81 protein-coding genes, 2 tRNA genes and 3 riboswitches (2 of these 86 cut by a window edge) are annotated in these 115343 nt (G+C 35.8%); of the genes, 24 read left to right on the top strand and 59 right to left on the bottom strand.

Features of this window, described 5'->3' with window-relative positions:
* Positions 1–679: the final stretch of a hypothetical protein gene (locus IGJ23_RS05075; RefSeq protein WP_207432441.1), read on the top strand. Its footprint begins 1064 nt before the window's first position; the window shows 679 of its 1743 coding nt (coding positions 1065–1743); the start codon falls outside the window, past its left edge; the stop codon is at positions 677–679.
* 533 nt (positions 680–1212) lie between these two features.
* Here IGJ23_RS05075 and IGJ23_RS05070 read toward each other — a convergent pair.
* The 4 genes from IGJ23_RS05070 to IGJ23_RS05055 form a co-directional block, all read right to left on the bottom strand.
* Positions 1213–1488 carry an HU family DNA-binding protein gene (locus tag IGJ23_RS05070; RefSeq protein WP_002290178.1) on the bottom strand — a complete coding sequence of 92 codons (276 nt, stop codon included), beginning with the start codon at positions 1486–1488 and terminating at the stop codon, positions 1213–1215.
* A gap of 244 nt (positions 1489–1732) precedes the next feature.
* Complete coding sequence (gene der, locus IGJ23_RS05065; protein WP_010719563.1) at positions 1733–3043, bottom strand: ribosome biogenesis GTPase Der; 1311 nt, start codon at positions 3041–3043, stop codon at positions 1733–1735.
* An 815-nt stretch (positions 3044–3858) separates the two neighbouring features.
* Complete coding sequence (locus IGJ23_RS05060) at positions 3859–4821, bottom strand: LacI family DNA-binding transcriptional regulator (RefSeq protein WP_010737356.1); 963 nt, start codon at positions 4819–4821, stop codon at positions 3859–3861.
* 1 nt (position 4822) lies between these two features.
* A complete protein-coding gene (locus IGJ23_RS05055; RefSeq protein ID WP_207432443.1) occupies positions 4823–6262 on the bottom strand; it encodes a sucrose-6-phosphate hydrolase in 1440 nt (479 codons plus the stop codon).
* Between the two features lie 184 nt (positions 6263–6446).
* Between IGJ23_RS05055 and IGJ23_RS05050 the strand changes: the two genes are divergently transcribed.
* Complete coding sequence (locus tag IGJ23_RS05050) at positions 6447–8390, top strand: sucrose-specific PTS transporter subunit IIBC (RefSeq protein WP_207432445.1); 1944 nt, start codon at positions 6447–6449, stop codon at positions 8388–8390.
* Positions 8391–8614: 224 nt separating this feature from the next.
* Positions 8615–9487, top strand: a complete 873-nt coding sequence (locus IGJ23_RS05045) for an ROK family protein (RefSeq protein ID WP_063626910.1) — start codon at positions 8615–8617, stop codon at positions 9485–9487.
* A 310-nt stretch (positions 9488–9797) separates the two neighbouring features.
* On the opposite strand, the gene rpsA is transcribed toward IGJ23_RS05045, so the two are convergent.
* The 5 genes from rpsA to IGJ23_RS05020 all read right to left on the bottom strand — a co-directional run bounded on the left by rpsA (position 9798) and on the right by IGJ23_RS05020 (position 14993).
* A complete protein-coding gene (gene rpsA / locus IGJ23_RS05040) occupies positions 9798–11030 on the bottom strand; it encodes a 30S ribosomal protein S1 (protein WP_207432447.1) in 1233 nt (410 codons plus the stop codon).
* 124 nt (positions 11031–11154) lie between these two features.
* Positions 11155–11832, bottom strand: a complete 678-nt coding sequence (cmk, locus tag IGJ23_RS05035; RefSeq protein WP_010719569.1) for a (d)CMP kinase — start codon at positions 11830–11832, stop codon at positions 11155–11157.
* 46 nt (positions 11833–11878) lie between these two features.
* Positions 11879–12505: an SAG1386/EF1546 family surface-associated protein gene (locus tag IGJ23_RS05030; RefSeq protein WP_010719570.1), complete on the bottom strand. Its 627-nt coding sequence runs from the start codon at positions 12503–12505 to the stop codon at positions 11879–11881.
* An 84-nt stretch (positions 12506–12589) separates the two neighbouring features.
* The gene (locus IGJ23_RS05025; RefSeq protein WP_053766446.1) at positions 12590–13981 is read right to left on the bottom strand and encodes a RecQ family ATP-dependent DNA helicase; all 1392 of its coding nucleotides are present in this window, start codon (positions 13979–13981) and stop codon (positions 12590–12592) included.
* Positions 13965–14993 (bottom strand): helix-turn-helix domain-containing protein, encoded by a 1029-nt coding sequence (locus IGJ23_RS05020; RefSeq protein WP_438774671.1) that lies wholly within the window; start codon positions 14991–14993, stop codon positions 13965–13967. Before IGJ23_RS05020 ends, IGJ23_RS05025 begins: the two co-directional genes overlap by 17 nt.
* Before the next feature lie 30 nt (positions 14994–15023).
* Between IGJ23_RS05020 and IGJ23_RS05015 the strand changes: the two genes are divergently transcribed.
* Positions 15024–15242, top strand: a complete 219-nt coding sequence (locus IGJ23_RS05015; protein WP_010719573.1) for a ferredoxin — start codon at positions 15024–15026, stop codon at positions 15240–15242.
* 374 nt (positions 15243–15616) lie between these two features.
* Here the strand turns inward: IGJ23_RS05015 and IGJ23_RS05010 are convergent, their stop codons facing one another.
* The 17 genes from IGJ23_RS05010 to IGJ23_RS04930 form a co-directional block, all read right to left on the bottom strand.
* Positions 15617–16342, bottom strand: coding sequence for an alpha/beta hydrolase (locus tag IGJ23_RS05010; protein ID WP_053766480.1), 726 nt, complete (start codon positions 16340–16342; stop codon positions 15617–15619).
* A 284-nt stretch (positions 16343–16626) separates the two neighbouring features.
* Positions 16627–17967 carry a M20 family metallopeptidase gene (locus IGJ23_RS05005; protein WP_034867515.1) on the bottom strand — a complete coding sequence of 447 codons (1341 nt, stop codon included), beginning with the start codon at positions 17965–17967 and terminating at the stop codon, positions 16627–16629.
* Positions 17968–18118: 151 nt separating this feature from the next.
* The gene (locus IGJ23_RS05000; RefSeq protein ID WP_010719576.1) at positions 18119–19642 is read right to left on the bottom strand and encodes a YfcC family protein; all 1524 of its coding nucleotides are present in this window, start codon (positions 19640–19642) and stop codon (positions 18119–18121) included.
* 595 nt (positions 19643–20237) lie between these two features.
* Entirely contained in the window at positions 20238–20852 is a 615-nt protein-coding gene (locus IGJ23_RS04995) for an ECF transporter S component (protein ID WP_010737347.1), read from the bottom strand.
* Positions 20853–20973: 121 nt separating this feature from the next.
* Positions 20974–21097: riboswitch (FMN riboswitch) on the bottom strand.
* Positions 21098–21177: 80 nt separating this feature from the next.
* Complete coding sequence (locus IGJ23_RS04990) at positions 21178–21894, bottom strand: pseudouridine synthase (protein ID WP_010719578.1); 717 nt, start codon at positions 21892–21894, stop codon at positions 21178–21180.
* A complete protein-coding gene (gene scpB, locus IGJ23_RS04985; RefSeq protein WP_010719579.1) occupies positions 21894–22469 on the bottom strand; it encodes an SMC-Scp complex subunit ScpB in 576 nt (191 codons plus the stop codon). Before scpB ends, IGJ23_RS04990 begins: the two co-directional genes overlap by 1 nt.
* On the bottom strand, positions 22453–23220 hold the full coding sequence (locus tag IGJ23_RS04980) for a segregation/condensation protein A (RefSeq protein ID WP_438774670.1): 768 nt from the start codon (positions 23218–23220) through the stop codon (positions 22453–22455). The genes scpB and IGJ23_RS04980 overlap by 17 nt, the downstream gene beginning before the upstream one ends.
* Positions 23217–23588 carry a hypothetical protein gene (locus IGJ23_RS04975; RefSeq protein ID WP_010719581.1) on the bottom strand — a complete coding sequence of 124 codons (372 nt, stop codon included), beginning with the start codon at positions 23586–23588 and terminating at the stop codon, positions 23217–23219. The genes IGJ23_RS04980 and IGJ23_RS04975 overlap by 4 nt, the downstream gene beginning before the upstream one ends.
* Before the next feature lie 18 nt (positions 23589–23606).
* The gene (xerD, locus tag IGJ23_RS04970; RefSeq protein WP_010719582.1) at positions 23607–24494 is read right to left on the bottom strand and encodes a site-specific tyrosine recombinase XerD; all 888 of its coding nucleotides are present in this window, start codon (positions 24492–24494) and stop codon (positions 23607–23609) included.
* A gap of 92 nt (positions 24495–24586) precedes the next feature.
* Complete coding sequence (gene fur, locus IGJ23_RS04965; RefSeq protein ID WP_010719583.1) at positions 24587–25060, bottom strand: ferric iron uptake transcriptional regulator; 474 nt, start codon at positions 25058–25060, stop codon at positions 24587–24589.
* 103 nt (positions 25061–25163) lie between these two features.
* Positions 25164–26027 carry a CvfB family protein gene (locus IGJ23_RS04960; RefSeq protein WP_010719584.1) on the bottom strand — a complete coding sequence of 288 codons (864 nt, stop codon included), beginning with the start codon at positions 26025–26027 and terminating at the stop codon, positions 25164–25166.
* A gap of 201 nt (positions 26028–26228) precedes the next feature.
* On the bottom strand, positions 26229–28547 hold the full coding sequence (locus tag IGJ23_RS04955; RefSeq protein ID WP_438774669.1) for a cell division site-positioning protein MapZ family protein: 2319 nt from the start codon (positions 28545–28547) through the stop codon (positions 26229–26231).
* Between the two features lie 374 nt (positions 28548–28921).
* Positions 28922–30031 (bottom strand): RNA polymerase sigma factor RpoD, encoded by a 1110-nt coding sequence (gene rpoD, locus IGJ23_RS04950; protein ID WP_010719586.1) that lies wholly within the window; start codon positions 30029–30031, stop codon positions 28922–28924.
* 23 nt (positions 30032–30054) lie between these two features.
* Positions 30055–31896, bottom strand: a complete 1842-nt coding sequence (dnaG, locus tag IGJ23_RS04945; protein WP_178286449.1) for a DNA primase — start codon at positions 31894–31896, stop codon at positions 30055–30057.
* A 186-nt stretch (positions 31897–32082) separates the two neighbouring features.
* A complete protein-coding gene (locus IGJ23_RS04940) occupies positions 32083–34404 on the bottom strand; it encodes a cation-translocating P-type ATPase (RefSeq protein WP_438775070.1) in 2322 nt (773 codons plus the stop codon).
* A gap of 167 nt (positions 34405–34571) precedes the next feature.
* Entirely contained in the window at positions 34572–35354 is a 783-nt protein-coding gene (locus IGJ23_RS04935; RefSeq protein ID WP_225792594.1) for a DUF368 domain-containing protein, read from the bottom strand.
* A gap of 144 nt (positions 35355–35498) precedes the next feature.
* Complete coding sequence (locus IGJ23_RS04930; RefSeq protein WP_178286451.1) at positions 35499–36131, bottom strand: lysozyme family protein; 633 nt, start codon at positions 36129–36131, stop codon at positions 35499–35501.
* 211 nt (positions 36132–36342) lie between these two features.
* On the opposite strand from IGJ23_RS04930, the gene IGJ23_RS04925 reads away from it, so the two are divergent.
* On the top strand, positions 36343–37059 hold the full coding sequence (locus IGJ23_RS04925; protein ID WP_010719591.1) for an alpha/beta fold hydrolase: 717 nt from the start codon (positions 36343–36345) through the stop codon (positions 37057–37059).
* A 21-nt stretch (positions 37060–37080) separates the two neighbouring features.
* Complete coding sequence (gene mprF, locus IGJ23_RS04920) at positions 37081–39666, top strand: bifunctional lysylphosphatidylglycerol flippase/synthetase MprF (RefSeq protein ID WP_368024400.1); 2586 nt, start codon at positions 37081–37083, stop codon at positions 39664–39666.
* Between the two features lie 105 nt (positions 39667–39771).
* Here the strand turns inward: mprF and tuf are convergent, their stop codons facing one another.
* The 4 genes from tuf to IGJ23_RS04900 all read right to left on the bottom strand — a co-directional run bounded on the left by tuf (position 39772) and on the right by IGJ23_RS04900 (position 43398).
* On the bottom strand, positions 39772–40959 hold the full coding sequence (gene tuf, locus IGJ23_RS04915) for an elongation factor Tu (protein ID WP_010719593.1): 1188 nt from the start codon (positions 40957–40959) through the stop codon (positions 39772–39774).
* Between the two features lie 263 nt (positions 40960–41222).
* Positions 41223–41627: a GNAT family N-acetyltransferase gene (locus IGJ23_RS04910; protein WP_053766457.1), complete on the bottom strand. Its 405-nt coding sequence runs from the start codon at positions 41625–41627 to the stop codon at positions 41223–41225.
* 44 nt (positions 41628–41671) lie between these two features.
* Positions 41672–42052, bottom strand: a complete 381-nt coding sequence (locus IGJ23_RS04905; RefSeq protein ID WP_438774668.1) for a VOC family protein — start codon at positions 42050–42052, stop codon at positions 41672–41674.
* A 341-nt stretch (positions 42053–42393) separates the two neighbouring features.
* Complete coding sequence (locus IGJ23_RS04900; protein WP_010719596.1) at positions 42394–43398, bottom strand: nucleoid-associated protein; 1005 nt, start codon at positions 43396–43398, stop codon at positions 42394–42396.
* Positions 43399–43569: 171 nt separating this feature from the next.
* Between IGJ23_RS04900 and IGJ23_RS04895 the strand changes: the two genes are divergently transcribed.
* The 3 genes from IGJ23_RS04895 to IGJ23_RS04885 all read left to right on the top strand — a co-directional run bounded on the left by IGJ23_RS04895 (position 43570) and on the right by IGJ23_RS04885 (position 45644).
* Positions 43570–44421: an aldo/keto reductase gene (locus IGJ23_RS04895; protein ID WP_438774667.1), complete on the top strand. Its 852-nt coding sequence runs from the start codon at positions 43570–43572 to the stop codon at positions 44419–44421.
* 20 nt (positions 44422–44441) lie between these two features.
* Positions 44442–44696, top strand: coding sequence for a hypothetical protein (locus IGJ23_RS04890; RefSeq protein ID WP_010719598.1), 255 nt, complete (start codon positions 44442–44444; stop codon positions 44694–44696).
* Positions 44697–44927: 231 nt separating this feature from the next.
* Positions 44928–45644, top strand: a complete 717-nt coding sequence (locus IGJ23_RS04885) for a hypothetical protein (RefSeq protein ID WP_034867500.1) — start codon at positions 44928–44930, stop codon at positions 45642–45644.
* Positions 45645–45893: 249 nt separating this feature from the next.
* Here IGJ23_RS04885 and IGJ23_RS04880 read toward each other — a convergent pair whose 3' ends face one another.
* From IGJ23_RS04880 to IGJ23_RS04870, 3 genes are all read right to left on the bottom strand, one after another.
* On the bottom strand, positions 45894–46670 hold the full coding sequence (locus IGJ23_RS04880; RefSeq protein WP_034700241.1) for a phosphatase PAP2 family protein: 777 nt from the start codon (positions 46668–46670) through the stop codon (positions 45894–45896).
* Between the two features lie 45 nt (positions 46671–46715).
* Entirely contained in the window at positions 46716–47855 is a 1140-nt protein-coding gene (locus tag IGJ23_RS04875; RefSeq protein ID WP_010719601.1) for an FtsW/RodA/SpoVE family cell cycle protein, read from the bottom strand.
* 281 nt (positions 47856–48136) lie between these two features.
* Positions 48137–48304, bottom strand: a riboswitch (M-box (ykoK) riboswitch).
* A gap of 221 nt (positions 48305–48525) precedes the next feature.
* Positions 48526–50967, bottom strand: coding sequence for a hydroxymethylglutaryl-CoA reductase, degradative (locus IGJ23_RS04870; RefSeq protein ID WP_081248809.1), 2442 nt, complete (start codon positions 50965–50967; stop codon positions 48526–48528).
* Between the two features lie 185 nt (positions 50968–51152).
* Between IGJ23_RS04870 and IGJ23_RS04865 the strand changes: the two genes are divergently transcribed.
* Positions 51153–52304, top strand: coding sequence for a hydroxymethylglutaryl-CoA synthase (locus IGJ23_RS04865; RefSeq protein ID WP_438774666.1), 1152 nt, complete (start codon positions 51153–51155; stop codon positions 52302–52304).
* A gap of 207 nt (positions 52305–52511) precedes the next feature.
* Here the strand turns inward: IGJ23_RS04865 and IGJ23_RS04860 are convergent, their stop codons facing one another.
* From IGJ23_RS04860 to IGJ23_RS04850, 3 genes are all read right to left on the bottom strand, one after another.
* On the bottom strand, positions 52512–54737 hold the full coding sequence (locus tag IGJ23_RS04860; protein WP_438774665.1) for a putative mucin/carbohydrate-binding domain-containing protein: 2226 nt from the start codon (positions 54735–54737) through the stop codon (positions 52512–52514).
* Between the two features lie 581 nt (positions 54738–55318).
* The gene (locus IGJ23_RS04855; RefSeq protein ID WP_034867499.1) at positions 55319–56047 is read right to left on the bottom strand and encodes a class I SAM-dependent methyltransferase; all 729 of its coding nucleotides are present in this window, start codon (positions 56045–56047) and stop codon (positions 55319–55321) included.
* A 384-nt stretch (positions 56048–56431) separates the two neighbouring features.
* Positions 56432–59098 carry a cation-translocating P-type ATPase gene (locus tag IGJ23_RS04850; RefSeq protein WP_010719606.1) on the bottom strand — a complete coding sequence of 889 codons (2667 nt, stop codon included), beginning with the start codon at positions 59096–59098 and terminating at the stop codon, positions 56432–56434.
* A 350-nt stretch (positions 59099–59448) separates the two neighbouring features.
* On the opposite strand from IGJ23_RS04850, the gene cls reads away from it, so the two are divergent.
* Positions 59449–60900 (top strand): cardiolipin synthase, encoded by a 1452-nt coding sequence (cls, locus tag IGJ23_RS04845; RefSeq protein WP_010737327.1) that lies wholly within the window; start codon positions 59449–59451, stop codon positions 60898–60900.
* 189 nt (positions 60901–61089) lie between these two features.
* Here the strand turns inward: cls and thiD (IGJ23_RS04840) are convergent, their stop codons facing one another.
* The 6 genes from thiD (IGJ23_RS04840) to IGJ23_RS04815 form a co-directional block, all read right to left on the bottom strand.
* Entirely contained in the window at positions 61090–61938 is an 849-nt protein-coding gene (gene thiD / locus IGJ23_RS04840) for a bifunctional hydroxymethylpyrimidine kinase/phosphomethylpyrimidine kinase (protein WP_438774664.1), read from the bottom strand.
* A 337-nt stretch (positions 61939–62275) separates the two neighbouring features.
* Positions 62276–62716 (bottom strand): universal stress protein, encoded by a 441-nt coding sequence (locus IGJ23_RS04835; protein ID WP_010719609.1) that lies wholly within the window; start codon positions 62714–62716, stop codon positions 62276–62278.
* 75 nt (positions 62717–62791) lie between these two features.
* Positions 62792–68116, bottom strand: a complete 5325-nt coding sequence (locus tag IGJ23_RS04830; RefSeq protein ID WP_438774663.1) for a hypothetical protein — start codon at positions 68114–68116, stop codon at positions 62792–62794.
* 72 nt (positions 68117–68188) lie between these two features.
* Positions 68189–73663: a hypothetical protein gene (locus IGJ23_RS04825; protein WP_438774662.1), complete on the bottom strand. Its 5475-nt coding sequence runs from the start codon at positions 73661–73663 to the stop codon at positions 68189–68191.
* A gap of 145 nt (positions 73664–73808) precedes the next feature.
* Positions 73809–80618 (bottom strand): hypothetical protein, encoded by a 6810-nt coding sequence (locus IGJ23_RS04820; RefSeq protein ID WP_438774661.1) that lies wholly within the window; start codon positions 80616–80618, stop codon positions 73809–73811.
* A gap of 315 nt (positions 80619–80933) precedes the next feature.
* Positions 80934–82331 carry a glycoside hydrolase family 1 protein gene (locus tag IGJ23_RS04815; RefSeq protein WP_063626871.1) on the bottom strand — a complete coding sequence of 466 codons (1398 nt, stop codon included), beginning with the start codon at positions 82329–82331 and terminating at the stop codon, positions 80934–80936.
* 153 nt (positions 82332–82484) lie between these two features.
* Between IGJ23_RS04815 and celB the strand changes: the two genes are divergently transcribed.
* The 7 genes from celB to IGJ23_RS04780 all read left to right on the top strand — a co-directional run bounded on the left by celB (position 82485) and on the right by IGJ23_RS04780 (position 89952).
* Positions 82485–83756: a PTS cellobiose transporter subunit IIC gene (celB, locus tag IGJ23_RS04810; protein ID WP_010719614.1), complete on the top strand. Its 1272-nt coding sequence runs from the start codon at positions 82485–82487 to the stop codon at positions 83754–83756.
* 214 nt (positions 83757–83970) lie between these two features.
* Positions 83971–84690, top strand: a complete 720-nt coding sequence (locus IGJ23_RS04805; protein WP_010719615.1) for a GntR family transcriptional regulator — start codon at positions 83971–83973, stop codon at positions 84688–84690.
* 157 nt (positions 84691–84847) lie between these two features.
* Complete coding sequence (locus tag IGJ23_RS04800; RefSeq protein ID WP_034867486.1) at positions 84848–85822, top strand: VOC family protein; 975 nt, start codon at positions 84848–84850, stop codon at positions 85820–85822.
* Positions 85823–85885: 63 nt separating this feature from the next.
* Positions 85886–86494: an alpha/beta hydrolase gene (locus IGJ23_RS04795; protein WP_096709259.1), complete on the top strand. Its 609-nt coding sequence runs from the start codon at positions 85886–85888 to the stop codon at positions 86492–86494.
* A 457-nt stretch (positions 86495–86951) separates the two neighbouring features.
* Complete coding sequence (locus tag IGJ23_RS04790; protein ID WP_063626866.1) at positions 86952–88310, top strand: adhesive domain-containing protein; 1359 nt, start codon at positions 86952–86954, stop codon at positions 88308–88310.
* Positions 88311–88331: 21 nt separating this feature from the next.
* Complete coding sequence (locus tag IGJ23_RS04785) at positions 88332–88940, top strand: WxL domain-containing protein (RefSeq protein ID WP_010719619.1); 609 nt, start codon at positions 88332–88334, stop codon at positions 88938–88940.
* A 16-nt stretch (positions 88941–88956) separates the two neighbouring features.
* Positions 88957–89952, top strand: a complete 996-nt coding sequence (locus IGJ23_RS04780) for a DUF916 and DUF3324 domain-containing protein (protein ID WP_178286473.1) — start codon at positions 88957–88959, stop codon at positions 89950–89952.
* Between the two features lie 158 nt (positions 89953–90110).
* On the opposite strand, the gene IGJ23_RS04775 is transcribed toward IGJ23_RS04780, so the two are convergent.
* The 6 genes from IGJ23_RS04775 to srlA are packed head-to-tail and all read right to left on the bottom strand — an operon-like array spanning position 90111 to position 95453.
* Positions 90111–90473, bottom strand: coding sequence for a PTS glucitol/sorbitol transporter subunit IIA (locus IGJ23_RS04775; protein ID WP_063626862.1), 363 nt, complete (start codon positions 90471–90473; stop codon positions 90111–90113).
* Positions 90474–90488: 15 nt separating this feature from the next.
* Positions 90489–91736 carry an NAD(P)H-dependent oxidoreductase gene (locus IGJ23_RS04770; RefSeq protein ID WP_034867482.1) on the bottom strand — a complete coding sequence of 416 codons (1248 nt, stop codon included), beginning with the start codon at positions 91734–91736 and terminating at the stop codon, positions 90489–90491.
* A 40-nt stretch (positions 91737–91776) separates the two neighbouring features.
* The gene (locus tag IGJ23_RS04765) at positions 91777–92772 is read right to left on the bottom strand and encodes a 2-hydroxyacid dehydrogenase (RefSeq protein ID WP_207432482.1); all 996 of its coding nucleotides are present in this window, start codon (positions 92770–92772) and stop codon (positions 91777–91779) included.
* A complete protein-coding gene (locus IGJ23_RS04760) occupies positions 92769–93842 on the bottom strand; it encodes a zinc-binding dehydrogenase (protein ID WP_207432484.1) in 1074 nt (357 codons plus the stop codon). The genes IGJ23_RS04765 and IGJ23_RS04760 overlap by 4 nt, the downstream gene beginning before the upstream one ends.
* A gap of 15 nt (positions 93843–93857) precedes the next feature.
* A complete protein-coding gene (srlE, locus tag IGJ23_RS04755) occupies positions 93858–94895 on the bottom strand; it encodes a PTS glucitol/sorbitol transporter subunit IIB (RefSeq protein WP_207432486.1) in 1038 nt (345 codons plus the stop codon).
* Between the two features lie 24 nt (positions 94896–94919).
* Complete coding sequence (gene srlA / locus IGJ23_RS04750; RefSeq protein ID WP_010737301.1) at positions 94920–95453, bottom strand: PTS glucitol/sorbitol transporter subunit IIC; 534 nt, start codon at positions 95451–95453, stop codon at positions 94920–94922.
* Between the two features lie 246 nt (positions 95454–95699).
* Here srlA and IGJ23_RS04745 point away from each other — a divergent pair, with 246 nt between their 5' ends.
* From IGJ23_RS04745 to tenA, 5 genes are all read left to right on the top strand, one after another.
* Complete coding sequence (locus tag IGJ23_RS04745) at positions 95700–96647, top strand: sugar-binding transcriptional regulator (RefSeq protein ID WP_081128757.1); 948 nt, start codon at positions 95700–95702, stop codon at positions 96645–96647.
* A 112-nt stretch (positions 96648–96759) separates the two neighbouring features.
* Positions 96760–96858, top strand: a riboswitch (TPP riboswitch).
* 75 nt (positions 96859–96933) lie between these two features.
* Positions 96934–97737, top strand: a complete 804-nt coding sequence (gene thiD, locus IGJ23_RS04740; RefSeq protein ID WP_438774660.1) for a bifunctional hydroxymethylpyrimidine kinase/phosphomethylpyrimidine kinase — start codon at positions 96934–96936, stop codon at positions 97735–97737.
* Between the two features lie 4 nt (positions 97738–97741).
* The gene (thiM, locus tag IGJ23_RS04735; RefSeq protein WP_368020325.1) at positions 97742–98563 is read left to right on the top strand and encodes a hydroxyethylthiazole kinase; all 822 of its coding nucleotides are present in this window, start codon (positions 97742–97744) and stop codon (positions 98561–98563) included.
* Positions 98556–99185 (top strand): thiamine phosphate synthase, encoded by a 630-nt coding sequence (thiE, locus tag IGJ23_RS04730; protein WP_438775069.1) that lies wholly within the window; start codon positions 98556–98558, stop codon positions 99183–99185. Before thiM ends, thiE begins: the two co-directional genes overlap by 8 nt.
* 4 nt (positions 99186–99189) lie before the next feature.
* Positions 99190–99873 (top strand): thiaminase II, encoded by a 684-nt coding sequence (tenA, locus tag IGJ23_RS04725; protein ID WP_063626851.1) that lies wholly within the window; start codon positions 99190–99192, stop codon positions 99871–99873.
* 420 nt (positions 99874–100293) lie between these two features.
* On the opposite strand, the gene yqeK is transcribed toward tenA, so the two are convergent.
* From yqeK to IGJ23_RS04705, 4 genes are all read right to left on the bottom strand, one after another.
* A complete protein-coding gene (gene yqeK / locus IGJ23_RS04720) occupies positions 100294–100887 on the bottom strand; it encodes a bis(5'-nucleosyl)-tetraphosphatase (symmetrical) YqeK (protein WP_063626849.1) in 594 nt (197 codons plus the stop codon).
* 773 nt (positions 100888–101660) lie between these two features.
* Complete coding sequence (locus IGJ23_RS04715) at positions 101661–102674, bottom strand: acyltransferase family protein (RefSeq protein ID WP_438774659.1); 1014 nt, start codon at positions 102672–102674, stop codon at positions 101661–101663.
* Positions 102675–103462: 788 nt separating this feature from the next.
* Entirely contained in the window at positions 103463–104614 is a 1152-nt protein-coding gene (locus IGJ23_RS04710; RefSeq protein ID WP_438774658.1) for a PTS transporter subunit EIIC, read from the bottom strand.
* Positions 104615–104744: 130 nt separating this feature from the next.
* On the bottom strand, positions 104745–107384 hold the full coding sequence (locus IGJ23_RS04705; protein WP_367011108.1) for a glycosyl hydrolase: 2640 nt from the start codon (positions 107382–107384) through the stop codon (positions 104745–104747).
* Between the two features lie 150 nt (positions 107385–107534).
* Between IGJ23_RS04705 and IGJ23_RS04700 the strand changes: the two genes are divergently transcribed.
* Complete coding sequence (locus tag IGJ23_RS04700) at positions 107535–108497, top strand: AraC family transcriptional regulator (protein WP_178306077.1); 963 nt, start codon at positions 107535–107537, stop codon at positions 108495–108497.
* Between the two features lie 120 nt (positions 108498–108617).
* Here IGJ23_RS04700 and IGJ23_RS04695 read toward each other — a convergent pair whose 3' ends face one another.
* The 7 genes from IGJ23_RS04695 to IGJ23_RS04665 all read right to left on the bottom strand — a co-directional run.
* The gene (locus IGJ23_RS04695; protein WP_438774657.1) at positions 108618–108869 is read right to left on the bottom strand and encodes a hypothetical protein; all 252 of its coding nucleotides are present in this window, start codon (positions 108867–108869) and stop codon (positions 108618–108620) included.
* 145 nt (positions 108870–109014) lie between these two features.
* On the bottom strand, positions 109015–109503 hold the full coding sequence (locus tag IGJ23_RS04690; protein ID WP_178306079.1) for a PTS sugar transporter subunit IIA: 489 nt from the start codon (positions 109501–109503) through the stop codon (positions 109015–109017).
* A gap of 110 nt (positions 109504–109613) precedes the next feature.
* On the bottom strand, positions 109614–112028 hold the full coding sequence (locus IGJ23_RS04685) for a glycoside hydrolase family 3 N-terminal domain-containing protein (protein WP_438774656.1): 2415 nt from the start codon (positions 112026–112028) through the stop codon (positions 109614–109616).
* Positions 112029–112068: 40 nt separating this feature from the next.
* Positions 112069–113502, bottom strand: coding sequence for a PTS transporter subunit EIIC (locus IGJ23_RS04680; RefSeq protein WP_438774655.1), 1434 nt, complete (start codon positions 113500–113502; stop codon positions 112069–112071).
* A gap of 16 nt (positions 113503–113518) precedes the next feature.
* The gene (locus IGJ23_RS04675) at positions 113519–114496 is read right to left on the bottom strand and encodes a family 43 glycosylhydrolase (RefSeq protein ID WP_178306082.1); all 978 of its coding nucleotides are present in this window, start codon (positions 114494–114496) and stop codon (positions 113519–113521) included.
* 707 nt (positions 114497–115203) lie between these two features.
* Positions 115204–115288 (bottom strand) — tRNA-Leu (locus IGJ23_RS04670).
* A gap of 9 nt (positions 115289–115297) precedes the next feature.
* Positions 115298–115343, bottom strand: a tRNA-Gln gene (locus IGJ23_RS04665) (it continues 26 nt past the right edge of the window).

The following is a 115343-nucleotide window of genomic DNA, read 5'->3' as shown; positions in this document are numbered from 1 at the left end:
TACCATTCAAAAAGCCTTTGTAACTTTAGAGAAACAATCGGTTTTAAAAATCAGTGTGCCACTATTACTGACTTTTTCATTGTTAAATTTAACAGGTGGCTATGCTTTAATTTCGGATACAGCAGCTATCTGGAATAGTGATGCCCCACTTTCTAAAGACACCAGTGCTGCTGAAACCTTAGAAAGTAATGCAAGTAATATTCGTCACCTATTTGGAGGCAATGTTGATCTATCTGCTGCTTTACAAATACACAGAAAACCGATGGCTGACTATTTACCTGCTAGTGGTGGACAATTGGAAGATCCTTACAAAGCATATAAAGAGGACGTTTTACACAATTCTATCCCTCTTAAAAGATCAATTGACAAACAAGGGAATATACATCTAACTTTCACTGCTAAAGATACAAATAAAATAACTTTACCAGTAATCATTTACCACAATAGTTCCCTCATAATCAATGGAAAATCTAGAAGTGAAGCACAATATTCACTGACTTCAATAGGCGCTCTAAGAATTTCTCCAAAGATTGGTACAAATGAAATTATTGTAGGATATAAACCAAGTAAACTATTCAGATCAGCTATTTATATCCGAATATTAACAGTGGGTATCATCATTGCTTACTATATGAGCAAACGATGCAAATTTTTCAGTAAAAACAAACGCACGCAATAACCGATGAGCAAAAGATTTTTTCTAAACAGCCAGATAGAAAAATGAGACAATGAGCGAAGCAAGCAACTTTGAATAAATAAGAGGTTGTAAAAATAACGACTATCTTATTCATTAGGATAACTTGAAAAAATAGCTTTTCGTCAATAATGACTGATAAGTTTTGTATTAAAAAATCTGGGACAGAATGAACCGTATTCTGCCTCAGATTTTTTTATTATTGTTTAAAGTAAGGTTGTGAAAAGAGCGTAAATCAGAGGTTTTGCAAGCATCGGGAGCTTCGATGACAATGAGAAAAGATTTTTTGAAATAGCTTCTCCTATTTTAGAAAATCATCGCTTATTGCTGAGAAGTTGCTTCTTGTAGACCATTACTCATTTTAAACTAAAAAATAAGATTTATATCTCAGATTCATAAATAACGGAGACGCAAAGTACCCTTCGTCTCCTAATTTCTTCACTCTAAAACTCAAAACAATAGGAAATATAAAAAAGCACTTGCAGCTTAAAGCCACAAGCGCTTTTTTATGAGCCGTATTATTTAACAGCGTCTTTTAATGCTTTACCTGGTTTGAATGCAGGTACTTTGCTAGCTGGGATTTCGATTTCTTCACCAGTTTGTGGATTACGTCCTTTACGTGCAGCACGTTCGCGAACTTCAAAGTTACCAAAACCGATTAATTGAACTTTTTCGCCGTTAGCTAAAGCATCTTGAATAGTTGAAAATACAGCATCGACTGCTGCAGTTGCATCTTTTTTAGTTAAGTCAGTAGCTGAAGCAACTTTTTCGATTAATTCTGCTTTGTTTGCCATGGATAGATTCACCTCCTCCACAAGAGATATGATGTAAAACATCAGTTTAGTTAAAAACATTCTGAGTGGTCCAGAAGTTTAAAAGAAATATTGATCTAGTTCAATATTCTGTTATCACGATATCATATAAACCGCTTAATAGCAAGGTTTTTACCATTTTTCACGTGCTTTTTTTAGTCATAAAAACGTAATAAACAAAACCACCTATTTTTTTTGAAAAAAATCTGCCGATGTGGTAAAATGCCTATTTTCGTCTTCTTGGAATGATTCGGATCGAAGTTCCTTCGAAAGTAAATGCTTTACGAATTTGATTTTCTAAGAAACGTTCATAAGAAAAATGCATCAACTCTTCTTCGTTAACAAAAACGACGAAGGTTGGTGGTTTTACAGCCACTTGCGTAGCATAGAAAATCTTCAAACGCTTCCCTTTATCTGTTGGAGTCGGGTTGATCGCTACTGCATCCATGATGATATCATTCAAGACAGCAGACGGCACACGCAAGTTTTGATTCATGCTTACTTCTTCGATCATTTCAGGTAAACGTTCTAAACGTTGTTTTGTGACTGCTGATACGAAGACGATTGGCGCGTAATCTAAATAACGAAATTCTTCACGAATTTCTTGCTCAAAATCACGCATCGTATTGGTTTCTTTTTTGACAAGATCCCACTTGTTTACCACGATGATCACACCACGTCCTGCTTCATGTGCGTATCCAGCTACCCGTTTGTCTTGCTCACGGATTCCTTCTTCAGCATTCAAAACCATCAAAACGATGTCGGAACGGTCAATGGCACGCATCGCACGCATCACACTGTATTTTTCGGTATTTTCATATACTTTTCCACGCTTACGCATTCCTGCAGTATCGATCATTAAAAATTTCTGACCGTTATCAGATACAAAGTGAGTATCGATAGCATCTCTAGTCGTTCCTTCTATATCCGAAACGATCACTCGTTCTTCTCCTAGAATCGCATTAATCAATGAAGATTTCCCAACATTTGGGCGGCCGATCAAACTAAATTTGATCGTATCATCCTCTTCTTCTTCCCCATCATTTGAAAAGTGTTTAATTGCTTCATCTAATACGTCGCCGATCCCTAAACCGTGACTCCCTGACACTGGATATGGATCACCCAATCCTAATGAATAAAATTCGTAAATATCGTTTCGCATTTCGGGATTATCCACTTTGTTAACTGCTAAAATCACAGGTTTATTACTGCGGTATAAAATTTTTGCTACTACTTCATCTGCATCGGTGACTCCTTCACGTCCGCTGACAACACAGATGATGACATCTGCTTCTTCAATCGCGATTTCTGCTTGATGCTTGATTTGATCCATGAATGGTTCGTCACCTAAATCAATCCCACCTGTATCGATCACACTGAATTCTCGACCTAACCATTCGCCTTTAGCATAAATACGATCGCGAGTTACTCCTGGAGTATCTTCGACAATCGAGATACGCTCGCCAGCGATGCGGTTAAAAATCGTAGACTTACCGACGTTCGGGCGGCCAACGATTGCAATTGTTGGATTTGCCATATTTTTTCCTCCTCACAAGTTTCCAATCTTACTTAGTGTAACGAAAGCTTTGCGAACTTTCAAGCATTGTTCGCTAAAATTACGCAAGTATTTATTCATTGGACAACTTTTTTTCATAAAACATCAAAGTGAATATTGAACCCTAGGAAACCATCTTTTATTCTTGTTTCTTTGGTTAAAGAACTACATTGTTCGAATAACCCTAAAAACCATATTCAGAACCGCTAGATGAGCGTTAGCCTAAATATTCACACACTACTGAACTTAAAATCGATCAGTGACATTTGATTATAGCATAATTTGTTTCTCTCGTTTTCATTTTCTACTCTTTTTATTGTTTCATGATATGTGAAAGCTCTTTTCTTCACTCTCATTCTTTCCACGATCTTCATATTCTCAAACTCTCAGTTTATCTAGCGCAATATCCTAATTCCTTATTCTAGCCTGTATTTTCTTATGGTCACTTCATTAGTCCCACTGTGCCTACAATATAGCCTGATGCCCAAAAATGTTGATTTTCAAACTCAAATTAACATTTCCATGCTTATTAGAAATTATTAACGCCCTTTTTCTTTTAAATAGCTTGTAAAACTGGACATGCATATTTCATTAATCTACAGTCGGAAAGGTTGTGCCATATCTAGCTATGAGAAATAAGCCAAAGAATCCAAAAATAGTTCCTCCTATTTTTGGTATTCTTCGGCAATTTTTTGTCAAAGCAACTTCTTGAACCATGTGGATAAGGTCATGAAAGAAGCGATCAGCTCCAAATTTTTTTGAACGAATGTGATAAACATCAAGAAAAGAATTTGACGTTAAATGCTCCCTCCAGGAAGTAATGAGATTGGCAAAATGTAATCCTTGCTTGTCTTTTCATTCTTCATTTTTTTCAGAAGAACATCAACAATTAGACTTGCGATTTCATCAATTGGTTGTCTGATTGTGGTCAATTGTGGGAAAAATTTCTCAACAAAAGATGTTCCATCATAGCCAATAATTTTTAGATCTTCTGGGATATTAAGTTTAAGCTGATGAGCAATTTTCATAGTAAGAATGGCTGTTAGATCATCAGAAACAAAAATACCATCTGGTTTGTGACTTAGGATCGTCGACTTGATTTCCATTTCTCGACGAATCGTAGAGAGATTATTAGGAATTTTGAAAACTTTGCCATTTGGATTTTGAAAAGAAAAACCAAGCGCACGTAACCCTGTTGGAGAATCCGTATTGTCATTTCCTGTAATCATAATACTATTTTGACAACCATTTTTTTGTAACGTTTTAGCAGCCAGTTTTCCACCTTCAAAGTTGTCTGAAGAAACAATGGAAACATTGGGAGCTAAGTTTCTATCAAAAGCGACAATAGGTGCTCCCACACGCTCATAATCAGCAATTCCAAGATTATGACTAGATGAGATAATCCCATCAACTTGATTCGCTTCAAGCATTTCAATATATTCCCGCTCTTTAGCAGGATCGTTCTGACTATTGCAAATAATTGTTTTATAGCCATGTTTGAATAATTCGATTTCCAGATACTCAATCAGTTCAGAGTAAAAGATATTACTGATATTAGGAAAAATAAGCCCAATAAGTTGGGGTGACTTTCCTTGAAGTCCACGTGCTAGATTATTAGGTTTGTAACCAAGAGTTTTCATAGCTTCATGAACTTTTTGTTTTGTTTTTTCCGATAGATATCCCTTATTGTTAATGACACGTGAAACGGTAGTTGGGCTAACTCCAGCTAGTTCAGCGACATCAGATAATTTTGCTACCATATTAATATTTTAATTCAAAGTATTTTCCAGTCGGTTCACCTGATTTAAGTTGAATACCATTTTGGTGTTTCTCAGGGAATACGCGACTAGTAAATACTTTTTCTCCTTTATTAATAAAAATCTCAATGATTGAATTATCTACAAAAATGTTAGCAATTGTTTCTTTAGTATCAATTGAGCATTCACGAATCGTACCAAAGTCAGTGGCATATTGAATGCCTGCTTTGCTGCGATCTAAAATAATTTTTCCTTCTTTGGTATCTACAATCAAGCTAAGTCCATTTCCTTTACTATCAGAGAAAAGAAGTAACTCCGATTTCTGATTTGGAGGAAACGTTAGTTCAAGCTCATAAGTATTATTTGTTTCTGCTTTTGCTGTAAATTGTTCAGAACTAGCACGTAATGATGTAATAGCTTCTACTGGATATTGGTAAAGTTTACCATCTTTTATTGAAAGTTCTTTTACAAGACTCATTGCTCCCTGATAATCATACTTATCAGTTGGATAATCGATATCAGGTAGTCCAATCCAACTGACAATCAGAGCACGACCATCAGGAGTATTGAATCCTTGAGTCGCATACGCTTCAAATCCATAATCAAGATTTTGAATTTCTGAAGCACCCACAAGTTTTACTTTTTCTATGTCAAGCGATTGACAGATCTTAAAAGTATTCGGATAGATATTCCCATAATTTAGCTCAGATTTATCCAACCCTTGAGGACAATAAATAAGAACAGGTCTTTTGTCTACAAATACCAGATTTGGACACTCAATCATGTATTCTGAACCAGTGCCGCCAAAATCAAGGTTGCCAACTTCTTCCCATGTTTCCACGTTATTGTCAGTCGCTTTGTAAAGTTTGATAAAGCCTGATTTTTCTAAATTTTGTGCTCCAACAATCGCATACAATTGTCCTTCATAATTAAACATTTGTGGATCACGAAAATGATCAGTTACATCAGCAGGTGGATGAATAAGAACATTCTCACCTTTCGTAATGTTGTAGTCTTTATCCATCCATGCTCCGATTTGAAGTGTATCACGTTCCCAATTTTCATTTCGAACGTTTCCTGTATAGAGTAAGAATAGATTCCCCTCTATTTCATATGCAGAACCGGAATAAGCGCCGTGGCTATCTCGTTTTGTGTCTGGAAGAAGTTCTGCTCCTGTTACATGAAAATGAACTAAGTCATCTGATTCAGTGTGTACCCATTCTTTCAAACCATGAGCAGCTCCAAATGGCCAATTTTGATAAAAAAGCGTATATTTTCCGTTAAAAAAAGAAAAACCATTAGGATCGTTTAACAATCCTGTTTTAGGTTCGATATGATAGCTAGCACGCCAAGGTGATCGTTTTACATTATCCTTAATTTTATCCATCTCATCTTTAGTCCAATCAGAATAAGCACGATATCGTATTTCTCGAGGTAAGTTCATATTTTACTCCTTCAATTTATCTTTTTACAACTAGTATGGTAAACGTTTTCCGTTGAAAAATCAATCATTTCATTTAAAAAAATAAATTATATGACAAACGTTTGACATATTTTTAAGATATGCTAAAATAAATTTGCATTTCAGTGAACCGTTTTCACGTAAAAATAAAAAAGGAGTGATTCGAATGAATTACAGTAAAGTAGCTTCCGACGTCATACAAGCGGTCGGAAAAGATAACCTTATTGCAGCTGCACACTGCGCTACACGTCTTCGTCTCGTACTAAAAGATGACACGAAAGTGAATCAAAAAGCTTTAGACGAAAATCCAGATGTGAAAGGCACATTTAAAATTGATGGGCAATATCAAGTGATTATCGGTGCAGGTGATGTTAATTTCGTTTATGACGAACTTATCAAAAAAACTGGACTTTCAGAAATTTCAACAGATGATTTAAAACAAATTGCTAGTAAAGATAAAAAATTCAACCCCATTATGGCATTAATTAAATTATTATCAGATATTTTTGTTCCAATTATACCTGCCCTTGTTGCAGGTGGTTTATTAATGGCATTACAAAACTTTTTAACAGCTGCTGGACTTTTTGGACCAAAATCAATTGAAGAAATGTATCCTGCGATTGAAGGTATTTCCTCAATGATCCAACTGATGTCCGCTGCACCATTTATGTTTTTGCCTATTCTAGTTGGTATTTCCGCTGCTAAACGTTTTGGAGCCAACCAGTTCCTTGGTGCTGCAATTGGAATGATTATGACAACACCACAACTTGGTGGTTCTATGGAATATTGGAATATTTTTGGTTATCATGTCTCACAAACTAACTATGCTTATCAAGTCATTCCTGTGTTAGCAGCTGTTTGGCTATTATCAATACTGGAAAAGTTTTTTCACAAAAAACTTCCATCATCCGTTGACTTTACATTTACCCCCTTATTATCTGTAATCATTACCGGCTTTCTAACCTTCACAGTCATCGGCCCTGTCATGTTATTACTTTCTAACGGGATTACAGATGCGATCGTTTGGCTATATAATGCAACCGGATTTATTGGAATGGGTATTTTTGGTGGAACTTACTCGTTAATCGTTATGACAGGTCTTCATCAATCATTTCCTGCAATTGAAACGCAGTTACTTTCAGCATGGACTAATGGTATTGGACATGGAGACTTTATATTTGTAGTTGCTTCTATGGCGAACGTTGCCCAAGGTGCTGCAACATTTGCTATCTGGTTCTTGACTAAAAATGCTAAAACAAAAAGTCTTGCTTCCTCTGCAGGGGTATCAGCTCTTCTTGGAATTACTGAACCAGCTCTGTTTGGTGTCAATTTAAAATATCGTTTCCCATTTTTCTGTGCTTTAATTGGTTCCGGAGTTGCCGCTGCAGTAGCAGGTCTACTGAAAGTAGTTGCTGTATCACTTGGTTCAGCAGGTTTTCTTGGATTTCTTTCAATTAATGCAACCTCTATCCCATTTTATTTACTATGTGAATTAATTAGCTTTGCGATTGCTTTTGCAATTACTTACTTTTATGGAAAAACAAAAGCTTCAGGCATCTTTGCAGCAGAAGCTCTTACGGATCAAACAGTAATGAATCATTCAGAAAACACCCAACAATCCACAGTTACTTCTGGAGAACCTACTAAAACAAATCATTCTTCAGAAACAATCGTTAGTCCCCTTGCTGGTGAAGTGATTGGACTTGATTCAGTAAATGATCCAGTATTTTCTTCAGAGACTATGGGAAAAGGTATTGCGATTAAACCAACTGGGGACACTGTTTATTCTCCAGTAGATGGTACTATTCAAGTTACATTTGAGACTGGACATGCTTACGGTCTTAAATCGAATGACGGCGCTGAAATACTGATTCATATTGGTATTGACACCGTATCGATGGGCGGTAAAGGATTTATACAAAAAGTTACTGCTAATCAAAAAGTAAAAAAAGGAGATATCCTTGGAACGTTTGATCGTACGCTAATTAAAGAAGCAGGACTTGATGATACAACAATGGTTATTGTGACAAATACCGCAGATTATTCAAAAGTGACACCACTTATTAAAGGAACAGTTACCGCTACTACTGAGTTACTTGAAGTTGAATAATGTAATAGTCAATAGTACTGATTATTCTTTCTAACCAAAACATCAATAAACGGATAATTTAAAGGGCAATGCGCGATCTGATGTATGTATTAACTGGAATAATAGCGATTTTTCAAAAGAAAATAACAAATAAACGAGTGAAATTCTTTAAAAATCTGAACAATAAATTGGTTAAATGCATAACTGCCCATGAAATCATCTTTAACTATAAGGAGAAATGTTTTATGCTATACGGTGCAATTGAAGCAGGAGGAACAAAATTTGTCTGTGCAGTTGGTAATGCACAATTAGAGGTTATTGAGAGAGTGAGTTTTGAAACTTTGAATCCAGGAGAAACAATGCCACAAGTTGTTTCTTTTTTCAAAAAATATGAAACAGAATTGTCCAGCATTGCTGTTGGTTCTTTCGGACCTATTGATATCCATCCTGAATCGAAAACATATGGATATATAACCTCAACACCTAAAATACCGTGGAGAAATTTTGATTTTATTGGTTATCTAAAAAGAAATTTTGAGAAAATTCCTTTTTATTGGACAACTGATGTCAATGCTGCAGCTTATGGAGAATATATAGCTGGACATGGTCAAGACCATTCATTAGTTGTTTATTATACAGTTGGCACAGGTATAGGTGGTGGTGCACTGCAAAATGGAAGATTTATCGAGGGATTCAGTCATCCGGAAATGGGACATATGATTGTACGTAATCACCCTGACGATCACTTTAAGGGTAACTGCCCTTATCATCAAAATTGTTTAGAAGGTATGGCAGCAGGACCTGCTATCGAAAAGAGAATAGGAATTAAAGGCCAAGATTTAAAGGAAGATCATCCTTTTTGGGACATGGAAGCTTTTTACATTGCCCAATGCATTCATAATACTACAATGATGTTTTCACCGGATATTATCATTCTAGGTGGCGGTGTAATGAAACAAGTACACTTACAAGAGAAAATTCATCGTGAATTTTCAAAACTTAATCAGAATTATGTTGCTCATCCGAAAATAGAAGAATATATTGTTTTTCCAAAATTAGGAGATCAAGCTGGAATTATCGGTTGTTTAGGGCTAGCCCAAAAAATAGCTTCTAATTAAACAATGATAGAGTTTTGATAGTAGTTTGACAGAAATCTCCAGCTCTGATAAATAGTTTAAGCAAATCATCTATCTAATATCTCCAATTGTGAATACAATATGGCATTTGCACAGCCATTGGGTATGGTCTAAACGATGTACTTTATTAGGTATTCCTTAGCCCTTCTCACAGCAGTTGGTTTTATCTTTCACTCAATTTGTGAGTTTAACTAGTTCTAATGATAATAACAGAAAAAGATCAATCAATGTTGTAAACATTGATTGATCTTTTTGTCTCATTTCAGTCTTTTTAAAATGAACACTCAAAATTTTATTTTTCTGAATCATCAGTAGTCGTTTCTTCGACTTCTTCTTTCAAAGCATCACCTAAAAGATCACCCATTGTGAAACCAGTATTTTCTTCTGGTAATTCATAGGTTTCAACATCTTTTGGTTCTACTTCCGATGCTGGTTTTTCTTCTAAAGCCTTGATACTAAGGGCAATACGATGTTCTTCAGGATGTACTTCTAAAACTTTTACTTGCACTTCATCCCCTTCATGAAGTACTTCATGAGGTGTAGCGATGTGCTTGTGAGAGATTTGAGAAATATGAACCAGACCTTCTACCCCTGGGAATACTTCTACAAATGCACCAAAGCTTGTCAAACGTTTCACTTTTCCATCTAAAACTGAACCAACAGTGGCTTTTTCTTCAATATCAGTCCAAGGCCCAGGCAACGTGTCTTTAATTGAAAGAGAAACACGTTCTTGTTCAGGATTAATCGAAAGAACTTTTACTTTTACTTCATCCCCAACTGCTAAAGCATCACTAGGCTTCGCCACATGGCTATGTGAGATCTCAGAAACATGGACCAATCCATCAATTCCACCTAAATCAACGAAAGCACCAAAATCAGTAATACGAGCTACTCGTCCGTCGATAACGTCTCCCTCGTGAATATTGGCTAGAATTTCTTTTTTCTTTTCTTCTTTTTCCGTTTCCACAACTGCTTTGTGTGAAAGAATTAAACGGTTTTCTGAAGGTTCGATCTCAACGATCTTGAACGCCAATGTTTGACCTTTGTATTCTGAAAAATCAGCAACAAAATGATCTTCCACCATTGAAGCTGGTACAAAACCACGAACACCTACATCAACGACTAAGCCGCCTTTTACGACATTCGTCACAGGTGCTTCGATGATATTACCTGCTTGGAAATCTTTTTCGATATCTTCCCAAACTTTTTTGGCATCCAAACGGCGTTTTGAAAGCAAATAGCTACCGTTTTCTTTATCTTTTCCGATAGTACTGATAACTACAAGTTCTAGAGTATCCCCTACTTTTACTACCTCGTTGATATCTTCAACAGGTGAAGTAGACAATTCTTTAGCAGGAACGACGCCTTCAACTCCGGCACCTTCGATTCCTACCACAACTTGTTTATCTTCGATTACTAAAACTTCGCCGGATACAACGTCTCCAACGTTTACTTCTTGGACGCTATTCATTGCATCTTCCATTGATTGACTGTTTTCTGTTTGATTTTGTTCAAATTCTGTCATAACATTTGTCCTCCTAACCAACATTCTGCCGTAACAACGGTACTAATTTTAGTTTAATTGATTATTAAAAAAAAATAAAGCGATTTCGTTTGGTTTACCCTAAAAATCCTGAGTTTTTCCCTTTTTACAAAAGATAGCCTTTTTCTGTGACCACTTTTTTGATGGATTGGACAACTTCCGTAATCGATTTTCCAGTAGTGTCGATTCGAATGGCATCATCCGCTTGTCTTAAAGGGGATACTTTTCTTGTAGAATCATAATGATCTCTCTCTTGGATTTCCTTCGTAAGAGTTTCCAACTCTGTTGGTATCCCTTTTTCAATATTTTCTTTATAGCGTCTTTGTGCCCGTTCTGTTACACTTGCTACTAAAAATATTTTCACTTCTGCCTGAGGTAAAACAGAAGTACCAATATCTCGGCCGTCCATTACAACCCCACCATGTTCACCAATTTTACGTTGGATCGAAACCAGTGCTTCACGTACTTTTTGATGAGCAGAAACTTCAGAAACTGCCTTGGTCACATCTGGCTGACGAATTTCTGTAGTTACATCTTGGTCTGCCACCAAAACGTGTTGACCGTCTGTCTCTTGGATAAAAGAGATTGGATAGGCTTGGATCAGCTTTACGAGTTGCTCTTCATCTCCAAAAGGTACTTGATGTTTTATCGCTAGATACGTAATGGCACGATACATGGCGCCTGTATCGGTATAAATATAGTTGTATTCTTTTGCCAAAATTTTTGCAACAGTACTTTTACCTGACGAAGCAGGTCCATCTATTGCAATACTGATTTGTGTCATGCTATAACTCCCTTTTCAAAAAAAAAGCCGCAGATCGCGGCTAAGATTATTTAACTTTTAATTGTTGTCCAGGATAAATCATATAATTATTTGGATCTAAACCATTTAATGCAAATAATTGATCAATAGTGATCCCGGCACGTTCAGCTACTTGTTTAGGTCCGTCACCTGGTTGAACAGTCACTGTTGATCCATCTGCAGCAGCCGAAGAGGATGGTGTTGTCGCTTCTTCTACCGTGCTAGTTGGTTGTGTTTCTTGTTGGTAAGTAGACGTTGTCGAAGGCGTTGTTTCCTCTGGTACAGTAGTACTTTGTGGTGTACTTGCTACTACTGATTCTGTCTGAGTAGTGCTTTCAGGCTCCGTACTTGATTCTTTTGTTGATGATACTTCTGATGAGGTCGTACTTTCCACTACAGAAGACGTTGTTGTAGTTGATGATGCACTTGAAGCATTGGAAGACCCATTTCTAATCCAGAAGTAAGCTCCCGCTGGAATTGCAATACACAATACTAATAATACTAAGAAGAGAGACAAAAACAGCGTGTTGCCTTTCTTTTGTTGTCGTTGAGAACTTCTTGAAGAAACTTCGTCTTCAGTGTCATAAATCGGTTGTTCCCATGGCTCTTGTGTTTCATTATTTTCTGATGAATGATGTCTATCTTTTCTGCTCACCTTATTAACCTCCTAATTTCTATCGTGAATATTATACCATAGCCAGAACGCGATTGTCTTATAAATTTTCTATCCAATGTTTTTTTAAAATAAATTTAGTAAAATATCTTGCCACTGTTTTAGCTCTACAGATGGGCTGACTTCTCTATTTTCCTGACTCGTAAGGACCGCTCCATCAATATCACAACATTTTTCTGGTTTTTTTATCAGTTTCTCCCCAAAGTATTCAAGAATCAGCGCTCTTCGACAAGTCTTTGCATTGACATAATGAAGCATTTGTTGTAGTCGATATTCCTTTTCTTTTTCTTGACGTTTTAGCCGATTTAACCACTCTTGCGGATTACTCGTTTGTGCAATTATTTCTAACCATTTTTGTTGAATCTCATCGAATTGTTCTTGTTCATTGCTATGATATTGCAGATAAATTTCAAAACTTTGTCGTTGTTCTCTAGAAAGTTGATTAAAAAAATAATGAATGCGTTCGTCATTTTCTTTGTATAAAAGAATCGCTTCACTCGCCTGTTGGTCTCTTCCCGCACGCCCGATTTCTTGAACATAATTTTCTAAACTATCTGGTAAATCGTAATGGACAACATAACGGATATCTGGCTTATCGATGCCCATACCAAAAGCATTCGTCGCAATCAAAAATTGAAGTTTATTTTGACTAAATTGTTGTTGCAACTGTCGCCTTTGTGATGCTTCTAATCCACCATGATAATAGCCGATAGTAAAACGTGAGCGAAATAGCTGATACAAACGCTCTACCTCTTTCTTTGTCGCACAATAAATAATCATCGAGCCTTTTGCTTGTTTCATCAGGTCCTCTAGATCAGCTTCTTTTTGGGAAGTCTTTTTGACATATAAAGCAATATTTTGTCGATTAACCGAATGGATAATTCGAACTGGCACTTCTTGAAACAAGACAGTTTCAATATCATGTTGCACGGCTGTAGTAGCGGTTGCTGTCAAGGCAAGCGTTACTGGAGAGCCTAATTTCTGAGCAATTTCTCCTAGTTGTTGGTATTCCGGACGGAAATCTACCCCCCACTGAGAAACGCAATGCGCCTCATCGATCACATATAACCCAATTTTTTGTTTTTGTAATTGTTCTATCACATCTTTTTGCGTCAACATTTCTGGACTTAAAAATAAAAATTTATAATTGGACAAATGATTTAACACATAATATCGTTCCGTTCTAGATAGTAAACTATTGAAAGCAACAACTCGCTTTTCTCCTTGTTTCTGTAGTTGCATCACCTGATCCTCCATCAATGAAAGCAAAGGTGAAACAATGATAACTATTCCTTCACGCAGATAACCGGTCAGTTGGTAGCATAGGCTTTTTCCATTTCCTGTCGGTAACACTGCGAGGACATCTTGGTCATTCAATAAAGACTGGATGATTTCTTCTTGTCCTGAACGAAACGAAGTAAATCCAAAACGTTTTTGTAGTTCATCCTTCAGCGACATTCTTCAGTTCCCCTTTCAATACACCAATTTGATAAAAACGAAACTCTCCGTAATCTAGTGGTGCGACTTCATTTAATTCTCGATAACTCCATTCTTTGATGTTCGATAGTTGACTTAGTCGCTTAAATGTCTGCTTGGTGATCATTTTTTGATAAGGAAAATCAGTTAAATAAAGTTGCCATTCGATCAAATGATCGATTACTGTTCCTCTTTTTAAATGACGTATCTTCATTACTTCATCAATTGAGCATCCAGATAAAATCAATTTTCTCGTCGTTAACATACTTTGATTGAAGTTTTGCATAAGTAGTGGTGAAACCAATTGAAAAAGCAACGAATCTTTTTTTTCTTCGATTGTTTTTAGCAGCAGGTGTACTTGCTTTGCTTCATACAATTCACGTTGCACTTCATTGGTTATTTCTGTTAATTGATAAGTTAATAGACCAGGTGACTGGATACCTGAAAATTGATTGGCCAGAAAGTTAGCCGATTCAGATGCCATCGTTGAAAAGATTTCACTCAGTTCTTGGCTTAATTTTTTTGCTAGGGTTTGTCGTTCTAGTTGTGTGTCAGCTAACCATTTTTTTACTTGGATAGTATAATAGGGACTAGTTTCAATCGGTAAGTATTCCTTTTTATTATTTACCAGATGAGAGACAACTTGAACAGCAAACTTGATCAACCGCCAACAATTCTCAGCGGTTCTGCCATAACGATCATAATGGAGCCCTTCTAGATCAATTATTTCTTCTGCTAAAGTTTTTTCACCTAAATGAGTGATCATCACGCCATCTTCTAGCTGAATAAGGAACTTTTGGTCAACTAATTGGTCAATGATACGTGTAAATTCTTCTTGATTCATTTTAGGAAAACTACCATGTATAAATAATAAATGGTTTAAAAAACTATAAATCAATACCGAACTCGTTCGTTTTCCTGTGATAACTTGGTATAAGGAGCTGATCCTTAACTTGTTTCTTGTTGAAAATAAAGCTAAAATAAATGAAGTCATATTACTCCCCTTAAGAATAGGATGGTCAAAATGTCATTACTATGTAAATTAGTACCTGAGCGCTGTATCGCTTGTGGTCTTTGTCAAATCGAAGCCCCAGATATCTTTGATTATGATGAAGAAGGAATCGTTTTATTTGCGCAAGAACCAGAAGCTCATCAGCAATTTGTTTCTCAAACTGACGAGGAAGCCGTCAGAAAAGCTTATCAAAAATGTCCAGTAAGAGCTATTTTATTAGAGAAATCATGAAAACTAGTTAACCAAATGAATATAGTTCAATGTAAGTGTTTCTAACAATGATGATTTGAAAAGTAGGCAGTTGACCTGGAAATGGTGTCTGAACAAATTTCTTTCTATGTTCAAGTGAAAGTTTGAGTTGATTTATCTCTAGTCTATTTATATAAAGATTGTGACTTATGTAGCTCTTCGGTAAAGTTTCTGATAAATGGACTTCTGAACTGCGTTAGATAGAGTCATGAAAGAAGCGGGAAGCTACGATAACAATAAGCTTGAATTTTTTTTAACAGTTTCTCATGTTTAAAAAAATTCAAGCTTTTTTCAAAGAGCTGATGCACACTTTTTACTCATTTTTAAAGTGAGCTGTAAGATTTAGGTCTCGAACTCTATTCTCCTAACCAATTGATTAACGTATTAATAATCGCTGTTTGTTGGTCTTCGTTTGTAATCTTAGCTTTACCGTCTCCCTTTTGTTCCCCATAGCTGCCAAATCCGCCATGATTTCCTCCATTAATCGAAACATATTCTGTTTGCTCAGGTAAATATTCTTTAGCTGATTCATAGGCTTTTTGATTCAAGACTTTATCATTAGAAGCAGTCAGGCTTAATACAGGTAATGTCGTTTTCGCCAATGTACCTTTTTCATCAGGATAGCTTGCTAAGAAAAAGATTCCTTTTAAGTGTTTGTCAGAAGAATGCTGATTAGCATAACGACTCGCCATGACGCCCCCCAATGAGTGTCCACCAATCACATAATTTCGATTTGAAAAGTCTTCTTTGATCTTATCTGCCTTATTCCCACTAAGTATGGCTAAGTCAAGAGGCATCTTAGCGATTGCTACGGAGTACCCACTTTTTGCTAATTGTTCAGCCCAGACACTATAACTAGCTGGTTCAACCAAAGCACCTGGATAAAAAATAACCAGTGGTTTTTGACTTTTTTCTTTCGTCTCAAAAAATAAATAATCTTTTTTATCCTTTCCATTTTGGGCTATTTGACTTGCTTGACTAGATGGTTCATAGGTATTTTGTTGTAAATAGTAGTACCCAGCGCCTCCTGCTAGCCCCAAAAAAATAATTATACCAATTAATACTCGCTTAAATATCTTCACATCTCTCACCTATTCTCCTTTTATCGTACCTATTGATCGATTATAAATTCACACTAAATAAAATACGAATAAATTGCAACTCTTTTTTCTTGAAAAAGAATAAATTTGTTTAGCCAGTGGCACTAAATGCGATCTTTCTTAGACCTGACTCTTCCCCTCAACAAGACCCACTATAACAAAAAAAGGCTGATGAATGTACATTGACCTTCATCAGCCTTTAACAGTAAGAGAGCAGTTTCGTTCTCTATTGAACTAAAGTGTATTTAGTTGAGCATTTCAAATGATTATTTTCCACACAAACGGTAAACAGCTTCTGCATAGATTTCCATTGCTTTGTACATGCTGCTTAGTTCCCAACGTTCATTTGCCTGATGCATAAAATCAGGGGTATCTGGGAACATTGCACCAAATGCTACACATTGGTTCATCGTCCGCGCAAAAGTTGCACCGCCAGATACAAATGGTTCAGTCATATCACCAGTAATATCACGGTAAGTTCCTAAAAGATTTTTGATCAATTCACTGTCTAATGGAACATAAAGGGAATCTAAGAAGTCAAATTCTTCATAAGTCAAGTCATACTTTTTAGCAGTTTCTGTTAGTTTTTCTACGAGTTCATCTTTTTTGAAAGTTACTGGGATACGCATGTCGACCCCGATTTTAGTTTGTTCAGGAGTGATTTCCAGACTAGCAAAGTTCATTGTCAATTCGCCAGATTGTTCATCCACCGTTTTTCCTACCACGTTTTCACCAGTAGCATTTTCTTGAACTAATTGACCTAAGAAGTTGATTGGAGCAAAATCAAATACTTCAGAAAGAGCAATCGCTAAACGAGAGATTGCATTGACACCTTCTGCTGCATCTTTGGCATGGATACTTTTTCCAAGAACGACAATTGATTCTCCTTGATCTTCAAAGTCAAATCCATGTTTTTTCAATGCTTCTTTGACTTCAGCTAATTTTTCACCAGCATAAGGAGCTGCATCTGGAACGACATTCAGTGCGCCACCAGCTTTAACTGAAAATTCAGATGTTCCCGGTCCAGTTAGGTAAGCTTGTAGTAATCCTTTTTCAGCATAAATCAATGGAAACTCTGCATCTGGTGCGAATCCTTGCGTAATACCTTCTTCTTTTTCGTTGTATTTATCTAAACAACGCCACAAGTTTTCTTCATCGGTTCCAAAAATAAATCGGATACGTGTATTAAATTCAACACCTGCATCCATCAAAGCTTTGACAGCATACATTGCAGCGATGGAAGGTCCCTTGTCATCTTGTGATCCTCGTCCAATCAACCAACCATCTTTGACAGTTGGTTCAAATGGTTTAGAATCCCAATTGTTTTCATCGCCAGCTGGAACGACATCCATATGACACAAGATACCAAATAGCTCATCGCCAGATCCGACTTCCGCATAACCATAATATCCTTCTGGATCTTTAAATGTCTTAAATCCTAGATTTTCACTGATTTCTAACACTTTATCCAATGCTTCGATCACTTTTGTCCCAAAAGGATGCCCTTCACCAGTATCTGATTCGTCCAGAACTGAAGGGATTCGAATCAATTCATTTAAAGATTCTAATGCTTGTTCATGATGTTGTTTTGTTACAAATTGTTTCATGTTACTAGCCTCCTAATATAATAAAAAGGTTATGTCAAAACAACAGACACAACCTCTTTTTTCAAACAATAAATAGTTGAGCTTGGATCTTGTCCATTCACATCAAGTAGAAAACCATGTACACTCTAAGTCAACGGTTTTGTCTACTTTGTTATAACATTGCCGCTACACCTAAGATAACACAAATGGCTACAAATAGGATAGCAATCAATTTTCCTGTGAATTTCCACCAAACGGAAATATCAAAACGAGCGATCGCAACAGCCCCCATAACGATTGCTGATGTTGGTGTGATCAAGTTGACCAAACCAGATGCTGATTGATAAGCAGTGATAACTAAATCTTTACCAACGCCTGCAAATTCACCCATTGGTCCCATGATTCCCATAGTAGCTGCTGCTAGTCCAGAAGTTGATGGGATCAAGAATGACATAGGGATATAGAAGATAAACGTTAAGATCAAGAAGACACTAGATGACAATGAACTTAATCCTTGTTCACCCCAATGTAAGATCGTATCAGTGATTAAACCATTATTCATCACAACTTGGATACCACGTGCAACAGCTACCACGATCGCAACACCGATCAAATCTGAAGCTCCTGCTAAGAATTCAGAAATAAAGACTGATTCTTTCATTCCGTAAGTGATTGCCACTACAATAGCCATCACTAAGAACAACATGGTAATTTCTGGGAAATACCATTCTCCTAAAGGAAGCATGTTTTTACCTAAAACAGTTCCGACTACAGGTAACCCTGTTAACCAGTTAGTTAATGATTCAAAAATCGTAAAGTTTTTATTCAATGTTGTCCAAGGAATCAAACTAATGATCATAATACCAAAGGTAATGAAAAATAGGATATTTACATGTTTTTGTCTTTTAGTAATTGATTCTTGACGACCAATTGAATCGATATCAAAATGTTTGATGTCTTCTTCACGTTGTTTATATACAAGTGATTTCGTTGGGTCTTTTTCCACTTTAGATGCGTAACGGTAGACATAAGCAATTGAGATAGCCAATAGTACCACGAACATCAAGAAACGTAACCCGATTCCTTCACCCATTGAGATACCAACTGCTTGAGAAGCGACCCCAGTAGCAAATGGATTAACGGTTGAAGCTAAACAACCAACTTGTGATCCTACTAAAACGATAGCTACTGCAACAACTGTATCAAACCCAACAGCCATCATAACAGGAATCAATAAAGCATAGAACGGAATAGTTTCTTCCGCCATACCATAAGTTGAACCACCTAATGCAAATAAGATCATCAACACAGGGATCAACATTTTTTCTTTCCCTTTAAAGCGTTTTACAACGGAAGCAATCCCTGCATCCAAAGCCCCAGTTTTATTGATAATACCTAAGAAACCACCCACAACTAAAATAAAGAATGAAATTGGAATAGCAGCCGGTGTTTCTTTCGTTAATTCCCCAGCAGGTACACCTAGCATCCCATTAATCGGTGCCATAAAGATATCCCATAGCCCCTGAGGATTTTGCTCTACTCGTTCATATGATCCAGCAATGATGTTGCCTGCATCATTGACACTATAATGTCCAGCTGGTATGAACCAAGTTAGTACAGCGATAATCGCAATAATAATAAATAAGACCGTATACGCTGAAGGCATTTGAAATTGTTTCTTCTTTGTTTGTTCCATGTTCTTCTCCCTTTCTTGTAACATTAGAATCTTATAAGAGTGATTCCATCAGTTATTTTATCAAAAAGAATACGATAACCAAAACAATAACCTATTGATTTGGCAAATTTTATTCAAAAATCCTGCTTTCACTCCTTTCTCTATAAAATTTAAGGTAAAGCTTTTTCAATACAATTGTAGCGTTTTCCTCTTCCATTATAACAAAACTATTTATCATTCAAAAAGTGATTAATTTCACATTTTGAATCATAAAATACATTTTTATGCATAAACAAAAGAAATACTCAAACACCGTTTATAAAACGCTTACACAACGTGGGTTAATGAATTTTTTTTCATTAAAATTTCCGATATTTTTTTATTTCCTTGAATTCTTTTTAGAAAAAACAATGTTTATTTTCTCATCCCCTTTTTTCTAATAGTTGGACTACTTTTTCAGAAATACTAGTACTGACAAAAACGGCTCCTTAACTTTTTATATTGTAAAAGTTAAGGAGCCTTGACTGATTTTTTTAATGATAAAATAATTAAGAAAGTGGCATCAATTCATGCTTCCCTCTAAAAATGGATAAACGAGCATGAGCTGCTGTACTATTTATTTGTTGTTCGTCACTGTATGTCTTTGTGCCAACTGGTGTTGTTTCCGACTTAACCATGGCAATAATTTTGCGTGTAAAACCAAAAAGGCAGCACTGACGATAAATCCTTTAATGATATTAAATGGGACGATTCCGATCAGGACATAATTAGCTAACGGCATCCCTAACATTTGATTAGCATTTAAACCTAAAAACATAAGGTATAATGGGGTAATCACAAAATAGTTTGCGACACTCATGAAGATCGTCATTGCGATCGTACCAGAAATCACACCTAAAAACTTATTTTTCCCTACTTGAGTCTTCTTACGGAAGAAGTAGAAAATAGGTAAGGTAAAGATAGCTGTTGCTAAAAAGCTGGCTGTATCTCCTACCAAATTATCTGGTGAAAAGCCAGTAGTGATCAAGTGTAAGATCGATCGTAAGAAAGCTGTAACCAGTCCAGCAACTGGACCAAATAAAAACATACTGATCAGTACTGGGATATCACTAAAATCGATCTTTAAAAAACTAAAGGCTGGCATGATCGGAAATGCGATATATTGCAAAACCAATCCGATCGCAGCAAATAATGCCACAGCGACCATTTTTTGTACACGGGTGTTCTTCATTTGAAATCCTCCTGTTAGGACTCCTCTTCAGCGAACTTTTCGACGAACTTTTTGCAAATAAAAAAACTCTCCAATAACAGGGAGAGTTAGAGTTATTTGGCAAAAAACTACGTCAAATAAGCTCTATCTTCTTTATCCAGACTATACTGTCGGTATCGGAATTTCACCGATTCAGCTACTTAGGTAAAGTAGGTCGTGGACTATAACCACCGGTCGGGAATTTCACCCTGCCCCTGAAGACGAACCATTTATAATTTTGTTTACCTTTACATTATACATCGCTTGAGAAAAAATGCAATCATTTATTCTTATAATAAGTAAGTAATCATTTTGATTGATTCAATAAACTGCTGACTTCTTTTTTGTTCAACTCACGATAGTCGCCAGGGCGTAAGCCTTGAAGCGTCAAATCGCCGTATTTTTCTCGTTTTAATTTTTGAACAGGTAAGCCAACTGCTTGAAGCATATTTTTTACCTGATGATTTCGACCTTCATGGATAGTCAATTCAACGATACTATGATTTGTCTTAGGATCCACAGATAATATTTGGTAACGTGCTGGTGAAGTTCGTTTCCCTTCGATTTTTATCCCTTTCGTCAAGGGAGATAACATTGTTTTAGTAGCAATCCCTTTGACTTTCGCCACATATACTTTGTCTACTTCATGTTTCGGGTGGGTCAAACGTTGCGCAAAATCACCGTCATTAGTCAAGAGCAGTATACCCGAAGTATCATAATCTAATCGTCCTACTGGATAAATTCGTTCTTTCACCATTGGCAGCAAATCAGTTACGACTTTTCGCCCCTTGTCATCAGCAACAGCGGAAATCACGCCTTTTGGTTTATATAGTAAATAGTACCCGTATTCTTCTTGATAAATCGGCACTTCATCTACTTCGATCAAATCACGTTTACTAACTTTTACTCCGAGTTCTTTTACTACTTTGCCGTTGACTTTTACTCGTCCAGCCAAAATATATTCTTCCGCTTTACGTCTGGAAGTGATCCCTGCATGCGCAATTACTTTTTGTAGTCTTTCCATTATATCTGTTCTCCTTCATCCATTTCATCAAAGAATAAGTCGAGTGAAGACTCTTCGTTTAATGAATGCTCCATTGCTTGTATATCTGGTAAGTCTTTTAATGAGTTGAGACCAAAATAATCTAAAAAATAAGGAGTCGTCCCATACAAAATAGGTCGTCCAGGTCCTTCCACGCGTCCTTTTTCTTCAATCAACTGATGAGCAGCTAGCCGTTGAATGGCACCTGAGACTTGAACCCCACGAATTTGTTCGATTTCTACTCTGGTAATCGGTTGTTTATATGCAATGATCGCCAACGTTTCGACAGCTGCTTGTGAGAGAGTATTAGACGTCCCTTGGGCATAGCGTTTCAACAATGGCGCTAACTCTTTTTTGGTTGTTAAAACGACATGTGCCTCTGTTTCCAAAATATGCAAAGCACTAGCTGGATCATTTTCATATCTTGTTTTTAATTCCGTTAATAAAGCCACTGTCTCTTCTTTCGTAATAGTTAACAGATAGCTGATTTCTTCTAACCCGATTCCTTCCTCGCCAACAATAAATAAAATGGCTTCAAGTTCACTTAATTTTGTCATCTTTGGTATCTCCTACTGCTAGATAAAGCATAATTGTTTCATAATTTCCTTCTTGTTGCGCAACGATCTGACCATTTTTCATCATTTCTAATAAAGCCATAAATGTAGTGACTACTTCTGTTTTCGAAGGCGTTTCAAAAAAAGACTCAAAAGAGCATCCCTTATGATGTTGCTTAAGACGCTCTTCAATAAAGATGATACGTTCTTCAATTGTTGTATCATCAGGAGTAATCGTTTTTTCAACTTTCTCTGAGAATTTCTTTCGCTCTAAGATTTTTTCCATCGCATGAAACAAATCAATCTTTTTGACTTGTCCACGTTTCAATGGTTTCTCTTGTCCAATGAGATCGTCTACTGCAACTGGTTCTTTCGTATAATATAAGCTTCTCTCTTGGGCTTTTTCGGTTAACTGCTCTGCAGCATACTTATACTTTCGATATTCCAATAATTGATTGACTAATTCGTCACGCGGGTCCTCTTCCCAATACTCATCTTCAATGATTGCTTCTTGAACAGGTAACAAAGTTTTGCTTTTGATCGCCATCAACGTGGCAGCCATCACTAGATATTCTCCAGCAACAGCAAGTTCAAAAGTTTTCATCGTATGGATATAACTCATGTATTGCTCAGTGATCGTTGCAATCGGGATATCATAAATATCGATCTCCATTTGCTGGATCAAATGAAGGAGTAAATCTAAGGGTCCTTCAAATATATCTAATTTGATATTGATTTCTGTCACCATATTCACTCTTTCTTCTTGTTTCGATCGACCCATTTTGCGAGATATGGACGGGTAATCTCTGTTGGTCGTATGGAAAAGTCTGGGTATTTTTCTTGAAGTTCATCAAGCATTTGAAAGCCCATCTGATCTCCCCGATAAGATGGATTCAATGAAACATCGTGAATAATCAATTCCTGATTTTCACCCCAATAAACACCAATAATCCCTTGAATATTCGTTGAACCTTCTGGTGTGAAGAAAAAAAGTTCATATCCTTCTTCTGTTTCATAGGTATTGATTTCTTTGAGTAAATTCGATTTATCCGTTAGTTTCTTATGAAAACTTAACAGTCCCATAGCAATTTTACGATTTTCTTTTCGGTAATGTGTTAACATTTTTTCACCTTCCTATGACTAAGCCCTTGGAAAATGCTGCTTATAAACATCCGTCATTCTTTTCTTTGTGATATGTGTATAAATTTGTGTTGTTGAGATATCAGCATGTCCTAATAATTCCTGTACCGTTCGAAGATCTGCACCATTTTCCAGCAAATGTGTCGCAAAACTATGCCTTAAAGTATGAGGGGTCACCTCTTTATTGATTCCTGCTTCACGCACTAATTGTTTAAGGTTTTTCCAGATACCTTGCCGTGATAACCCTGTACCATGATGATTGACAAATACATGCGTTTCAGAAGGATTCGCTACAAGGAGGGGGCGTGCTTCGTCTAGATACCGCTCCAACCATTGGATCGCATAATCACCTAGAGGTATGATCCGTTCTTTGTCCCCTTTACCAAGTGTTTGGACCAAGCCGAGCGACAAGTGAAGATCACTTAGCTTTAAACCAACGAGTTCACTGACACGCATACCTGTTGCATACATGACTTCTAGAATTGCTCGATCTCTGATCCCTAGATTTTTGGTTGTATCAGGTGTTTCGATCAATCGTTCAACCTCAGTCAAGGATAAGGTACTAGGTAACTTTTGAACCTTTTTAGGCGTATCAATGTGTTGCATCGGGTCATGATCAGTCAATCGTTCTTGACGTAAGAATTGATGAAATCTTCTCAAGCTAGTAATCATTCTGGTCACGGTTGCTGGAGCTTTCTTTTCATCATGCATCTTTTCCAGATAATTGATCACGACGTAGCGATCGACATCTTGCCAGGAAGTGATTTGCTCATCTTCTAAATAGTGAAGATACTGTAACAAATCTCGTTCATAACTTTTTCTCGTATTTAATGACAAGCCACGTTCAATCGTCAAATAGTGGAGATAATCATTAATTTCTTCATTCATAATAATCCACCTCGTGCTCTTCTATCATATCAGATACCCTTCATTTTCGATAGTCTATTTTACAGCTAGGCAAAGAAAAAGCCGTCTAGCAATCAGACGGTTTTGCTTTCTTTTTCTTTAGTGTAACATTTTTGACAAATACCATGAAATGTTAAGCGATGATCTTTTACCAAAAAGTGATACCGTTGCTCCACAATTTCTTCCACTTCACACAATAAATCTTCTTCGACCTCTTCAATCGTGCCACATCGTAAACACAATAAATGATGATGGAAATGTTTTGCTCCTTCTTTTCTCAAGTCATAGCGAGCAACACCATCATTGAAGCTGACTTTATCAATGACTTTCAAATCGGTCAAAATCTCTAACGTCCGATAGACAGTAGCTAACCCAATTTCTGGACTCTTTTTTTTCACTAGAAAAAAGACTTCTTCTGCCGATAAATGTTCTTTCTCATTTTCTAAAAGTACTTGTAAAGTTGCTTCTCTTTGTGGGGTTAATTTGAACCCCGACTCGTGCAATTGTTGTTTCGTTTTTTTCATTACTGACATCGCATTCATAACCATGTATTCAACCCCGACAATTTATAATAATTATAATCAAACAAAAAGAATCTCTTTCTAAATTAAAATAATTATAAGCTAGTTAAGAAAAACATGCAAGGTATTCTCAATTAGATTTTCTAATTCGTTTCGTTACGCCTGCTTCTTGTTTGACTAATCCTTGTTTTAATAGATTGCCGATTGCTCGTTTAAAAGCTCCCTTGCTTATACCAAAAGTTTTCATGATATCTTCCGGATCAGATTTGTCAGTAAAATGGATTTGCTCATCTGCTGATCGTTCGATGATCGTTAAAATCATTTGTGCATCATCAGAGATTGCTTCATATGCTCTTGGTTTTAATGAAAGATTCAATACTCCATCAGGTCTCACGCCAATTACTCGTCCTTTGACTTGTTCACCTAAGCGCGGCTCATTATAGCGTTCAGATGGGTGGATAAATCCGATATAATAATCATCTGTTAAGACGTACGTTCCGGTCAGTTTCAAGCGGTAAGCAACGCCTGTAATGTCTTTATTTTTGATTTCTTCTGTTCCACGTTTACTCAATGATTTAAAAATCTTTTCATCGGCTAAACTACCCCAAATTCGGTCTTTGCTATCGACTCTTAAAGCAACCATTAAACGATCGCCTTTTTTAGGCCAAAGTTCTGTCATCGTTGGTAGTTCATCTAATGAGACTACAAAATCTTTGTCGGGTAATCCAATATCGACGAATACTCCTAGATCTTTTCGTGAAGCAGTCACTGTACCAAAAGCATAGTGACCAATTCGACTTTTAGGAATCAACGTAGTAAAACGATTTTCATGTTTTTGATTTTGATAACCAAACCCTTCGACTGCTTCACCGATACGATAGGTCCCTTCGGTTTTACTTAACCCAAAAGTTTGTCCATTTTTCTGGACAAAGTAATTTTTTTCATTTTCATCAATTACCATTCCGGTAAATATTGTTGCCAGTAATTCATTCATCTTATTTCTCCTTATTTATAAAAGATTCAGCCATCTTTTCTTAGCTATCATAACATAATGTTTCCATGATTAGTAGTTGGTTTGGTCTTAGTCGTCGCAAAAAAACTCAGACATCGTGTATCTGATCCTATATGGTCATCCACTTAGTTCCATACGATCTACGATATCTGAGTAGTATTTGATCATTGTCTATCTAGCAGATTAATGGCTGCCATTTCCGCCAAACCAGCCTGTTTTACAATTGATCGTCACAATATAAAATGGCAATGCACTTTCACCGATTCCACGCATCAAATTAGATTGGGTTGAAGTAGCATAAAGATTATAGTAACCTTCACCATTTTCGATTCTCGCTTTTTCTAGTTTATATCCACCTGCCACAATGTAGCCTCGTTGAATACAAGTAGCAATAACACTTTGTTGGACTCCTGGTGCCCAATTCCATGCTGGATTAGATGCATCAGCCACATCACTTTGTCGAGTTGACATGATGGGTTGATTGGCTGAATTAGTCTTATTGGTAGTGGAACTAGATTTTGCTTGTTGTGCAGCCAGAGCTGCAGCTTGTTTGGCTGCTTCAGCTGCTTTTTTTGCTTCTTCAGCTTTTTTTGCTTCTTCTTTTGCTTGTGCTTCTTTCTGCTCTTTCGCAGTCAAGGTTTCATCTACTTTTTTTAGTTGATCTTTTAAAGCGACAGCTAGCTCTTCATTTTTGATTTGCTCTACAGCATTTTTTGCTTCGTCATACTGCTCTCTGTTCGCACTGTCTACGACTTGATTATCATGATAGACAACGTTCACTTTATCTTTAGCCGTCTGCAATTGTTTGTATTGGTCCTCTGCTTCGGTTTGCGCTTGCTTGATCAGACGTCCAAAAGCAGTTTCATTTGTAGTCATTGGTTGAATGGCTTGATCCTCTTTCAGTTTGGGATCAGCTGCTAAATGATCATCGTCAATCACTACCGAAGTAAATAACTGGTTGACACGTTGAATATCTTTGATTTTGGTTTGGATATCCTGAAATGTTTTTTCTAATTCAGGGTATTCTTTCTCTTTTTTTACGTCATTCAGATCAGTCTTTAGTTTAGCTAAGTCTTGATTGATCATTGAAGTACGGATAAACTGGTGAGACGGATCTGTATAAAAAGCATTCAAGGCTGTTTGTAGATCTGCCACCTTTTGTTTTTGTCTTTCTTCTTGTGCAGCGATTTGTGCCTGAACATCTTGCTGATGGTCATAATAAGCCCAACCACCGACTCCAAGCAAGACGATTGCTGCTAAAGCCAGATACGGTCCTTTTTTCGATCTTTTTCGTTTCCCCTCATCAGTCTTAGCTGATGTAACTGGTTCTTTTTGTTCCGTTTCTGTCCTTTGATCGATTTCATTTGATAATTCTGTTTTTTCTATAGCTTCTGGTTTTGAAGAATCTTTCTTACGAATTTCTTCTTTTGGTTCTTCTTCTTTTACCGATTCTTCTTTCGGTATTTCTTCTTTTGCTGTTTCTTCTTTCGATATTTCTTCTTTTAGAACTTCTCCGTTTGATTGATTCTCTTGTGATGGAGCTGCTTTCGGAATATCTTTTTCTGAAACTTCAGGTTTCAAATTTTCGTTTAACGCTTCGTCCTCTTGGGTTGAGTTTTTATCGACATCTTCCGCACTCGTTTTTTCCTCGACTTCTTTTTTTCCTATCAAAAGTTTTTCTGACGATGATTGGACGTGAGTCGTTTTTGAAGCGGGCACTGGTTCTTCAGTTTGTTCCTTAGAAGAAAGCAGTTGATTTTCTTCTGAAGTTTGGGGTGCCGTTAAGCGTTCATGATTTTTTTCTGTTTCCGTTTCGAACGTTTCTTCTTGATCAATCGCTTGATGGTCAGTTGGCTGAACAACGCTATCCTTCGTATCAACTGTTTCCTTTTCTTTCGTTTCACGTTCGTTAGTTCCTGGCACTGTACTTTCTTGTTTTGAATCAGTCTCTTTGGCATTTTTAGCTGCGAGTTCCTCTTGGATCATTCGCATCAATTCTTCTGCATGTTCTTCTGTTGTATCTTCTCTATGAGCTTTGATATAAGCAGATAAAATCGAATTTTCTTTTTCATGATCAACAAATTCTTTTAATTCAGCTACTCTTTTTTGTTGTTCTGCTTCGAGTTCATCCGTCATTTCATCGCCGTTAGCTTGTTTTTTCGAATTAGTTCCTTCTTCACTTGTTGACGGCTTTGTATTTAGCTTTTTAGTGACTTCTTCTTCAGCATCATTAGTTTCTGCTAGATTCGTTTCTTCAGATGATTCTTCTTTAAACAAGGCCATGACCGATTCTAATGGTAACTCTGTTAATTCTGACCATTCGATTGGATCATTTAATTCCGTGTCAGGAAAATGTTCTTCTGAAGAATCTATTGGTAATTGACTGTTGTTCTTTTCTTCATTCGTGTGTTGGTCTTGCTCTTTTATTTGGTAACCACAATCAGGACAAATCAACTTTCCTTTGATTTTCTTTGATCCACACGTTGGGCATTTTTTTATCACTGAGCGATCGGCTCCTTTTGTTAGGTTTACGCTACCATTTAATCTACCATATTCTGAAAGTTTCGCCAAGAGCCTATTTTGATCAAACGGATGTCAAATAGTATAACTCGTAAAATAAAACAAATAATTTACAAAAAGTTTCTTATAATTACGCATAGATACGCATTTATTTATGTTTTCATCATCATAATCTTAATAGCGCATCAATTATTTGTTTATTATGATCAGATTCAAGCTTTTGACTCAGCTATTGACTAAAAAAAATAGCACGGCATCATCTATTCTGATCCCGTGCTACTTTGTTTTCACTAAAGGCTACTCGCTATTTTAAAAGACAGTCATTGTCTATAAGATTCAAAATTTGAATCCTATTTTTACTCTAAGAAATCTTTCAATTGTTTTGAGCGTGATGGATGGCGTAATTTGCGTAACGCTTTCGCTTCGATTTGTCGAATACGTTCACGTGTTACTCCGAATACTTTCCCAACTTCTTCGAGTGTTCTGGTACGACCATCGTCTAAACCAAAACGTAGGCGGAGAACATTTTCTTCGCGGTCAGTCAATGTATCTAAAACATCTTCTAATTGTTCTTTTAACAATTCATAAGCCGCATGTTCTGCAGGACTAGTAGCTTCTTGGTCTTCAATGAAGTCTCCTAAATGAGAATCATCTTCTTCACCAATTGGTGTCTCTAAAGAAACCGGCTCTTGCGCGATTTTCAATATTTCACGTACTTTTTCTGTAGGAAGGTCCATTTCTGCCCCAATTTCTTCTGGCGTCGGTTCTCTTCCTAAATCTTGAAGTAATTGACGTTGGATACGGATCAATTTATTGATGGTTTCTACCATATGCACTGGGATACGGATCGTACGTGCTTGGTCAGCGATGGCACGAGTGATTGCTTGTCTGATCCACCATGTAGCATAAGTTGAAAATTTGAATCCTTTACGATAGTCAAATTTTTCAACAGCTTTCATCAAGCCCATATTTCCTTCTTGGATCAAATCAAGAAATTGCATGCCACGTCCAACATATCTCTTAGCAATACTTACGACCAAACGAAGGTTTGCTTCAGCTAAACGCTGTTTTGCTTCTTGATCACCTTCTTCGATTTTTAAAGCAAGAGCTACTTCTTCTTCCGCAGTTAATAGGGAAACACGACCAATCTCTTTTAAATACATACGAACTGGATCGTTGATTTTTACACCAGTAGGTGCTGACAGATCTTCTGTTTTTGCTTGTTCCGCTTTTTTCTCTGCACTCTTCAAGCTATGGATCGATGGATCTCCATTTTCATCAACAACGCTGATTCCAGCATCCTCGACTTTTTGGATCAATTTATCCATCTCATCCGCATTCAATGTGAATGGCGTTGCAAGTTTATTTGAAAGATCATCATACACGACTTGTCTTTTTGGTTTGTTTTCTTTGATAAAAGCTGCTACTGCTGCTTCATACTTTTTATTCTCTGTTACATTTGCCATAAAAGAAGGCCCCCCTTGAGTAGCTATTCGGCTTGTTTTAACTGTTTTGTTAAATTAATGATCTCAATCGTTAATTCCAATTCTAATTGCTTGTTTCCAGTTCTTCTAGCCTCTTGCTGCATTTGTTTTTTTAAAGTTATTTCATCAGCTAAACTAGACTTTCTGATTACACGCAATAAGTCTTGGATTTCTCTTGGTGTGCTTTCTTCGGCTACACGCAAATACTCGATTTCCACCACTAAACGCCTTAAATTTTCATCTTGCAAAAAGTCCAAAAACTCCGCAAGGTTGAATTCATCATGTTGTGACACAAATGCATCGAATAAAAAATATACTTCTGCATAAATGTCATGAATAAACTGAAATTGCTGTTCTTTCAAAAGATTACGGACAGATATCTCTTTGAACACTCTGTACAAGAGCATTTGTTCCGCTTTTTCTACTTGAGTCAGCGGTCTCTTTTTCGTTATTGCCGTCCGTGAAATAGCTGGTTCTGGCAATGTCGTTGGTTGGTTGGTTCGATTCGTTTGATTTTCCCTGCGAAAATCCCGTATTTGCTTTTGCAGGGTTTCACGACTAAGTTGAAATTCGGTCGCTAGTTGCGACAAATACATATCTTGTTCGATTGGCGAGACAACTTGACTAAGTTCTCTCGATACCTCTTCTAAGTACTGGATTTTATCTTTTTCATTCTCCAGGTTCTTGTCTTGCTTCAAATAACGTGACTTGAAAGTAAAGACCGTTTCACGACCATGAAAGATCAGTTCATTAAAGGAGTCATTTCCATATTTACGTAAATATTCATCGGGATCAAGTTTTTCCGGAATCACAACGATTGATAATTGCAATCGACTATTTTGTCGTAACAATTCGATCCCTCGATTCGTTGCCTCGAATCCTGCCTTATCTCCATCGTAACAAAAAACTAGTTCTTTGGTTACTCGTTCGATCTGCTGGATCTGTTGATTCGTTAAACTCGTTCCCATGGAAGCTATCCCATTTTTTACACCTGCTTGCCAAGAAGCAATGACATCCATGAAACCTTCAAATAAAAGAACTTCTCCGCTTTTTCGGATATCACTACGTGCTTTATCCAAGTTGAACAACACTTGTCTTTTATTGAATAATTCTGTTTCTGGACTATTCAAATATTTGGGTTGATCTTTTTCATGTCCTTTTTCTGGTGCAAGCCAGCGTCCAGAAAAACCAATCGTGCGCCCTTGAGGGTTTCTGATAGGAAACATGATACGTTGGTAAAACCGATCAGATATTCCTCCATCCTCATGAGAGATAAACAAACCAGAACGTTCCAACACTTCTTGATCGTATGCTTCAGTTTTAAATACTTGTTTCAAAAATGAACGTTCATTCGGTGCAAATCCGATCGCAAATTCTTCAATCAATTCTAGTGTCAAACCACGTTGTAGTAAGTAATCTAAAGCTTGCTCGCCTACTTTCGTGTGTAGCAACATATGATGATATACTTCTGCGGCTTTTTCATGCGCTAAAATCAATTTTCCTGTAATTGAATCGCTATTTTCGAAGGGAAGTGTTTGTTTGCGCCATTGATCTTCTAACTGAATTTGTTCAAAATCAGCAACTTTGACGACTGCTTCTGGGAAACTAAGTCCTTCTAGTTCTTGAAGAAAAGTAAAGACGTTTCCTCCTTTTCCGCAACCAAAGCAATGAAAAATCTGTTTATCTTCAGCCACCGAGAAAGATGGTGTTCGTTCTTCATGAAAAGGACACAAACCTAAATAATTCTTTCCAGATTTTTTTAATTGGACGTATTGACCAATCACCTCAACAATATTCGTTTGTCCACGAATCGTTTCAATGACTTCTTGAGGAATCCGTTGAGCCATGCTTTCACCCCCTGTAAATAGCTAATTGGCATCTGTCAAAGAGATACCTCAGGAGAATAACCGGTAAAAAATCGCACTAACGAAAATCAGTGCGATTTTAAAGGACACAATTATACATGTTTCATTCTATCACAATTCTAAACTTTTTCAAGTATAATACTTGTCATTCTAAGAACAAGCAACGGTTTATTTCGTTGTTGCTAATTTATTCAATAAGTAGTCACGGATATTGGTCTTTCCATAAATCAGTCTCAAAATGATATTAACGATCATAAAACCAATGAAATATGGCCAAGCCGTTCCTAGCCCAAGATCAACTTCTAACAGATGATGGAAAAGCATCGCTGCTACATAAATCCCTACAACAGTTGTTACCGCTAAGAAAATTCGCAACGGATTAAATGGATAACACGCTTTGACTACTGCCATACAGCTGATTCCGATCAATAGATAATACATTAAAGTGGTCGTTTGCAACTGGGTAAATGGCAAAACTTTTCCTAAAATATAAACCACAATAATATTCAATACGACTAGCAATGCATTTGGCAATGCATTGATCAATGCTGTTGGTAAATAACGATAGGTAATCTTTCGTTTATCTTGTTCAAACGATAAGAAGAAAGAAGGATAACCTTCAATAGCTAAGTCAATCAATGTGATCTGGATTGGGATGAATGGAAACCCGATTGCAGTAATTGCGCATAAGATAGAAAGAATAAACGAATAGATCGTCTTGATAAAGAAAATACCTGAAACTTTGGTCACATTGTTTACGACACGACGCCCTTCGAATAAGACTTCTGGTAAAGTCGTAAAATCAGAATCAAGTAAAACGAGATTAGCAATTTGTCTTGTTGCACCGTCTCCTTCAGCCATGGCGATACTGCAGTCTGCTTCACGCAGTGCCAATACGTCATTGACTCCATCCCCAGTCATAGCCACAGTTCCACCACTTTGTTTTAATTCATTCACTAATGTTTTCTTTTGTTGTGGACTCACACGACCAAAGACCGTGTACTCATGAGCGGCTTCCCGGACAGCTTTTTCTTCTGTCATCGTAGAAAGATCAACATACGAATCATAATTTGGTAAGCCTGCACGGCGGGCAATATTTGAAACTGTGAACGGATTATCACCTGAAATAACCTTTAGATTCACACCTTCAGCATGTAAATAAGCTAATGTTTCTTCTGCATTTTTACGTATTGGATCGTCAATCTCAAACAGCGCGATTGGTTCAACACCTTTTGGCTCTCCTTCAGTCAAATGTTGTTCAGGAGCGATCCCCAGCATCAATACACGGTAGCCATTTGCTTGAGCATCCACCAAACTTTCTGGCAGTTGTGATTTTTCAACCAAACGTTCAGGAGCTCCTACATAGATCACACCTAATTCAGGAAACTCCATCGCTCCCCATTTTCGGTCAGAAGAGAAAGCTAACTTTTCAGTCACAGTATAGCGATTAGCTACTTGAAAGTAATCTCTAAGTGCCCGCATGGTAAGATTATTGTCACTGCTTTCAGCTAGATAGGTTCCCATGATTTCAGGAATCGCTTTTTCGTACTTAGGATTTAGGGCTTCGACCCGTTGGATACTCATTTTTCCTTCAGTGATCGTCCCTGTTTTATCCAAGCAAAGCGTATCTACATGAGCAAGTGTTTCAATCGAATACATATCTTGGACTAAGATTCTTTTCTTTGCTAATTTCGTTACACCAGTAGTCAGTGCAATACTAATCAAAAGGACTAAGCCTTTAGGCAACATCCCTAGTAATGCTGCTGCCGAAGCAATAACAGAAATCTTAATGGAAGCATCACGGATAAATAACGCTTCTAAAAATAAAATAATACCTAATGGAATGATAATGAAGCTAGTAAATTTTGATACTTTTCGAATAGAATCGACAAGTTCAGAATGAATCGCTTTATGGGTTTTTGCCTCACTCGTTAGGCGAACTGCATAGTTGTCTGCGCCAACACGAATCGTTTGAGCTAAAACAGAACCACTGGTTAAGAAACTACCTGAAAGCAATTCATCTCCTGCGGTTTTGACAATCAGGTCTGACTCCCCTGTCAATAGTGCCTCATTGGCTTCTGCGCGTCCTGAGATCACTCTTAAATCAGAAGGAATCTGTTCCCCTGCACCAATCTTTACGACATCTCCTAAAACTAATTCTTTCGTTGAAATCGACTGCTCTTTTCCTTCGCGGACAACTCGTACCTCTGATTGCGAAACAATCGATAACTTTCTTACTAGATTTCTAGCATGGATTTCTTGATAGATACCAATAATGATATTCACCACAATGATTGCCAGGTAAGCCATATTGGAATAGGCACCGACCAATAGTAAGCAAATCCCAATACCAAAATTTAAAAAATTGAACAGCGTTAGTATATTGTCACTAAGAATCTGCTTAGTACTTTTTGATGCATCCTCTTGGTAATCATTTTGCTGCCCAGAGGAAATTTTTTGTCTCACTTCTTCCTGAGTAAGACCATTCATTTCTTTCGCTTCCATTTTTCGCCAACTTTCAAAAAATAATCAATATATTTAAGTCTAGCTTGTTCTATTATTAAAAACAACTTATTTTTTACAAATTTATACAAAATAATAACACATGATTCTATGCCGCTGAGAAATCCCAGCAAAAATCATGTGCCATTCAACCTTTATTTATATTGTTCTTCTAAACGACTCATCCACCAACCTAATGCGATACCAGCAAAAAATAAAATGGGACAAAAGATGATTCCTAGTAAACTTAAATTTGTGTAATCTGTAGGAACAATCATTACCGTCGAAGCAAAAACAACTCCTAAAATAAAATGGAACAATTTACTATATGCCTTAGAAAAGATAAAATCAAATAACTTTGATAACGTCAACACGCAGACTACCGCGCCTAAACCGATCGGTAAGATCACGTCTAAGCGAGCTTCTTTGAAACCATCAGCCATCGCCTTGTATAACCCCATATAGACTAAAAAATTCGAGGGACTCAGTCCAGGAACAATCATCCCTAAGCCGATTAGACCGCCAGCGATGATCCAAGTTACTGTGTTTTGTTCAACTTGACCATCAAATAGTTGTGATCCGTAAAGTAAAAAGAAATAAGCCACGATCAATGTGACGATCATCAGGATGATATCACCTGATTGCCGCCCTTTCTTTCCAGCTTCTTTCCACAACGCTGGAACAGTACCTACAATACACCCAACAAAAAACCATAAAATCGTCGTTTCATATGTCCCTAATAAGAAACTCACCAAAAAGGAAAGCAAAAAGACTCCGCTGATGCCTCCTAATCCGACAGGCAAAAAGAAAAGCACGTTTTCTTTAAAATTTCTGGTTAGATGAGCTAAAAAAGAGATCAATCGTTCGTACATCCCAAAAACAGCTGCTAAAGCGCCTCCGCTTACCCCCGGTAAAATAAAACCCGAACCGATAAACATTCCCTTTACAAAGCGCAATAGCCAGTCTTTCCCTGAATCTTTCGCTACCTTTTCTGTTATGATTTGTTCTTTTTCCACTTTTTTGAGCACTCCTTCTTTCTGATAAGATAAAGATCTAGCAAAAAATCTCAGCATTACACTCAATTAGTTAAAAACTTTGTCATATAACTCAATGAGGTTTTCATTCATCTTGACAACTTTTGTGTAAAACATGTTCCCTCCATTATGATAAAGATAACCGCCATTGTAAAGCAATGAGGGGACTCGCCAATAGCGATACTTGGTTTTTTTCTCATTACCTAAAAGTGGACTCAAGACATTTTTGGAATATTCTTCTGCTATCTCCATAGTATTTTCCCCACCTCGGTTTTTTACGTAGACAATATAATCCTTACCGAAGTTATAGGCTTGTATAGCTGTATCAAGATCACATCCTTGTTTTTTTGCCTCATTGATCATTTCTGCTAAGTAGCTGACTCCTTGATCGATACTTTCTTTTTGATTATCGATCACATTGGCTTTACCATAGGCGCTTTCCGAACTTTGCATCAAATCAATCCCCTTGCCTTTTGATTCTGTTAAAATGATCCCCTTGACCAAAGACTCGTACTCTTCCATATGGTACTTTTTGATTGCTGTTGTTATTTCTGGTTCGTACTTTTCTACTCTTTTAATCGATTGATAGGTTTTTCCTAAGATGATCAATACTCCTATGACCAAGACAATCACTAAAAAAGAGACGATTCTTCGAAAGATTGATTTTTTCTTTTTTTTCATAAACATTCACCTAGTTATTTTGACATCTTTTTTTATCTTACTATTTATTATCGTTCTTGGCTATTTCTTACTAATCATTTGTTCCTTTCCTTAATAAAAACTGAAATTTTCGGAATTTTTTACTATCTTACGAAAATGATCGTTGTTTTTTTAGGAAAACAATTGCTCTTATAGGAGAATTGTCGTTATACTTTAACCAGTAGGTGATTATGTGAAAAAAGAAAAGAAATATGCAAAAATGACTGATGGAACAGAGATCTATTATGAGAAAAGCGGAAATGGCATGCCTCTGTTTTTACTCCATGGTAATGATGGCAGTGGTCGTTTCTTCTCAGAACAAGTTCCTGTCTTTAGTCAGTTTTATACCGTTTATCTCATCGATAGTCGAGGTCACGGACGTTCAACGAATCAAGCAAATACCTTGTCTTTTCGTTTGATGGCAGAAGATCTTTATACCATCATGCTACTTGAAGGAATTACAAAAGCAAATATACTAGGTTTTAGTGATGGAGCTAATCTTGGATTGGTCTTTTCAAGTTATTATCCAGAGAAAGTACATCGATTAATATTAAATTCAGGAAATACTTTAGTTAAAGGGGTTTTATTCTCAGCGAGACTGCTTAGCTACTGTCATTATATTGGTATGTGGTTGCTTTCTTTAGTTTGCCCATCGCTTAGAAAAAATTTGTTGGTGATCAAATTGTTGTTAAAAGATATCGGTCTTTCAACAGCAGATTTAGAGAAAATTAAATGTAAAACATTGATTATTGTTGGAAAAAAAGATGTGATCAAACTGCAACACTCCCTTTACCTAGCAAAAACGATCCCAAATGCTTCTTTTGTTTTAGTGAACGAACAAGGACATCAGTTAGCTAGAAAAGATCCTCAACGTTTCAATCAAGAAGTATTAGATTTTTTGTCTGAATAATAAGAATAGTAGGTGATTTTTTTGTTAAAACAAGCCTTACAATGGTTCAAAAACCATTTAGGTCTCTTTAAAACAATCTTTTTAATTTCTGTGGTTGTCATTATCGTTAGTGAATTGATCAATATTGGCAAAACACTATCGATCGCTCAATTAGCCGAAACATTTGCAACAATCCCACTTTGGAAGACGGGGTTGATGCTCATTGTTGGATTACTATCTGTTGCACCGATGATTGGGTATGACATCATCCTTAACCGCTTGTTGGGACAAAAATTAAAAAAGAGTTATTTATTTGAAACAAGTTGGTTGATCAATACCATCAACAATGTTGCCGGTTTTGGCGGCTTTGTCAGCATCGGATTACGCTCCGAATTATACGGTCATAAAAAAGACAGTAAGCAGTTGATGCAAGCTTTGTCGAAGATCTTTTTATTTCTAATGGCTGGACTGTCTATTTATAGTTTGATTTCTTTTTTTATGGTCTTTTTTGCACCGGTTGCGCCTTTTATTAAGCAGTATTGGATTTGGTTGATCGGTGGTGGGTTATACTTCCCACTTGTTTTTTTAGTCACTACCTTAAAAAAAGAGGGATACCTCGGAGGACTTTCATTAAAAACACAAGGACAATTGCTGCTTGTCTCGATCTTAGAGTGGTCTGGTGTCTTGTTCACCTTTCTAGCAGTTGGGGCACTTATGGATATCAAAGTCGATTTGTGGCAAACAATACCGCTCTTTATCGCAGCTTCAGTTATCGGAATCGTCTCGATGATTCCTGGTGAAATCGGTAGTTTTGATATCATGATGATTATCGGTCTTTCTGCCATAGGTGTGCCAAAGGCAACTGTAGTCGTTTGGATCTTACTGTACCGAATTTTTTATTACATTATTCCTTTTTTGATCGGGATCGTCTTTTTCTTTAAGAATATTGGCTCAACCTTTGATCAACGTTATTCTGGTATTCCTAAGCAGCTGGCAACAGAGATTGCTCATAAAGCCGTCGTCGTCCTTTTATATTTTTCTGGTATCATGATGGTTCTTTCAGCAACGATCCCACAAGCTTTTACCGAGTTTCGTTGGCTGCATAGTATTAATCCGTTAAGGTTGCATTTTATTATTCAATTCCCAAGTATGTTGTTAGGATTTCTCTTTGTCATCATGGGGCGTGGGATTGCTGCAAGAGTCAAAAGAGCCTATTGGCCAACTATTGCACTGATCTTTTTAGCAGCATCTTATGTGACGATTATTGACTTTAGCTTTACTGCAGCTATTTTCCTATTGTTACTGTTGTTGATCGTAATTGCTTCGAAAAATGAATTATTTAGAGAACAAATCATTTATTCATGGGAATGGTTGACGATTGATGGTGTGATTATTGGTGCTTTAGCGTTGCTTTACATCATTATTGGTGTTTATAATCTGCCAACATTTCCTCATCGTAAGCATCATTTTATTTCGTTCTTTTTGTTCCCGTCAGAAAAGATTTGGTTATCTGGATTATTTGCTATTATTGCAGTAAGCTTTATCATCATTCTTTTCGTCCACTTCCTACAAGGAAAGAAACAGCAAGTCGGCGAACCGTTGGATGAAGAAAAAGCGTTAAATATCCTCCATACCTTTGGCGGAAATTCTGACAGTCAATTGATTTTCTTAAAAGACAAGCGCATGTTTATTTACGAAAAAGACCAAGTTGGAACGGTTTTATTACAGTTTGCTTGTTACAATAATAAATGTATCGTGATGGGCGATCCTTCGGGTAAAAAAGAAGATTTTCCTGCTGCTATCGAAGCGTTTATTGAAGAAACTGATCGTTTGTGTTACCTACCCGTCTTTTATGAAACGAGTGAAGAAATCGTGATGATTTTACATGAATTTGGCTATGATTTCATCAAAATGGGCGAAGAAGCACATGTTGAATTAGCCAATTTCACTACTTCTGGAAAGAAAATGAAAGGGTCACGTGCGATCTTGAATCGGATTGACCGAGAAGGTTTTACTTTTGAGATTATTCAGCCACCTTTTTCTGCGACACAGATGACTGAACTCAAACAAATTTCTGATCAATGGTTAGGAAGCCGAAAAGAAAAAGGTTTTTCACTGGGGTTCTTCTCAGAAGATTATCTACAGCGGGCACCGATCGCTGTTTTAAAAGACCCACAACAAGACTTAGTAGCATTTGCTTCGATCATGCCAACCTACACAGATAACAAAATCGGCACGATTGATTTGATGCGTTATGATCCTGAGAAAGCACCAGCTGGAAGTATGGATTATCTTTTCCTTCATTTATTTGAGTATATGAAAGAGGAACAGATTGAGTTTTTCAACTTGGGGATGGCGCCATTATCCAACGTTGGAACCTCAAGAAAAAGTTTTATTCAAGAACGAATCGCTTACTTAGTTTATGAATTTGGTTCACATTTTTACTCTTTCCACGGCTTGCGTGAGTATAAAGATAAATATGCGACTCATTGGACTTCCCGCTATACTTCCTATTCACGTGACAGTTGGATTGCCTATGTCATGATCGCATTATTGATCATTGATAATGCACCAGTTGACCATAAAAAGCGATTAGTAGGTTTAAAGAAATGGTTACAAAAACGCTGAATATGACAACTTATATCTAATGATGGAAGAAAAAAAGACGCATGATTCTAAAAGTCATCTGACTTGTTGAATCGTGCGTCTTTTTTATTTATCTATCCTTTGTTCTTAGGCTTCGATTTCTGTTACGATACCTGAACCTACTGTACGACCACCTTCACGAATGGAGAAAGTCGTCCCGTTTTCAATAGCAACAGGATGAATCAATTCTACATCGATCGTTACGTTGTCGCCAGGCATGACCATTTCCGTTCCTTCTGGCAAAACAATTGTTCCTGTTACGTCAGTTGTGCGGAAATAAAATTGTGGTCGATAATTATTGAAGAATGGTGTATGACGTCCGCCTTCTTCTTTAGTCAAAACATAAACTTCTGCTTTGAATTTAGTATGAGGTGTAATTGAACCAGGTTTGGCAATCACTTGGCCACGTTCGATGTCTTCTCTTTGAATCCCACGTAATAACACACCTACGTTATCCCCTGCTTCACCGTAATCAAGCGTTTTGCGGAACATTTCAACTCCTGTTACTACGGCTTTTTGCGTTTCTGGTTTGATCCCTACGATTTCGATTTCATCACCGACTCGAACAGCCCCACGGTCAATCCGACCAGATGCTACTGTTCCACGTCCAGTAATTGAAAATACATCTTCGACGGGTAACAATAATGGTTTGTCCGTATCACGTTCTGGTGTTGGGATGTATTCATCGACTGTGTCCATCAATTCCATGATAGCTGCTTCTGCATCAGGATCACCTTGTAATGCTTTTAATGCTGATCCTTTGATTACAGGTGTATCATCACCTGGAAATCCATATTCGCTTAATAGTTCACGAACTTCCATTTCTACTAGATCAATTAATTCTTCATCATCGACTAAATCTGTTTTGTTCAAGAAAACAATCAAATATTTCACGCCTACTTGGCGAGAAAGTAAAATGTGTTCACGAGTTTGAGGCATTGGTCCATCCGTAGCAGAAACAACCAAGATTGCTCCGTCCATTTGAGCTGCCCCCGTGATCATGTTTTTCACGTAATCCGCATGCCCTGGTGCATCGATATGTGCATAGTGGCGTTTGTCTGTTTCGTATTCCACATGAGCAGTATTGATCGTGATTCCACGTTCACGTTCTTCTGGCGCTGCGTCGATACTAGCATAGTCTTGAGGATTTGCTAAGCCTTTTTTACCTAGTACTGTAGTGATCGCAGCAGTTAAAGTAGTTTTCCCATGGTCGACGTGTCCAATGGTTCCAATATTTACGTGTGGTTTACTTCTATCATAATGTTCTTTTGCCATAATTAACAAACCTCCTAATTAATTTAGAGCTTTAAAGTTTTGCTCTCATCTGTTGTCCATTATAGACTTCTTTGGAAAAATCCAAAAAGAATCTGTCCGCCTTACTTTTTGTAAGTATCGAACAATTTGTATTATACGTCAAACTTGGTCAAAGTCAACCAAGAACACTTATGCTGATTAATGACTAATTTTTCATCAGCCAACCATGCGTAATTGTTGTGACTATCTCCTTGTTTTCACTACAATGGGCTCTTTCGTAACTATCAATATTCGCGATAAAAACAAATCATTTCTTGTGTCGCTACCGACTGAAATTGGCATTTTTCATAAAATCGGCGGGTTTGTTGTTCATTTTCTGTCAATAAAACTTTTTGTCTGACTTTTGGATAAGCTTGTACCATTTTTTCGATTAATTGTGTCCCAATCCCCATGTTTTGATAATCTGGATGAACAAGCAAATCTTGAATGTAAAGAATTGTTTCGCCATCCCCGACACTACGGATCAATCCGATCAATTGTTGTTCGTCCCATACCGTTATCACTTTGAGAGATTGTTGGATTCCCAGAGCTAATTGTTGGATGTCCTTCGTATAGGCTGACCATCCTACAGCTGTATAGAGCGCGAACAATGCATCAAGGTCAATTTTTTTCTCTTCGCTGAATTCCATGTGCTTTCTATCCTTTGCTATATTTTTGTATGATGTAATCCGTCTCAATCTGTCGTTAACTCAATCAGATTTCCTTCAGGATCTTGGATAACTGCTTCATAATAACCGTCGCCCGTAGTTCTTGGTCCACTGATCAGTGGAAAGCCATCTTTTACAAATGTTTCAGCAAATGAATCCACCTCTGTTTTTGTTTCCACTGAAATTGCTAAATGAGCATAACCAAAAGTATCGACTGCACGATCTGATAAAAAAGGCTTTGTAATCAATTCAATCTTACTTCCTGAGGTAAAATTCAGGAAGTAAGATTGAAACCGGGTTTTAGGATTCGTGTATTTCTCTGAACTTTCTGCAGCAAAATAGTTCTCATAAAACGCTCTCATTTTTTCTAAATCATTAACCCAAATAGCAATATGTTCAACTTTCATTTTGTAACACTCCTTTATATTTTCGTTATCTCTTCCTATCCTTTATACCATTTTCTCTTTATTTGATAAAGAATGATGTGATTATTTTGGCTTTTGCTCTTAGTGATCAGTTCACAAAAGAAATGGTGTTATCTGGTAAAAAGAAAGCTGTCATTCTGAAACATCTAAAGATATGCACTACTTATATAGTTTACACCTGCAAAAAAACCAAGGAAAACTTTATACTGACCGAAAAAAGTTAACTTTTTAATCCAACTTTTAACGTTCACTATAGTTTCTCTTGGCTCTTTTCTTGTCTGCTACATTTTATTGTATTCTCTGAATAAGCATTCTTTTAATAATTATAAACGATTTAATACTTCGTCTACATTTTTGATCATGACTGAGATTGTTCCATCTGGGTTATTAACAAATTCGATCAAATCTGGATTTCGGTAGACGTCTACAGGGACGATCAATTCGATTCCATTGGATAACTTGAATTTTTGTTTACCAAATTTTTTCTCAGAAATTTCTTGGACTTCTCTGACTGGCAAAGCTTCAGCAACAAATCCCTGTTCTTGGACTTCTTCTTGAAAAGCTAATTTCGCTGTGATATTTTCTTTGAAGACTTTTTCCGCAATCATTTCATGGTCTAGTCTGCCCTTTTCCTCGATCGTATCATAAACAGCCTCTTTTAAATCAGCCACTAGATCAAATTCTTCAGTTTCAAATTTTTTCCCTAAACTTTTAGCTACTTTTTGGATCACTTTGACATTCTCTTCTAATGAAGGCGCAGGAACACTTTCGATGACTCTCCCCGAAAAATAGAGTTCTTTTTTTCCAGAAAACTCATATTTTTTTTCAATCAATTCATAGGTTAAATCAGTTAACGCCACCGCAAACGCTTCATCTGCCTTTTGGGATTTTGCCCCCAATATCGCTCGATTCAAAATCAATTGATTGGCGATTCCTGTTTCGTCTGCCTCTACAAAATGTGTATAGGATTCTCGGTAATTGACTTTTAACAAAGCCACATACATCACCGTATCTACTTCATACAAAACAACAAAGACATCAGCGCTTGGTGCTTCTTCGCTTTCTTGATAGATCTCGAACCAGCGTTGAACGATCCCTTCACTTGCTGCTACAAAGTTTTCTTGACAGTCCTGGACTTGTTTCGCCATCATACTTTCAGGTGACAGCTGTCCTGTTTTAGTTTGTGCAGAAGAAATTTTTTGGATTTTCTTTTGTAAAAAATCTCGAATAAACTCTTTAGTCAGATCCAATTCTTGTTGAGAAAATACGGGTGATCCCGTTTCACGATCAATAATATGCATAATTGCTTTTTTTAAATAAATATCCATGTTCTCATTCCCTTCTGGTTTAGTTTACGGAAAATCAATACAAAATACCAGAACGAAAATCATTATTTTCCTTTTTTTGAAAAAAATAATTGTCTCCTAAACAAAATGGATTCCTTTTTTGAGAAAATGCGCTACACTTAAAAGTGAACTAAAAATTAAGGAGTTGAGAATATGGATTCATTAACAAATACGTATCGTTTATCAAATGGTTATGAAATTCCGATTGTTGGTTTTGGTACTTGGCAAACACCGGATGGCGATGTCGCAGTTTCTTCAGTCAAAGAAGCGCTAGCTGCTGGTTATCGCCACATTGATACAGCACAAGGTTACAAAAATGAGGAAAGCGTCGGTCAAGCGATCAAAGAAAGTGGGATTCCCAGAGAAGAGATTTTTCTAACAACAAAACTTTGGAATGCCAATCACAGTTATGACTTAGTGATGTCTTCGTTTGAAGAATCACTACAAAAATTACAAACAGATTATATTGATCTTTTCTTGATCCACTGGCCTAATCCTGTGGCTTTCCGTGACAATTGGGAAGAAGCAAACGCCCAAACTTGGCGAGCTTTTGAAGAGCTGTATGAAGCTGGAAAAATCAAAGCCATTGGCGTCAGCAACTTCTTGCCCCACCATCTAGATGCGTTACAAAAAACAGCCAAGATCATGCCAATGGTCAACCAAATTTTCTTAGCTCCTGGTGAATTACAACCAGCAGTCGTTGACTATGCCAAAAAACACGAAATGATCCTGGAAGCTTACAGCCCGCTTGGCACAGGGAAAATTTTCGATGTACCAGAGATGCAGAAAATTGCCAAAGCCCATCAAAAGAGTATTGCTCAGGTTGCTTTACGCTGGTCTTTACAACATGGTTTCTTGCCTCTGCCAAAATCCGTAACTCCTAGTCGGATCAAAGAAAATACTGAACTTTTTGATTTTGAACTGTCAGAAGAAGAAATGCAACAAATCGATCAATTAGATGGCGTAGTTGGTAAAGCAAAAGATCCAGATACTACCCAATTTTAATTTAAGGATGTTTGATAACAATGACTCCGATTGAACGTTTAGAAAGGCTCTCAGAAGAAATCACTCGTACTTTTCATCCTGATTTTATCTTTTTGATCGGACCAGACAAGATCCAACACTTCCCAGCACGTAACTGGTCCCATGATCAAAAAATTCAAGAGCTAACCAACCGTTTCGATCATTCGCTAATGGTTACGACTTGGCAAGGACATGAAGTGATCTATTCACCTGAACTGTCTGTCTTTGCTTTGATTCCTTGTTCCAAAACAACGTAGCTGACTTCAATGATCGTGATAAGCCGATACACACTGAGTTTTTCTTGCCGGTGTCGTATCGGCTTATCTTTTGATATACACCTAAAAAGAGGAAACATTTCTGATAAAAACAAATATTTTCCTAAAAAAATGCGTATAAATACATACATATCTAAGTTTTTTTCGTATAATCCTTTTCATTTCATCTTTTTTTTCTTATAATCGAAAGGGTATGAGCGAAGGAGAGAACATATGAAGAAAAAACAAAAACAAAAATTACTCAATCAATTCCGTCCTTCTTTAGATGGAATCAGAAGTCAATTATTTCATTCTTTAGAGGATGAAAGTCTACGTCGTTACGGCTTACCTTTACAAGTCATGCTTGATCCGAAAGACCGCCACATCTTAACGATTGGACTTGCAGGAAAAACAAATGAAGATACTCGCATCAATGTACCGATTGATGATAATTTCACAACTGTCTTAAAACGAATCCGTTCAGGAGAAAAAGACATTTTTGAACGCTTCCGTGACAACTTATTGATTGAAATCGTTTCTTATTGGAATGATCAACGTCTTAAAAATGATGAACCAACTGCTCAAGAGGTTTCTACACCTGTTGCAGAAACAAAAGTTGCTGACTCAAAACCTGTGGAATCACCTAAAACAGCTGAAGTATCAAAAGCGGAAACAACTGAAAAACAACGCTCAACTGAAACTGCCGCTTTGAATTTCGCTGATTTTTCAAGCGCAGTAGCGGAATATCCAAAATTTTATGTAGAAAAAGAAGCTGATGCAGCAGTCATCTATGAGAAAACCTCAGATGAACCACGTAAATTAGCTGAAATTTCAATGACAGCAGAAAACCAATTTACAATTGAAAAAGCGTTAGAACGCAAATACAAAGTGAAACTGACATTGATCCCATTGATCGAACAGTTTGCTGCAACAGCTATTTCAGAAAGATAACCAGTTTCACAAATCTATCCACCGCATCAAAAAACGGCTTTTTGTCAAATGATGCCGGTAATGAGAAATCATAAAATGTTAAATGAGCAGAAAGGCAATTGCCCTCTGCTCATTTTTTTATAGTAAAATATTTTTTCTATTACTTTTAATCACCAAAAGTTGTCAATAATCTTCACCAATCTTAAAAAAGATAGAACCAAAAAACCAAGCGGTCTCTTCCCCTTAGTTTATTGGTTATGTTTATCCAGCTTACCCATGTGCATGATAAAAGACATTCAGTTCATAAGCGACACCAGAAATAATTACTGCTAGTAAAAGGACTAAAAGACCTAAAACTACTTTTTGCTTTTTAGAAAAAAGCGTTTTTTTCTTCTCTAATTGCCTTGTTTTCAATATTGAATCTGTGGAGATAAAAGAGAAACAAACAACATAAGACAATAAAACTACTACTGCACTTAACGAAAATCCAGCTAAAATATCACTTGGATAATGGACTCTTAGATATAATCGAGTTGCTGCAATCAGCAATGGATAGCTGATAAGATACCAAGCAACTCTTCTGGTATCCTGACGACTCCAAATAATACTTAACGATAAGATAATTGTTAGGAAAAGCGCAAAGGATAATAAAGAATGTCCACTAGGAAACGAGTAACTCGTACGTATTTCCAATTGTGAAACGGCAGGTCTGATTCGTGCAATGAGCTTTTTTAGAATATACCCAAAAAAACTAACCGCAAAGATATTACAGATATTCCAAATCGCTAACAAATGGTAATTCTTTTTCCAAATATAAAAAGCAAAAAGAAAGGCGAAACATAAGGTCGGACCAATCGTTGCTAACTTAGCAAACAAACGAACAATCGCTGTTAGTTGTGGAAAATTAGGTAAATCGATTTTTGTATAAACCGCTAAATCTAGTGTTTCGAACCATGGAGGATTGATTTTTACGCATAAAATCAATCCAATCAAAAGACATAATGGAACGATTGATAATTTCAGTGCTTTTTGTTGATAATCACTCATAAAACTTTCACTTACTTTCTAACTTCATCTGACTAAACAAATGACTTATTCTACTTTTTTAAAACCTAAAATCATACCTAATCCGCCTCCCATGATCAACAAGGAGGTTCCTCCTTGACTTAGAAAAGGCAAAGGAATTCCTGTTAAAGGCAGTAAACCAATCGAAGCGCCGATATTTTCTACGATTTGAAATAATAGTCCAAATACGAGTACTACCGCTAGATATAGATTTCCTTTATTGTTTGTCTGTATCGCAGTGTAAATAACTTGGTAGAAAAGATAGAAATATAGAAAAACGACGGTCACGCTACCTAAAAAACCAAACGTTTCGGCAATTACAGTAAATACCATATCTGATTCACGTACTGGTACATAGATTGGTGGTATTTCAGCTGGTCGTCCACTAAATCCACCTGCACTAACAGACAATAAGCTTTGTGATTGTTGGTATCCGATCGATTGACTGTAAGCAAAAGGATCGATCCAAGCTCTCACCCGGTCTAATTGATACGTCTTAAAGTTCAGACTATAAAGGATCTCATTACCGTATTTCGTAAAAACTAGACAAATCAATATGACCCCAATAATAAATAAAAAACTAGCACATACGGCCAAGATCTTCCAATGGACCCCTGCAATCATGAACAGAGCCCCCAAACAAATAATAAATACCAAACTTGTCCCAAAATCTTTTTGCATATACATCAACAAGAAAGTTGGTAAACTGATCAACAGAACTTGAAAGACATAGATCAGATCCGTTTTCACGGTACGTTCACTGACTTTCTTTTCATATAGCAAGGTGAAATAAACGAGAACTAATGCAAAAGTCAATTTAACCAATTCAGAAGGTTGAAAAGTAAAACTACCAATCCTCAGCCAACGTTTCGTATCGGTTAATTGGTACATCACCGGATCATAAAATTTGTAGAGCAAACTCATAATTGCTAATGAAATAGCATAAAAATAAGGAGACAATCGTAACAATAACGCTGTCTTGATTTTTTGTGTCAGTAACAAAAGTCCTAATGAAGCAATGCAAAAGATTACTTGTTTTAAAACAATAGTTTTATAAGGCACTTGGTCGTAGACTGCTGCTCCATATTGCACACCGATACTTAATAAATAAAAGAGAAAAATCGGCAAAAATAACGCATAATTAAACTCAAATGATTTTGATTTCACACACAACACCTCTTAAACGAAAGTTTTCGTAACCAGAATTTCTCTAATCTTCTTATCAAAACATCCGTTATCAACTAGTATCCATTTTGCCATCCTTTCTATTAGGCAAAAGGAGTCACTTTCACATGAGGAAAAATAAAAGTAGCGTGATCAAAATGTGCTGTGATTTATTTTCAAGTAAGTGGTGTAAATATCCAACTCCAAAAAATAAGCCGAAAATTCACAAAAATCAGCAAAGATTTTTAGAAGTTTCGGCTTATTTGTTAAAGTTGCGTACATCAACAACTATCTCATCGTGTGAGTTTTGACACTAAACAACGTAAAGATTTCTCTTAGCTATCTTATGAAGAGCCTTAATTCGACAATTCCTGTTTTACACATTGGCGTCTTTCGACGTTTCTGCGCAATAGCCTATGTTTGTTTAGGAGCCTCGCCTAACAAGTATTAAATTTGAAAAAAGTATATCCTTTAACGAACAATTTCACAATAGCATCCCGTAGAAAGTTCGCAAAAATTTAGTCATATTTAACCTTTTCCTTAATTTTACCGGCAATTAGCAAAAAAAGAGTGCTTTTGACTAGGAATAATATGAATAAACATATAAATAAACAATAGTAGCTTTTTATCCATTCTGCTGTTATCCCAATCAGTCTCTCTTTTTTATAAATACTTATTTTTTACGTAATTGCATCAAAAATTTTCTAGCTACGTCCTGATTCATTCCTTCGGCTTTTCTTAGAAATTCAGCGACTTGTTCAATTTCAGTTCCTTGTGCCCCGACTGTGATCGCTAAGGCTCTAGCTTGAAGCGACATATGCCCCTTTTGGATACCGTCTGTCACTAATGCCCGCAAAGCAGCTAAATTTTGTGCTAAACCGACGGCAGCAATGATTTGAGCTAATTCTTTTGCTGATTCAATCTTCAACATGTCTAGTGCAATCTTTGCTTTTGGAAGAATCCTAGAAGCCCCTCCAACTGTTGCCACTGCCAAAGGTACCGTTAATTGTCCAACTAACTTATCTCCAATCATTTGCCAGTCTGACAGGCCTTGGTAAGCACCATCTTTCGCAGCATACGCATGAACGGCAGCTGCACAAGCTCTCGTATCGTTTCCAGTAGCAAGAATGACAGCTTCGATGCCATTCATGATCCCTTTATTATGTGTTGCTGCCCGATAAACATCTAATTTAGCATACTCGGAAGCTTGTTGAATTTTTTCAGCAATTCTCTTTCCTGCTTCAATCGTTTTTCCCAATCGCTCGAAGGGAATCTCACAACTAGCTGTTACTAATGATTCTGTTGCGAAATTGCTTAAAATACTAAATAAAATCTCTTCTTTAGGAAACCAGGAACGTATTTTCTGGGCAACACCTTCTAAGATAGCGTTGATGATATTAGCTCCCATCGCATCTTTTACATCAACCAAGAAATCGATCGATAAGTAATCCAAATTATTGCCCTTAAAGTTTCTTGTTGCGATTTCCTGCACTCCACCACCACGTCTCACGATCGAGGGATAACTTGCATTCGCACATGCTAGTAGTTCATCTTGTCTGGCGATGACAGCATCAGTTATGCCTCGATTATCCAGTTCCCCTGATAGTACAATCTGACCACGCATCAGGCGTTGTGGTGTAATTGCTGTAATGTCTCCACATATTTTTGCACCGTTACTGGCTGCAGCAATTACAGACGGTTCTTCTGTCGCCATCGGTACTTGCCTTTTGATTCCATTGATTTGAAAATTAGGTGCAATCCCTAGAGGAATCTCAACTTGACTGATTTGATTTTCAATCAAATGATTGGCTACTTCTTCAGAGAGTGTTCCTACTTTTAATTCATCAGCTTGTGATTGACTGATGATTCCTTCACTAACCAACTGACTCCGACGTTGCTCAGGCGTCAGTTGATAAAACTTTTTTTTTTGGTCACTTGATTGTTCCGTTTCTAGATTTGCTTCAAGTAACATGGCTAGTCCTAAGCCTCCACCAATACATAAAGAAGCCACACCATATTGTTGGTTCATTCTTTTCAAGCCATAACTTAATGTTGTCAAAATACGAGCACCACTTGCACCAATCGGATGACCGAGTGCAATGGCACCACCATCTACATTGACTTTTTCTTCAGCTAGTTTTAAGTTGCGATTGACCACGATCGATGAAGCCGCAAATGCTTCGTTGATCTCAAAACGATCGATTTGATCAATAGAAATTTCTGCTTTTTTCAATAATGTTTGGATTGCTGAGATAGGTGCAATTCCCATGATGCTCGGATCAATCCCAATTTCAGAAACAGCCTTGATCGTTGCAAGATAAGGAAGCCCATGTTTGATCGCATATTCTTTTGAAGCTAAAATCAATACCGATGCTCCATCATTTAACGGAGAAGCATTCCCTGCTGTCACAGTCCCATTTTCGGAAAAAACAGTTTTCAAAGTCCCTAATTTTTCCAGTGTACTATTCCCTCGGATGGCTTCGTCTTTATCCATGATTCTTTGATCAGGTAAAGTAACGGGAATAATTTCTGCTTCAAATACCCCGTTTTCACTAGCTTGAGCTGCTTTTTTTTGTGAGTTGAGCGCATATTGATCTTGTTCTGTTCTCGTAACGGAAAATTCGTTCGCTACTTTTTCAGCAGTTAAGCCCATATGTGCATTTGAGAACGCATCTGTCAGCCCATCATTGACCATACTTGAGATCGGCTCTTCATAAGTTGCATTTTCTGCTTCATATTGCTGAAGCAGTGGCGCACGTGACATGCTTTCAGTGCCTCCTGCGACTACTAGATCAGCTTCACCTAACTGAATCAATTGGCGAGCCAAAATAACCGCCTTCATTCCTGAGCCACATACTTCGTTGACTGTCATGGCAGGAACCTGAACAGGGATCCCACTATTGACAGAAATTTGTCTGGCAACATTCTGACCATTCCCCGCCTGTAATACATTTCCAAATATTACTTGATCGATGTTTTCTTTATGGATACCTGTTTTTTCTAACAGTTCTTTTGTAATGATTGTTCCTAATTCTACAGCAGAAAAACTGCTTAAACTGCCACGATACTTTCCAATTGGCGTTCTCGCAGCATCTATAATAACGACTTCCTTCAAGTCAGTCACCTCCTAGAAAAATATACCATTGTTTATGCTAAAAACAAATACCTCACTATAGCTTCAAAAAAATCTAGGAATAAATTTTACAAATCCTTAAATATTCGCTTTTTTATATTTCTTTTAATCTTTTTATGATACTTTAGTAAAGTAAGTTTTTTTATCATGAGTAAAGAGGTGTTGAAATGAAAGTAGGGATTGATCGTCTTTCCTTTTTTATTCCAAATTTATATTTAGATATGACAGAGTTAGCTGAACGTCGGGGAGATGATCCTGCTAAATACCATATCGGTATTGGCCAAGATCAAATGGCCATCAACCGAGTGTCAGAAGATATCGTGACTTTAGGAGCAAATGCAGCTACTAGGATCGTCACAAATGAAGATCGCGAGCTGATCGATATGGTTATCGTAGGAACGGAATCTGGCATCGATCATTCAAAGGCGAGTGCTGTAATTATCCATCATTTATTGAAAGTCCAACCTTTTGCTCGTTCGTTTGAAGTAAAAGAAGCTTGTTATGGTGGAACTGCTGCTCTCCACATGGCAAAAGAATATGTAAAAAATCATCCAGATCGAAAAGTTTTAGTGATCGCTAGTGACATCGCCCGTTATGGTCTAGCTAGTGGTGGAGAAGTGACACAAGGTGTGGGTGCTGTCGCTATGATGGTTACCAAAGATCCACAAATCATCACTATCGAAGACGATAGTACTTTCTTAACCGAAGATATTTATGATTTTTGGCGTCCTGATTATGCGCAATACCCAGTGGTTGATGGTCCTTTATCCAACTCCACTTATATCGAATCTTTTCAAAAAGTTTGGAATCGACATAAAGAGGTAACAGGATTTACTTTAGAAGACTATGATGCGCTAAGTTTTCACATTCCTTACACAAAAATGGGAAAAAAAGCCTTACAAAGTGTCTTGGATCAGACAGATGAAGAAACACAAAATCGCTTATTAACTCGCTATGAAGAAAGTATTCGTTATAGTCGGCGAATTGGTAACCTTTATACTGGTTCTCTTTATCTAGGATTGATTTCTCTTTTAGAGAACTCACAAGTGTTAAAATCAGGTGATCGAATTGGCTTATTCAGCTATGGTTCGGGTGCTGTCAGTGAATTTTTCACAGGTTACTTACAAGACGGCTATCAAGATTTCCTATTGACTGAACTACATCAAGAAATGTTAGAAGGTAGAGAAGCTGTCACAGTCGATCAATATGAAACAATCTTCAAGGAAAAATTACCTGAACATGGGGAAACAGCCGAATATTCTTCCGATGTACCATTTTCAATCTATAAAGTTGAAAATGATATTCGTTACTACAAGTAACCATATGAGACAACTGCCTGATTGATTTAATAGGTAATCAAAAATGTTTGCAAAAAAGCAACTTTTAACATATAGCTACAAAAAGCAGTAAAACAAAAAATAGCGGCTTGCAATTACTTTTGTCAACATTGTTGTGACAATAAATAACTGTAAGTCGCTATTTGATTTTCTATCCTATTTCATAAACTATATGATGCTTCTTGATATTTAGAACCATTTTTTGAATAGTATATAATATAAAGTTCGATATTCTGATTTTTCTATTAATGATGTTTGATCAATCATCACCCATAACAATTTTTTTTCAGGTGATCGGTCACTTGGAACCGGATTGACTAACTCTTTATCCCAAAGTTGAGTGGCTAATGACGTAATTCTTTTTTTGAGATCCTCTTTGGCATCATTTTTCAAAGCTAGGTTTTCTAATCCAAATTGGGTTACTACCCAACGATTGGTCGATTGCGTAGTATCAACGATCCCTTCAGAAGAAATGAAGCGGTTTTTAGGTTCTGCATGATAAATTTCAACGATATCACCTATTTTCAATGATACATTTTCTTCACCAGTAACAGACTCTATGCCTTCGATCGTTTTTTCGTATTTCAGTTCTCCTGTACTACTTTTGACCATTACTTTTACATAAGTTTCATTCTCATAACGATAATGAGGTCTCGAGTGCGTAACTGAAACAATTGCTTCTTGAGTATCACTGTTCTTGTTTGTTCTAAATGTAAATGAGCCAAACTTCCTGTCATTCACTCCATGAAAATCAATGACTTGGCTATCTTTTACTTCGTCCAACGTAATAACCGCATGATTTGTTGCTTCTTTCACGTAAACATAACTATTCTGTGGGATGAAATACATCATTTGATTTCCAGAGAATTCTGCACAATAGATGCCATTAGGAATGTTTTTAAAAGTGACTACTCCTCCAGTGATTTCTTGAGTAGCTATTTCTTTCGCTCCATCTTTTAAAGTTATTTTGGTACCTTTTAATAGGTTTAAATCTTTCAAACTTAATTCAATCGTAAGATCACCTTTTAGATTTAGCGCAGCAATCTCCTTGTTTTGTACCATCTCAAAATTAGAATTGATCAAATAAGATGGGTCGACTAATTCACGCGCACGTGCCAACTCACTTTCTGGTACGACATCAGCTAAAGAAGCGACTGCCGGATAACCATGCTCACGATTTTTTTGAACTTGTACTTGATCAAGCGTCAATCCCCATTTCTCTAAAACACCTGAAAAATCTAGTTGACTATTTTCACTATAGATACGATTCATTAAATCAGGTAATGGGTAATCGTTGCGATTAAAATCTGGTTGATTAGCTATTTTACGATATTCCTGATACATCTTTGTAAACGAATCATCATTTGCTTTTTGTTTTAACATTGTTAATAAAATTAATTTTTCGCGCAGATCAGCATCAGCATAAGTTCCATTCTGATTGATTAGCTTTTCGTATAGTGCGTTTTCTACCTCTTCTTTTTTACCATAATTAAATAGCCAACCTTTTTCATCTGCTTCTTTTCCATAGATAAGATATTGATACTGCACACCAAATAAGTTATTCGAGACTTCTCCTGTATACATCCCTATGTTATCGAAGCCAGCTTGATAGCCATGTGCAATTTCATGCAACACTTTCCAACTGTCTTCAGTTAACCAGCACTCGACTGTGCTATAGCTATTTGCTGCCCATTCTGAAGAATAATAAGCACCGACACCTCCGTTTTTATCTGCTTTCAAGAAAAAGCGATTCACTCCATTTTGATTTTCTTTAGATGAGTTATCAAAACCAGCGATTTGATTATAATAACCAAACAATTCGATGTAGTGTTCGATCAATTCATCTAAGGAACGGTAATCTTTCAAGTTTCTTACTTTTTCTTTATCATTTTTAGGAATAAGTAATTGAAAATCTGGTCCTTTAATCAAAGCATATTCAGCATCGAACTTGTCCCACATTGAAAGAAACATAGTATCATCTCCATGATAACTATAAACTGGTAATGGTTTAATACGTTCAGAAGTGACGATTTCATATTCAATCTGAGCAGCTTCTTCTCCATATGGCGTATCAATAAACGGAACTAAAGGATTATCTGCACTTATACTTACCCATTCTGAATCAACTAAGATACTTTTTTCGATACTTGAGGCATTACCTAACAATCTCAATCTTAATTTATTTTTGAATTGTTTATTTGTTTGTCTAATCCTCAATTCAACATTTTCTGGCAAGATAAATCCTAAATCCTGGCGATCATGATTTTTTCCTTTATTCATCCCTGCATTGAAGATCCAAGTTGGTTCAGGAATACTAAAAATCTCTTTTTTAATTACCTCTTGCGCCTGAACATTCGTAGAAAACAAACAACCAAAAAATAACACTGATAACCCTATCAAAAAAATCTTTTTCAAACAAAAAACCTCCTGTTATGTAATTTTATACAAATTGTCATCTAATCAAACAAAGCAATCGTATACATTTAAGTATAAATAAAATAGTCAACAACCACAATAAAAATTATACTTTCACTTCAATTAAACTATTTTTTTAAAGAAATAATTAAGATGCAAGCTATAATTTTCCAAAACAAACATTTCAATGATTTGTTATTTTATAAAATAATAAAAATGATTTAAAACAGTTAAGAAAACATAAGACCAATATATCTGACAACTCATTTTTCTCCGTTTATTATTTTAGAAAGATAACCAACAGTCAAAAAATAGTTTTAGGCCGATTTCTTAGAGTGAATTGTTAAGACACAAGCAAATATAAGTGTTTTTTCTTTTACGTTAATTTTCGATTACTCCATTAGCCACAACAAAAAAAGACTGAGCCAATCAATCAAAACATGCCTCAGTCTCTTCTCATCATATCTCTAAAGACGGATAAACGGTGTTCAAAAAGTCATTCCTCGTCAATCCGTCCTAAGAGATAAATCGTTTTTCTCTATATTCTTAGAGTAAACAAAACTAGTCATGCCCATTTTGGGTCACTCCTTCTTGATTAGTAGTAGCCGATAGGTCAACATCGTTGTACTAACAATTTTTTCTTTTGGGTCAAAATATTTTTGAATATACTCTTTAAAAATTGTTTCTTCTAGATATTCTTGATAATAAGCTCTCATAAAATCTTCCGTAATTTCTTCTTTAAACGTATACGTAAATTCTTTTCTTTTATAGGACCATTCTTCATCTTTTAAATAAGTTTCCAATTGATCCATTATTACTGGTGAAGTCACAGCATCTTCTTCGAAAATTCCTAATTTTTTTTCCAACGATGTAAACAGATCTTCTTTAGAAGAGACAACTCTTAGGATGACACAATATTTTTTCATCTTTGTTAACATTCTACTTAACTTTACGGAATCGTCTAAAGCCGGATTAGAAGCAGAGAAAATAAAATCATACGTTTTTCCATTTTCCAGAAATTCAGAAAAAGTCTGTTTCGTTAGATGAATGTTTTCCCTCCCCAATCTAGCTGCTTCTTCAGTAGCAAACTTCAACATTTCATCCGAAAAATCTATCAATTCATATGTAGTTGCTTCTTTTGACATCGCTAGATAGCGTCCAGCGCCACCTGCTACATCCACTATTTTCTCAGTTGGTAATGCAGCTTCTTTTTTTAGATACTCAATGACATCACGGACAATTGTTTTGTCTGATTCTTTTTGATTCATGTAGTAATCGCTTGCAAAGGCGTCCCATTCTTCTTCGTTCATTTTCATTCCTCTATTTCTCTATTTTTATATCGCTTTTTCACTTTTCGGAATAAATAATATACTGACTAATTCATAACCAAAACCAACCTGCTCTTAGGCTTATCGAAATAATTATTTTTAAAATTTCTGTCCTTTCATTATACATGATTCACATGTGTTTTCCTTTCTTTCTATCTCATCAGAGCCAAATTTTTAAATTGCCGATATAGTTCTTCACTATGTATATTAGACAGCTATCATCAAGTAAAGAATAAAGATGTCATTGAACAAAAAACTGGCTGGTATACATTCGGTTGAATCCCGAAGCCATACCAGCCAGTTGGTGAAATACTCTGCTATTAACTTTTGAATAGCACATCAAAAAATTATCCCAGGTATTCCTTTTTATTTCTCTTTTTGTACGTGTACAAGGATCAGTTTTGTGATTTCCATTAAAATGATCGTTACTAAGGCAATCCCGATTGACGTAAAGACTTCTGTCAAACCAAATGCTGCTGGAATTGAAAAGACTTCTTTCAAGCCTGGGATCATCGTCAAGCAATACAATGCACTACATACTACAACAGCTAACAATACGCTTCGATTTGCGAAGAAACCTGCTTGGATCGCTGTTTGTGTGTTAGAACGCGCAGGGAATGTTTGTAATGTTCGACACCAGATCAATGTAGAAAACGACATTGCTACGCCAAATTCTGGCGAATGTTGCATTCCTAACCATTGCGCAAAAATGACTGCGATACCGATTAATACGCCTCGATAAGTAACCGAGATCAATGTTTTATCGGTAAAGATTCCTGAATTTGGATCTCTTGGTGGACGTTTCATTGTAGCTGGTTCGGCTTTTTCTGTTCCTAAAGCAATCGCTGGTAATGAGTCGTTGACTAAGTTGATAAACAATAATTGTAATGCTGTAAATGGATTGGACCAATCAGCAACTAAAGCGAAGACAATCGCAATGATCGCACCTAAGTTTCCAGAGAATAAATAGGCAATCGCCTTTTTGATATTATCAAAAACATTACGTCCTACTTCTACGGCACTAACGATTGAAGCAAAGTTATCATCAGTCAAGACCATCGCTGCCGCATCTTTCGATACATCCGTACCCGTACCCATGGCAATACCGATATCCGCTTGTTTCAAGGCCGGAGCATCATTAACACCATCGCCTGTCATCGCAGAAATGTGTCCTTTTGTTTGCCATGCACGTACGATTCGGATCTTGTTTTCAGGAGATACACGTGCGTACACAGTCACTTTTTCCAAGACTTCGTTTAATTGATCTTCGGTCAATTCATCTAACTCTGTCCCTGTAAGTGCTTGATCTCCTTCTGCAAAGATCCCAATTTCTTTCGCGATCGCAACAGCAGTCGTTTTGTGGTCTCCAGTGATCATAATCGTTTTAATTCCAGCGCTTCGAGCTTCTTTAACTGCTTGTGTGACTTCTGCTCTTGGAGGATCAATCATGGCAAGTAATCCAACTAGAATCAAGTCATTTTCATCTTCAAATGACAACTCTGGACTTTCAATTGGGCGATAAGCAAAGGCTAAAACACGCAATGCCTTGTTTGAGAAAGCTTCATTTTGTTCTTTGAATTGTTTCATCAATTCCTCTGTCATTGGTACAACTTCACCATTTAGCAAGACCTTTTTACTGCGAGCAAACACGATATCTGGTCCACCTTTAACAAAAAGATAGTGTCCCTGATCAATGTTATGAGCAGTCGACATTAATTTTCGGTCAGAATCAAATGGTAATTCAGCTTTTCTTGGATAGTTGTTACGGATTTCTTGATACGGTTGATTCAATTTTTCACTAAAATCAATAAACGCTACCTCTGTCGGATCTCCAAGTTTCGTACCATCTTCACTGATGGAAGCATCATTGGCTAATACACTGATTTCAATCAAGCGTCTTTCATCGTCTGTCCATTTTTTTGGATCATCGGTAAAATCTCCAGTCGAACCATTCGCTAGATAATAATCAACTACCGTCATCTTATTTTGGGTCAATGTCCCAGTTTTATCTGTACAAATAATACTAGTCGAACCCAGTGTTTCCACTGCTGGTAATTTTCGGATAATAGCATGTCGTTTCGCCATTTTATTGGTTCCCAAGGATAAAACGATCGTTACGATTGATTGTAATGCTTCTGGGATGGCAGCAACCGCAACAGCGACTGCAAACATTACTGCACTAACGATATCAGCAGTTAAATCACCTGTGCCGCCGCCAAGATAGATTCGGAACAATTGGATACCTAAAATAACTAACGATAAAGCTAAAATCGCTAAACTTAACTTCTTACTAAATTTATCTAATCCACGCTGTAGTGGTGTTACTTGTTCAGTTGTTGATTCAAGTAACCCTGCCACCTCACCGATTTCTGTGTTATTTCCAGTAGCGGTAACTAAGAATTTCCCACGACCATAAGTAATGATTGTTCCACTAAATACCATGTTGATACGATCACCAATCGGCACTGTCTGACTAATATCAGTTACTTCTTTTTCCGATGCTGTCGATTCACCAGTTAGCATCCCTTCATCCACTTTCAATGATCCAGCTTCTAACAACCGACCATCGGCAGGGACATAATCTCCTGCTTCCAATAAAACGATATCTCCTACAACCAGTTCATTCGCAGGGATCGTTTTTTCTTTTCCATCACGAATCACACGTGCATCAGGTGCAGAAAGATTTTTCAATGCCTCTAAAGAACCTTCTGCTTTCTTCGTTTGGATCACACTAATCACGGAGTTCAACATCAATACGGCAAAAATAACGAAAAATTCGATATAATCTCCCATGACCATTTGAATCAAAGCGACAATCAACAAGACAATAACCATTGCATCTTTAAATGTTTCTAAAAACAATTTCCACGTTGGCTTCTTAGGTGCTTCTTTTAACTGATTCAATCCGTCTCTTTCTAACTTTTCTTTTGCTTGTGATGTACTCAAACCATCGATTGAGCTCTGTGTTTTTTGCATCAGCGAGTCAATTGGTTCTTTATAGACAACTTGCTGAGCCTGTTCTTTGTTTTCCAAATTCCATCCCCCATTTTGTTTTTCGTTACCAAAAAGTTTTCTGACTGAAAAAAAAGAGACCTAAGACAAATGCGGATTTGTCTTAGGTCTCACCATTTCATACAATACCAGAAAACCAAATGGTTAACTTACTGTTGATATTATCACAACAAACGTTGTCGGTTACTCCCCTAAGGAGATATTCAACTATATTCTTATCCTACATGAATGAATAGAAAATTGCAACCACTTTGCCTTGTGGTTCTTTATTTTTTCAAACCACTTTATAATCTCTGCAACTTCAAATTTAGGATTCTAAGGATTCTCATGATATAATACTGTTTGTTATTCTAAATAAGGAGGAAGCTATTTTGGTTATCACTATTCTCACGATCCTTTATTTCATCAATGCACTAATTGCTTTAGTAACTATTTTAATCAAACCTCGTGACGTAGCTGCAATCTGGGCGTGGTTGCTCGTACTATTTGCTCTTCCAGGTCTTGGATTTATCCTATATCTCTTCTTCGGTCGCGGATTGACTGATAAGAAAAAATTTTATTTGAGACAAAGCGACTTGAAAGAACTAGAAAATTTTCAAGATTTCAAAGGAGATACGATCGATCACTATGATCCCGTCATGGATAATGAAGAGCATCAACAATTTGTTGACTTCTTCTCTTCTTTGAATCGCATGCCATTAACCCGACGTAATTCCGTCACTTTATTAACAGATGGTCAACAAAAGTTAACTTCTCTATTAAGTGATATTCGGCAGGCAAAGCATTCGATTCATATCGAATATTATGCATTCGTCACGGACAACATCGGACAACAAATCTTGACATTACTTGAAGAAAAAGCTGCTGAAGGGGTTGAAGTCCGCTTATTATATGATGCGTTTGGCTCACACGGTACTAAACCGAAAGACTTTAACCGTTTGATCCAAAATGGTGGTCATGTCCACACATTCGTCACGTCACAAAGAGCGTTACTTCGATTCCGATTGAATTATCACGATCATCGTAAAATCGTCGTGATCGATGGTAAAATCGGCTATACCGGTGGCTTTAACATCGCCAATCAATATGTCAATCCAACCAAAAAGTTTGGTTATTGGCGTGATACTCATATTCGAATCTATGGCGCTGCTGCTTCGTTATTACAGCTACGTTTTCTAACGGATTGGAATGTTTCAGTACCCGAACAAAAGAAGGTTGCCTATCATCTTGATTACTTTTTTCAAAAAGAACTTGGGAAAGACGACAAGCATGAAAATACTTCGATTCAACTAGTATCAAGTGGTCCTAACAACGAACGTGAACAAATTAAATTATCCTTTATTAAATTGATCACAGCTGCTAAAAAACGGGTATGGATTCAAACACCTTACCTGGTTCCAGATGAAAGTGTGATCGCTGCCTTAAAAATTGCCGCTTCTTCTGGCGTAGAAGTCAAGATCATGATTCCTAATAAACCTGATCATCCGTTTATTTACCGAGCAACCCAATATTATGCACGTCAATTGATCAAAGAAAACGTTCAAATCTTGGTTTATGAGAATGGTTTTTTACATGCGAAAACATTGATCATGGATGATGAAATTTGTATGGTCGGCTCTGCCAATCAAGATGTTCGAAGTTATCGGTTGAACTTCGAAACCAGTGCTGTCATTTATGATCCAGCCTTTTTAACCCAGTTAGCAGATCAATTTTTACAAGATGAAAAACAGTGTACACCGATGACCACGGAAACAGTCAAAGAAATGTCTGGCTGGTTGTTATTCAAACAACAAATTTCTCGTTTGTTTTCACCTATCTTATAAATCATAAACATTCAAATTTAAAATGAGTTTTTTGCTTGATCCACAAAAAAGGCTCTATAATTTATGGGACTGAAGAATCAGAATTGATTTTTTCAGTCCCATTTTCATTTTTACTATTAAAAACATTATGATTCACTTATACTTTTTTGAAAAATTATAAAAGCAAAAAAAAACGATTCTTTTAGATAGCTATTGATTCTTCTTTGAAGAACAGTTTTTTGCTGAGAGTTGCTTTTCTGCTGCCCAGTGATTGATGGGACCATACTTGTGACCGACAATGATTTCTTCACCAATTGCAATATTGACATAGTCTTTTGCCGTTCGGATTGCTTCTTCTACTGTTTTTCCCTTCGCTAATTCTGCAGCGATGCAAGCTGACAATGTGTCTCCTGTACCGTTGATTCGATCTGTCGGATAAAAGACTGCACTTAACCAAAATGATCGTCCGGATTCCAGCAACACATAATCTCTTACTTCTTCTTGATTACTTTCTTTCGTATGAAATCCTTTGATCATCACATTTTTGGCACCCATTGCCTGTAAGTCAACAGCGGCCTGAACATAATCTTCATCTGTCGTTAAGGTTCGTCCAGTTAACTTCTCTGCTTCATAGAAATTCGGCGTAAAGACAGTCGCTAACGGTACTAGTTTTTCTTTCAGACTACTTAAAGCAGCCTCTTCTAATAATAGATTCCCATGCTTCGTCACGATTACCGGGTCGACCACTAATGGACCGAAGTTATACTGTTGATAATTTTTAACTACTGTTTCAATCAATTCTGCATCAGCTAGCATACCTGTTTTAGCCGCTCTTATTTGATAGTCTTCAGCGATCAAAGAAAATTCTTTATCAATGAACGCACTTGGTAAGGTCACACTTGCTCCGATCCCATAAGAATTTCCTGCCACACAAGCCGTCATAACTGATACACCATAGACGCCACGGGTAAAGAAAGTATGCATATCTGCTTGCATTCCTGCACTTCCATCACTGTCTGATCCCGCGATCGTCATGACTTGTACATATTGGTCGTTCATACGCTTCATTCCCTTTTTTATTTTTCCAACTCATTCCCTATTCTACACAACTATACCACTTCTTACTTTAAGGAATCAAATCGTAGTGGATGGACAATTGTTGATTGCAGCTTTTGTCAAATTAGTAATATTCAAGATATCTCCTTAAGAATAGTGATCTTTTTAACTAATCACTTACTAATTAGTTAAAAAGATGAAATAAGCAAAATACAGCATAAAAAAACCGAAGAATACTGACATAAACGAGATGATGCTCAGCTTCTTCGGCTTACTTTTTTATTTGCTTCTTCAGTGTACTACTCAGTTCTAGCATCATCTCACTAACTAGCGAGTGACGTTATTTTACTACCAACACATTGCACGGTGCATGTGTGACTACATAAGAAGTAGTTGACCCAACTAAGACACGTTCCACGGCATTCAATCCTGTAGCCCCCATAACAATCAAATCAATTTTTTCCTTTGATTCATTGAAATTTGCAATCAATGTTTTCGGATATCCATACAAAATATACGTCTCGATATCTGTTAGTCCCTTTTCAATTGCTAAGTTGCGATGCTCTTTCATTTGGTTTTCTGCAACTTCATCTAATTCCTCTTGTAAGTTCGTTGTAACAAATGCAAAATCACCGAAATAGTTACCCGTTACTTCGTTTACGTACAAAATGTGTAGCTTTGCCTGATTTCTTTTTGCAATTGTAACTGCTTCAGAAAAGGCTTTTTCTGCTTTTTCTGAACCGTCAATTGCTACTAATATATTTTTATAGGTGTCTGCCATTGAAACCGCCTCCTTTACAATCAGTGTAGCACGATTATTTTAAGGGAACAACTAATTTACTAGCACTGACCAAACTTAGCGATTCGCTTGTCTTTGAACTTGTTCATGCGGTTTTCTTTCATTAGAGCTGTGACCTTCTTGGCTTGCTTTTTCTTTTATCTGAGTCATACGCAGTTTTTTTTCTAGCGGCTTCATTTGTCCTAAATTACTTTTCGGTTCAAAATGATCCGTGGTAGGAAATAACCTCTTCTTTCCGTCTGTCTCTGTTAAATCCATCATATTATTATTTAACTTCTTATGCTCGCTCACTGTTGATTCTGTTAATATTTCAGTCTGTCTTTCCTTATTCACTGGTTCTTTTTCTTGAAGTTCTTTAGGTAATACTCTTTCTAAATCTGAAGCGATACCTGTATAAAAATTGATTATTTTTTGTGCTTTACCCCGTAATCTCCATTGATCAAAATTACCACACACTTGAAAAGAGTATAATTTAGGTCTATAAATTGGGTTTAAATTTATATTCTTGAACCCAACATAATCGACGAGGATCGCTCGTAAATTTTCACAGCACCAAGCGGGATTTTCTTGATACAAATCATAGATTTGTTTTTCTACTGTCATTTGGCTTCTTACTTGCGGGGCATGTTTTCGTGCAAACTTCCTAATGTTAGTATTTCTTATAGCGAACTCATTATCGACAATTTCACGAAATTCTTTTGAAGAAGTTAGCGAAACAAAAGGAAGTCTGTCCTGACATTTTTTCAGTAATTTTTTCCCTATTTCAGGTTGTTCCTTTATTAAATTTAGAATAATTGGATAATTCGAAAGATGATCCCTAAACTTTTCTTCTACACTTTTATCGGAGTCATCCTTGTTAATCTTGACTACTGATTGTTCGATTGCTGCTATTAATTCTTCTTTTACTATATTATTTTCCGCTTTGTCGGTTGGAATATTCTCTATTAGAATTCCTTTTCGTTCCATATGTTTTTCAATTACTTTTGCAATTGTTTTAAGTATGGATATATGATTATTATCGTTTACTATAGGACCTTCATCAAAAGTGTCTATCCACTTTTGCATTTGCCCGTATGTAAAATGGATACCTATTTCCTCTAATCTTTCTCTTGTTATTTGATATTCTTTATCTATGTCCTCCAAATTCCTAATCTTAGGAGGCAAAATTTGTTTAACTATTTCTGGAAAGTAATAGACAAGTTTTTGCTGCTCTAATGTTTCTTTCATTTCATCCATCAATGAAAATAAGAATCTATCATTTTCTTTTTTTACATTTTTATTTGTTGAGGGGGCCTTCCATTTAGTCTGATCTAGTTGATTTATAGGAGCTACAGAATCAATTTTCTGATAAAATTCAGAGCGATTTTCATCAGTCAATGATGAATCAACATGTTGTAGGACAAACTCTTTAATTGGTGTAAAGGACGTTTGACGATAAACTGCTACGAGTGGATCAATCTCTTGTTTGTTTTGGTTTACTACTCGCTCCAATTCTAAAGCTATTTGAAGATTGATTTCTTCTGCAACTGCACGGATAACTTCTTTTTCAGTAATCAATTTGTTTAGCTTTTCTTTTTCAGTTACTGTTAAATAATCCCTCAAACAGCTAGAAATTTTCCCTTTAAAAGATAAGTCTGTTTTTTTAAGACAAACATCTACATAAGCTTTTAATTCAAGTTTTGATAAGTTATCCTTCTGTAAGAATAATGGAAGAAACGGGTCGTTTTTTAGGTAAGCGTAAAACTTTTCCCTTTCCTCCAAACTTAAATTTGGTTTCATTACTGTTTGAATCGCTGCTTCTCTTTGCATATCTGTATCTAAATTTTCAGCTAGTTCTTTTATAAATTTCTGTAATTGTTTATTTTTCGTAACAGAATCAACATTAGCCTGACCTATCTGTATTCCTTTACTCCCATCCTTTTGATAGTTATAAACGCCATTCCTTACTAATTCTTTCAGTTGGTTATCATTCTCAATCTGCTGCTGCTTCTTTTCAGTTTCCAAAATATTTTTTTGCTGCGCCATGTCGAGCTTTTGATTATAAATTTCTATTATTTGTTTGGCTCTTCTTTGACTTTCCTCATTAGGAGATAGTAGAATATCTTTCGCTTTTTCATTGATACCAGTTGATGCCAAATATTGGATTAAATCTGCACAAAACGGGAGGTCTTGCTTACCTAGCTCATAAATTTGTTCAGATAACTCTGTATCTTCCCCTAAATCTTCTCTTGCAAGTTGATGTGCTGAATTTTTAAAATGAGCAACGACGGTTGGCGTTGTCTTTGCAAAATCTTTCAACGGAACTGCCGGAGCAATTTTTTGATAGTATGTAAATAGTTTTTTGACTCTATAGTCTTTTTCTGCGAGCGCTAAAATTTCTTCATCCGTTTTCGATTGACTTGCTTCCACCTCTTGGCTAAAACGTTTTAATCTTTTCTCTATTCTCTTCTTTACAGCGATAAATAAAGGCTCAATTTCGGCTACAGATTGCCATGTAGGTAATAAAATGATTCGGCTAATAAAACCGGTAATATTCGATTGTTTCTGTTTATTAAGTTCTAATACTGACTGCCAGTTTCTTCCCTTTTCTTTATCATACAGTACCCACTTATCCTTTAATTTATTTAAAGCCTTATTTTTTTTTGGTAGAGATAAAATGTGTTTCCCATTATGAGATTTTTTTTTGACTGAACTATATATATTTTCAAAATGACTGTCCATATATCTATATTTATCATCATCATCAAAACGAGAAATTAGAGCAAGAAAAACTTGTAATTCTTCCTTGACACTTTTTGGTTCATCGTTTTTTTTGCTTTCTATTTCTTCGGTAGACTTCTGGACATAAACCATCCTCTCAGCTAGAGAAGACAGATTATGCTCTCTCAATCTTCCTATGTCTTCAAGGCTGATTTTTGTTCGATAGTTCTCCCCATTTTTTTGTTGAGAATGACGTTGTCTTTGAATAAAAGAGTCAACTTCAAAGGTTAATTTACTAGATTTGCTTAGTTCATAAAGTGCAATACGTTTTTTAAATTCTAAATTTTTTTCAGCATCTAAAGACAATTGTGCTTGATTTTTGATGAACTGCTGAGTATCAACTGAATTCACTTTTTCATACATCTCCGTAAAGAAGCCGATTGATACTCCTATGTCATATCTTAATCTTTCATATGCGCTTGGGCCTATTTCGTTAACTATTGTTAGAAGTTGTTTTTTTTCTAAAATCAATTCATCAATATCGATTTGGTTTGGGGTTGCGACATTTTTTTTCAAGTTTTTTATTGTTTCTAAATCACTTGGTATTTCTTTAGCTTCAAGGTAGGCTAGATAATAAATGATCATTTCACTTTTTGATGATACTTCATGGTCAATAAAATACCGTAGTACTTCATCTTTAAAGTCAACAGTCGGTAAAGTAAAGTCCGTTTTTCTACTTTCCTCTTGGAGTTGGTTGTTTATATCAAATGCTAGGTAATTACTTTCAGTCAAATATTTTTGAGCTTGTTCTTTAATCATTTCTCGAGCTAGTATCGAATCACTGTTATTATATATCGCTCTGAAATAATCATCTGTTCCCCTTTTTTTCCCTTGTTGGATTTTTTCAAGTTCGAACACAATATCGCTTTCTAAGTATTTTGCCAGCAATAATAATTGTCTTTTCTCTGAGTATAGCGTTATCACTTCTTTTTTTTCTTTATCCGTTAAATCTTTAATCAAAACTTTTTCAAAAATTATTTGGATATTATTCGGTAATTTTTGTGCATCAAGATACGCCAAGTAAAAAGCCCGAACTTCATTAGCAGATAAGTATTCCCTCTTAAGAAAACGACTTAGTCCATTTTCTTGAAAATCTACATTTGGTTGTGTGACTGATTTTTTTCTAAATTCATCTTGAAATTGTGTATGAATTTCAAATTCAACATACTTACTTTCCGTTAGGTATTTTTTGGCTTGTTCTTTGATTCTTTCTTGATGCTTTTTCGAATCGGTCTTTTTATACGCCGCTAAGGCCACTAAAAAATAATCATCTGTTACCTGTTTTTTGCCTTGTTGGATTGCTTCAAGTTCATATACAGTCTTTCTATCTAATTCTTTTGTCAGTAGTAACAATTGTCTTTTCTCAGGAACAAGCTCTAACGCTTGTGCTTTTTCAGCAGAAGTTAGCTCGTTCAATAAGAGGTATTTCAAAGTATCTTTTAGAGAATTTGGTAATGTCGTCTCTTCAAGATAAGCCAAATAATACGCTCGTTCCTCGTAAGCCCTTCTGCTTTTTCCATCCACGAGTAGATGGAGACTTTCTTGTAAACGATCATTTTCATTCCATTTTCCCTGAGATCGTTGTTGTCTTGTCCTGAGCATAAAATCCAAATAATCAAATGTAGTTAAATACTGTTTTACATAGTCATCAATGATATATCGTTTTTCTTCAATCGTTGTATGTAAGTAGATATGTGTGAATAGATCTGTTGATGCTTTTCTAAATCCTTTTCGGATTTCTTGCAATGCAAATAAGTAGTATGGTTCTACCTCGTTTGTCAGAGATAATTCAACTTGTTCCTGTTCTTTTTTAATTGGCAAATAACTATAGTCAGGATCTGTGGTGGGATGTTCCTTAAGATAGGAGTTAACGGTTGTCTCCATAAACGTATTAAAGTTGGGGTGGTTATCAGAAAAAACATAGGGCTCCACCATTCTTTTAAATAAATCATTTTTCAATTGTGTCGAGGATAATTTCCGTTTTAAAATCAAACTGGCTCGGACTACATCATCCATTTGATTCCCCCATTTTCTTTTTGTACTACTAGAAGGAGACACCAAATCAATAAATATTTGTTCGATATTATTCATTGATTTAACTATTTTTTCATTCTCGAATGGATGTAAATAATGATAAATTTCCATGGATTCACTTAGTTCGCTATCATCTAATGAATAACTAGCATAAAATTGCTCTTTAAACTTTTTTTCCTTTTTATCTTTGATATCGTTTATCAACTCTTGAAAAGCCACACAAAAATTTGCCTTTTCTTCTAAAGAAAATAATTTTTTTTTAAGGAACAACTCCCTAAAATTTTGTCTTGTTCCATAGTCAGCCTTAGCGATTAACTGTGTAACCTCTTGCCAGTCTAAAAATATTTTTTTTTGATTTTCTGGCAATCGTTTCAATATACTTTTTTCTAAAATTTCCTTTTTATTCTGAAAAACATGTCCATATAGTACATCTTGTTCATCTAATAATTTATTCAATAAATAAATACTATCCGCCAATAAGTTGGGATTGTTGTATAGGTTAATTGTGATCCACTCTTCATTTTCTTTACAAGATACTTCATTTCCTCTAATCTCCATATATTCTTTCTCATAAAAGTCTCTTTCCATTTGCATTTCTCCGTTCTTCATTAATATACTTAGTTTTTTAGGGAACAACTAATTTACTAGCACTGACCAAACTTAGCGATTCGCTTGTCTTTGAACTTGTTCATGCGTTTTTCTCTCATTAGAGCTGTAACCTTCTTGGCTTGCTTTTTCTATCTGAGTCATACGCAGCTTTTTTTCTAGCGACTTCATTTGTCCTACATTACTTTCTGATTCGGATTGACCAAGAAAAGGATATAGTCTCTTCTTTTCGTTCGTCTCTGTTACATCCATATCATTATTTAACTTCTCATGCTTGCTCACTATTGATTCTAATGATATTTCAGTTTGACTTTCCTTATTCGCTGATTCTTTTATCTGAGTCAAACGCAGTTTTTTGTCTAACGGCTCCATTTGTCCTAAATTACTTTTCGGTTCAAAATGATTTGTGGCAGGAAATAACCTCTTCTTTTCTCTCGCCTCTGTTAAAGCCATATCATTATTTAACTTCTCTTGGTCGCTTACTATTGACTCAAATGATACTTCAGTTTGGCTTTCCTTATTCGTTGATTCTTTTTTTTGAAGTTCCTTAGGTAATACTTTTTTTAAATCTAAAGAGATATCTATATAAAAATCGGTTATTTTTTTGGCTTTATTTAGTAATCTCTGCTGACTAAAACTCCTATCCACTTGAAAAGAGTATAATTCAGGTCTATATATTGGGTTTAAATTTTTCTTCTTGAACCCAGCATAATTGACGAGGATCACTCGTAAATTTTCACAACACCAGAATGGATTTTCTTGATACAACTTATAAATTTTTCTTTCTTCAAACAATCGTGCTCTTTTTTCTCTCGCATATTCTAATGCAAAACGTCTAATCCCGGTATGTTTTTTGAGGAACTCTCTATTCATCATCTGAAGAAATTCTTTTGAAGAAGGTAGCGAAATAAAAGGAAGTCTGTTCTGACATTTTTTCAATAATTTTTCCCCTATTTTGGGTTCTTTCCTTACCAAATGCTTGAAGATTGGCTGAGTCGAAAGATGATTTATAAACTGCTCTTCTATACTGATCCTAGGGTCATTCTTATTAATCTTAGCTACTGATTGTTCGATTTCTTTTTTCAGTCTTTCTTTTATGCTATTTTTTTCTTCTTTTTCGGTGGGGATATTTTCTATTAGAGTTCCTTTTCGTTCCATATGTTTTTCAATTACTTTTGCGATTGTTTGAAGTATGGATATTTGAATATTATCGGTTACTATCGGGCCTTTTTTATATGTAGCTTCCCAATTTTTCATTTGATCGTCTGTAAAATTGATACCTAATTTTTCCAAACTTTCTCTCGTTACTTGATGAGAATTAAATTCTCCGACTATTTCAGGAAAGTAATAGGCGATTTTTTGTTGTTCTAATGTTTCTTTCATTTCATTAATTAGTGAAAGAAAGCCTATTTTAGTTTCTTGTCCTAATTCCTCTTTGTTTGTTAAGTGTGCCCCAAAATTAGTCTGATCTAGATGCTTTATAGAAGCTGCAGAACCAATTTTCTGATAAAATTCAGAGCGATTTTTTTCAGTTAGTGATGAATCAACTTGTTGTAGGACAAACTCTTTAATCGCTGTAAAGGTTGTTTGACGATAAACAGTTACGAGTCGATCAATCTCTTGTTTGTTTTGGTTTACTACTCGCTCCAATTCTAAAGCTGTTTGATGATCGATTTCTTCTGCAACTGCACGGATAACTTCTTTTTCAGTAATCAATTTATTTAATTCTTTTTTTTCAGTTATCGTTAAACAAGCCCTCAAATTGCCAGAGATTTTCCCTTTAAAAGATAAGTCTGTTTTTTTAAGACAAACGTCTACATAAGCTTTTAATTCAAGCTTTGATAAGTTATCCTTCTGCAAAAATATTGAAAGAAACGGGTCGTTTTTTAGGTAAGCATAAAACTCTTTCCTTTCTTCCAAGCTTAAATTTGGTTTCATTACTGTTTGAATCGCTGCTTCTCTTTGCATATCTGTATCTAACTTTTCAGCTAGTTCTTTTATAAATTGCTGTAATCGAGTGTTGCCCGAAACAGAACCAATATTATCCTGTCCTATATGTATTTCTTTCCCCTCACCCATTTGATAATTATAAACGCCATGTCTTACTAATTCTTTCAGTTGGGTGTCATTTGCAATCTGCTTTTCTTTCCTTTCCTTTTGTAGAACTTTTTTCGATTGCTTAGTTTGCCGTGGCTTTATGAACTTTTGATGATAATTTTCTATTATATACTCGGCTCTTTCTTGACTTTCCTTATCAAAAGATTTCGGAATACCTTTCGCTTTCTCATTTTTGTCAGTTAATAGCAGATACCTAATTACATCTACACAAAACGGTAGGTCTCGCTTTCCCAATTCATAAATTTGTTGAGATAATTCCGCATCTTTTCCAAAGTATTCTCTTGCAAGTTGATGTGCTGAATTGTTAAAATGAGCAACGACGGTTGGCGTCGCCTTTGCAAAATCTTTCAACGGAACTGCTGGAGCAATGTTTTGATAGTATGTAAGTAGTTCTTTGACTTTAGGGTCTTTTTCTGCGAGCGCTAAAATTTCTTCATCCGTTTTCAGTTGACTTGCTTCCACCTCTTGGCTAAATCGTTCTAATTTTTTCTCTATTCTCTTCTTTACAGCGATAAATAAAGGATCAATTTCAGCTACAAATTGCCATTCAGGCAATAAAATGAATTGTTTAATTATTTTGATATACTTCGATTGTTTCTTGTCATTCAGATCTAACACGAACAGCCAGTTGCTTCTATTTTCTTCAATAAATGGTACCCTCAGATGTTTCAATTTATTAAACGTTCTAACTGATTGTGGTATAGAATAAACTTGGTTCCTCAGATGAGCATAATGTCTGACGTACCTGAATATATCTTTCAAATTACTATCTATAAATGTATATGAATCATTACTATCAAAACGAGAAATTAAAGTAATGAAATCTTTTAATTCTTCCTTGACAGTTTTTTGTTCATCGTTTTTTTTGCTTTCTATTCCTTCGGTAGATTTCTGATCTAAAACCATCGTCTTAGCTAGAAAAGACAGGTTTTGCTTCCTCAATTCTTCTATGTCTTGGAGACTGACTTTCGTTCGATGGTTCTCCCCATTTTTTTGTTGATAATGACGTTGCAGTCCAATAAAAAAAGCAACTTCAGAGGTTAGTTCGTCAGACTTGCTTAATTCATAAAGTGCAATGCGTTTTTTAAATTCTAAATGTTTTTCAGAATCTAAATACAATGATGCTTGTTTGTTGATAAACTGATGATGCTCATTAGACTTCACATTTTCATACATCTCCGTAAAGACACCGATTGATATTCCTGCGTTAGTTCTTAATTTTTCATATACACTTGGATCTATTTTGTTAGCTATTGATAAAAGTTGTTTTTTTTCTAAAACCAAATCCTCGACATCGATTTGACTTGGAGTTACGACAGCTTTTTTTAAATTTCTTATTGTTTCTAAATCACTGGGTATTTCTTTAAATTCAAGATAGGCTAGACAATAAATGATCATTTCATTTTTGGATAATACTTTATGGTCAACAAAATACCGTAGCGCTTCATCTTTAAAGTCCACTGTCGGTAAAGTCAAATCCATTTTTCTACTTTCCTCTTGGAGTTGGATCTTTATGTCAAATTCCAGATAATTACTTTCAGTCAAATATTTTTGAGCTTGCTCTTTAATCATTTCTCGAGCCAATATCGAGTCACTCTTTTTATATATCGCTAAAAAATAGTCATCTGTTCCCTTTTTTTTACCTTTTTGGATTGCTTCAAGTTCTAATACAATGTCGCTTCCTAAGTATTTCCCCAACAGTAACAATTGTTTTTTTTCTAAAGATTGCGTTATCACTTCTTTTTTTTCTTTATCCGTTAAATTTTTTGTTAAGCGTTCTTCAATAATTACTTGGATATCATTCGGAAATTTTTGTGCATCTATATACGCCAAGTAAAAAGCTCGAATGTCATTAGCAGATAAGTCTTCCCTCTCAATAAATCGTCTGAATACTTTTTCTACATACGGTTGTGTAACTGATTTTCTTCTAAATTCTTCTTGAAAATAGGTATAAATTTCAAATTCAACATACTTACTTTCAGTTAAGTGTTTTTTGGCTTGTTCCGTGATAATTTCTTGAACCTTTTTCGAATTGGTTTTTTCATATAACTCTAAGAAATAATCGTACGTCACCTTTTTTTTGCCTTGTTGGATTGCTTCAAATTCATATACAGTCTCTATATCTATTTCTTTTGCCAACAGCAACAATTGTCTTTTCTCAGGAGCAAGCTCTATCACTTGTCTGTATTCACCAGAAATTAGCTCGTTCAATAAAAGGTATTTCAAAGTATCTTTTAGAGACTTTGGTAATGTCGTCTCTTCAAGATAAGCCAAATAATACGCTCGTTCCTCGCAAGCCGTTCTGCTTTTCCCATCTAGGAATAGATGGAAATTTTCTTGTAAAGAATTGTTTTTATTCCATTTTTTCTGAATATGTTGTTGTCTTATCCTGAACATAAAATCCAAATAATCAAATTTAGTTAAATACTGTTTTGCATACTCATCAATAATATCTCTTTTCTCTTCAATTGTTGTCTGTAAATAGATATGTGTGAATAGCTCTGTTGATGCTTTTCTAAATCCTTTTCGAACTTCTTTCAATGCAAATAAGTAGTATGGTTCTACCTCGTTTGTCAGGGATAATTCAACTTGTTCCTGTTCGTTTTCACTTGGAAAACGACTATAGTCAGGATCTGTGGCAGGATTTTTCTTAAGATAGGGGTTAACGATTATCTTCATAAACGTATCAAACTCGGGTTGTTCATGGGAAAAAACCTGAGGTTCCACCATTTTTTTGAGTAAATCATTTTTCAATTGTGTCGAGGATAATTTCCGTTTTAAAATCAAAGTGGCTCTGACTACATCATACATTTTACGTCTTTTATCTGTACTACTGGAAGGAGACACCAAATCAATAAATAGTTGTTCGATATTGTTCATTGATTTGGCTATTTTCTCATTCTCGAATGGATATAGATAATGATAAACTTCTATGGATTCACTTAGTTCGTTATCATTTAATGAATAATTAGCATAAAATTGCTCTTTAAACTTTTTTTCCTTTTTATCTTTGATATCGTTTATCAACTCTTGAAACAGCACACAAACTTTCGCCTTTTCTTCTAAAGAAAATAATCTTTTCTTATGGAACACCTCCATAAGTTTTTGTCGTGTTGTAAGATTGCCTTCAGAGATTGCTTGGGTGACTTCTTGCCAATCTAAAAAATTTTTTTTCTGATCTCCTACCAATCGTTCTGATATACTTGTTTTTAAAATTTCTTTTTTCTCCTCCGTATCCTTTCGAGGTAGTACATCTTGTTCATCTAATAATTTATTCAATAAATAAATACTATCCGCCAATAAGTTGGGATTACTGTCTAGGTTAATTGTGATCCACTCTTCATTTTCTTTACAAGTTACTTTACTTCCTTTAATCTGCATATAGTCTTTCTTATAAGAGTCTCTTCCCATTTGTTTTGCTCCTTTTATTCAGAATTTGCCCTCATTATGTTTTTATCTATCTGATTTTCTATTAATCAATAGATTGACTGGCTTTTTCTTCAAGTTAGATGGCAATCAGGAAGAATACTGAACTCAAGAAACATGATTTCCGAATTCATCGATTATAACTAAGTTTTTCTGATAATTGTCTATCGTTAGGGATGCTCCTCTCATTTGTGCTTTCACCTCTGTTTATTGACGTGCCGTGTGTTCTTTCTGGTACCAATGGTGAATTAGTAGAGCAATTTCCTGCTTTTTCCATTATTTGTTGCATGCTAACTTGCGTTCTTTGATTGCCCTTCACTGATTGATCATTTTGCGTGATAAAATCAAATGAGATCATAGTACTTTTTGTTTGCCCAGGAATGTTTTTCTGCAATTCTTGTAATTCTTTCGGAAGTATCTTTGATATACCTTGTTTTTTCATTACTTCTTTATAGCCCACTAGTACTGATTCTGCCTTCTTTCTTAGGGGATAACCATACATTTCTCTATCTCTTGGGTCTAAACTTACCGATATACCCGCATAATCGACAAGCATCACACGCATATTTTCTGCACAATAATTGTCATCATTATAAAATAATTTGTAAATGGATTTCTCAACTTGGATTATTTCTTGTTCTGTTTCATTATATTCTTTTAAAAATGGAGAGAATGGGGTATTTTCATACCATTCATTGATCAGCTTACGTAATTCAATAGGGTAAGAAAGATTAATAGCGGGTAATTTTTTTAACAATACCTTTTTCAATGTAGGTGATTCCTCTAAAATATTTTTGACTGGGAGACCTTTTCCTCCATACTTTTGAATGCTGCAACGAGTAAAATTTTCAACAAATTGATCTTCTATAGTCCTTTTTTTATCGTTTGGGTTAATCATACGCACAGATTGTTCAATTTCTTCGATTAAGTTTTCTTTTGCCTCATCTAAAGATTTCTTCATTGATGGGCTTTCCACTTGATTCATTTGTTCCTCATATTTTTTCTTTAAAAGTTCGTTTATTTTTTCAATAGTTGTGTTAAATGTTACTCCCATTCCACTTAAAGGATATATTTCTTTTTGTTCATTTAAATCCCCTATCCTTATGCCTTCTATAAAGTTATCAAAAAATATATCTCTCCAATTTTCTATTTGCTCATCTGAACAAGTTATGCTTACTTGTCTCAATTTTTCTTTTATTAATTCATTTTCAGAATTTCCCTGATGGTTGTTCCAATCTATCTTTCCAATTTCTTTGATTATTTCAGGAAGATAATACTTGATCCCTTTCTCTTCTAGATTTTCTTTTATTTCAGCAATTAATGGCAATCGTTTTAAGTTAGTTGCTTCTATCCTCTCTGCAACTTCTGGACTGATTGCAGAAACTAACGAAAACATGTCTTCCTTGTTTGACCGAGAATTTTCTCCTTCTGCTGTAGTAAGAGACACTTGTTTGCTAAGGTCTTTCAGCTTATGGTTAGAGTTAATTTTATTATAAAATTGCATACGATCTGCTTCATTAAAAGAAGAATCAATCAGTGATGTAATTGATTCTTTTATTAATAGGAATGGCGTATCATTATAAATGGATACTAGCCAATTTATCTCACCTACTTCTTCTTTCTTTAATACCTTTTCAAATTTCACTGCTGTTTCATAATCCCGTTGTTCTGCTAAGACACGTACTATCTCTTTTTGACTAACCATTTCTTTCAACTGACGTTGTTCCTTGTCTGTTAAAAAAACATCTAGTTTCTGATCCACTTGTTCTTTAAATGGCAAATCACTTTTATGTAGGCAAGCACTAACACATGCTTTTAATTCAATTTTCGATAGGTTTTCTTGCTTAAGAAACTGTTGAAGATACGTATCCTGCTTCATAAAAGCATAAAACTTTTGTCTTTCTTCCACACTTAAATAGGGTTGCATGATCGTTTGAATTGCCGCTTCTCTTTCTGTTGCTGTATTTAAATCATGTACTAATTCTTTAATAAAATATTGTAATTGAACATTAGCGGGTCTCCTATTTTCAGGAGCAATCATTCGATCCACCAGATAATTCGTCAGCTCATCTGACTGTAATTGTTGAGTCAAATACACACCTGCTCGAACTAATTCTTGATTCTCCATATTGTTCGCACATTCTTTTTGATCTTGTTTTTTTTGCACGACATGCTGATATTTTTTTAATGCTAGTTCCATTTCTTCATGAGCAATCTCTCTTCCAGAGGAATTTTTTGATTTTTTATAGCTCTTTTTTTTCTTAAGAAATTCTTGGTAGGCAACTTCTTTGAGACTCTCTTCTTTAGTTGTATTGGTTTTGTCTTTTTCTCTCTCAAGCCTTGGTTTCGTTGCAAAAGATGTAAACTGTTTAGTCATCTCCAGATCATGGTATTTATTGTGAAACGCAACAATTGCCTTAGCTGTTTCAGTCGGTCTTACTTCCTGATTTAAAATGACAGAAGGACTCCAATCAAACGGCTGACTTGATTGCTCTATGATTGGTGTTGAGATTGGCCTTTCAACATTTCCAACTACTTCATTAGCCACTTTATTAACTACTTTTTTGCCAGTCAATTCGCTACGCATGGACGGAAGTGGGTATAGGTCATGATATCTTTCTACTATCTTCTCCATTTTATGTTGTATTAAAATATTTGGATGTATTGGTAAAGGGTTAGGTTGCTTATTAGTGTATTGTGCGCTCAAGTACTGAATCATTTTTGCACAATATAATGGATCCAGTTTCCCTAGCATGAAAATTTGCTTTGCTAATTTTTTTCCTGGACTTTGATATGTTTCCTCAATTTGATGCGCTAAATTGGCAAAATAGGTAGACACCATTGGAATCGTCTGAGCATAATTTTTTAAAGGATAAGAAGGAAGCATATTTTGGCAACAAACGAGTAAATCTTTAAGGCCCGGTTCGTTTTCTACAAGTTCTAAAATCCTTTTATTCGTTAATGACACGTCACCTTTATCCTCATAATCTTTTTGAATCAACGTATCTAAATATGGAATATACTCATGTACCTTCTTTTCAAACTGAACGAGCAATGTATTTAGTAAATTATTATAGTGTAAGTTGGAATCTGACAGAACCTCCGCAATTTGTTCTTTTTCTGACTTTAGTCCCTTATCAAGATTTTTGAATATTCTTCTTAGTATTTGATTTCTACTTACCTCTTTAAACGTTACACCCATTGCTTTAAATTCACTTTTTAATTGATGATTGATTTCTATCGCTGTTTTATCATAGGACACAATAGCTTCTCTTAGTTTTAGATCTTGATAATCACACTTATTGTTCGTTAATATTTTTACAACAACTGGCTGAAGTAAATTGGCTGGCGCGATCTCATCTAGTTGTTCTTTAATTTTTTGGAGTTTAATAATTCTACGATCATTGTCAACGTGAAATTTAGCATAACCCCAAATTAAGCTAAATCCATCAGAATCATGAAACTTAACTTTATTTAAAAATCCTTTCAATTCTTCAACTTTTAAAGAAGTCTTGATCTCTTTTTTTTCTAAATCGTTTAAATGCGAGATGGAGCGGTCGATTGCTTGATCTTTTAAACGTTGTTCCCAATGTGGAAATCTCACTTGGACTTTGACCAAAGAATCGATTAGTTGTTCCTTGTTTAATCGCCTAAGTTCAAGAGGATCTATAAGATTAGCATTGACTTGTTGCAGCCCGTTTCTCACTTGCAACTCTTCAATGACTGGAAGACTCATTGCTTTTTCGAATGCTCGTTTACGTTGGGTATAGACTGCAGATGCTTTTAAATCAGGCCCACCTTCTTTGATTATTTCTTTTAGTTTGATTTTTTTAGTAAACTCTAAATGTTCTTTTTGATTTAAATGTAACGATGCCTGTTCTTTTATCCATTGTTGGGTATAGGAAGATACGTTGTTATATAAATCTGTAAAGAAATCAATTGTTGCTGCTTTGTTTTCTTTTTTTATTTTTAAGAATTCCAATGTACGTTCTGGGCCTATTTCTTCAGACAAGTGGATAAGTCTTTGTTGTTCTGAAATGAGTTCTGACAATTTCAGATTTTCGTCTACAGTTAAATCTTTTTTCAAAGCGTGTATCAAACTTTTTTTGATATCCATTGGTATCACTTGTTCTTCTATACAGGCTAAGTAATACGCTCTAATTTCAAGTGGTGATTGCATTTTCTGGTCAAGAAACACCCGAATTTTATCTTCGCTAAACTTAATATTCGCTAGCTTTAATCCTTTTTCTCTCAATGCATCTTGCATCTGACTTTTCACTGCAAATTCAGCATGGTTAGCAGGACTTAAACATATTTTTGCTTGTGTTTTGATGTATTCTTGGTTAGTCGTTGAAAAGGATTTTTCATAAATATCTGTGAAAAAACCAAGCCTTCCTTCTTGTTTTCCTTGCTGTATTTCTTCAAGCTGGAATACGTTTTTTAAATCTAGCTCTTTTGACAATTGGATAAGAACTATTTTTTGAGGAACTAAGGCTTGCACTTCATTTCTTTCTTCACTTGTTAAGTTTTTCTCAAAATATTGTTGTAAACTCTTTTTCCAACTATTCATTCGGCTAAGTGGTTCGTATTTCATTTCTAGATAAGCTAACTCATAAGCTCTAATTTCGTTAGGAGATAAATTTTCGCGACTTAGAAATGAATTAAGAAAATCTGTTTTTTCCCATTCCTGTAAATTTTTTTTACTCTCTCCCTCTCGTATCACGTGACCTATTTCAAATCTCACATAGTTTGCTTTACTTAAATGTTTTTTAGCTTGCTCTTTGATGAATTGGCGACAAGTCACTGAAAAAGCTTTTTGATCCATCTCTTTGAACAATTGAGATAGGACTACTTGGTTGCTTTCCTTGATATTGTCAAGATTAGTTGCAAGTTCTGGACCTACTTCTTTTCCTAATTGTAAATATAATCTTTTTTCTGAAACTAGATCCATCACTTCTATAATATTTTCTGGTGTTAAACCGTTCAAAAAAGTGTTTTTAAACTTTTCTTTGCTATTTCGGTTTATTTGTCGCTCTTCTAAATAAGCTAAACAATAAGCTCTAATTTCGTTAGGGGATAAATTTACATTTCTAATAAATTGATCAAGAAATTCTGTTTTATCCTCTCTCTGTAACGCTTTTTTTCTCTCTACAGCTCGTACCATTCGAGTTACTTTATATCGAACATAGTTTTCTTCACTTAACCTTTTTTTAGCTTGCTCTTTGATGAATTGGCGACAAGTCACTGAAAAAACCTTTTGATCCATTTCATTGAACAATTTCAGTCGTTCTACTTGATTATCTTGATTGCTTCTTTCATATCTGACTGCAAGTTCTGGTCCTACTTCCTTCCCCAATTGTAGACATAATCTTTTTTCAGAAACTAGATTCTCCACTACTTTAATCTCTTCTGGTGTTAAATCTTTCAAAAAAGGTTTTCTCCAAAGTTTTTTGATATTGCTTTCCAGTTGTCGCTCTTCTAAATAGGCTAAACAATAAGCTTTCACTGCATAAGGAGATAAATCTTTCCGTTTAAGCATAGATTTAAGTACACTTAAAGAAGTGGATTCTTGTTTTATTATATGATTTTTTTGTTCACTATTATGTACTATAAATTCAAATTCTAAATAGCCTACTTTGCTTAAATATTTCTTCGCTTCTCTAGAAATTGCTGTTCTATTCAATGCACCATTCTTTTCATAAATAACTGTAAAAAGATCCCCCGTTGCTTTTTGCTTTCCTCGCTGTACTTCTTCACTTAAATATTTTTCTCTAGTCATTGTTGTTCTATTTAATGCACCATACTTTTTATAAATAGCTGTAAAAAAATCTACTGTTGCTTTTTGCTTTCCTCGCTGTATTTCTTCAAGGGCTAATAAATCATGCGGTCCTACCTCTTCTATCATCTGAATATTTTGTTTTTTTAAAAGCTTGACTTCTTCAAGTTTCTTTTTTTCTTTTTTTAATAAATTTTTCTCCAAAGTTTTTTTTATTTTATTTTTGGTTTTCGGTAATAAGTTACTTTCATCGATATAAATTTCATAAATTGCTATTTTTTCCAGATGAGACATGTCAGGCAAACGGAGTAAATTGGGAAATATTTTATTATAAAAAACAGAAGAAACAGACTGTGCTTCTTCTACAGATACCTTAATTTTCTTGTTCAAAACATTGATTGTTTGAGATAATTCATAATAGACTTTATCCAAACCATTATTTTTTTGCATGCGTGGAATCGCATGGTTTTTAATGAATGAATCCCATTTTTCTTCAAGAACAGGTTGATTACCGGATTTTTTTATTTCAGTAAATATTTTTGTTTTTAGTTTCTCTGACTCTATCCCTCGCTCCAGAACCATAACTGCTCTCACTAAATCATTAAACCAATTAGGACTATTTTCACCTTTATTTACCACTGGTTTGATCAACAAATCACTGACCTGCGCTTCTAGTCTTTTAGTTGATTCTGCTGTTTTTTCATTAGAAATCTTATGATAAAAACTATAGATATCGATTGTTTTCTTTCGTGATTGCTGATCTAATGACTGAACATCTTTAAACTGATCTTCAAAAGCTTGGTCCGCTTCATTAGTTATTTTTTTTAACAGCTTATGAAAAGTAACGTAAGTTTTCGCCATTCCCTCTAAAGATCTGTACTGTAACAATTCATTTTTATGAAGAGTATTTATCCATTCTCTAACTATTGCTTGTTCGTTCACAGTTAAACGCGGCATAACATATCTTTCAAAGTTAACTTGGTGTTGTTCCCAATCCCTTGGAACAAATGCCGGCTTATTCATGAATAAAAGATTATATAAATAAATACTATCTGACATCAAACTCGGGTTATTTTTTAAATTGATAGATTCATAGCCATTTTTTCCATAGTCCACTCGATCTGCTTTAAAATATACATTAAATAAACCTTCGTTTTTTTCCATTCGATCTCCTTTTCTTTATCGTCCGTTTTTGTAAATTGCAACAAATTTTAATCACTCGTATCCTTGTTCTTACTAGTATGGATAACTGTGTCGGTTCACACTGCTTTTTAGTATTGTTTCCTACCATTTTTTATGTAATAAACCAATGAAATTGAGACAAAAAGTTTTTATTCTCAAGAAATAAGCCGATAAGCTGAAATTTCTGAAGATTGGTAAAAATAATAAAATCGTTTATTGCGATTATGACCTTTGTACTTCACAACTTTTTGTCCCAGTTTCATTCGTTTTTATTCTAAAAACTATTTACAAAAATTTTTAGGCTTCAAACCCATTTTTCATGGCTACGGTTTTAAACCAATGGCCCGACTTTTTAATCGTCCGTTTACCGTCTTTGTTTAGATCGACAGCAATCAGTCCATAACGGTTTTTATAAGCGTTCGTCCAAGACCAGTTATCCATGCAAGTCCACATGTGGTAACCCACACAATTCGTTCCTTCTTGGATTGCCTGATGCACATATTTCAGATGGTCTGTGACAAAAGTGATCCGATAATCATCTTCAATCACGCCTTCCGAGTTAACGAAACGTTCTTCCCCTTCTACACCCATACCATTTTCAGAGATATAACATTTGATATTGCTATAGTTCTCTCTCGTATTCGTCAAGATATCATAGATCCCTTTTTCATAAATTTCCCAACCACGATAGATATTCATTTTTTTATTAGGCATATCATAATAATCAAAATAATCTTCTGGCATTGGTCCATTCTGATGATCAATCGGTGTTTCTTTTGCCTTGATTCTCCGAGGTTGATAATAATTGATTCCTAATAGATCAATCGTATTTTCTTTGATAATCGTTAAATCATCGGGCCCCATCTCTGGCATTATCGCTAATTCTTTCACAATAGCAACCAACTCTGATGGAAACTCTCCTTTTACTGCAGGATCAAGAAAAGAACGATTGAAAAAAGCATCAGCGATTCTAGCAGCCTTGACATCCTCAGGGTTTGTTTCGTCTCGCGGGTAGCTAGGAGTTAAATTCAAAATGATTCCAATTTCTCCTTTTTGTCCCATCTTATGATAGGCTTCAATTGCTTTGGCACTTGCCAAATTTTCGTGGAAACCAACTTGAATAGCCTCTTTTAGATTGATATGGTTAGGATAATGAAACTGATAGAGATAACCGCCTTCTACTGGAACAATCGGTTCATTATGGGTAAACCATTTCTTTACTAAATCCCCAAATAACTCAAAACAGGTTTTTGCATAGGCCACATAGGCGTCAACCGTATCACGAGACAACCAGCCACCTGTTTGTTGTAATTCTAAAGGCATATCAAAATGATATAAATTGACAAATGGTTCAATTCCCTGCTCCAGTAATTCTGTAAAATATGAACGGTAAAATGATACAGCCTGTTGATTCACTTCTCCTTTTCCTTTAGGGAATAGACGACTCCATTGAATGGATGTTCGGAAAGTATTATGACCTGTCTCTTTCATCAATTGAACGTCTTCTCGATATTTCGTGTAAACTTGAGAGGTTTTCTCAGGACCAACTTGATTGAAAAATTTTTCTGGCTCTAGATCATACCAATAGTCCCAAATGTTTTCTCCTTTCCCATCTCCTTTGATTCTGCCTTCTGTTTGTGGTCCACTTGCGGCGGTTCCCCACCAAAAATTCTTTGGAAAATCGTAGTGTTTCATTTCATAATCCCTCAATTCTTTTAGTAATTACCGTAATCATAAACAATCACTGAAAATAAATCAATACTTTTGATAATAATGACTAGACATTTAAACAGACAGACGTTATACTACGTTTGTAATCGATTGCAAAATAAATTTGAGGTGAAAAAAATGAATGGTTTTATGGATAAACTTTCTCAAAAAATTATGCCCTTAGCCAATCTTTTAGGGCAAAACCGTTACTTAACTGTGTTACGGGATGCATTTATGTTGTCATTTCCGCTAACAATGTTTGGATCAATTGTGGTCGTTGTGAATAATCTACCGTTCTTCAGTGATGGTACCAAAGGCACGTTAAGCACCCTTTTTGGTAATGGTCAAAATGCGACGATGAGTATCATGTCCGTTTTTGTTACATTTGGTATCGGCTATTATTTATCAAAATCATATGATGTAGAAGGTATTTTTGGTGGCGCTGTTTCATTCGCAAGCTTTTTGATTCTCACACCTTTTGTGATGACAACAGCTGGTGGTGAAGAAGTTTCGGGTGTCCTATCACTTGATCGTCTAGGTGCTAAAGGAATGTTCATTGGAATGATTGCTGCCTTTTTAGCTGCGGAAATCTACTGTCGAATCACCAAACGTGGTTGGCAAATTAAAATGCCTGATGGCGTACCACCTGCAGTAACGAAATCTTTTGCTGCTTTGATTCCAGCTGTAGTCACATTGACTGTTTTCTTGATCATCAACGCTGTCATGACTGGCGTATTTAATGCGAACCTTCATGACTTAGTCTATGAAGTTATCCAAAAACCTCTAACTGGTTTAGGTAGTAGTTTACCTGCCACGTTGATTGCCTTATTCTTTGTTCAATTTTTGTGGTTCTTTGGTCTTCACGGTCAAATTATTGTTAATTCTGTTATGGACCCTATCTGGAATACATTGATGCTTGATAATTTAGAAGCTTATCAGCATGGGAAAGAACTACCACATATCATCACAAAACCATTTATGGAAACCTTTACCGTTGGTATCGGTGGCTCTGGAATGACGTTAGCAGTAGTATTATTGATGGCTTTTGTCTTGAAGAAAAAACAATACCGTGATGTTGGTCGTTTAGCGCTAGCACCTGGAATCTTCAATGTCAATGAACCTGCAATTTTTGGTCTACCAATCGTATTGAACGCAACCATTTTGATTCCTTGGGTCGTTGCTCCTTTGGTCGTGACAACGTTCAACTACTTGATGATGGCAGCTGGCATCGTTCCTCCGCCTACAGGTGTTTCAGTTCCGTGGACTGTGCCGATCATTGCTAGTGGTGTTTTAGCTACCAATTCATGGCTAGGCGGTCTCTTACAAGTAGTCGATTTTGTGATCGTCGCTTTTATTTGGTACCCATTCTTAAAAGTATTAGATAAACAACCTGATTTAGACGTTGTGTAAAGCCTTATCTACTCACCTGTGAAGCAAATCATCTTCTTTCTAATAGAGATTAAGCAAATTTTATAATCTAGCATGAACAGTCAAAACATGGAATGATGTGAATTGATTTGTTCATGCTTGTTTCATTGAAATGAGTGATTCAACAACTAAACTTCGTTATTTCTTTCTTGTCGAACGAAATAACTTTCGTTATACTCAATACGAGGTGAATAACGTGCCAAAATATGAAGAAATCGCAAATGTTTTAAGGGAAAGAATCCGTTCAAAAGAATATCCACCAAACAGCTTTTTGCCTAATCAGATCACTTTAGTCGAAGAATTTGGCGCAAGTCGAATGACCATCAAAAAAGCCATCAATATTCTGGCTATGGAAGGATTAGTTTATTCGCAAAGAGGGGCTGGAACCAAAATTTTAGATCATCCTTTTATCGAGAAAGATACCTCCCCTGCCAATGAGTATGAGGGACTCAGCCATCAAATGAAGCGTCGTCATCGTTCACTGACGAGTCAAATCATTCAATTTGATGTCGAGTTTCCGAACCCATTTATTCAAGAAAAATTAATGATTGGTGCCGAACAACCTGTTTATAATATTCACCGTTTACGAATTTTAGACAACGAACCTTATATTTTGGAACATACATTTATGCCTGTACATTTAGTTCCAGGGCTAAAAAAAGAACATCTGCTTTCTTCTATCTATGATTACTTGCACCAAGATCTAAATCTTCATTTTGCAGGCGCCTATCGAGCAATTTCAGCAGATAAAAGTACGCACTTTGATCAGGAATACTTGAATTGTTCGGAAATAGATCCTGTTTTGGATGTGCAACAAGTCGTTTATCTAAAAGATGGTCAGCCCATCGAATATTCATCTAGTAGAAATCGGTTTGATGTCCGCAACTATTCCTTACTTGATGTCCGTTCAAACTAAAAAAATCCGTTTCAAAAATAGGAAACTATTGTGAAACGGATTTTTTGGTGTTTACAAAAGAGCAGAGTCAAACAGAATAATTGCCAGAAACGTTCCCACTCACTATACTGTAACTAACACAATACTTACTTTTTGTAAGTTCAAAGGAGGAACTCCCATGGATACTCAAATCAAAGGCATCCACCATGTTACCGCTATGACTTCAAGTCCCACTAAAATTTATCGTTTTTTTACGGATATTTTAGGAATGCGCTTAGTAAAAAAAACGATCAACCAAGATGATATCGAAACGTATCACCTTTATTTTACAGATGAATACGGCTCCCCTGGAACTGACATGACTTTTTTCGCTTTTCCTAATCAACCTCAAGGAAGTAAAGGAACGGATACGATTTCTAGAGTGTCTTTTCGAGTACCAACTGATGAAGCATTGACTTATTGGTTCAAACGCTTTGAAGAAAAGAATGTTCTTCACTCTGCGATCAAGGAACGTTTTTCAAAAAAATATCTGGAGTTTGAAGACTTTGACCATCAATTCTATCAATTGATTTCTGATGAAAACAATACAGGTGTTGCTGGTGGTACTCCTTGGAAGAACAGCAATATTCCATCAGAATATGCAATTACAGGCTTGGGACCAGTTTTTGTCCGAGTGAGTCAAATGGAACCATTACAGTTACTATTAGAACAGACTTTAGAGTTTAAACTTACTGATCAAACAGGAGCTTTTTCGCTCTTTGAAGTCGGTCAAGGCGGTAATGGAGCAAGCATCATTGTTGAACAGCGAGCAGATTTACCAAAAGCAATCGAAGGATTCGGCAATATCCATCACCTTGCCTTGCGTGTCGCTGATGAAGAAGCCTTACGTCACTGGATCCATGTGATCAATCAGATAAACGTACCAAGTTCAGGGTTTGTGGATCGCTTCTACTTCCAATCAGAATACTTCTTAGCTGCCACCCACGTTCTCTTTGAATTAGCAACAGATGGACCTGGTTTTTTTGGAGATGAATCAGCAGATACAGCTGGCGAAAAACTATCACTCCCACCACAACTCGAAAGTAAAAGAGAAGAAATCGAAGCGTACATTCGTCCCTTCGATACTCAGGATGCCAACCAACAACGAGAATAATTTTCTTTCTATCCAGACTTTCGATTCCAAGAAGCATATCTTTCAAGAAAAAGAGGTCAAATCATGGAATATTTTTTTCAAGCGGGAAAACAAACAAGTAGAAATTTACTCCTTCTTCATGGTACAGGTGGCGATGAATATTCTTTACTTGAAACCGCCCAGTTCCTTGAACCGGATGCTACGATTCTTTCTTTTCGTGGTTCAATCAAAGAAGACGGAATGAATCGCTTCTTTCGACGGAATGGGTTGAATCAATTCGATTACCAGAGTTTAGCAGAAGAAACAGCGCTTCTGTATCATAAAATCTCAGCAGTTAGCCAAAAAGAAAACATCTCGTTACATGACTGGGTGATCGTAGGCTATTCCAATGGAGCGAATATCGCTGCTCACTTGCTATTATCGAGAAATACTGAGCTGCGAAAAGGAATCCTATTTCATCCAATGTCTTTAAACGTCAATTATCCAGCAAAAGTAATGACTGATACTCAGATCTGGCTTTCTTACAGCAAGACCGATCCAATCGTCTCCTCTATAGCGATTACGAATTTGATCAAAGATTTTGAAATGCAAAAAGCTCACCTCACATTCCAAGAAACGTTTACTGGTCATCAATTAACAAAGGCTGAATTAATTGCCGCGAAAAGTTGGCTTTCTTCGCTTTCGGTTAACTAATATTGGACGAAAGTTGTGATGCATCGGATTATTTTTCAAAGTCTCTTTTTCAAAGACTCTATAATGAGGTACGCTCCAAAAGTTGTACGTGAAAACGACAATTTTTAGGGCGTTTTTTTTTGTTTCGACCTTTACGCACGAAACAGAAAAATGAATGTAAGTGCTAGATCCAACTATCCATTTTTCTCAAATCATCTCTTTTAATTTTCATTTTGGAAAATCCTTCTTGGCTCCCCCTCATTATAAACGCATCATATTAAAGATAAATAGAAACATTCCTCATTTTAAAAAACTGTAGAATATGGATTTCTATTATAAAAATTAGAAAAAAATGAGTTTTTGATTAGCTAGATTTCCGAAAAATTGCTATAGTTTAATTAATCAGAGTTGCAATCATTTTAGCGTTCGCCATTTTTTTGTCGAGTTAATATGGTTCACTCATTAGGGAGGGGGCACGATGCTTCACAAAAAAAGAAAACAGATTCAACAAGTAATCTTTCTGTTATTGACACTTCTGTCAGTGCTTGCACAAACAAATGTTGTTCAAGCAGTTTCGTTAAATTTATTTGGTACGACTACCGCAACTAATAACAGTCAAACCAGTCCAAATGCGCCTTTTTTAAACCGAGTAAATGTCCCTGTCACTTTTCTCATTGAAGGAAAAAATGGCATCAGCGCTGGGGTTATCACAACTGGCGATAAATATGCCATTTTAGAAGCACCGACTGAAATGGTCGGGTATATCCAACCTAATGGGAATGCGACTGTTCAAACTACTGTTACTGTGCCACTTAGTCAGTCCCCTTTACAATTGATTTTGCCGACCATAACCTCTGTGATTTCGTTGATCGTCAACTCACCTTTAGTTTCCACACAAAATAAAACAGCGGTTAATCAGGCATTGTCAGAATTACGTTCGGAAACTTTTGGTGCCCAGAATCTTACTCTAGCTATCGTCCCACGGTCGAGCACTCAGTATGGCGTAGCGATTAGTCAAGGGCTATTACCCATCCTGACAACGACATTAAAAAATCGGATTCAAAATTTATTAACGATCGTCCAAGCTTTACCGCTGATTGGGACTGTTTTAGGAACATTATTGTCCCCCTTTGTCACAGCTTTGTCTCAATTTATTACGAGTTTAAATTCACCAACTTCTGATAATAGTAAAAATTTGGTTGCTGCTTCGATTTTAGGTAATACGAGTGTTTCGCTACCATTTCTTTTATCTTCGCCCAAATTGACCCAAGATCTAACAGCTAATTTTAAGGGCGGTTTTATTCAAACAGATCAGTCGACGATTCAGTTAGGAACTACTACTGGTACAACACCTGTTTATTTTTCAGCTGGAGCACTCACCTGGCAGAGCACAAGCTTGCCGACTCACTTGAACTTTGGTCAGCACTTGATCCAGACCCAACAGGATGAGCACTTAGTAGCCACCAATAACAATCAAGTAACTACCGGGTCAATTTCGATTACTGATACACGGACAGTTGTAAAAAATTGGCAAATAAAAGTCCAACAACTTAGTCCTTGGCAAAACGGAACCAATCAATTAACGTCCCAATTACAAATCTCAACAGCAGATTTAACAACTACCTTTCCTATCACTGGGATCACAAGTACTGCTAATCAAATGGTCCCTCTATCTATAGGCACGCAACAAACATTACTCAAATTAAATGGTGTAACTGATCCTGGTCAAGTCCAATTAGCAATCAATCAGTTTTCATTAGCGGTTCCCAAAGAAAGTCTGAAAACAAAGGGAACCTACCAAACAATGGTGGAATGGCTCTTATCGGATACACCGTAATTTATTTAGGAGGAAGAAGAAATGAAAAAGAAAACGTTATCTTTTTTTGTCTTGGGGATCAGCTTGTTTTCAAGTTCTCTCGTTTTTGCTGATTCACAAACCCAAGGAGAAGTGGCCTATGTGGAAGGCGCACTTGAATTTGACTATGCTGGCGGTATACCAACTAATTTAGACTTTGGGGATCATCCCCTGCAAACTGCAGCTGCTGAAAACTGGATTGCTACTGCTACAGGTGAACAAACCGGCTCTACACCTACTACTGGAACCGTAGCAGTTCGAGACAACCGAGGAAATCCTGCAGCTACATGGACAGTCAAGTTATCTCAAACTGACCAGTTCAAAACAGCGGATGATGTTGAGCTATCAGGTGCACAGCTCAATTTATCTTTTGGCGCACTTACAAATAACTTAGGGTTAGCCCCTACCAGTGCCTATGAAAACGATGAATTAGCGATCCAAGTATTCAATCAAGATGCTACGATTTTAGATGCAACCGCAGGTCAAAACTCGGGCGATACTGCACTAGCGATTAATCAATTCAGCTTATCTGTTCCAGCGAATACAAATAAAGTAGCCGAACAATATACTACTACATTAAATTGGACTTTCTCATCCAGTCCAACCAACTAAGAAAGGAGGAATGATCGTGAAAAAGTGGTTTTGGATACTACCCTTCTTCTTTCTACTGATGGGAAATCTTACCGTCTACGGCGAATCCTTACAAAGTTTTGATGCACAAATGCAAGGCAATGAATCAACACCATCAACAAACGACAATTATTTTGATCTACAACTAAAACCTGGACAGGAATCGACTTTGAATGTCTTAGTCACGAATCTAAAAGAAACTGAGATCACGATCATTCCGTCCTTTAATCGTGCAAAGACTAATCAACTAGGTGTTGTTGAATATTCTGGTAGAAATCAAGATCGTCCTAATAATTTGCCCATTGATATCGAGAAAATTGTTTCTGTTGATAAGCAAAAGTTTACTCTTGCGGGACATGAACAAAAAAAGATTCCTTTAACCATCAAAATGCCAGAAAAAGATTTTGATGGAGTAATTGCGGGTGGGCTCTACCTCCAAGAAGAACCAAAAAAAGATATACAAGGAAATATTCAACATGTTTTTTCTCGGGAGATTGCTGTCTTACTTAAAACACAACTAAACAAAATCCAACCGAACTTAGAACTAAAAAAAGCAGCACCTACCCAAATCAACCAGAGAAATGCCATCAAAGCAACTTTGGAAAATACTAATGCTGCTTATCTATCTAGTGCTCGTATACACTATGAGATCAAAAAAGAACAACAACAAACCCCAGTACTAACTGGGACCCAGCCCATTTCGTTCGCCCCTAACAGCGGCACGGACTATTTGATTTTTTTAGAAGGAAAAGAATTCGAACCAGGAACCTATCAGCTAATGACGAATGTCAAAAACAAGGAAATCAATTGGCAGCAAAAGATAAATTTTACTATTTCGCAAAAAACAGCTGCAACTTATAATGAACAAAATATATCTACTACAAAGGATGAGCCGCAAAACAATTGGCTCCTTTGGCTAGCTGGAGGTATTATTTTCGCTCTCGTCCTCATTATTGTCTTTTTACTGTATATTGTAAAAAAGAAAAAACGATAACTGTTATCAAACAAAAACTAACTCTACCTAAATTTTCACGAGGCAGAGTTAGTTTTTATTTCTGGTATAGTTTTTATCGAAGGATATACCACCAACCTCATTTGTTCTTTTTCACGAACAACAGTGATTCCATCTATTTATTTCTAACTAACAGCTTCTTATTGTGATTCTCCAAATCGAATGGTATCTCCAATCGCAAACTCTGGAAAGATTTGAGGCTCTACAACGATTGCTCCTGGCAAAACTTCGTTTTCTCCTGTGCGGAAATAAATGGAGATATGTCCAAGGGTTTCAAAGTTATGATTGGCTTCACTGCCAACTTCTTTGATTTGATATTCTTGGTTGCCGATGGTCAGTATATCCCCTGTTTTGATGACATTTTTAGCCGTTTCATGATTGTTATGAACCACACAGATGTCTTTTAATTCAGGTGGTACCTGTTGTCCGAAAAGAATCATTAAGTACTCTGCCGCAAATTCTTCCACTAAAGAACCAACCTCAACAATCTTTGTTGTGTGCATGGTTTTCTCCTCCTTCTATGATAACGTCGTATCTTGTAAATGACGTAACTGCCAAACAGTGGTACTGGCATCTAGTTCAACGTCATCTTCAGTTAAGAAAGAACCCGCCCGTATAAAACGTTTTGCTACTACTTCTCCAGAGATCAGTCCGATCGGGATATGTCCCTCTCGCTTCATTTCTTCGTGGGTCTCAAGTACTCCTCGGACACAAAAACCACCGATTCCATCTAAATGATCCCCAGGTTGAATATCTTTTTTCGCTACCGCAACGGTTTCTGAAATTGGGGCGCCTAATGGAACAATGGCATGATCTTGTTGTAAGACAGCTTTTGCAATCGTAATTGGTGTTTCTAAACTTGCTAAATGATACGGGCGATATAAGATATGATGATCCCGTTCCCCTTTCTTCATCAAGTAATTCATTTCTTCAGCTACTTCGCTATTTTGCCCCTTAACGATAACAAAGACGCCTGGCGCTAAACCATCCACATATTCCACTACACCAAATTGAGATAAGACCCCACCATTTTCTTTTAAATCTAACGAAGTAATGACAGAATCTAGATCCCCTTTCAAACCATGCATACCTACCTTGTCAGGGATATAGCCAATCGCATTTGATAAAAGATTCATTTCAGCCATTGTTTTTGTTCCATCTTGGAAAGCAGCTAGCATATGAGGAGCCATTTGTTTTTTCTGAGCTTCTTTTTCAGCAGTTGCCGGATTTGCGGAAATATTCAATTGATTATTCTTCCCTTTTCCCGCAACTAAGACTTCCATCCCCATAGACGAAGCAAATTCAAATAATTCGGTGGTTGCTGCAGGTTCATCGCCATCTGATCCAGTATAGATCAACCCTGCTGAATCATAGAGTTTATGCATCAAAGGTCCAATAGTGATATCGATTTCAACATTTAATAAGACAAGATGTTTTTTTGCTAATAACGCTTCAAGCGCAATTTTTGCTCCTGCTTCAGGTACACCAGTAGCATCTACGATTACTTCATTCCAATCAGAGTGAATAATTTCTTTAGCATCTGTTGAAATAAGGACATCATTTTTAACTTTTGCCGAAGCTAGATACGCTTCTTTCGCTTTTTGTGCATAATCAAGGGACAAGTCGCTGATCCCTGTTACGATCATCCCTGGAATTGACGCTATTTGTGCAATCATTCCCCTGCCCATTTGTCCTGCACCAATTACACCCACTTTGATTGGATTTCCTGTTTTTTCTCTTAATTGTAATTCACCATATAAAGTCATCTTATGTATTTCCTCCACTCATTCAATTTTTTATGTTTTTTTATAAATATTCTCTAAAGATTCGGTTCACTAATATTTTAGGCGAATTGGCAAAATTACCAATTGTCGAGCCCGCAATATGAGGAGTGATCGTGAGATTATCTAATGTTAGATAAGGATGGTCTGCGGGTAATGGTTCCTGTTCAAAAACATCCACTGCCGCTCCCGTAATCTCTTTGTTTCTTAATGCTTGAATCAAATCTTGTTCATTGACTAATCCAGCACGGGCACTATTGATGAAAACAGCAGAAGGTTTCATTTTCTTGAAATGCGACTCATTGATCATATGTTTTGTTTGAGGAGTCAATCGATAATGCATCGAAAAGATATCTGCTTTTTCCACAAGTTCCTCTAAGCTAACTTGAGTATCAGGGGACGTACCATCAAAATAATCATCAAAGAAAAGAATGTTACATCCAAAAGGTCGCAACAAATGAGCAACTCGTTGGCCAATTTCGCCATAACCAATTAAACCAATCGTTGACTCTTTTAATTCAGGTGCTAATAGCCCATTAGGATAGTACTTTTGCCACTGATGCTCTCTTAATTTTTGATTTCCTCGTGCGATATTTCGAATTTCTGTCAAAATCAAACCAACAGTAAATTCCGACACACTAGTCTTACTTCTGCCAGGAGTATTATAAACAGCAATTCCTTTTTCTTCGGCATAGCTAACAGCGACATTTTCTGTACCTGCTCGCAGTACGCCAACTAATTCCAAATTTTCCGCCCGTTCGATCACTTTTTTACCAATCGGTGCAAATTGAGTAATGATCCACTGATACTCTTCAATATTTTCTAAGAGATACTCTGGTAATTCGACTGCATCACACCCATGTTTTTCAATCTTGATATTATCTTTTTGCAGACTATCTAAATCAGAATGCCGCCATTCTTTGATGTCTACAGAAATTCCTTTTGTAGCTAAATCTTTTAAGCCTTCTTCCATCATTTCTCGATTGATAAATAAATCTGCGATTGCTAAACATTTGATCATTCTTTATTCCCCTCCTCATTTAATACAACTGATACCCGGTAGCTTCCTGGGGTGCTAGCGATCTCGAATGCTTTTTGAATATCCATTAATGGAACTTTGGTTTCGATCAATTTTGATACATCCACTCGTCCTTCATTCAGGAGTGTAGCTGCGTCATAAAAATCTTCTAATGTGGAAGCATACGTACCGATCACTTCGAGACGCATATAATGAATCGTATTTGGCTGGATAGCCATTTCAGGCGCAGGATAACCCGCAGCATAAATCGAGATTTTCCCATCTTTTTCTTTCACCATCTCAAGGGATTGATTCATCGCCAAAGTTGATCCAACTGCGACAATAACGCTGTCAGCCCCTCTCCCATTTGTGAGTTCTTTGACTTTTTGGACTGGATCGGTTTGACTTGCATCAATCGCTTCAAACCCTAATTCCTTGATTAGAGCTAACTTTTTAGGCATGACCTCAGAAATAATGACCCTTGCGCCCATTGCTCGTGCTGTTAGTCCATTAAGAAGTCCCATTGTTCCTCCACCGATGATCACGATCGTTTCTTTCCCAGGCACTATTCGTAATTTTTTCATATTTTGAACGACGGAGGATAAGGGTTCGACAAAAGCAGCTTCTGAGGCAGATAAAGTTGGTCTCATCTTGACGAAGCTCTTGGCTTTACGAACAAAATAATTCGCAAATCCAAAAATCCCATAAAACTCTTTTGAATAATTCTTTCCAAATTGCCGTTTGTTTTCACAATTCGTAATTTCACCAAATTTACACTCATCACAGTAACCACAATAATCATAAAGTACACTGACTCGATCGCCGATCTGGTAGGTATCGCCGACAGCTTTGCCTTTTGCTATGACAATTCCTGAACATTCATGTCCGCCAGCCATAGGATAGCCTTGATGTTCTCTAAGTCCTAACCATTGTTGATAGTCAGTTGTACAAATGTTACAAGCTTCTTGTTTTACTAACAATTCATCTTCTGCCAATTCAGGCATCGGTATTTCCTTGATCTTTGCATTCTTCTTCTCAGCTAAATAGCCAAACGTTATGTTTTTAGGTTGCATTTTTTCACTCCTATTCTATAATCCAATTGAAAAAGCATACGCAATGATAACTGCGATCGGACCAGTTAAAATTCGCGAAAACAACACAGCTGGCACACCATTAGAAATCGTTTCTGGTTTTGCTTCTCCCAAAGTCATTCCTACAGGTGCAAAATCACAGCCAACTTGTGAATTGATAGCAAACAGTGCTGGTAGAGCGTAATGTGGCGGGATTGTACCATTAGCGATCTCTGTTCCGATCAATAAACCAATCACCGAAGCAATCACCGCCCCTGGTGCTAATAAAGGAGATAAAAACGGCAAACTAGTAATAGCACCTAATAGAACTAAGCCAAGTAAGCTACCGCCTAAAGGTGACAAAATCTTCGCAATAATATCCCCAATTCCTGTATAGTTGATAATACCAATCAAAGTTGCAACAAAAGCCATAAATGGAATAATATTTGTTAGCACGGTATCGATCGTTTCACGCCCTGCTTGATACATGATATTGATAAAGCTCCCCGCACCACGTCCGATGGTATCGATCAAGCCAAAAATCCCACCTTTTTTATTGCTATGATTTTTCTTTTCAGTGGTTTCTTTTGTTATTTCTGTAGTTGTTTCCGGTTTATTTGTGTTGATATTTGATGTTTTTTCATTCTTATCTTCTTTATTATGTACTTGTGCAGCTTCGCTCTCACTAATAATTTCTATGTTTGTAATCGTTGTTCCTGAAACAAAAATATCTCCTGTCATAAATTTCGCCAACGGCCCAGAAGGCGCTTGCAATTTTACGTTGATTGTTGGGATCTTCATTCTTGGATACGTTCCACAGCGTGCTGTTCCGCCACAATCAATGACTGCACACAAGGTTTCTTCTTTTTCCACTGGATTTTTAAATGCATCAACCGCTGTTACCCCAGCTAATTCCGCAATCTTTTCAGCGACGGGATGAATGCCCCCACCGGTTACGCTGATAACGTACTTCTTACGTTCATCATTTAACGGAATGGTTAATGGTCCTCCCCAGCCACCATTTCCTTTATGGATAATTAGTTTTTTCGCTTCCATCTCTACCTCCATTCTCAGTTTCGTCTATGCTTCTGTTGTTTTTTTTGCTTCTCTTTGTGTTAAGAAACGAGCAATTTTTTCTGTAATGATTCCTCGTACTAAGATAATCATAAAAGCAGCTAGTAAATACCTTAGACCTAATTCACTTTGATTTCCCACTTTACCAAAGCCAGCTGCCACACCAAGATAAACAAATAGTTCAGCTGAATTTGCATGAGGAAATAATCCCACGATGGGATGAAGCATTGACACCGTTGCATCATAGTAAGCTGCCTTGTGTTCTTCTTTTAAAAATCGTCCAAATGTATAACACATTGGATTTGTTAAAAAGAAACACGCTAAAAACGGAATCAATGTATAGCGTAATAACGTGAATTTCGTACATCGTTGCATGAATCCAAATACTCTTTTTTCTCCGATAATTTTTATTAGAGCGTTTACAAAAAGAATCAAAGAAATCAACAGCGGAACGATCGTCGTTAAAAATCCAACAAAAGTATCTGCTCCAGCTTGAAACATTCCCATAAAGCCATCTGACAACTTCACCAGAAAATTCAAATCCCATTCCTCCTTTTAAGATCAAATTGCGCGCTTATATCAAAAGACAATTCATTTGTCATATGATATCACACCAAGAATATATCATTTGACAAAATTAATGTCAATTGATTTTTTTGAAAAAATAAAGTACACTAAAAATGGAAATGTTTTTTATTAAATGTATGACAGTTATGATTACCCGATCGACTTGATCTATTTAAGTGAAGTGAATAACTGGAGTGAAACGATCAATTGGAGGAAAAAATGAGTAAATCTGAAGAAAGAAACATGGTGAAAGTAGCAACTTTATATTATAAAGAAGGTCTGACACAAGCACAGATTGCTAAGAAAATGGGAGTCTCTCGTTCACTCATTTCTAAATGGTTAATTGATGCTCGAAAAGCAGGTTTCATTGAATTTTTTATTAATAGTGAAAATATCTATGCCATTGAATTAGAAACCGAACTAGAGAAAAAATTTGCCTTATCTTTTGTTAAAGTGGTGGACACAACTAATCTATCTTATCCAGAAATCGAGAAAATGGTTGGACAAATTGCATCAATTTCTTTAAAAGATAAGATTGCAGCTGCGAAAACAATCGGGATTTCATGGGGAAAGTCAATCAAAAGCTTAGTTACTCAATTTCCATTTGAGAATTATCCTGATACAACATTCATTCCATTAATCGGCGGCATGGGATATGATCATTTTGATATCCACTCCAATCAACTTTGCCATGAATTTGCTCGAAAGACACGTGGTTCTTCAAAATATCTTTACACTCCAGCACTGGTTTCTAATGAGATAATTCGTCAAGAATTTGAAGGTAATATCTACATTGATAAAATTCTCTCTGAAGCCAAAAAAGTCGAATTAGCACTTGTCGGTATCTCCTCCCCTGATCATTTCAACACGATGGAAGAAATCGGGTATACTAATAAAAAAGAAATGGCACAATTAAGAGGGATTGGTGCAGTTGGGGACATCAACTCCCGTTTTTATGATAAAGATGGGCAAGAAGTAAATCATCCAATCAATAAGCATGTGGTTGGCCTAAGTCTTGAAGAGCTTAAAGCAATTCCTGAAACCATCGCTATTGCTTATGATGATGCGAAATGGCAAGGAATCTATTATGCTTGTAAAAATCAACTGATTGACTCCATCATTACTACCGACACCATTGCGGATCACTTGATTCATATGGATATTTAGCAATGACAAAAACGGAAGTTACGTAAGAGCGGTTCCGTTTCTCACTGTTTCCTTTATCTGCTCTTGAATCTCCTAACTATTTCCGCTATGATTAAAAAGTAATAAAATATGATTTTGTTTGCAGGGGGACGCTGTTGCGTTGAGAAGGTAAAACCTGACCCTTTGAACCTGTTTGGTTGATACCAGCGTAGGGAGCAAATGTCCTTTTTGTTGATGCGAAATCAAAACAAACAAGACATTCTTCTTTCTAGGGGAATGTCTTTTTCTATTTTAAGGAGGATTACAGATGAAAAAAGTGCTTAGTATTGCAGGATCAGATTGTAGTGGTGGCGCGGGTATACAAGCCGATTTAAAGACTTTTTCTGCTCATCGAGTGTATGGAATGTCGGTTATCACCTCAGTCGTAGCTGAAAATACGGTTCGTGTATTGACCTACCAAGATATTTCCCCTCGAATCATCAAGGATCAAATGGATGCGGTTTTTGAAGATATTTTTCCCGATGCCGTAAAAATTGGGATGCTTTCTAGCCAAGAAACAATGCTTGCAGTGACTGAAAGTTTAAAAAAATGGCAACCACAAAATATTGTTTTAGACCCAGTGATGTACGCTAAAAACGGCAATGCGTTAATGGAGCCAACTGCGATTGATACACTGATTCAGACGGTTCTTCCCTTAGCTAACTTGATTACACCTAATATCCCAGAAGCAGAAAAAATTGCACAATGTACGATCTCATCAATAGCAGATATGGAACAAGTCGGACGAACCATCTACGAAAATAGTGGAACAGCTGTTTTAATCAAAGGTGGGCATAAATCTGGTGAAGCTACCGATGTGCTCTTTGATGGAAAGAAAGTCTATCACTTTACTGCAGAACGAATCGAAACCAAAAATACTCATGGGACAGGGTGTACGTTATCTTCTGCTATTGCTTCTGAATTAGCTCTAGGGAAATCCTTAGAGCAGGCTGTCTGTGAAGCAAAGAAATACGTTACACTTGCAATCCAACATTCGTTGGCGATCGGTCAAGGACATGGTCCTACGAATCATTTCTACTCGCTTTACCAAAATACCGTTGAAGAGGAGTAATTTTATGTCATCATTCAAAACGATTATCCAACAGATTCGTGCATGCAATCCGTTGGTTCACCATCTAACGAACTATGTAACAGTCAATGATTGTGCCAATATTACTTTAGCTATTGGTGGTTCTCCGATAATGGCTGATGCGATTCAAGAAGTAGCAGAAATAACAGCTAAAACGGATGCACTCGTTCTCAATATAGGAACCTTGAATGAACAAACCGTCGATTCGATGATTCTTGCTGGCAAAGAAGCGAACAAGCATGGAATTCCGGTCATATTCGATCCAGTCGGTGTGGGTATTTCTCAATTTCGTATGGATGTGACTAAAAAGTTATTAAACAGTATCCAATTTACAGTCATTCGTGGAAATTATTCAGAAATCCTTTGTCTAGCAGGTATTCAAACTTCAGCTAAAGGAGTAGACACTTCGCTTGTGAATCAAAAAAAAGAAACTGAAGTCATCAATATTGCACGAACACTAGCTTCTTCTTTTCACTGTATCATCGTCATAACCGGCGCAATCGATATCGTTTCAGATGGTGTTCGAACGATGCAGGTAAAAAATGGTTGTGCTGCAATGCGCCATGTTACTGGTACTGGTTGTATGTTAGATTCTCTAATTGCTACTTTTTGTGGTGGTTATTCCGATGATTTTTTTGAAGCAGCCGTAAGTAGCGTGATTGCAATGGGTGTTGCTGGTGAATTAGCTTTTGAAAAGGCAAAAACCAACGGAACAGGTAGTTTACGTACTCATTTAATAGATGAAATAAGTAAACTAACGGATCAAACCTTATCAGAACGAGGTGACTTTATTGCATACGATGATTGATTATCGGCTCTACCTAGTAACCGATCCACTCTTGTTCACTACCAATACACTGTTGGAAGCTGTCTCACAAGCACTTGAAGGAGGCGTTACTGCTGTCCAACTCCGAGAAAAACAGTTAGATTCTAGAAAGTTTTACGAAGAAGCCATACAGATAAAGCGATTAACCAAAAAATATAACGTTCCCCTGATCATCAATGACCGCTTTGATATTGCTCTGGCATGTGATGCAGACGGTCTCCATATAGGTCAAAATGACTTACCTATAAATATAGCTCGTAAGCATCTTGGACCAGATAAACTAATCGGTGTTTCAGTACAAACGGTTGAAGAAGCCATCGAAGCAGAAAAAAATGGTGCGGATTATCTAGGAGTCGGTGCAATGTTTCCTACAGATACCAAACCAGATGCAATACATGTCACAACTGAAGAATTAGAAAAAATCTGTGCGCAAATCTCGCTTCCAATCATTGTGATCGGTGGAATCAATCAGCAAACAATCCCAGCTTTTCACTCACTTCCCATTCAAGGTTTTGCTGTCGTATCTGCTATTTTGTCAAAGAAAGATATCAAAAAAGCCAGTCAGGAACTTTTAGGATTGATTGATCAGACGATTGGGAGGTAAATCAATGTCATTTTCAAAAAATTTAAAAATCGAAGCTTATGACAGCTGGGAAAAAGGATTTAATCATCCATTTATTCAAGAATTAGGAAAAGGTATTCTTGCTAAAAAGACATTTCAATTTTATTTACTACAAGATTACTTGTATTTATTTGAATATGCTAAAGTATTCGCATTAGCTGCCACCAAATCAGACAATGAACATCAATTATTTCATTTTGTTGAAGCACAATACAGTATTCTAGCAACAGAACTTGACTTACATCGCCAATATATGTTGGATTATGCTATTGAAAAAGAAGAATTTAACACCGTACAACCTTCTTTTTACAATCGCTCTTATACAACAAATATGCTAGCGATCGGCCATAGTGGAGGTGTCGCTGAAATCATCGCAGCTATCCTTCCCTGTGCTTGGACCTATTACGATTATGCGAGTCGTTTAAAAAAACGATATCAATCGAGTTTAGAAAAGAACCCCTATCGCTCCTGGATTGATTTATATGCAGATCCTAGTTTTGAAAAATCATTTGAGTGGATGTTTGACCTGTTGGATGAATTAGTCGAAATGAAAAGTGCGAAGGACCAACAAAAAATAAAACAAATTTTTATATCCAGTTTGGAATTTGAGTATCTTTTTTGGGAAATGTCTTATCATGAAGAAATGAATCTGATTCCATTATCAGAATAAATTGTATAGTGATCTCAGTAGACAACTTCTTCTGCTTTCGTTTAAAGCAGATCTAGTAAAACATGTTAAGTCTAGGACACTCACCTTTTAATCTCTATACCAGACGAAAACTCAATCATTGTAGGACGGATAGAGTATTCTATCGGTCCTGATTTTTTTATAAAAAACTACTACACTACCGCTAAGATGAAGTTATTCAACCCATCAATCTGAAAGAACTTATTTGATCACGCCAAACTACTAAATCAAATTGTATATGACTTTTACTGCTTTGAGAATAACCGTTTGTCTAGTCCTCATCGGTGATTGCACTCATTCGACATAAAAAATAGTAATCTCTCTATAAAATTAACTGACGAAAATATAATCATAAAAAAGCACAAAATCTTTTATTGAACCAAATAGAATTTTCTCATAAACTCACATTCCTAAGTCACACATTGCGTCTTTTAACCAAGGATGTAAAACGAAAATATCCGTTAAAGCCCATTCAATATAGGTTTTACACCCTTGATCTAAAGAGATGTCTAAAGCTTTGTTCAATTGTTTTAAATAAGGAGCACTATGGTCTCTATCCCATTTAATCTTATCTGCAATGAAAACAACTTTATCTAAACTAGAAGCATTTTTTTTAAGCGTTGTATGACATTCAATAGCTGATAATATTTCTCTATCCTTGATATTGAATAGTTCTTTTGCTATACATACTGATTGTTTTTGGTGGAGAATCATAGGTAGTTTCTCTTCTTCTTTTAGAACTTCCTCCCCTAAACTCTTTTGTAGTTCTATCCTTTCATCATCAGGAATGACTACGCTAATATCATGTAACAAACCAGCAAGATAGGCTTTATCTTTTGGTACGTTAAATTTTTCTGCAAGTTCTTTCGCCTTGTTGGCTACTTCATACGAGTGAAAGACGGTTTTATCTTTCCCATAATAATTCAAAAATTCTCTGACTTGTATTTCAATATTTTTAGAACTAAAGGGTATCTTATACTCAATAATATTCTTCATTTTAACTCACCTTCCAATGAATGCCTTTACATTATTATATATTAATAAGGTCAAAAATAAAGTTCGACAATCATTCCATCCTCTGATAGTTTTGCTCCTTTTTAGCTTTTCGATTCCCCTGGATCAGGGTACAACGAATAAAATCATCAAATCAATCTAAGTGCGTTTTGATTTCTTACTGTCTGACTTATTCCTATCAGATAACAAACCATAAGTGGCATAAGCAGGAATTACTACAGCTAAGAACATTTTAACGAGAAACTTAAAAACTTTCATATGATTCACCATCCTTTATATGTTACTCATACTTTATCATACTACCTATTAATAACCCAGCTATCACAGGCGATCGTTTATCCTTAGAGACTAACTACTTCTTACTTCTTCCTCATTATTTCATACCATAGTTTATGGTTTTCGAAATTTTTATCATTTCAAACGACGAATCATTATCTGTCCTGGTAATACTATTTTAACCAAATAAAAAGAACAGAAAGAAATTTTCTTCTTTCTGTCCAAATGATTCTAAGATTTCTCTTTACCAACATCATTTGACAAAGAGATCAAAAAGAAAACCCCTAATGTAAGATCCATTAGAAGTTCTATGATACCCGAAGGCTGGGGTTTAGCTAGAACCCTGATTATTTTAATTAGATGATTACCCATCTCGTATTTTCTTAGTTCAGTTTAACTAGATGATTTATTTCAAAACAAGATTGCTGACTTAAATCCTAATTCAGCATAATCAAACAAATATGCTGCATCAATTCATCTCACATTTTAATTTTGTAAAAAATTGATATTTGTTTCACAATTTTATTGTAAAACAAAACAATGCTTATTGGAACAAACACCCCTAACATCAAGCGGAATAATCCATTTATAGGTGTTATTTCGCCATGTCTCATATTAAAGATTTGAATAGGTATCATATGAAACAAGAATATATTCTTACTATAGGAGTTTAAATTTTCAAAACTTTTGATTTTACTTTTAGAAATAACCAGCAGTCCATACAAACTAAAAATAAAAGGGATTGTGAAATACATAAAATTCTTATCGATTCCTTGATTATAAAATGTGATTATCCCTTCGACTCCTCCTAAAAAACACGCAGCGACTAGTCCATATATTAATAACTTTCGATGCTTTTCTAAATTATGTACATTATCAGCCAAAACAAATCCTATGGAAATAAAGAGTGGACTAAAGAATAACCCATTTCTTGTAGTAAAAAAAATATTAAAGTATTTTTCCATAACTGATATGACCATTGGATTTGATATAAATAAGGAATACGTTTCAAGGGAACCAACAGAAAAAAATAAAAAGCAAACCAGAAAAATCCATTTATATCTAAATCTTTGAAACATATATTTAACTATAGCTAATGAACTTATCAAAGCAGGAAAATACCATAAGTGATAGAAGCTTCCAGTATATAGGAAACTAACTACCAATGCCAATAATATTGACCATAAATTCCACTGAATATCAACTGTAACTTGTAACAGTTGAACACCAAACGGAATGTACAACAAAAACACTATAGTATATAGACGTACTATTCTTCTTAGCCACATCTTCGAATATCCTTCCCTCTTACTATTTATCCGAAAGAAATATGCATTATTTACAAAAAAGAATGGAACAGCAATACGACAAACCATACTTTTTAGAAAAAAATGCACTATCGGGTGATTAGTAATGGTTCCACAATGAATAACAACAACACAAATTGTTGCAATAAACTGAGCAATAAATAGTTTTTGATTCTTATTATCCATAATCCCTCCAACAAGCAAATTTGACTTTAATAGGCTAGAAATAAAAATAGAATATGTACAAAAAAAAATTGGAGATAATTAACTCTAACATCTATATTTTCTCTTTCCTCTTTAATTTCTTAAATCCACAATACTATATTAATTATAGTATTGATTAATGTAAAAAACATTAGACTAAAGTCCAATTCATTTAATTCATAATTGTATAGAGTGGGAGCAATTTTAAACTATTGAGGTATTCAAAAAAACAATAGATAGATCCCTATTTTTTTAATTAGATGATTACCATTATTGTATTTTCTTTACTCAGTTTGATTAGATGAATCATTTCAAACACAGATGAGTGGGTAAAAACGACTTTCACTATACCTAGAAGCCAGAAAAATCATAGGCTATCTAACGTTTGAATCCCTGTAGAACCCTCACCCATGATAATGACTATTTTCTGCTCTTTGCAGTAGCGATAGCAACTCATAAAAATCATCAGATAGAAAAACGTTTTCTTCATCTTCATTACCTCTATTCATTTTAGCTTCTTATACGGCAGTAGGTACGGTTCTTTTCATGATGTGGAATGATTTTCTGTATAGAGAGTAGGACAATAGTCCGCTTCAAAAAGAAAATGGCTCTATAACAAAAAAATCTGAGACAGAATGAACCTCATTCTGTCTCAGATTTTTTTTAACATCACGCATCAGTTCTTATTGACAAAGAGCCGAAATTTTCTTCTTTCTGTCCAAATGATTCTAAGATTTCTCTTTACCTACATCATCTGGGTGATTATTTAACTAATACATCGATAGATCTGCTTTTATTTCCTTTTTATTTACTTCTTTTTTTAATCCCCAAACCAATGTTATTAGGAAAGCAACAGTGAAACCAATAATTTGAGAAGCTATTCCTCCATAAAAACCGACATCAATTCCTTTACTATTGATAATTAACGGGATTCCTAATAGTCCAAATCCGCCAAAAGCATATTGTACTGTATTTGTCATACCAGCAATTATTGCCCCTACACTGCCACCAATTACAGCTGCAACAAGAGGTCTTTTCAACGGAAGTAATACTCCATAAAGAGCTGGTTCAGCAACACCTATTAAAGTAGTGACTCCTACTGAATAACACAACGCTGTTAAATCTTCCTTTTCTGATTTCAGTCCTGCAGCAAAAGATGCTCCTGCAATCGCAAATTGACTTGCTAGTAATAGTCCTAAAATTGGATTATACCCTTGCACTGCTATATTGCTAATGAAAATAGGGATAAATAGCCAATGTAGTCCTAGTATAATTAATAAAATCCATGTTCCACCTAATACTATTCCAGCTATAATTGGGCTAAAGCTATACACTAAGTCCATCATTACAGCGATAATTTTACTAAACCAAGATACAAAAGGTCCGATAGCTAATAGAGAACTAGGAATAATAACTATCAAAATAAGCATTGGTTGAATTAAAAAACGTACCTCTCTTAATGGGATTTTCTGAATTTGTCTTTCAATTTTTGAAGCAAACCATACTGCTATAATTACTGGAAAGACAGAAAAAGTATAATCTGTCATATTTACCGAGAGACCTAAAAAAGTTAAATTTCCTTCTGAAATATAAGGAATAAGTGAAGGATAAATCATTGACGCACCAATAATCATTCCCAAATAGCTATCTATTTTGAAATATTTTACAGCTGAGGCACCGAGTACAACTGGCATAAAATAGAAAAATGTATTTGAAATAGCAAATATAATAATATATGTCCCTGAATCATCTTTAAGAATATGACTTACTTGCAGAATAGACAATATACCTTTAATTGTACCTGAAGCAGCTAATATCCCTAGAACGGGAGAAAAAATACCTGAAACAGTTGCTGAAAATGCATCAAATACATTCCTTTTATTTGTCACAGCAACTTCTTTTGAAAAATTCACGTTACCCACTCATTTCCCTCCTACATAAAATTACCAACAAAGCGATTAAACGAGTTTCTCAAGCAGTGATAGTATAAAAATCAAGAAATCAATTCTCTATAAATTTCTTAATCTTTATTTTAACTAGCAGACCGGACATTTAATATTCAATCAATGTAACACTTCCTGAAATTCCTACTGGGTCTAAATATAAGTATTGAGATAAGTAGTCCTTCACATGACGACCTAAATTATTTACAACAGCTATCTCCAATTCATTTTTACCTACCCTAAGTTTTTCGGATAAATCAAAATTATACGGATATGAAATTTTAGTTCCAATCTCCTCGCCATTTAATCGAACTGTTGCTATTTCAGATAGATCTGAAATATTCAGAGATAACTTTTCGCTTTTAGATTCGAAGTAAGTTTTATAAATTAATTCACCAGAAAAATCACTAAATTCAGGTAACTTTGTTAGATTCGGTAGCTTATCAAAATTCCAATTTCTTCTTTCAGGTAATCCATATCCTCTAACAATTTCCACAGACCAAGGATAATGATTTAAAGATGATTCATTTATTCCAACTTCATCCACCTCAATACGTTGTTTAAGTTCATTTTCAGTATAAAAAATAAGTGTTTCTCCGCGATCTAAATAGACCTGGTACTTACCTTGTATTTTAGTTGGTCGAACAATCCTATTTTCAATTGGATTATAGATTAATAAATCTTCTTTTGTTGGAAATGAAGCAGCAAATTCTAGTGGTTCATACAGATCTTCGTTAAATAGCATGAATATCTCTCCATCTTTTTGAGTATAGTGATAATACCTCAAATATGGAGAAACTTTATCTACTTCTAATTGATCCACTTGATTTCTAAGATTCTTATTTAAATCGCTTAAATTACTTACTTTACATTTTTCTTTGATCTTCTCAAATAACTCTGTATCCGTTATGTTTTCACTAGTCCCTAATGGATAGCCGTCTACAAAAATAACTGATACGCCTTTATCTGCTAGACGGGTTATCTGATTAAGCAATTTGATTGGTAGTCTTTCTGAATACGGTATGATCAATGTATTGAATGTCATTTCATTTAACACAAATTTTGAGTCAACAATAAGTGCTTGGTTGGTTAGCATGTCTGCAGAAACGATATTAAAACCAATTTGATTTTCAGTTAAAGTTCTAGCAGGCTTTTGAAATAACATATAGTCTCCAGACCACTCTGCTTCGGCATGATATAACACTCCAACTGAACTAGTAAATTTCCCTTCTGAAAGCAAATAACTGATTCGATTTACATATTCAATCAACTTATTCATATATGGAAATTGCATATTATGACCATGTGCATAAAAATGTGGTGGACAATCAGGATCTGGAAATTTTTTCATTGTAAATGCATGAGGAACAAAATAATTTACTCCATTTACTAGCATGTGATCTGTTATCCATTTCATTAAACGAAGTCCTTCAGACCAGCCATATGCTCCATAAACTTCACACATCGTTCTTCCTTTTTTTTGTGGGTCTAATTGACCTAGTGAGGAACCTAATTTTGCTAATCCATATGTGAAAAATTCTCCATCCCAACCGGTACTTGTATACGACTTAAATAAACCATTGTTTTGGCGAGGAATCAATTGATGTAATACAACATCAATTCCTGACATCTGCTGTCCTGCCATTGACCTAAAGAAATGACCAGCACCATAACCTAAACGAGCATGAGCGTTATTATCTTCAATCACATGACCAATATATTCAACATTTCGATTATTACACCATTCTCCAATGACCTCGGAGAAATTCTCTGAATACAACTGACTTACTAAATTCATATACTGGTATCGAACTTCGTGCGCTTCTTTATTTTCACCAGTAAACAATAGCAATAAATAGGGGTATATTTTATCTTGAGGAATCCTCATTTTTTCTGCTAATTCAACCTCTAACCCTTTTCTCCATGATAGTTGCATTTCTTGTCTTCCAATTGATGCATTTGGTCCTTTAACATTACCAAAACGTGGTTCATCAGAAAAAAATCCAGCAATTGTTTTTCCAAATTCTTTACCAAAATGCTTATAATGAGGCTCATAAACGGTATCTATTAATACTTGTGTGGATTCTTTAACTAATGGGTTTAAGTACCCTTTTGTGGCTTCTTCCCCACCTTCGAATGTAGTGTACAAAGCAAAAATGGTCCACTCACCTTCAGGTACACTCCAAAATAGCGTACGTTCATTCATATACTCACTAAGATCAATAATTATTTCTTCATCAATTTCACTGTAGGCTGTTTTCTTAGCTGCAAAAATACCCAAGATCTCATTTTTTATGTTATTTGAATGAGCCGAAAGCTTTTCTACCTCTGTCCCAACATTCATTATATTTGGCCGTTCTGAAACCAACCAATCTAGCAGAATTTCTGCATCTTCTCGTGGTCCAACAAAATCCAATGACTTCATTGCTAAGAACTGTTTTTGTAAATGAGGATACTGTGCTTCGATTACTCCCGCTGCATAGCCTGTTGGAAAATGCTTATCGTCTAGTACCCAGACAGTCATGTTTAGCTTTTTACATTCTTTAATAATAAATGACAAATCAGACCACCATTGCTCCTCTAAAAAGTTCTCATACGGCCTTGATTCAATGCAAATTGATTGGATACCTGCATCAGAGATTTTTTCTAAATACTCACCAATTATCTGATGATCTTCTCCATGCATCCATAAAAAAGGTAAAAAATGATTATCATATTCTCGGTTAATTGCCTTAACAATTTTCTTCAATTATCTAATTTCCTCACTTTCTATTTTTCATACATATGTAAGAAAATTTTTTATTTTCTTATAATATGGTATTATGATTACATTCATCCATCAATGTCAAAACACATGTATTTTTATATCATTTTCTACGAAAGGAGTGCTTCTACTCTCATGGAGCTGCAATTACTAGAAAAAAACTTGTATAAGAAAAATAAAAGTGAACTGCGTTATTTAGAAACCCACACTCTTTCAAAATCTTATGAATTCATGAAATTCAAGATGATTAACCAACAAAAAGTCTATATATTTGATGGCTATATTCCTAAAAATGACGACTTTACCATTCAAAAACATAATCGATTTGCTCCAGTTCCTACACACATACACAATTTCATAGAGATCAATTATATTTTTAATGGTCAATGCACACAAATCATTGATGGCAGAGAAGTTCTCCTTACCAAAGGACAAATTTGTCTAATTGATACAGATGTCCCTCACTCAATTAAAGAAACAGGAGAACAAGATATTATAATCAATATATTGATTCATAAAAACTACTTTAAAAACCAGCTGCTCTCAAATTCTTTAAATAAAGGTATCATTACAGATTTCATAATGAATGTCATATCTGAAACTGCCAATCACCGTCAATACATTATTTTTAAAAACAGGGACTTTGAAAAAATTCACTCTACAATTTGTGATATGTTGCTTGAATCGTACTCTCCAAATATAGGAGATAAACAAGTCATTAGTCATTATCTTAGTATCTTTTTTATTAAGCTGCTTCGAGACTTTGATTATGAAACAAACGGTCAAACAAGCCGCAAAGAACAGGAAATATTGGAAATTCTAAAATATTTGGAAACAAATTATGAAAGTTTGGATTTATCTTTATTGGCCAAAAAATTTAATTACACACCAAATTATCTAAGCACCTTATTGAAAAAGAAAATTGGGAAAAGTTATTCAGAAATTATTTTAGAGAAAAAACTAGACCGTGCACATGCGCTATTACAACATTCTGACTTAACAATTAATGATGTAGCCATTGCAGCCGGTTTTACAAACCCAACTTTCTTCTATAATAAATACAAAGAAAAATTCAATAAGCTACCTTCGGAAAGATAATAAAAGATAGCAGACGCAATGTAACAGACTTCTATTACTTTAAATTTCTTAAAAAGTAACTAAAATTGTTTAGCTACTTTTTAAGAAATGTCGTCATAATAAATCAACTGTCTTCTTGCGTTAAAAGAATTTCTCTTCTCTCTTTTTTCGAGAAGAGAAACTTTCACTTACCCAGTTACTTTGCTGCTCACAATACTTCTTGTCATGGATTAAATATCTATGACCTCTACCTGCAGTATAAGAAAAAACTGAACCTTTAGTTTCTACAAGTCCATGAAATATTTTATTTGTTTTTATACATTCAAATTTGACAGACAATTCTATATTTTTATAAGATATTTTGTAAGGCCAGTTGCTTAGTTGATTCGGCATAAAAGAAGCCATGTACTCATTTTTTTATAATTGAAGACTGATATATTAATGTCTTTACCGTTTTTTAAAGACAGCACACTCAATTTTTTCCACATCCCTATATCCTGAACCATAGCAAGTATCGAGTTCTCATAGTATTAAACTTTCACTTTAGCTGGACTAATCCAATTGGTTGTTTTTCAACCGTATCAGAGTCAGTCTTCATTTCTATCAAGTCTATTATTTCAGTATCCGTGAACACAACTATCACTGGGTTTCCTTTCCCTTTGGCTTCTATTAAAGGCCAATCAACCTTCATTAATAAGGTATTTTCATCAACCGTTTCCCCTATATCTATCAGCAACTCAAAAGGTTCTCCATTCAGCTCAACTGTGTCTAAACCTATATGAATAAGTATTTCCAATCCCGCATCTGTTTGAATACCTATCGCATGCTTTGTTGGGAAAATATTTACTACTTTACCGATGACTGGAGAATATATTTCATTACTATTAGGAATAACTGCAAATCCATCACCTAACATTTTTTCAGAAAATACCCCATCGTTGATATATTCAATAGGGATAACTTTTCCTTTTACTGGACTAAAAATAGTAATATCTTTACTTTTATTCTTTTTAAATATTTTGAACATAGTATTTCCTCCTAAATTTTTAACATACTTTATCGTCAAGAAAAGCCATGACTTGTTTTATTACCTTAAAAGAAACAAGGGAACAAGTTCACGGCCTTAATCATTAGTATTTAGTCTAAAATTTTGTGAGAAGCATAGAAGTTTCTATCTTTGCTTGCCATATACTTGCTTTCACTAATGGAGAATTTTTCTTCCAAATGAATATCGTTTGCTGAACTCCCTACTAACAAATCAAATTCGCCCGCTTCAATCTTCCACTTCATATCTTCATCTAGAAATGCAAATTGACTTGGTGAAATAGAAAATTCAATTTGCTTACTTTCATTTGGTTCTAATACCACTTTACAAAATCCTACTAATTCGCGCTCTGGTCTAACCATTGACGCAACTTTATCTCGAACATAGACCTGCACAGTTTCTATACCTGTTCTATCACTGATATTTTGCACCGTAATTTGAATACATACTTGTTCAAATGGCTTAATCTCTTTATTCTCAACATTCAAATCACTGTATTCAAAAGTGCTGTATGACAATCCATAACCAAAGTAGTATCTTGGCGTATGAGGTAAATCAATATAAGTCGAAAAAGGTGAATCTGTTCCTACATGGTAGCTTGATCCTTGACTATGATTATAGTAAAGTGGTGCTTGAGCTGAGCTATAGGCAATAGAAACTGGTAATCTGCCACTAGGATTATTTTTGCCAGTAATTGTCTCAACAATTGCTTGGCTCCCGTATTCCCCCGGATTCCAAGCTTCAATAATTGCTTGAGCGTATTTATCAGCAGCATTACTTGAAATAGGTCTACCATCTAAATGAACAACGATAAAAGGAATTCCCTTTTCTCCTAGTTTTTCCAGAAATGCTTCTTGACAGACAGGAAGATTGATACTGCTTGAATCAATACCTTCACCCGTTGAACAAGATGTCCCCCAACCATATTTTCCACCTACCGTGACAATCGTTATGTCAGATTCTTCAGCAAGTTTTAATGCTGGTTCATGTTGGCTCATATCATCACCAACATATGGATAGCCATATTCATAACTCACTTCTGCTGTGGGGCATGCTGTTTTAAATTCTTCAAAAATATTGTTGCAATGCTCGTAGGCTTTCCTGGCAACTTGTTCCAATTTAGGAATTTCAAGCTCTATCATACTACCAGGATAAGTTGCTTTCTTTTGATTTCTCCATAATACGTCAGAATCTTGAACTTCTATACCTGCCATTGTATTTCTTGCACCCATAGCTAACTCAACAACACTCATATATGAATAACCGCCAAACAAACTTCTTACTGATTTACCTAAATGACCAATAATTGCAATTTTTTTATTATCAGTATTTAATGGTAAAATATTCTCATTTTTTAAGAGAACTAGTGATTCTCTTGCATATTGCAGACTAACCTCTTTAGAACTTTTAAGGTTGAATATTTCCGAAATTTCTTCTTCAGATTTTGCAAATGGACTTTCAAAAAGTCCTAATTTAAATTTTTCGATTAGAATTCGTAGAACAGCCTCATCAAGTAATTTGGGATTAATTTCTCCTTGATCAATCAATTTAACTAAATTATCACTATAGGCTTTAGGTGTTGGAAATTCCATATCAAATCCTACATCTAATACTTTAGCAGCCGTATCATCGGCATTCTCACAAACATGCATACGAGTATACAATTCTTCAATTGAAGCATAGTCAGATACTAGTAATCCATTAAATCCCATTTCTTTTCTCAGCAAATCCTTTAAGATTTTTTTTGAAGCCGTAACAGGTTCACTGTCAACGGTACCATACTGGTTCATTACAGATCTCAAATTACCTTTAGCTATTGCTGCTTGGAATGGTTTGCCAAATATTTCTTGTAATTCTCTAGGAGGGATATTGCTTGCTGCTGCATGGATCCCTCCTTGCCCGGCATGATATCCAATAAAGTGTTTGCTAGTTGCCATAATTTTGTAATTTGAATTTTCACCTGAGTTCTGAATTCCTGAAACATATGAGGTACCCAGTGCTGAGACTAATGTAGGATCTTCACTGTAACTTTCTCCATATCTTCCTAATCTAGCATCTCTTGTAACATCAAGAACTGGGGCTAGAGCATGTTTGATCCCCACTGCGTCCATCTCTTTTCCTACTACTTGTCCCATTTCTTTTTCTAAAGATGGATTCCAAGCAGAACCTCTTCCTATTCCAGTAGGAAAACTCGTTGCTTCAGGCATCAATACACCAGTTAATCCTTCTATATGAAACAATGCTGGAATAGAAAACCGACTATTTTTCATCACTTGTTTCTGGTAAGTATTTAACTTCTCTGCAACCATTTCTTTTGAATCATCCCATGCAGCTGCAAGGAAAGCCACTGCCCCTACACCATGAGAAAAATCATTTTCCAAGTTAGGACCATTTTTGTCTTTCGGATTGTAGCATTGTAATTGAGCTACTTTTTCTTCTGTTGTTAATCGTTTTAGAAGATCATGAGCTCTTTCTACATTTGATAAGTTTGCATTTTGATAATTCAATTTTTCTCAAACCTTTCTTAATTTGATTACTACACCTATACTAAGCTATATCCAGTTTTTCATCTGGCTTTGTCATAAAGAATGTTAAGACTGCACTAATACCAAATGCAACGAAGAAACAAATTATCCAGCCAATCAAAGAATTGGGATTACCATTTGGATTCATGTGAGCACCAAATGTTAAAACGCCTCCAACTGTTGCTGGAGAATATTGGTTAACTCCAAGAAATGAAGACAGCATGCCAGCGATACCACCAGAAATCATAGCCGCAATAAATGGTTTTCTGTAAGTCAAAGCAACTCCAAAGATAGCAGGCTCTGTAATCCCAAATAAGGCAGAAGTCATTGTTGAAAAACCAAGAGCTTTTTTCGTTTTGTCTTTTGTTTTCAAAGCAAAACCAAGTGATGCACCTGCTAATGCCCAAACTCCCATACCTAAAATTGGGTTAAATGCACTAGAACCTTCTCGTAAAACAATATCCGTCAAAACAGGAATCAAAGCATAGTGGATACCAAACATTACACATACCTGCCAAAATGCTCCGAAAAATAACCCTGCAAGAATTGGGCTTAAACCATACATTCCAGTTACAACGCCACCTAATAGTTTCCCAACTTCTGTAAATACCGGTCCAATTGCAAGAAACATTAAAGGAATCATAACAACAATAACAATCATAATCTTGATAAATTCTAAAAATTGCGGAATATACTTATCTAAAAAGTGTTCAAATTTTGCTGCAATCATTGTACCAATTAGCATTGGAAATAGAGAATTACCATACCCTACTTGTGGAACAGTAATACCAAGAAAATTAATAGCCTCCGCTTCTACACCCAAAGCTGTAACAATTGCAGGAAATACCATACTCGAAGCAATTGCTGCCGCAATATATGGATTTGACTTCATGTATTTTGCTGTAGAAAACGCAATCATTAGTGGCATTAAATATAAAAAACCATCATTGGCTGCTGCCCAAATAATATAAGTTCCATCAGTCTCTTTTAAGAATCCAGCTAAAACAAACAGAGCCAGCAATCCTTTAAATACCCCAACTGCTGCCATTGTTGGTACAAGTGGATAAATTGTATTCATTAGCATTCTTGAAACTCTGTTAATCAGTTTTTCTTTATTTTTGTCCCGAATTGAATCAAGTTTATCCTTCATTCCAGTAGCATCCTCAGACATTTCAACTCCATCAGCTGTTACTACCTTACTGCTTTCTTCATTGCTCAAAATGTTCTCTACTTCTTTATAGGCATCATTCACAATATTTCCAACAACTACTTGATATTGACCACCTGCTCTCATTACTCCAAGAACTTTATCTATTTTTTTTACTTTATCATCGTTTGCTTTAGATTCATCTGCTAATACAAATCTTAATCTTGTTACACAATGGGTGACACTTACAATATTGTCTTTCCCACCAACTTCATCTACAATTTGTTTTGCCATTTCTTTCAAACTCATTTTGGGCTCCCCTTCTCTATTTATTCGGATTCCAGTGTGGATGCCAAATTATTTGTGGTATTCCACTACTTAAGTCAATAGGTAGCCAGACATATTCTGAAATGCTTGTATCTATGTTCCATGAACTTTTCTCAATTTTTTTCGTCAGGTCAACAACCCAACGATCGCCTATTGCGATGTACAACTCCTTATTTGGTACTTTAAATACACTACTTATTTGTGAATTAAAAGAATTTTTCTCATTATCATTTATACACGGATCACCTGTTATATACCATGGACCATGTATATTAGATGCTTTCGCTGCTAACGATGAATTGGGATAGTAACCTGTCGTTCCAGAGGTAATCATAAAATATTCATTATCCTTCTTAAATACAGCAGGTGCTTCTCTTGCAATCGGCGGTCCATAAAAATGTAAATGAGTTGTGTATTTACCTGTTAAATCTAGATAATTGTCAGTTAAATCAGCTATTACTATTTCTGTATGAACCTTACCAAAGACTAAGTATGCTTTTTCATCGTCATCTACGAATAAGTCAAAATCGCCACTGCTCATGTCCAATGGGATCAGTTTATTAACAATTTTGAACTCTCCTGTTATTGATTTGGAAGTAGCTACTCCCATATATTGGTAGTTCCAATCTCTTGGATTTTCGTCAGTTCCTACAAGTTTCACCCACATAACAAATTCATCATTTTTTTTATTATAAATGATATGTGGGCGATCCATGATTCTTGATGGATGTAACGGATTTCCTAAATCATTAGATGACTTTAAAATAGTCCCCTCAAATTTCCAATTAACCAAATCCTCTGATGAATAACAATTGACTCCATTGTGCCAAATACCAGAGCCAACTTTGGTGTTCTCTTTATTCTCACCATAGAAATAATAAAGTCCATTCACGTAAATTACACTACCACCATGCGCTTGAATCCGATTACCATCTGTGTCAAACCATGGTTGACCTGACTTTATCTCTTGACACATACTTTATCCCCCTTATTTATTTAGTATGTCTTGAACAACACTAATATAACGCTTTCAGAAATTGTTCACAATGTCATATTAACTTTACTTTCTTATCATATTCTACGATTATTTTCGTTAATTTTTCGATTTCATTCTATAAAAAAAGAATATACTGATATACTTCCTTCTATAATTTAAATCTAATTCTTTTGAAAGTAATCGGCTCTATACTTTTTAATATTGGTAAAATTTGCCAACATCTTTTTATGATTTAAAAGTACAAAAAAGACACCTTGAAATCCTTTAGAATTAATTTAATGAACCAATTCATAAGAGGGTTCACAATGTCTTATACACAGCTTGTTAAAGATACCCTAATTATTCTAGACCTAACTATCTATTTCGAAGAATATTGTTTAAGCAGAGAAATCAACCATCTACCGGAAACCTGTGCAACAACTTTACAAACGTTTAAAAGGTTTCTGACTCAGACTAAAAATCTTCTCTGCTACAGTTATTCTGCTTAGAGTTTTCGAAATTTTTATCCTTTTAAACGACGGATCATTATCTGTCAAGGTAAAACTATTTTAATTAAATAAAAAGAACAGAAAGAAATTTTCTTCTTTCTGTCCAAATGATTCTAAGATTCCTTTTTATCAACATCATTTAACAAAGAGACCAAAAAGAAAACCCCTAATGTAAGACACATTAGGAGTTCATTATGATACCGGCGGCCGGGGTCGAACCGGCACGCCCTTAACGGGCACTGGATTTTGAGTCCAGCGCGTCTGCCAATTCCGCCACGCCGGCGTAAAAAAACTGGGGTAGCTGGATTCGAACCAACGCATGAGGGAGTCAAAGTCCC

It is taken from the genome of Enterococcus sp. DIV1682a, assembly GCF_051711005.1.
Lineage (GTDB): Bacteria > Bacillota > Bacilli > Lactobacillales > Enterococcaceae > Enterococcus_B > Enterococcus_B hirae.
This window is presented reverse-complemented; position numbering and strand designations above follow the sequence as displayed.

Coding starts and splice junctions, on each gene's coding strand:
- IGJ23_RS05070 (WP_002290178.1), bottom strand. CDS start 1,488: ATGGCAAACAAAGCAGAATTAATCGAAAAAGTTGCTTCAGCTACTGAC.
- der (WP_010719563.1), bottom strand. CDS start 3,043: ATGGCAAATCCAACAATTGCAATCGTTGGCCGCCCGAACGTCGGTAAG.
- IGJ23_RS05060 (WP_010737356.1), bottom strand. CDS start 4,821: ATGGTAGCAAAATTATCTGATGTCGCTGAACTAGCTGGAGTTAGCCCA.
- IGJ23_RS05055 (WP_207432443.1), bottom strand. CDS start 6,262: ATGAACTTACCTCGAGAAATACGATATCGTGCTTATTCTGATTGGACT.
- IGJ23_RS05050 (WP_207432445.1), top strand. CDS start 6,447: ATGAATTACAGTAAAGTAGCTTCCGACGTCATACAAGCGGTCGGAAAA.
- IGJ23_RS05045 (WP_063626910.1), top strand. CDS start 8,615: ATGCTATACGGTGCAATTGAAGCAGGAGGAACAAAATTTGTCTGTGCA.
- rpsA (WP_207432447.1), bottom strand. CDS start 11,030: ATGACAGAATTTGAACAAAATCAAACAGAAAACAGTCAATCAATGGAA.
- cmk (WP_010719569.1), bottom strand. CDS start 11,832: ATGACACAAATCAGTATTGCAATAGATGGACCTGCTTCGTCAGGTAAA.
- IGJ23_RS05025 (WP_053766446.1), bottom strand. CDS start 13,981: ATGTCGCTGAAGGATGAACTACAAAAACGTTTTGGATTTACTTCGTTT.
- IGJ23_RS05020 (WP_438774671.1), bottom strand. CDS start 14,993: ATGACTTCATTTATTTTAGCTTTATTTTCAACAAGAAACAAGTTAAGG.
- IGJ23_RS05015 (WP_010719573.1), top strand. CDS start 15,024: ATGTCATTACTATGTAAATTAGTACCTGAGCGCTGTATCGCTTGTGGT.
- IGJ23_RS05005 (WP_034867515.1), bottom strand. CDS start 17,967: ATGAAACAATTTGTAACAAAACAACATCATGAACAAGCATTAGAATCT.
- IGJ23_RS05000 (WP_010719576.1), bottom strand. CDS start 19,642: ATGGAACAAACAAAGAAGAAACAATTTCAAATGCCTTCAGCGTATACG.
- IGJ23_RS04995 (WP_010737347.1), bottom strand. CDS start 20,852: ATGAAGAACACCCGTGTACAAAAAATGGTCGCTGTGGCATTATTTGCT.
- IGJ23_RS04990 (WP_010719578.1), bottom strand. CDS start 21,894: ATGGAAAGACTACAAAAAGTAATTGCGCATGCAGGGATCACTTCCAGA.
- scpB (WP_010719579.1), bottom strand. CDS start 22,469: ATGACAAAATTAAGTGAACTTGAAGCCATTTTATTTATTGTTGGCGAG.
- IGJ23_RS04975 (WP_010719581.1), bottom strand. CDS start 23,588: ATGTTAACACATTACCGAAAAGAAAATCGTAAAATTGCTATGGGACTG.
- xerD (WP_010719582.1), bottom strand. CDS start 24,494: ATGAATGAAGAAATTAATGATTATCTCCACTATTTGACGATTGAACGT.
- fur (WP_010719583.1), bottom strand. CDS start 25,060: ATGGTTATGAATGCGATGTCAGTAATGAAAAAAACGAAACAACAATTG.
- IGJ23_RS04960 (WP_010719584.1), bottom strand. CDS start 26,027: ATGAATGAATTACTGGCAACAATATTTACCGGAATGGTAATTGATGAA.
- rpoD (WP_010719586.1), bottom strand. CDS start 30,031: ATGGCAAATGTAACAGAGAATAAAAAGTATGAAGCAGCAGTAGCAGCT.
- dnaG (WP_178286449.1), bottom strand. CDS start 31,896: ATGGCTCAACGGATTCCTCAAGAAGTCATTGAAACGATTCGTGGACAA.
- IGJ23_RS04940 (WP_438775070.1), bottom strand. CDS start 34,404: ATGAATGGTCTTACTCAGGAAGAAGTGAGACAAAAAATTTCCTCTGGG.
- IGJ23_RS04935 (WP_225792594.1), bottom strand. CDS start 35,354: ATGTTTATCGGTTCGGGTTTTATTTTACCGGGGGTAAGCGGAGGCGCT.
- IGJ23_RS04930 (WP_178286451.1), bottom strand. CDS start 36,131: ATGAAAAAAAAGAAAAAATCAATCTTTCGAAGAATCGTCTCTTTTTTA.
- tuf (WP_010719593.1), bottom strand. CDS start 40,959: ATGGCAAAAGAACATTATGATAGAAGTAAACCACACGTAAATATTGGA.
- IGJ23_RS04910 (WP_053766457.1), bottom strand. CDS start 41,627: ATGGAATTCAGCGAAGAGAAAAAAATTGACCTTGATGCATTGTTCGCG.
- IGJ23_RS04905 (WP_438774668.1), bottom strand. CDS start 42,052: ATGAAAGTTGAACATATTGCTATTTGGGTTAATGATTTAGAAAAAATG.
- IGJ23_RS04900 (WP_010719596.1), bottom strand. CDS start 43,398: ATGGATATTTATTTAAAAAAAGCAATTATGCATATTATTGATCGTGAA.
- IGJ23_RS04895 (WP_438774667.1), top strand. CDS start 43,570: ATGGATTCATTAACAAATACGTATCGTTTATCAAATGGTTATGAAATT.
- IGJ23_RS04890 (WP_010719598.1), top strand. CDS start 44,442: ATGACTCCGATTGAACGTTTAGAAAGGCTCTCAGAAGAAATCACTCGT.
- IGJ23_RS04885 (WP_034867500.1), top strand. CDS start 44,928: ATGAAGAAAAAACAAAAACAAAAATTACTCAATCAATTCCGTCCTTCT.
- IGJ23_RS04880 (WP_034700241.1), bottom strand. CDS start 46,670: ATGAGTGATTATCAACAAAAAGCACTGAAATTATCAATCGTTCCATTA.
- IGJ23_RS04865 (WP_438774666.1), top strand. CDS start 51,153: ATGAAAGTAGGGATTGATCGTCTTTCCTTTTTTATTCCAAATTTATAT.
- IGJ23_RS04855 (WP_034867499.1), bottom strand. CDS start 56,047: ATGAACGAAGAAGAATGGGACGCCTTTGCAAGCGATTACTACATGAAT.
- thiD (WP_438774664.1), bottom strand. CDS start 61,938: ATGAACGACCAATATGTACAAGTCATGACGATCGCGGGATCAGACAGT.
- IGJ23_RS04835 (WP_010719609.1), bottom strand. CDS start 62,716: ATGGCAGACACCTATAAAAATATATTAGTAGCAATTGACGGTTCAGAA.
- IGJ23_RS04830 (WP_438774663.1), bottom strand. CDS start 68,116: ATGGAAAGAGACTTTTATGAGAAAGAATATATGGAGATTAGAGGAAAT.
- IGJ23_RS04825 (WP_438774662.1), bottom strand. CDS start 73,663: ATGGGAAGAGACTCTTATAAGAAAGACTATATGCAGATTAAAGGAAGT.
- IGJ23_RS04820 (WP_438774661.1), bottom strand. CDS start 80,618: ATGGAAAAAAACGAAGGTTTATTTAATGTATATTTTAAAGCAGATCGA.
- IGJ23_RS04815 (WP_063626871.1), bottom strand. CDS start 82,331: ATGAAACACTACGATTTTCCAAAGAATTTTTGGTGGGGAACCGCCGCA.
- celB (WP_010719614.1), top strand. CDS start 82,485: ATGAATGGTTTTATGGATAAACTTTCTCAAAAAATTATGCCCTTAGCC.
- IGJ23_RS04800 (WP_034867486.1), top strand. CDS start 84,848: ATGGATACTCAAATCAAAGGCATCCACCATGTTACCGCTATGACTTCA.
- IGJ23_RS04795 (WP_096709259.1), top strand. CDS start 85,886: ATGGAATATTTTTTTCAAGCGGGAAAACAAACAAGTAGAAATTTACTC.
- IGJ23_RS04790 (WP_063626866.1), top strand. CDS start 86,952: ATGCTTCACAAAAAAAGAAAACAGATTCAACAAGTAATCTTTCTGTTA.
- IGJ23_RS04785 (WP_010719619.1), top strand. CDS start 88,332: ATGAAAAAGAAAACGTTATCTTTTTTTGTCTTGGGGATCAGCTTGTTT.
- IGJ23_RS04775 (WP_063626862.1), bottom strand. CDS start 90,473: ATGCACACAACAAAGATTGTTGAGGTTGGTTCTTTAGTGGAAGAATTT.
- IGJ23_RS04770 (WP_034867482.1), bottom strand. CDS start 91,736: ATGACTTTATATGGTGAATTACAATTAAGAGAAAAAACAGGAAATCCA.
- IGJ23_RS04765 (WP_207432482.1), bottom strand. CDS start 92,772: ATGATCAAATGTTTAGCAATCGCAGATTTATTTATCAATCGAGAAATG.
- IGJ23_RS04760 (WP_207432484.1), bottom strand. CDS start 93,842: ATGCAACCTAAAAACATAACGTTTGGCTATTTAGCTGAGAAGAAGAAT.
- srlE (WP_207432486.1), bottom strand. CDS start 94,895: ATGGAAGCGAAAAAACTAATTATCCATAAAGGAAATGGTGGCTGGGGA.
- IGJ23_RS04745 (WP_081128757.1), top strand. CDS start 95,700: ATGAGTAAATCTGAAGAAAGAAACATGGTGAAAGTAGCAACTTTATAT.
- thiD (WP_438774660.1), top strand. CDS start 96,934: ATGAAAAAAGTGCTTAGTATTGCAGGATCAGATTGTAGTGGTGGCGCG.
- thiM (WP_368020325.1), top strand. CDS start 97,742: ATGTCATCATTCAAAACGATTATCCAACAGATTCGTGCATGCAATCCG.
- thiE (WP_438775069.1), top strand. CDS start 98,556: ATGATTGATTATCGGCTCTACCTAGTAACCGATCCACTCTTGTTCACT.
- tenA (WP_063626851.1), top strand. CDS start 99,190: ATGTCATTTTCAAAAAATTTAAAAATCGAAGCTTATGACAGCTGGGAA.
- yqeK (WP_063626849.1), bottom strand. CDS start 100,887: ATGAAGAATATTATTGAGTATAAGATACCCTTTAGTTCTAAAAATATT.
- IGJ23_RS04715 (WP_438774659.1), bottom strand. CDS start 102,674: ATGGATAATAAGAATCAAAAACTATTTATTGCTCAGTTTATTGCAACA.
- IGJ23_RS04700 (WP_178306077.1), top strand. CDS start 107,535: ATGGAGCTGCAATTACTAGAAAAAAACTTGTATAAGAAAAATAAAAGT.
- IGJ23_RS04695 (WP_438774657.1), bottom strand. CDS start 108,869: ATGCCGAATCAACTAAGCAACTGGCCTTACAAAATATCTTATAAAAAT.
- IGJ23_RS04690 (WP_178306079.1), bottom strand. CDS start 109,503: ATGTTCAAAATATTTAAAAAGAATAAAAGTAAAGATATTACTATTTTT.
- IGJ23_RS04680 (WP_438774655.1), bottom strand. CDS start 113,502: ATGAGTTTGAAAGAAATGGCAAAACAAATTGTAGATGAAGTTGGTGGG.
- IGJ23_RS04675 (WP_178306082.1), bottom strand. CDS start 114,496: ATGTGTCAAGAGATAAAGTCAGGTCAACCATGGTTTGACACAGATGGT.